The organism is Larkinella ripae (assembly GCF_054780775.1).
Map to the genome: position 1 here is coordinate 230686 of NZ_BAAGVR010000028.1, position 115343 is coordinate 346028.

The 115343-nt window shown below is 54.0% G+C and carries 100 protein-coding genes and 1 tRNA gene (2 of these 101 only partly in view); 30 read left to right on the forward strand and 71 right to left on the reverse strand.

From position 1 onward, the window contains the following. The 3 genes from ACYVHX_RS22735 to ACYVHX_RS22745 all read right to left on the reverse strand — a co-directional run. Window positions 1-1843 carry the beginning of an efflux RND transporter permease subunit gene (locus ACYVHX_RS22735; RefSeq protein ID WP_460673993.1) on the reverse strand. 2672 nt of this gene lie to the left of the window's left edge, so only the first 1843 of its 4515 coding nucleotides appear in the window; its start codon is at window positions 1841-1843; its stop codon lies beyond the left edge, outside the window. Beyond that, a complete protein-coding gene (locus ACYVHX_RS22740; protein WP_460673994.1) occupies window positions 1840-2889 on the reverse strand; it encodes an efflux RND transporter periplasmic adaptor subunit in 1050 nt (349 codons plus the stop codon). Before ACYVHX_RS22740 ends, ACYVHX_RS22735 begins: the two co-directional genes overlap by 4 nt. Window positions 2890-3042: 153 nt before the next feature. After that, window positions 3043-4083, reverse strand: a complete 1041-nt coding sequence (locus ACYVHX_RS22745; RefSeq protein WP_460673995.1) for a sensor histidine kinase — start codon at window positions 4081-4083, stop codon at window positions 3043-3045. 143 nt (window positions 4084-4226) lie between these two features. Between ACYVHX_RS22745 and ACYVHX_RS22750 the strand changes: the two genes are divergently transcribed. Next, window positions 4227-5252: a sensor histidine kinase gene (locus tag ACYVHX_RS22750; protein ID WP_460673996.1), complete on the forward strand. Its 1026-nt coding sequence runs from the start codon at window positions 4227-4229 to the stop codon at window positions 5250-5252. Window positions 5253-5270: 18 nt separating this feature from the next. Here the strand turns inward: ACYVHX_RS22750 and ACYVHX_RS22755 are convergent, their stop codons facing one another. Further along, window positions 5271-6260, reverse strand: coding sequence for a c-type cytochrome (locus ACYVHX_RS22755; protein WP_460673997.1), 990 nt, complete (start codon window positions 6258-6260; stop codon window positions 5271-5273). Window positions 6261-6510: 250 nt separating this feature from the next. Between ACYVHX_RS22755 and ACYVHX_RS22760 the strand changes: the two genes are divergently transcribed. Beyond that, window positions 6511-7125, forward strand: coding sequence for a DNA-3-methyladenine glycosylase family protein (locus ACYVHX_RS22760; RefSeq protein WP_460673998.1), 615 nt, complete (start codon window positions 6511-6513; stop codon window positions 7123-7125). Window positions 7126-7203: 78 nt separating this feature from the next. Here the strand turns inward: ACYVHX_RS22760 and ACYVHX_RS22765 are convergent, their stop codons facing one another. The 8 genes from ACYVHX_RS22765 to ACYVHX_RS22800 form a co-directional block, all read right to left on the reverse strand. Further along, window positions 7204-8421 carry a metallophosphoesterase family protein gene (locus ACYVHX_RS22765; RefSeq protein WP_460673999.1) on the reverse strand — a complete coding sequence of 406 codons (1218 nt, stop codon included), beginning with the start codon at window positions 8419-8421 and terminating at the stop codon, window positions 7204-7206. A gap of 129 nt (window positions 8422-8550) precedes the next feature. Next, a complete protein-coding gene (locus tag ACYVHX_RS22770) occupies window positions 8551-9975 on the reverse strand; it encodes a DUF4403 family protein (protein WP_460674000.1) in 1425 nt (474 codons plus the stop codon). A 26-nt stretch (window positions 9976-10001) separates the two neighbouring features. Continuing rightward, complete coding sequence (locus ACYVHX_RS22775; protein WP_460674001.1) at window positions 10002-10172, reverse strand: FeoB-associated Cys-rich membrane protein; 171 nt, start codon at window positions 10170-10172, stop codon at window positions 10002-10004. A 73-nt stretch (window positions 10173-10245) separates the two neighbouring features. Next, entirely contained in the window at window positions 10246-10782 is a 537-nt protein-coding gene (locus ACYVHX_RS22780; RefSeq protein ID WP_460674002.1) for a YfiT family bacillithiol transferase, read from the reverse strand. A gap of 98 nt (window positions 10783-10880) precedes the next feature. After that, window positions 10881-11729 carry an inositol monophosphatase family protein gene (locus ACYVHX_RS22785; RefSeq protein WP_460674003.1) on the reverse strand — a complete coding sequence of 283 codons (849 nt, stop codon included), beginning with the start codon at window positions 11727-11729 and terminating at the stop codon, window positions 10881-10883. Continuing rightward, complete coding sequence (locus ACYVHX_RS22790; RefSeq protein ID WP_460674694.1) at window positions 11716-12915, reverse strand: lipoprotein N-acyltransferase Lnb domain-containing protein; 1200 nt, start codon at window positions 12913-12915, stop codon at window positions 11716-11718. The genes ACYVHX_RS22785 and ACYVHX_RS22790 overlap by 14 nt, the downstream gene beginning before the upstream one ends. A 58-nt stretch (window positions 12916-12973) precedes the next feature. Then, entirely contained in the window at window positions 12974-13639 is a 666-nt protein-coding gene (rsmI, locus tag ACYVHX_RS22795) for a 16S rRNA (cytidine(1402)-2'-O)-methyltransferase (protein ID WP_460674004.1), read from the reverse strand. 92 nt (window positions 13640-13731) lie between these two features. Then, window positions 13732-13968 carry a 4a-hydroxytetrahydrobiopterin dehydratase gene (locus tag ACYVHX_RS22800; RefSeq protein WP_460674005.1) on the reverse strand — a complete coding sequence of 79 codons (237 nt, stop codon included), beginning with the start codon at window positions 13966-13968 and terminating at the stop codon, window positions 13732-13734. A gap of 138 nt (window positions 13969-14106) precedes the next feature. Between ACYVHX_RS22800 and ACYVHX_RS22805 the strand changes: the two genes are divergently transcribed. Beyond that, window positions 14107-14191 (forward strand) — tRNA-Ser (locus tag ACYVHX_RS22805). 238 nt (window positions 14192-14429) lie between these two features. Here the strand turns inward: ACYVHX_RS22805 and ACYVHX_RS22810 are convergent. Together ACYVHX_RS22810 and ACYVHX_RS22815 are read right to left on the reverse strand one after the other, a co-directional pair. Next, a complete protein-coding gene (locus ACYVHX_RS22810) occupies window positions 14430-14858 on the reverse strand; it encodes a hypothetical protein (protein WP_460674006.1) in 429 nt (142 codons plus the stop codon). Window positions 14859-15034: 176 nt separating this feature from the next. Continuing rightward, on the reverse strand, window positions 15035-16453 hold the full coding sequence (locus ACYVHX_RS22815; RefSeq protein ID WP_460674007.1) for a carboxylesterase family protein: 1419 nt from the start codon (window positions 16451-16453) through the stop codon (window positions 15035-15037). A gap of 331 nt (window positions 16454-16784) precedes the next feature. Between ACYVHX_RS22815 and ACYVHX_RS22820 the strand changes: the two genes are divergently transcribed. Together ACYVHX_RS22820 and ACYVHX_RS22825 are read left to right on the forward strand one after the other, a co-directional pair. Further along, window positions 16785-18137, forward strand: coding sequence for a PhoPQ-activated protein PqaA family protein (locus tag ACYVHX_RS22820; RefSeq protein WP_460674008.1), 1353 nt, complete (start codon window positions 16785-16787; stop codon window positions 18135-18137). A gap of 240 nt (window positions 18138-18377) precedes the next feature. Beyond that, the gene (locus ACYVHX_RS22825) at window positions 18378-18860 is read left to right on the forward strand and encodes a hypothetical protein (RefSeq protein WP_460674009.1); all 483 of its coding nucleotides are present in this window, start codon (window positions 18378-18380) and stop codon (window positions 18858-18860) included. A 189-nt stretch (window positions 18861-19049) separates the two neighbouring features. Here ACYVHX_RS22825 and ACYVHX_RS22830 read toward each other — a convergent pair whose 3' ends face one another. From ACYVHX_RS22830 to ACYVHX_RS22860, 7 genes are all read right to left on the reverse strand, one after another. Continuing rightward, a complete protein-coding gene (locus ACYVHX_RS22830) occupies window positions 19050-19280 on the reverse strand; it encodes a DUF4287 domain-containing protein (RefSeq protein ID WP_460674010.1) in 231 nt (76 codons plus the stop codon). A 257-nt stretch (window positions 19281-19537) separates the two neighbouring features. Beyond that, entirely contained in the window at window positions 19538-20020 is a 483-nt protein-coding gene (locus ACYVHX_RS22835) for a methyltransferase family protein (protein WP_460674011.1), read from the reverse strand. 238 nt (window positions 20021-20258) lie between these two features. After that, on the reverse strand, window positions 20259-20777 hold the full coding sequence (locus ACYVHX_RS22840) for a hypothetical protein (RefSeq protein WP_460674012.1): 519 nt from the start codon (window positions 20775-20777) through the stop codon (window positions 20259-20261). Between the two features lie 140 nt (window positions 20778-20917). Continuing rightward, on the reverse strand, window positions 20918-21748 hold the full coding sequence (locus ACYVHX_RS22845) for a phosphatase PAP2 family protein (protein WP_460674013.1): 831 nt from the start codon (window positions 21746-21748) through the stop codon (window positions 20918-20920). 740 nt (window positions 21749-22488) lie between these two features. After that, window positions 22489-22734 (reverse strand): hypothetical protein, encoded by a 246-nt coding sequence (locus ACYVHX_RS22850; RefSeq protein WP_460674014.1) that lies wholly within the window; start codon window positions 22732-22734, stop codon window positions 22489-22491. Then, window positions 22724-23623, reverse strand: coding sequence for a bestrophin family protein (locus tag ACYVHX_RS22855; RefSeq protein ID WP_460674015.1), 900 nt, complete (start codon window positions 23621-23623; stop codon window positions 22724-22726). The genes ACYVHX_RS22850 and ACYVHX_RS22855 overlap by 11 nt, the downstream gene beginning before the upstream one ends. A gap of 223 nt (window positions 23624-23846) precedes the next feature. After that, window positions 23847-24383, reverse strand: coding sequence for a hypothetical protein (locus ACYVHX_RS22860; protein ID WP_460674016.1), 537 nt, complete (start codon window positions 24381-24383; stop codon window positions 23847-23849). A gap of 226 nt (window positions 24384-24609) precedes the next feature. Here ACYVHX_RS22860 and ACYVHX_RS22865 point away from each other — a divergent pair, with 226 nt between their 5' ends. From ACYVHX_RS22865 to ACYVHX_RS22875, 3 genes are all read left to right on the forward strand, one after another. Next, window positions 24610-24921, forward strand: coding sequence for a hypothetical protein (locus tag ACYVHX_RS22865; RefSeq protein ID WP_460674017.1), 312 nt, complete (start codon window positions 24610-24612; stop codon window positions 24919-24921). An 89-nt stretch (window positions 24922-25010) separates the two neighbouring features. Further along, window positions 25011-25949, forward strand: coding sequence for a UV DNA damage repair endonuclease UvsE (uvsE, locus tag ACYVHX_RS22870; RefSeq protein WP_460674018.1), 939 nt, complete (start codon window positions 25011-25013; stop codon window positions 25947-25949). 163 nt (window positions 25950-26112) lie between these two features. Beyond that, window positions 26113-27441 (forward strand): hypothetical protein, encoded by a 1329-nt coding sequence (locus ACYVHX_RS22875; RefSeq protein ID WP_460674019.1) that lies wholly within the window; start codon window positions 26113-26115, stop codon window positions 27439-27441. A 34-nt stretch (window positions 27442-27475) separates the two neighbouring features. On the opposite strand, the gene ACYVHX_RS22880 is transcribed toward ACYVHX_RS22875, so the two are convergent. Beyond that, window positions 27476-28210 carry a hypothetical protein gene (locus ACYVHX_RS22880; RefSeq protein WP_460674020.1) on the reverse strand — a complete coding sequence of 245 codons (735 nt, stop codon included), beginning with the start codon at window positions 28208-28210 and terminating at the stop codon, window positions 27476-27478. A 325-nt stretch (window positions 28211-28535) separates the two neighbouring features. Here ACYVHX_RS22880 and ACYVHX_RS22885 point away from each other — a divergent pair, with 325 nt between their 5' ends. Continuing rightward, window positions 28536-29075 carry a hypothetical protein gene (locus ACYVHX_RS22885; protein WP_460674021.1) on the forward strand — a complete coding sequence of 180 codons (540 nt, stop codon included), beginning with the start codon at window positions 28536-28538 and terminating at the stop codon, window positions 29073-29075. 85 nt (window positions 29076-29160) lie between these two features. Here the strand turns inward: ACYVHX_RS22885 and ACYVHX_RS22890 are convergent, their stop codons facing one another. Further along, entirely contained in the window at window positions 29161-30042 is an 882-nt protein-coding gene (locus tag ACYVHX_RS22890; protein ID WP_460674022.1) for a phosphotransferase family protein, read from the reverse strand. 165 nt (window positions 30043-30207) lie between these two features. Here ACYVHX_RS22890 and ACYVHX_RS22895 point away from each other — a divergent pair, with 165 nt between their 5' ends. After that, window positions 30208-30894 carry a hypothetical protein gene (locus tag ACYVHX_RS22895; RefSeq protein WP_460674023.1) on the forward strand — a complete coding sequence of 229 codons (687 nt, stop codon included), beginning with the start codon at window positions 30208-30210 and terminating at the stop codon, window positions 30892-30894. Window positions 30895-30978: 84 nt separating this feature from the next. On the opposite strand, the gene rsgA is transcribed toward ACYVHX_RS22895, so the two are convergent. Continuing rightward, on the reverse strand, window positions 30979-32043 hold the full coding sequence (gene rsgA / locus ACYVHX_RS22900; RefSeq protein ID WP_460674024.1) for a ribosome small subunit-dependent GTPase A: 1065 nt from the start codon (window positions 32041-32043) through the stop codon (window positions 30979-30981). A 413-nt stretch (window positions 32044-32456) separates the two neighbouring features. Here rsgA and ACYVHX_RS22905 point away from each other — a divergent pair, with 413 nt between their 5' ends. Continuing rightward, window positions 32457-34685, forward strand: coding sequence for a tetratricopeptide repeat protein (locus tag ACYVHX_RS22905; protein ID WP_460674025.1), 2229 nt, complete (start codon window positions 32457-32459; stop codon window positions 34683-34685). Between the two features lie 20 nt (window positions 34686-34705). Here ACYVHX_RS22905 and ACYVHX_RS22910 read toward each other — a convergent pair whose 3' ends face one another. The 3 genes from ACYVHX_RS22910 to ACYVHX_RS22920 form a co-directional block, all read right to left on the reverse strand. Beyond that, window positions 34706-35959, reverse strand: coding sequence for a DUF2264 domain-containing protein (locus ACYVHX_RS22910; RefSeq protein ID WP_460674026.1), 1254 nt, complete (start codon window positions 35957-35959; stop codon window positions 34706-34708). Between the two features lie 211 nt (window positions 35960-36170). Beyond that, window positions 36171-36551, reverse strand: a complete 381-nt coding sequence (locus tag ACYVHX_RS22915) for a DUF3037 domain-containing protein (protein ID WP_460674027.1) — start codon at window positions 36549-36551, stop codon at window positions 36171-36173. Then, window positions 36532-37326, reverse strand: a complete 795-nt coding sequence (locus ACYVHX_RS22920) for a HipA family kinase (protein ID WP_460674028.1) — start codon at window positions 37324-37326, stop codon at window positions 36532-36534. The genes ACYVHX_RS22915 and ACYVHX_RS22920 overlap by 20 nt, the downstream gene beginning before the upstream one ends. A gap of 178 nt (window positions 37327-37504) precedes the next feature. Here ACYVHX_RS22920 and purL point away from each other — a divergent pair, with 178 nt between their 5' ends. The 5 genes from purL to ACYVHX_RS22945 all read left to right on the forward strand — a co-directional run bounded on the left by purL (window position 37505) and on the right by ACYVHX_RS22945 (window position 42807). Continuing rightward, window positions 37505-39742, forward strand: coding sequence for a phosphoribosylformylglycinamidine synthase subunit PurL (purL, locus tag ACYVHX_RS22925; RefSeq protein ID WP_460674029.1), 2238 nt, complete (start codon window positions 37505-37507; stop codon window positions 39740-39742). Between the two features lie 12 nt (window positions 39743-39754). Continuing rightward, entirely contained in the window at window positions 39755-40363 is a 609-nt protein-coding gene (locus tag ACYVHX_RS22930) for a Uma2 family endonuclease (RefSeq protein ID WP_460674030.1), read from the forward strand. Further along, window positions 40360-41118 (forward strand): tRNA pseudouridine(38-40) synthase TruA, encoded by a 759-nt coding sequence (gene truA / locus ACYVHX_RS22935; protein WP_460674031.1) that lies wholly within the window; start codon window positions 40360-40362, stop codon window positions 41116-41118. The genes ACYVHX_RS22930 and truA overlap by 4 nt, the downstream gene beginning before the upstream one ends. 83 nt (window positions 41119-41201) lie before the next feature. Beyond that, complete coding sequence (locus tag ACYVHX_RS22940) at window positions 41202-42185, forward strand: XdhC family protein (protein ID WP_460674032.1); 984 nt, start codon at window positions 41202-41204, stop codon at window positions 42183-42185. 31 nt (window positions 42186-42216) lie between these two features. Beyond that, entirely contained in the window at window positions 42217-42807 is a 591-nt protein-coding gene (locus tag ACYVHX_RS22945; protein ID WP_460674033.1) for a nucleotidyltransferase family protein, read from the forward strand. 30 nt (window positions 42808-42837) lie between these two features. Here the strand turns inward: ACYVHX_RS22945 and ACYVHX_RS22950 are convergent, their stop codons facing one another. The 13 genes from ACYVHX_RS22950 to ACYVHX_RS23010 all read right to left on the reverse strand — a co-directional run bounded on the left by ACYVHX_RS22950 (window position 42838) and on the right by ACYVHX_RS23010 (window position 60985). Beyond that, window positions 42838-43182, reverse strand: a complete 345-nt coding sequence (locus tag ACYVHX_RS22950; RefSeq protein ID WP_460674034.1) for a carboxymuconolactone decarboxylase family protein — start codon at window positions 43180-43182, stop codon at window positions 42838-42840. Between the two features lie 72 nt (window positions 43183-43254). Then, window positions 43255-44547 (reverse strand): serine hydrolase, encoded by a 1293-nt coding sequence (locus ACYVHX_RS22955; protein WP_460674035.1) that lies wholly within the window; start codon window positions 44545-44547, stop codon window positions 43255-43257. 85 nt (window positions 44548-44632) lie between these two features. Then, window positions 44633-45475 (reverse strand): LamG domain-containing protein, encoded by an 843-nt coding sequence (locus tag ACYVHX_RS22960; protein ID WP_460674036.1) that lies wholly within the window; start codon window positions 45473-45475, stop codon window positions 44633-44635. Between the two features lie 22 nt (window positions 45476-45497). Then, complete coding sequence (locus ACYVHX_RS22965) at window positions 45498-46991, reverse strand: RagB/SusD family nutrient uptake outer membrane protein (RefSeq protein WP_460674037.1); 1494 nt, start codon at window positions 46989-46991, stop codon at window positions 45498-45500. Window positions 46992-47007: 16 nt separating this feature from the next. Further along, the gene (locus ACYVHX_RS22970; protein WP_460674038.1) at window positions 47008-50037 is read right to left on the reverse strand and encodes a SusC/RagA family TonB-linked outer membrane protein; all 3030 of its coding nucleotides are present in this window, start codon (window positions 50035-50037) and stop codon (window positions 47008-47010) included. Window positions 50038-50403: 366 nt separating this feature from the next. Continuing rightward, a complete protein-coding gene (locus tag ACYVHX_RS22975; RefSeq protein WP_460674039.1) occupies window positions 50404-52863 on the reverse strand; it encodes a carboxypeptidase regulatory-like domain-containing protein in 2460 nt (819 codons plus the stop codon). A 15-nt stretch (window positions 52864-52878) separates the two neighbouring features. Continuing rightward, window positions 52879-53646 (reverse strand): hypothetical protein, encoded by a 768-nt coding sequence (locus tag ACYVHX_RS22980; protein ID WP_460674040.1) that lies wholly within the window; start codon window positions 53644-53646, stop codon window positions 52879-52881. A 252-nt stretch (window positions 53647-53898) separates the two neighbouring features. Next, window positions 53899-54864, reverse strand: coding sequence for an AAA family ATPase (locus tag ACYVHX_RS22985; RefSeq protein ID WP_460674041.1), 966 nt, complete (start codon window positions 54862-54864; stop codon window positions 53899-53901). Window positions 54865-54967: 103 nt separating this feature from the next. Then, complete coding sequence (locus tag ACYVHX_RS22990; protein ID WP_460674042.1) at window positions 54968-56329, reverse strand: peptidylprolyl isomerase; 1362 nt, start codon at window positions 56327-56329, stop codon at window positions 54968-54970. Between the two features lie 100 nt (window positions 56330-56429). After that, window positions 56430-58757 carry a peptidylprolyl isomerase gene (locus ACYVHX_RS22995; protein WP_460674043.1) on the reverse strand — a complete coding sequence of 776 codons (2328 nt, stop codon included), beginning with the start codon at window positions 58755-58757 and terminating at the stop codon, window positions 56430-56432. Window positions 58758-58874: 117 nt separating this feature from the next. Further along, window positions 58875-59558 carry a hypothetical protein gene (locus tag ACYVHX_RS23000; protein WP_460674044.1) on the reverse strand — a complete coding sequence of 228 codons (684 nt, stop codon included), beginning with the start codon at window positions 59556-59558 and terminating at the stop codon, window positions 58875-58877. A gap of 9 nt (window positions 59559-59567) precedes the next feature. Then, window positions 59568-59906 carry a n-acetylglutamate synthase gene (locus tag ACYVHX_RS23005; RefSeq protein ID WP_460674045.1) on the reverse strand — a complete coding sequence of 113 codons (339 nt, stop codon included), beginning with the start codon at window positions 59904-59906 and terminating at the stop codon, window positions 59568-59570. Next, the gene (locus ACYVHX_RS23010; protein ID WP_460674046.1) at window positions 59906-60985 is read right to left on the reverse strand and encodes an agmatine deiminase family protein; all 1080 of its coding nucleotides are present in this window, start codon (window positions 60983-60985) and stop codon (window positions 59906-59908) included. The genes ACYVHX_RS23005 and ACYVHX_RS23010 overlap by 1 nt, the downstream gene beginning before the upstream one ends. Window positions 60986-61021: 36 nt before the next feature. Here ACYVHX_RS23010 and ACYVHX_RS23015 point away from each other — a divergent pair, with 36 nt between their 5' ends. After that, on the forward strand, window positions 61022-64345 hold the full coding sequence (locus ACYVHX_RS23015; RefSeq protein ID WP_460674047.1) for a leucine-rich repeat domain-containing protein: 3324 nt from the start codon (window positions 61022-61024) through the stop codon (window positions 64343-64345). Here the strand turns inward: ACYVHX_RS23015 and ACYVHX_RS23020 are convergent. The 11 genes from ACYVHX_RS23020 to ACYVHX_RS23070 form a co-directional block, all read right to left on the reverse strand. Next, on the reverse strand, window positions 64342-64845 hold the full coding sequence (locus tag ACYVHX_RS23020) for a hypothetical protein (RefSeq protein ID WP_460674048.1): 504 nt from the start codon (window positions 64843-64845) through the stop codon (window positions 64342-64344). The genes ACYVHX_RS23015 and ACYVHX_RS23020 overlap by 4 nt on opposite strands. A gap of 63 nt (window positions 64846-64908) precedes the next feature. Beyond that, window positions 64909-65946, reverse strand: a complete 1038-nt coding sequence (locus ACYVHX_RS23025) for a Ppx/GppA phosphatase family protein (protein ID WP_460674049.1) — start codon at window positions 65944-65946, stop codon at window positions 64909-64911. A 140-nt stretch (window positions 65947-66086) separates the two neighbouring features. After that, entirely contained in the window at window positions 66087-67112 is a 1026-nt protein-coding gene (locus ACYVHX_RS23030) for a hypothetical protein (RefSeq protein WP_460674050.1), read from the reverse strand. Window positions 67113-67327: 215 nt separating this feature from the next. Next, on the reverse strand, window positions 67328-68068 hold the full coding sequence (locus tag ACYVHX_RS23035; protein WP_460674051.1) for a hypothetical protein: 741 nt from the start codon (window positions 68066-68068) through the stop codon (window positions 67328-67330). Window positions 68069-68261: 193 nt separating this feature from the next. Then, the gene (locus ACYVHX_RS23040; RefSeq protein WP_460674052.1) at window positions 68262-69890 is read right to left on the reverse strand and encodes a hypothetical protein; all 1629 of its coding nucleotides are present in this window, start codon (window positions 69888-69890) and stop codon (window positions 68262-68264) included. Between the two features lie 8 nt (window positions 69891-69898). Then, a complete protein-coding gene (locus ACYVHX_RS23045; protein WP_460674053.1) occupies window positions 69899-70771 on the reverse strand; it encodes a carbon-nitrogen hydrolase in 873 nt (290 codons plus the stop codon). 14 nt (window positions 70772-70785) lie between these two features. Beyond that, a complete protein-coding gene (locus ACYVHX_RS23050) occupies window positions 70786-71808 on the reverse strand; it encodes a glycosyltransferase family 9 protein (RefSeq protein WP_460674054.1) in 1023 nt (340 codons plus the stop codon). 28 nt (window positions 71809-71836) lie between these two features. Next, window positions 71837-72901 carry a DUF4249 domain-containing protein gene (locus ACYVHX_RS23055; RefSeq protein ID WP_460674055.1) on the reverse strand — a complete coding sequence of 355 codons (1065 nt, stop codon included), beginning with the start codon at window positions 72899-72901 and terminating at the stop codon, window positions 71837-71839. A gap of 11 nt (window positions 72902-72912) precedes the next feature. Beyond that, entirely contained in the window at window positions 72913-74007 is a 1095-nt protein-coding gene (locus ACYVHX_RS23060; RefSeq protein ID WP_460674056.1) for a DUF4249 domain-containing protein, read from the reverse strand. 14 nt (window positions 74008-74021) lie between these two features. Beyond that, on the reverse strand, window positions 74022-76424 hold the full coding sequence (locus tag ACYVHX_RS23065; protein WP_460674057.1) for a TonB-dependent receptor domain-containing protein: 2403 nt from the start codon (window positions 76422-76424) through the stop codon (window positions 74022-74024). Window positions 76425-76536: 112 nt separating this feature from the next. After that, a complete protein-coding gene (locus ACYVHX_RS23070) occupies window positions 76537-78234 on the reverse strand; it encodes a PHP domain-containing protein (protein WP_460674058.1) in 1698 nt (565 codons plus the stop codon). Window positions 78235-78377: 143 nt separating this feature from the next. Between ACYVHX_RS23070 and ACYVHX_RS23075 the strand changes: the two genes are divergently transcribed. Further along, window positions 78378-78662: a 2TM domain-containing protein gene (locus ACYVHX_RS23075; RefSeq protein WP_460674059.1), complete on the forward strand. Its 285-nt coding sequence runs from the start codon at window positions 78378-78380 to the stop codon at window positions 78660-78662. A gap of 25 nt (window positions 78663-78687) precedes the next feature. Here the strand turns inward: ACYVHX_RS23075 and ACYVHX_RS23080 are convergent, their stop codons facing one another. Further along, window positions 78688-79482, reverse strand: a complete 795-nt coding sequence (locus tag ACYVHX_RS23080; protein WP_460674060.1) for a thymidylate synthase — start codon at window positions 79480-79482, stop codon at window positions 78688-78690. Window positions 79483-79643: 161 nt separating this feature from the next. Then, window positions 79644-80105 carry an OsmC family protein gene (locus tag ACYVHX_RS23085; RefSeq protein WP_460674061.1) on the reverse strand — a complete coding sequence of 154 codons (462 nt, stop codon included), beginning with the start codon at window positions 80103-80105 and terminating at the stop codon, window positions 79644-79646. Between the two features lie 193 nt (window positions 80106-80298). On the opposite strand from ACYVHX_RS23085, the gene ACYVHX_RS23090 reads away from it, so the two are divergent. Further along, on the forward strand, window positions 80299-80526 hold the full coding sequence (locus tag ACYVHX_RS23090) for a hypothetical protein (protein ID WP_460674062.1): 228 nt from the start codon (window positions 80299-80301) through the stop codon (window positions 80524-80526). Here ACYVHX_RS23090 and ACYVHX_RS23095 read toward each other — a convergent pair. The 13 genes from ACYVHX_RS23095 to ACYVHX_RS23155 all read right to left on the reverse strand — a co-directional run bounded on the left by ACYVHX_RS23095 (window position 80523) and on the right by ACYVHX_RS23155 (window position 92399). Beyond that, window positions 80523-81092, reverse strand: a complete 570-nt coding sequence (locus ACYVHX_RS23095; protein WP_460674063.1) for a precorrin-2 dehydrogenase/sirohydrochlorin ferrochelatase family protein — start codon at window positions 81090-81092, stop codon at window positions 80523-80525. The genes ACYVHX_RS23090 and ACYVHX_RS23095 overlap by 4 nt on opposite strands. A gap of 125 nt (window positions 81093-81217) precedes the next feature. Next, entirely contained in the window at window positions 81218-81967 is a 750-nt protein-coding gene (gene cobA / locus ACYVHX_RS23100; protein ID WP_460674064.1) for a uroporphyrinogen-III C-methyltransferase, read from the reverse strand. Between the two features lie 83 nt (window positions 81968-82050). Further along, window positions 82051-84195, reverse strand: coding sequence for a nitrite reductase (locus ACYVHX_RS23105; protein WP_460674065.1), 2145 nt, complete (start codon window positions 84193-84195; stop codon window positions 82051-82053). A gap of 285 nt (window positions 84196-84480) precedes the next feature. Continuing rightward, complete coding sequence (locus ACYVHX_RS23110; protein ID WP_460674066.1) at window positions 84481-85734, reverse strand: sulfate adenylyltransferase subunit 1; 1254 nt, start codon at window positions 85732-85734, stop codon at window positions 84481-84483. Between the two features lie 4 nt (window positions 85735-85738). After that, complete coding sequence (locus ACYVHX_RS23115; protein WP_460674067.1) at window positions 85739-86248, reverse strand: hypothetical protein; 510 nt, start codon at window positions 86246-86248, stop codon at window positions 85739-85741. Continuing rightward, window positions 86224-86460 (reverse strand): DUF4160 domain-containing protein, encoded by a 237-nt coding sequence (locus ACYVHX_RS23120; protein WP_460674068.1) that lies wholly within the window; start codon window positions 86458-86460, stop codon window positions 86224-86226. Before ACYVHX_RS23120 ends, ACYVHX_RS23115 begins: the two co-directional genes overlap by 25 nt. A gap of 32 nt (window positions 86461-86492) precedes the next feature. Continuing rightward, complete coding sequence (cysD, locus tag ACYVHX_RS23125; protein ID WP_460674069.1) at window positions 86493-87395, reverse strand: sulfate adenylyltransferase subunit CysD; 903 nt, start codon at window positions 87393-87395, stop codon at window positions 86493-86495. A gap of 87 nt (window positions 87396-87482) precedes the next feature. Next, window positions 87483-88196, reverse strand: a complete 714-nt coding sequence (locus tag ACYVHX_RS23130) for a phosphoadenylyl-sulfate reductase (protein ID WP_460674070.1) — start codon at window positions 88194-88196, stop codon at window positions 87483-87485. Between the two features lie 54 nt (window positions 88197-88250). Beyond that, complete coding sequence (locus ACYVHX_RS23135) at window positions 88251-89360, reverse strand: Gfo/Idh/MocA family protein (protein WP_460674071.1); 1110 nt, start codon at window positions 89358-89360, stop codon at window positions 88251-88253. Next, window positions 89357-89812, reverse strand: coding sequence for a DUF3368 domain-containing protein (locus tag ACYVHX_RS23140; RefSeq protein ID WP_460674072.1), 456 nt, complete (start codon window positions 89810-89812; stop codon window positions 89357-89359). The genes ACYVHX_RS23135 and ACYVHX_RS23140 overlap by 4 nt, the downstream gene beginning before the upstream one ends. A gap of 5 nt (window positions 89813-89817) precedes the next feature. After that, on the reverse strand, window positions 89818-90027 hold the full coding sequence (locus ACYVHX_RS23145) for a UPF0175 family protein (RefSeq protein ID WP_460674073.1): 210 nt from the start codon (window positions 90025-90027) through the stop codon (window positions 89818-89820). A gap of 45 nt (window positions 90028-90072) precedes the next feature. Then, on the reverse strand, window positions 90073-91266 hold the full coding sequence (locus ACYVHX_RS23150; RefSeq protein ID WP_460674074.1) for a trans-sulfuration enzyme family protein: 1194 nt from the start codon (window positions 91264-91266) through the stop codon (window positions 90073-90075). A gap of 74 nt (window positions 91267-91340) precedes the next feature. Next, window positions 91341-92399, reverse strand: a complete 1059-nt coding sequence (locus ACYVHX_RS23155; RefSeq protein ID WP_460674075.1) for a sulfite exporter TauE/SafE family protein — start codon at window positions 92397-92399, stop codon at window positions 91341-91343. A 552-nt stretch (window positions 92400-92951) separates the two neighbouring features. On the opposite strand from ACYVHX_RS23155, the gene ACYVHX_RS23160 reads away from it, so the two are divergent. The 9 genes from ACYVHX_RS23160 to ACYVHX_RS23200 all read left to right on the forward strand — a co-directional run bounded on the left by ACYVHX_RS23160 (window position 92952) and on the right by ACYVHX_RS23200 (window position 108386). After that, on the forward strand, window positions 92952-93662 hold the full coding sequence (locus ACYVHX_RS23160; protein WP_460674076.1) for a hypothetical protein: 711 nt from the start codon (window positions 92952-92954) through the stop codon (window positions 93660-93662). 300 nt (window positions 93663-93962) lie between these two features. Continuing rightward, a complete protein-coding gene (locus tag ACYVHX_RS23165; protein WP_460674077.1) occupies window positions 93963-94661 on the forward strand; it encodes a hypothetical protein in 699 nt (232 codons plus the stop codon). A 155-nt stretch (window positions 94662-94816) separates the two neighbouring features. Beyond that, the gene (locus ACYVHX_RS23170) at window positions 94817-95155 is read left to right on the forward strand and encodes a PadR family transcriptional regulator (RefSeq protein ID WP_460674078.1); all 339 of its coding nucleotides are present in this window, start codon (window positions 94817-94819) and stop codon (window positions 95153-95155) included. An 87-nt stretch (window positions 95156-95242) separates the two neighbouring features. Further along, window positions 95243-97825: an ABC transporter permease gene (locus tag ACYVHX_RS23175; RefSeq protein ID WP_460674079.1), complete on the forward strand. Its 2583-nt coding sequence runs from the start codon at window positions 95243-95245 to the stop codon at window positions 97823-97825. 111 nt (window positions 97826-97936) lie between these two features. Further along, window positions 97937-100555, forward strand: a complete 2619-nt coding sequence (locus ACYVHX_RS23180; RefSeq protein WP_460674080.1) for an ABC transporter permease — start codon at window positions 97937-97939, stop codon at window positions 100553-100555. Window positions 100556-100675: 120 nt separating this feature from the next. Further along, on the forward strand, window positions 100676-103312 hold the full coding sequence (locus ACYVHX_RS23185) for an ABC transporter permease (RefSeq protein ID WP_460674081.1): 2637 nt from the start codon (window positions 100676-100678) through the stop codon (window positions 103310-103312). A 91-nt stretch (window positions 103313-103403) separates the two neighbouring features. After that, a complete protein-coding gene (locus ACYVHX_RS23190) occupies window positions 103404-106067 on the forward strand; it encodes an ABC transporter permease (RefSeq protein ID WP_460674082.1) in 2664 nt (887 codons plus the stop codon). A 203-nt stretch (window positions 106068-106270) separates the two neighbouring features. Next, the gene (locus ACYVHX_RS23195) at window positions 106271-107428 is read left to right on the forward strand and encodes a pyridoxal phosphate-dependent aminotransferase (RefSeq protein ID WP_460674083.1); all 1158 of its coding nucleotides are present in this window, start codon (window positions 106271-106273) and stop codon (window positions 107426-107428) included. A gap of 100 nt (window positions 107429-107528) precedes the next feature. Continuing rightward, window positions 107529-108386 (forward strand): prephenate dehydrogenase, encoded by an 858-nt coding sequence (locus ACYVHX_RS23200; RefSeq protein WP_460674084.1) that lies wholly within the window; start codon window positions 107529-107531, stop codon window positions 108384-108386. 2 nt (window positions 108387-108388) lie between these two features. Here the strand turns inward: ACYVHX_RS23200 and ACYVHX_RS23205 are convergent, their stop codons facing one another. Beyond that, window positions 108389-109639, reverse strand: coding sequence for a GTPase family protein (locus ACYVHX_RS23205; protein ID WP_460674085.1), 1251 nt, complete (start codon window positions 109637-109639; stop codon window positions 108389-108391). A gap of 210 nt (window positions 109640-109849) precedes the next feature. Between ACYVHX_RS23205 and ACYVHX_RS23210 the strand changes: the two genes are divergently transcribed. Together ACYVHX_RS23210 and ACYVHX_RS23215 are read left to right on the forward strand one after the other, a co-directional pair. Next, the gene (locus tag ACYVHX_RS23210; RefSeq protein WP_460674086.1) at window positions 109850-110590 is read left to right on the forward strand and encodes a hypothetical protein; all 741 of its coding nucleotides are present in this window, start codon (window positions 109850-109852) and stop codon (window positions 110588-110590) included. 406 nt (window positions 110591-110996) lie between these two features. Continuing rightward, entirely contained in the window at window positions 110997-111341 is a 345-nt protein-coding gene (locus ACYVHX_RS23215; protein WP_460674087.1) for a hypothetical protein, read from the forward strand. Between the two features lie 78 nt (window positions 111342-111419). Here the strand turns inward: ACYVHX_RS23215 and ACYVHX_RS23220 are convergent, their stop codons facing one another. The 4 genes from ACYVHX_RS23220 to ACYVHX_RS23235 all read right to left on the reverse strand — a co-directional run. Continuing rightward, window positions 111420-111872, reverse strand: a complete 453-nt coding sequence (locus ACYVHX_RS23220; RefSeq protein ID WP_460674088.1) for a ferritin-like domain-containing protein — start codon at window positions 111870-111872, stop codon at window positions 111420-111422. A 332-nt stretch (window positions 111873-112204) separates the two neighbouring features. Beyond that, window positions 112205-113500, reverse strand: a complete 1296-nt coding sequence (locus ACYVHX_RS23225; protein ID WP_460674089.1) for a hemolysin family protein — start codon at window positions 113498-113500, stop codon at window positions 112205-112207. A 38-nt stretch (window positions 113501-113538) separates the two neighbouring features. Further along, entirely contained in the window at window positions 113539-113763 is a 225-nt protein-coding gene (locus ACYVHX_RS23230) for a hypothetical protein (RefSeq protein ID WP_460674090.1), read from the reverse strand. Continuing rightward, window positions 113760-115343, reverse strand: the 3' portion of a protein-coding gene (locus ACYVHX_RS23235) for a heme lyase CcmF/NrfE family subunit (protein WP_460674091.1). It continues 1065 nt past the right edge of the window; the window shows 1584 of its 2649 coding nt (coding positions 1066-2649); its start codon lies beyond the right edge, outside the window; it ends in the stop codon at window positions 113760-113762. The genes ACYVHX_RS23230 and ACYVHX_RS23235 overlap by 4 nt, the downstream gene beginning before the upstream one ends.

The following is a 115343-nucleotide window of genomic DNA, read 5'->3' on the forward strand; positions in this document are numbered from 1 at the left end:
CCACGTTCGTAAACACGCGCCGGACTTCGCTCATCCGGTACAACCGGGCTTCAAACTGTTTCGCATAGGCGTCGGTTTGCTCCAGTTTATACCCTTCCGGAAATTGCAGCACCACGTTGATTTCGCCTTTGTCGGTGGGGGGCATGAATTCGCCACCGATGAACCCGTTGCCGGGCAGCATCAGCGACGCACTGAAAAGGACAAAGGTCGCCAGTACGGTGGTTTTGCGGTACCGGAGCGCCGTAGCCAGCAGGATACGGTAAGCGCCCGAAAACCGCTCGAACCCGCGTTCGAACCCGAGGCCAAACCGGCCCATCAGCGTCTGGCCGGACAGGGTTTCGAGCTGGCCGAAACGCGAGGCAATCATTGGCGTCAGGGTGAACGAAACGAGCAGGCTGAACAAGGTCGAGATGACTACCACGAGCGAAAATTCCCGGACCAGATCGCCCACCAGCCCCGGCGCAAACGACAGCGGTACAAACACCACCACATCGACGAGCGTGATGGCCAGGGCCGCAAAACCGATGCTGTTCCGGCCTTCGAGGGCTGCCGTATGTTTGTCTTTGCCTTTTTCCAGTTGCTGGTAAATGCTTTCCAATACCACAATCGAATCATCGACCAGAATACCGATTACCAGCGAAAGGGCCAGCAGCGTCAGCAGATTAAGCGAGAAACCCAGCAGGTGCATGAAAATAAACGTCGAAAGCAGGGAAGCCGGAATGGCAACCATCACAATCAGCGAAGACCGCAGGCTGTGCAAAAAAACAAACATCACCAGCGCCACCAGCAACACCACCAGCATCAGATCGTGGTTGACGGCATCGGCAGCCGCCAGCGTGAACTCCGATCCGTCCTGCGCGATGGAAAACGTCAGTCCCGCAGCCGCATAGTCGGTTTCGAGTTGTTTCAGGACTTTCCGCGCGGCTGCGCTTACTTCCACGTTGTTGGCGCCCGACTGTTTCTTGATCAGGATGCCCACTGCGCTCCGGCCTTCAGGTTGGCCCGGTCCGGTCTGAACCATAAACCGGTTCAGGTTTTCCATTTCTTTTTTCAGCGACGAAACCGCAGCCACGTCGCCCAGCAGAATTTTCTGACCGGCGGGGCTGGTGTGCACCACAATGTCGCTGAGCTGAGCTACCGCGTCGGTTTTGCCAACCACCCGCACCGAATAAGCCGCGTCGGCGTCTTTCACGCTGCCCGATGGCACGTTCAGGTTCGACGCCCGAATGGCACCGACCACCTGCAAGACCGACAGGTTCAGGGATTTCAGGCGCGCGGCATCGAGCGCTACGCTCACTTCCGCTTCCGGCAAGCCCACAAACTGCACCTGACCCACGCCCGCAACCTGCGCCAGTCGCGGTTTGATCTGCGTTTTGAGCAGGGTGCCAAATTCCAGTTCCGACAATTTGCTGTTGGCGGCCACGCGCAGCAATGGCAGTTCCGAAATCGAAAACCGGTCGAGGGTGGGCGTTCGCGAGCCGGCGGGCAGCGTCGTGGTGATCTGGTTGACCCGCCGTTGCACGTCCTGCAAAGCTTTGTCGGAATCGACATCGTGCCTGAACTCCACCATCACTACCGACACGTTTTCGAGCGAGAGCGACTGCACCCGTTTGATGCGGTCGGCGGACGAAACCACATCTTCGACCGGTTTGGTAATACCGCTTTCCACTTCGGCGGGCGACGCGCCGGGATACGGGGTGGTGACAATAATGAATGGGATCGAGAGGTTGGGGAGCAGCTCGTACCGCATCTGCGAATAGGAGAACAGGCCCAGAATGCCCAGCACCACGAACAGGACAATGATCAGGATGGGGCGTTTGATGGCGAGGAGGGTCAGTTTCATAGCGTGCTTACGGTTTGTCCGTCTTTTAAACCTTCCGTGCCGCTCACCACCACGCGCTCACCGGCGCGCAGGCCGTTGCGAACCAGCAGCGTGGTGCCGACGGTAGAGCCGGTTTCGATGGTGCGGAGCGTGATTTTGTCAGCTTGCAGCACATACACCGCCGGTTGCTGGCTGGTGGTGACGAGGGCCGAACGGGGAATTGACAGACCGCTCACGGTCGTTGCGTTTTCAAGCGAGGCATTGGCCGTCATGCCGACGCGCAGCGGATGGGCTGCCGAGTTGGCCACCCGGATTTCGACCGGAAATGTGCCGGTTTCTCCGCCTTTCAGCCGAATCTGGTGAACCGTGCCGGAGACGGGTTTGCCCGGATACTGATCGAAGGCAACGGCGACGGTGCGACCGGGTCGGAACCGGCTCAGTTCGGTTTCGGGCACATTCACCACCAGTTTAACCGCCGACACATCGGTGAGGGTCAGGAGGGGAGAGCCGGGCGCGATAAACATCCCGCGATCGATTGTTTTCTGGGTTACGACTCCGCCGATGGGCGCGTAAACCACCGCGTCGCGCAATTGCTTTTTCAGCGTCAGCAGCTGCGTTTCAACCGTGCGAACCTGCAAGCGGGCGGTTTCGACCTCCGAGGTGGGCAGGTTGTTTTCGCGGTGCAGGGTTTCGTAACGCCTGAGATCAGTTTGCGCTTTGTGAAGCTGGGCCTCAGCCTGGGCGATGGCCAGGTCGGTCAGCTCCGTGTCGACCGTCAGGATGGGCTGGCCTTCCCGCACGGTTTCGTTGAGCTGGGCGTTGAGACTTCGGATGGTGCCCTGCGTGGTCGCGTTCATCTGCACTTCACGCCAGCACTCGGTTTTGCCAATGTACGAGGCCGCGTCCGTAAACGTTTGCTGCTGAACGGTTTCTACGGTTACGGTGGTTGCCAGCGGTTTTTGCGCTTCCCGAATTTGTTGTTGCTGTTTCTGTTTGTTGCTCATCAGCAGCGCAGCCGACGCGCCAATGAACCCAAAAACGGTGAGAATAATGAGTAACTTTTTCATTTGGTATGGAGTATGCGGTTTAAAAAGAGGAATGCTGCTCCGAAAAGCATGGCAAAGGTTGGTGGAGGGGCCTGCTTCGCCAGTGCCGAATCGCCTGAAACGGAAAAAGCCGCTCCTGAAGCGGCCGGGAAAGGGGACTAAAGAAGAATCCGATTAGGGCCGGGCTTTGATCAGGGGAAGCCGGACGACAAACTGGCCGTTGATTTCCTGAATGCTCGGAACCGGCTGTCCGAGCATCTGGTATTTGGTCAGGATGTTGCTCAGTCCCACGCCGTTGGAAAGCACCCGCGTCTGCTTTTTCTGGAGGTTGTTGCGCACCGATATAAAGGCCGGCTCGTCAGTTTGAATTTCGATCTCCAGCGGCTGTTCGGCCAGCACCACGTTATGCTTGACGGCATTTTCGAGCAGCATCTGGAGCGTGAGCGGGGGCAGCTGGTAGGTTCCAAACCGTTGATCGATTGCCAGTTTCAGTGTCAAACCGGCTCCGTGGCGGGTTTTAAGCAAATGATAGTACGACTGGATGAAAGCCAGCTCGGTGTCAAGATCGGTCAGGTTCTGTTCGTTGGCGCGCAGCACGTACCGGTAAACCGAACTGAGTTCTTCGGCGAACAGCTCGGCCTGCTGCGGGTTTTCGCTGATCAGGGCGGTGAGCGAATTGAGGCTGTTAAACAGAAAATGCGGATTCACCTGTTGTTTCAGGCTGTCGAGCTGCCGCTGCATGTGCACCTGCTTCAAACCGTATTCGCGCTCAACACTTTCTCTCCACCGCTGGTACGAATAAACGGATTCCAAAATGCCGACGGAAAGAATATTCGTAACCAGCCCCAGCAGCAGGGTCCAGCGAAAAATAACCGGGTCGAACCGGTAGCCGGGCAGGTTGAAAACCGCAAACAGGCCGTACAGTGTGCTGGTAAACAGGGCCGTGACGAAGACGTAAAAGAGCAGGCAATAGATGATTCGCCGGATGGACTGATCGAGTTCCCGGTATTCATTGCGCATGATCCGCATCCAGGCCACCATGACCCAGGCCACCAGCACATAAAGCGCCGTTTCTGCGATGGAGAACGGAATGTAGACGCTGAAATGAGTGAAATACGCCGGCCCCAGTACCAGATAATTGCCAAAAATTAAAGCCGGATAATTGGCCAGCATCACGAGGACATCGTATCGGTTGAGCGTAAAACACTCTTTCATAAAGGGTTCGTTTCCAGTCTTTTCATAAAGATACAAAACCGTCAGAAATATCAGAATTTCACCCGGGAGGCTGGCGGGACGGGTTATTGCCTGGTGTAGAGTTTTTTGTAGATTTGAGGACTGGCCTGTGCCACTGGTCTGTCATGAAACTACCCGCTTATTCCCGTTACGACTGGGTTTTACAACTTTTTTTTGTTCCGTTTCACATCAGCATTCTGAACTGGTTGCTGATTGGGCCTGCATTCTGGCAGAACCGGACCACGCTGGCCCTGGCAACCGGCATTACGCTGGTCGATACGTTTCTGAACTGGTATACCAATAACGGTATCGCCCTGAAAGTTAATTCGTTATATCCGGACCCCAAGCAGTACTTCAGCCGAACCATCCACCTGTTTATCGCCTGTGCGTTCAGTTCCATGCTGCATGTGGTGGTGATTTTCTTCGTATACTGGTTCATCGGGTTGCCGGGTTTTGTGCCGCAAGTGGCCCAATTGGCGCTGGGAATGCTCTTTACGACCGTTATTGCCGCCATTGTGGTGATTACCTACGAAAGCATCCACAGTTTCGACCACTGGCAGGAGTCGCGCCGGGAGATCGACACCCTTAGCAAAGCGCAGCTCAAGGCCGAACTGGTGATTTTGCGTCAGCAGGTGAACCCGCATTTTCTGTTTAACAGCCTCAATTCGCTCACCGCCCTGATCAGCGAAAATCCGCAGCAGGCCGAGCTGTTTGCCGAAGAACTCAGTTCGGTTTACCGGTATCTGCTCCGGAGTAACGAGAACCCGCTGACGCCCCTGGCGAACGAACTGGATTTTCTCCAATCGTATTACCACCTGCTTAAAACCCGCCACGGCGACTCCCTGAAGCTGGTGACCCACATCCGGCCCGGCACCGAAACCCGGCAATTGCCACCCCTGACCCTCCAGTTGCTGATCGAAAATGCCGTCAAACACAACGTCATTCTGCCCGAGCAACCGCTCACCATTGAACTCAAAACCGACGATCAGTACCTGATTGTGCGCAATAACCTGCAAAAAAAACAGACGCGGGTACTTTCCAACGGCGTGGGACTGAGCAACATCCTGACCAAATACCAGATGCTCGGACAGCCCATCCCGACGATCGAAGAGGATGGGCTGGAGTTCCGCGTTACGCTGCCGCTGGTGTAAAAACCGCCCGGCAGCTGGTTATTTTTTTACATTTTCCGCCAGTTGGAGCTGGGCATTCTTCTGGGCGATGTCGTTCTGGATTTTCGGAACGGTTTTCAGGTATTCATAGATCGCACCCACTTCGTGATCCGTCAGCATCGGCCGGGGAAACATGGGCTGTTTCAGAATCGAGCCGTCGGGCCGAACCCCCGTTTTTACCACCCGGATAAACTGGTCCTTCGTGTATTTTTGGGCAATACCGGTTTTTTCATCAAACGTTAGATTTGCCGTAAAAACCGGCTTGCCATCATCGCTTTTCATCTCGATACCGCCCCCGTAATAGCCCTTGCTTTGCTCCGGATGCGTTTTGCTCTGGTCGATCAGGTCGCCGGAATGGCAACTGTAGCAATCGCCGATGGCGTCAGCGGTGTACCGGCCCATCGCCACCTGATCCGTGCTGTCGGGCATTGAAATGAGGGCGGGCGAGTAGGGGAGCGGTTTCATCAGCGTGTGCGTCAGCAGTTTGGATACAAAACTCAATTCCGACGGGGGCGCTTCCTGGTTGGCGGGCTGCACCGGAAAGCGGTCGGAGCGCAGCCAGGCCACCACCGATTTCAGGTCTTCGTCGGCCATATTGGGGTATTGCGGCATAATCGGCGCAAAGGTCCCATCGCGCCGGACGCCAGTGCGCAGAAAATACATCAGTTCGCCGTCGGTCCAGCTGCCAATGCCTTTTTCGCGGTCCTGGGTAATGTTTTTCGAGTACAGCTTGCCGAACAGGGCCGGAACTTCGCCCAGGTACTTGCCCGTCAGGCGGTTTTGGTTGTCGGCATGGCAGGCCATGCACTGAATCTGGCCGATGACCTCACCCCGGGCGATGCGCGCGGGCGTCGGGTCAACCTTTTCTTCCGTAAGGATGGGCGGATCGTAGGTGGGAACGCCCGTGAGGGCCACGTAGGCGCAAAAACCGGCTACTAACAGCAGAACCGCCCCCAGGATCAGGCCGATTCCTTTAAAAACTTTTTTCATGGTAGTGAGTGCGTAAAAGAAATGGTGTGGAAAAGGGCCTGTTTGACGGGGCCGTCACAAAATTGCCTTTCAGGTTTCCATTTCTCAATCCTTAACTCGCTGAACCGTACGAACTTGGAGGTGAAGCGTCAAAACGAACGGGTGGTTTGCCAGCAGCAGGCAAACCGGGTCCGGAAAATAAAACCGTCGGGTCGTCTGCGTTTCTTTTCCGATCTTTAGGATTCATTACGGATTCCAAAGGACGTTTATCATGCCGCTTGTCCATCTCTCCAAAGACCTGATTCTGAAGCAGATTATTGAGTCTACCCCCGCACCAAAAATGGCAACTCAATACGACAACGTTCCGGCCCAAAACCGGGTGTATGTCGCCCTGCTGGAAAGCATCGTTTCGCAGCAAATATCGACCAAAGCCGCCGATTCCATCTTTGCCCGGTTTCTGGCCCTGTTCCCCGGTGGCTATCCGCACCCGGAACACCTGGTCGCCAAGTCGCCCGAAGAACTGCGGAGCGCCGGACTTTCGGGCCAGAAATCCCTGTACCTGCAAAGTGTGGCCGAGTTTGCGCTGACAAATCCGATGGATGCGGTCTATTTCGGTGCCATGACCGACGAAGAGGTGGTGCAGTACCTGCTGCCGATCAAGGGCGTGGGGCGCTGGACGGTTGAAATGCTGCTGATGTTTGTGCTCGACCGGCCCGATGTGTTTCCGATCGACGATCTGGTGATCCGGCAAAAAATGGTGCGCGCCTACGGATTAACCGAAACCGGCCGGGCCCTCTACAGGCGCCTGCACGAAATCGCCGAACCCTGGCGCCCCCACCGCACGCTGGCATCGCGGTATTTGTGGCGCTGGAAACCGGAAACGTAGAATGGAATGATGGGTGATGAACGATGAACGATGAATTGCGTTGTTTCAGCCCATTCATCGTTCATCATTCATCACCCATCATTCATATTTCGTTACTTCCGGGTGAATTTCCAGGATTTCGGAGGATAGATCGCCGGCTGGACTGACCGTCCAGCGCTCGGCGATGACGGTTTTATTGGTCTGGTCGATGTAGTTGATGTCGATGGCCGGGCCGTTCATAGACAGCATCGCAAAGCCGTTAAAACCCACGTTGCGCCGACGGATGCGCTCGCGAACCCGCTGGTCGTAGAACAGCAGTTGCCCCAGATGGCCGCGGTCGGGCGCATCGGTTTCGACGGGCATCCCGCCGTGTCCCACGCAGCGCCCCCAGGCCTGAATACCGTCCTGAAAACCGTATTTATTATAAAACGAAAGCCGGTGTTCGTGTCCCCAGAACCACAAAACCGGCCGGTCAGCGGCACCAAAGGCGGTTTTTAGCTGCCGGCCCACCACCGGGTGATCGTCGCGGAAGGACGAAAAATACGGGTGGTGACTCAGGAAAATGATGCCGCGCTTATCCGTCGGGTCGTTGAGTTTGACGGTTTCCGTCAGCCATTTGACGTGCTCGTCGCGCAGGTTGCAGTCGGGTTTGAACAACACTTCCAGAAAAGGCCGGTTGGTGGAATTGTAACCGGTATCGATGCCGATGATGCGCCAGTGTTTGTTTTCCAGGCAGAAAAAACCGGCTTGCTGCGTCGCAATTTCGGGGCCTTTCCGGATTTTCATGGCGGGCAGCAGTTTCTTGAAAAACGCCGTGCCGTTGGAATACATCTCGTGGTTGCCCGACAACGCCAGGCTGCCGTGTTTGCCAAAGTGCCAGGATGCATCCGGGTTGGTAAAATTGGTGGCCACTTCCTCCGGCGTTCCCACAAAGTAAACATCGCCGAGGTGAATCGTATAATCGGGGTCGCGGTCGCGGATCAGGGCGCCGATCAGGTCGGATTCGGGCGTGTCGGTGGCCCAGTCCGACACCAGCGCAAGGGTGACGGTTTCGGAGTAGGTATGCAGCGGATAAATGCCGTCGTCGCCGTTGGGAGCCGGATAAAACTGGTAGTCGGCTTTCGGGCCGTAGCGGCTTTTGATGTAGTGATAAGCAAAACCAAGCAGATTGGTGGCGAAGAAGGCGGCTACTTTGTTGGCCGCCGTACCTTCCTTCAGCCGTTTTTCGTACAATGCCACCTGCGTTTTAAGGTGGTTTTCCAGCTCCGTATGGCCTAAATCGACGTATTGTTCGGGTTCTCTTTTTTCTGATTTCATCGGCAATAAAGGCAATTTTCAAGGGAATGATCAATGTGAACGTGTTCCCTGTCCAAGACGTCTACATTTAGCATTCTACATTCTACATTTATGATTCCCTTTCTTCTTTCTCAACGCTCCCTCAACTGCTTACAAATTTACAACCTCCAGCACCATTGCAGCGTCGGTATGAAGCAGAATGTGCAAACCATCCGGCCGGACAGCAATGGCCCGGGGACTCAACTGGAATTTGGGAATGTCGATGCGGGCCTTTTTCCCCGCTTTCCCCCGCGAAAAGGCCGCTTCGATCTTGCCCGGCAAAAGCGTCAGGTGTTCCTGTAAGGGTATTTTCAGGGCCGCTTGCAGGGTGTCTTTCAGGGTGTCGTGCAAAAGCCAGTCGGCTACTTTGGCCAGCGATTGCTCGGTATGCATGTCGTAGTCGATGTCCCGGACCACCAGTTCCCGGCGAACCGTATCAAAAGCCGGGCGCCCCCGAAAATACAACGTGCCGCCAATGGCCCCCTTGATGTCGGTCTGAACAATCAGCGCGTGCTCGCCCCCGTAGACCTTGACGTCCTTAATGTCGACCAGATGGTTGATAATGTCGAGTTTCTTGCCCGCCACATAGGTATTCAAAACCGTGGTCATCTGGTCGTAGGGAATGCGACTGAGCAGATTAATGCGGGAGAGCATGGGCAACGAAGCCACTCTCTGGAGCTTTGGCAGCCGGGTGGTGAGCGGGTATACCGGTTTCGGGCCAAACTCCGAATCAACGTTGAGCTTGATGCGCATCGGAATGACCAGGGAGCGCGCGTTTCCCCGTAGCGGCCCCACCAGCACGGCAAACGGGCGGGGGAGCAGCCAGACTTTTTCGTAGGCTTTGTTGATCAGAATCGGTTTCTGAATGTCGCGCCAGACGGTGGCCAGTTCACGGTCGAGCCGGAGTTCGTTAAAAACCGCCTTGTCAATGGCGTCTTCAATGCCGTTCTCCCGTTTTTCCAGAATCCGGTCGGCCAGTTTGGTCACCGGAATGGCCAGGCCGAGCACCCGGATTTCGGGTTCGGTAATCCAGCGGTAATTTTCCAGTTCAACCCGCGTTTCCATGCGCCAGTCGTCGCGGACGGTCAGCGGGCTGCGAAACCGCACCTGGAGGGCGCTGTAAACCCGGTTGGTGGTGTCTTTGGGGCTGCGGCTGAGTCGCAGCGGGTTGCTGATCCAGATTTTGAGGGATGCGCCGAAGGTCAGCCGGTTGCCGTCGAAAGCCAGTTTGATGGGACCATCCCGTTCGATGTGCAGGTTCAGCGGCCGGGTGATGCCGTTTTTGATCTGGGCGTTTTCGACCAAAACCACGCCCAGCGCCCGGTTAATTTTGCTTTCCAGATCGGCTAACTCGAACAGGATCGGGGCGCTGACGTAGGAACTGTCCACCACCAGCGAATCGTCAAAATTGCGGGCGGCTGGCGGCTCGGGTTTTACGCGCTTGCAGGAAACCGCCCCCGCCAGGAACAGGGCCAGAAAAACCGTCAGAAGCAGCCAGGAAAGGAGTCGGGTAGGTGTATGATCATCCGTTATCATGTCAGGCCAGGAATACTTGTTACCAGCTACTTAACTGGTAATCGGCCTGCTTTGTTAAATGATGGTTTTGTCGTGTCCGTTGCACAGCCACACCCCTTCGAACAACCGGCTTCTTTCCGGAAAAAACTTTTCCACCCGCGCCAGCCCAGATACGCCAGCGCGACCACGAAAATAAGGCCGATGAGAAGCTCCTGCATGATTTAAGTTGGCTTGGTGAGGTCGTTAAACGCGCAATTATACTGCTAATGACTCCTCACTTTTAACTCGTAACTACACCCAATGGTTCCGTAAAGCGAGCTGGTAGGCGTGTTGGTAGTGGTGCTCGCCGTGCCAGGCGTAGTTGGCGAGGGCTTCGGAGAGCGTAAATTGCTTTTTGCTTTCGGGGTGGAAATACGTCCGCTGGAGCTGGGCTTCGGTTAGGGACTCCAGAACCAGCACCCAGCGCTGGTGCAAGTTGCTCAAGATCACCAGCGAAGGCGCGATGGACAAGTGGTAGTCCGGCAGCGTGGACCACTCGTTTTCGTCGTACGGTTTAATCGTTGGAATGGCCTCCGTCAGCGCCAGTTTGGTGCGAATGTAAGCATTCATGTGGCTGTCGGCAACGTGGTGCACCACCTGCCGGATGGTCCAGCCTTCGGGGCGGTACGGTGTGTCGAGCCGGTTGTCGCCCCACTTACCGACCAGTTCGGTCAGGTTGTGCGGAAAAACCGCAATGGCAGCAATGTGTTCCTGCGATTGCTCGAATGAGTACGTAGTCCCGAAGGAAAACCGGCCAATGGGATAGCGGAGGGTTTCGAGGTCTGTCATGGTTGCTCTTGATGGATGCGTTGCAGGCGGATTTTGAAAGGGCAATGGGCCAAAAACCGGGTCCAGCTCCGAAAAACCGGATCCGAAAAACCGGCTCGTCAGCGCGCTGGCAGGGGACCTTCGTTGTTCCAGTATTCTTCGATCACGGCCAGCAACTCGGGTTGCATGCCGCATCCGGCCAGAATATCCCCCCGAAACAGGTACTCGTCGCCCCCGTTGAAGTCGGTGACAATGCCGCCCGCTTCGCGCACCAGCAACACCCCGGCCGCCATGTCCCAGCTGTTGAGGTTGAATTCATAATAGGCTTCAAACCGGCCGCAGGACACGTAAGCCAGGTCAATTGCCGCCGAACCCATCCGGCGGATGCCGTGCGTCCGCTGAATAAGCGTGGCAAAAATGGCCAGATACCGATCCAGCCGATCGAGGATCCGGTACGGAAAACCGGTAGCTACCATACTTTCACCCAGGCTGGTGGCAGGCGACACCCGGATGGCCTCCGGGGTTCCGCCCGTTCGCGAATACCAGGCACCACCGCCCGCGCTGGCCGAGAAACACTCGTCGCGGCTGATGTCGTACACCGCCCCGGCCAGCGGAGTTTTGCCTTCGGCCAGGCCGATGCTGACCGAAAAAACCGGCAGTCCGTGAATAAAATTAGCGGTACCGTCGAGCGGGTCGATGATCCAGTTCAGGCCCGACCGGTTTTCGGTTTGCCCAATGGTTCCTTCCTCCGTAATGAAACCGGCTTCGGGCAGGAGTTGGTGCAGGGCGTCGACAATCTGCTTTTCGGCTTCCTTATCGACGTACGAAACCAGGTTGTTAACGTCTTTGTATTCAATTTTTTCGCGCGAAAACAGCAGGCTCTCCTGGCGGATGAAGCTCCCGGCCGACCGGGCGATGTCGTCGATTTGCTGGCTGATTTGCGTTAACTGAAGATCACGAGCGGGCATAGGTTGGCTGTTCGGTTTGGGTGGATGCAAAACGGTATTGGTGAAAGGCGCGGTACAGTAAGGTTAACCAAAAGAAACCGTAACCGTAGAGATAGTGGTGGAGAGCCGCATAAAGAATAAAGGCGAGCAGGCCCACACCTGTCAACAGAAAATAGGTACGGATGGTTTTGGAATTGGTCTGGTGCGACACCCAGAAAATGAGCGGCAGGTGCAGCGGCATCAGAAACAAAACCGCCGGGTTCCAGGTCGTGACGCCGTGGTCGGTGAAAAACCACAGGAAGATCAGCAGCCAGCCCCAGACGCCGGAAAACCCGAACAGCCAGCGGTCGAGCCAGAAACCGCGCAGCCCGCGTTTCTGCTGCCGGCGGGTGATCAGAAAAACCGCAACGAGCAAAACCGCAAAAACAAAATCCGGCGAAAGCAGGAAGGCCAGAAAACCGTTGCTTTCCTCCACCGTGACGGCCCGGAACATAAACAGGCTGTTGGCGACCAGCGAAGTGGCGCGTCCGTCGGGGGATTTGAGCTGCGCCCGTTCGGCTTCGGCAAACACGTTGTCGGGCAAATACATGGCCTCCCAGGCCGATGCGGTTTCGTCGGCCGGCCGACCAATGCCGAGGTTCATGCCCATCCGGGCCCAGGGCTGGGTCGTCAGGTAGTCGTTCATCCAGTCGCGGTAGGAGCGGGTCGAATCGACGACGTTGACAAACCGCAGGCTGTCGCCACAGGCTTTGACCAGCATATCGCGCGGGCGGGTGGCGCAGTTGTCGTAGTAAAACTTATAGCGGTATTCCCGGTTTTCGGGCAGTGCGTTGGTTTCCAGCATCGTATACAGCCGCTGCCGCTGCGCAGCCGACAGGTTCAGCACCTGCTCTTTCACCGAGCGGTTTTCGACCTGCGACGCATACAACTGGTTGGGCATCGGGTATACCGATACGTAATACGGCAGGGTGCCCTGCAAAAACTTTAAATAATAGTTATCGGTGTAGGACGCAAACGTTCCGTAATTATACACCTTGTCGACGCCGTACATCGGATCGCTGACCCAGAAAGCCGTATGGCCGAATGAGGTATAAACTTCGTCGCCCGGCGCCACCGTAATCAGGCTGATTTTGGCCTGGGGAGAAAGGGTTTGGGCAATGGAGGAGGATAAGAAAGGGGGAAAGGAGAAGAGGAGTAGGCAAAACAGGACGGCACAGCGCGAAAAGAATCCTCCGTTCCTCCCTTTCTCCCTTCCACCTTGCCTTTTATTTTCCCTGAACAACAATGACAATTTCACCTTTGATCGTTTTTTCGGCAAAATACGCAATTATTTCCTGGATTGAGCCGCGAACGGTTTCTTCGAACAATTTGGTGAGTTCGCGCGAGACGCTGGCGGGCCGGTCGGGACCGAAAACCTCGCCAAACTGCGTCAGGGTTTTGAGCAGCCGGTGGGGTGATTCGTAAAAAATCATGGTGCGCTCTTCGGCGGTCAGTTCGGTCAGGCGGGTCTGGCGGCCCTTTTTGTGCGGCAGAAAGCCCTCGAACGTAAACCGGTCGGCGGGTAAACCGGAGTTGACCAGCGCGGGCACAAAAGCCGTAGCACCGGGCAGACACTCCACCGGGATTTCGTTTTTGAGGCACTCGCGCACGAGCAGAAAACCGGGGTCGGAGATGGCGGGTGTGCCGGCATCCGAGACCAGGGCCAGCGTTTTGCCCGCTTTCAGTTGGGCGATGACGCGCTGCACGGTCTGGTGCTCGTTGAAAATGTGGTAGCTGTGGAGCGGTTTGCTGATTTCGAGGTGCTTCAGCAGGATGCCCGAAGTGCGCGTGTCTTCGGCCAGAATACCGTCCACCGATTTCAGCACCTTCACCGCCCGCAGCGTAATGTCGTCTAGGTTACCAATCGGGGTAGGGACGAGGTAGAGCTTCATGGATTTAATAATGAGAGAATGGGTGAATGATAGAATGAGTGAATAACCTGCCGGATGCAAATTTCTGCGGATCTATTCACTCATTCTATCATTCACTCATTCACAATTGAGTCGATCTCCTCCGCAAGCTTGCGGTCTTTTTCCGTGACGGTGTCGCCCGCGTCGTGGGTGCATAGCCGGAAGGAAACTTTGTTGTAAGTATTGGTCCATTCGGGGTGATGGTCCATTTTCTCGGCGATGAGGGCCACGCGGGTCATGAACGCGAAGGCTTCGCTGAAGTCCCGGAACGCGAAGGTTCGGGTGAGCTGGTTGTTTTCTTCTTTCCACATAACCGTACGAACGGGTTTTGGCCCGCTTTGTTTGGGAACGGCAAGTTAGAAGATTGTGGGGAAAAAATGAGGATTCTTTGGCGGAGTGTTGACAAAACAGAAAAACCGTCTTACTTTTGCAGCCACATACGTGACCAAAGAGGAATGGCGGAGTGGTCGATCGCGGCAGTCTTGAAAACTGTTGACTGTAACAGGTCCGGGGGTTCGAATCCCTCTTCCTCTGCCGAATCGTTTCAATAACCCACTTGTTGTAAGTGGGTTATTTTGTTTTCGGACGATTAGGTGCCAGCCGATCCGGATTTTAAAGCAAAACCGCGTTTCTTCCGGTGTTACTTCCACCCTTAATTCCGCTACGGCATCACTTTCAAACTTGGTAACTCTTCAAGCCAAGGCGGGGTTTGACCACCATTGGGGCTTATTCCAATTAGGCTTTTCAGTTGAAAGTCGGTGAGATCAGCGCATTACCGGCGCACTAAAAATTCGTAAAAGGTTTCGACGCCTTTGTCGTTGATCAAACCCGGTTTCCAGCGGGGCATTAAGGCCCCGATCCGGGCAATCTCTTTTTTCAGGGTAGGATCACGGTCCGTGGAGGGCACCAGTTTAGTGACCTTTCCGCTCCCGTCAATCGTGGCCGTCAACCAGGTCTTCCTGCCTAATTTTATGGGTTTTTCAGTATCCTGGACACTTTCCCGGATGAATTCCGCCAGTTCGCCATCACCCCCGGGGAAAGCGGGAGGGGACTGGGTTTTAATCGAAATTGCCCCATACGTATTGTATGTTACGTTGGGTTTTACGGGTTTGTAGCCTGGCTGGGCCATTGCTTCCCCCGTAGAGATTAGCCCAAGAATAGCGCCGACCAGGGCGATGCGACGAATGGAAGGTGAGATCATCTTTGCGTTTTTTTTCAAGATGCAGAACTGGATGTCACGGTTGCACCCGTATCTGAAAAGTTGCCGTAATAGCCGATAGCCGGTGGGCGACCGGCAGGCCGGCAGCCACAATACCGACAAGCCATTAGCTCAGCAGACGATGGAAAGACCGGAACTCACTATGTCAGAACAGTCCGTTACTGCTGGCTTACCCGTCTCTGGGCAAACAGCCAGTCCAGTATTCCGGGCGTGGCGTCTAAGCCGGGGGTAAGGTAGTGACCAACGCCCGGAAACTCGGTGTAGCGCGGGTGTCCCCCCGCTTGTTGGATTGCCTGGATGACCTTCCGGGAGCCTTCAACCGGAACATTCCGATCCTTTTCGCCGTGGAAGGCCCAAACGGCTACATTCGTCATGTTTCTGGACAGGGCAGGGTCGCCGGCTCCACATACGGGCATGGCGGCTGCAAACATGCCGGGCCGGGTTCCGATGAAATGCCAGGTGCCATAGCCCCCCAGCGATCCTCCCACCACGTACCGCCGGTTGGAGTCAATGCTGAATTCCTGTTCCAGGGCGTTGAGCAAAGCAAAAACAATCGTATCCCGGGGAACCAGGTGCGGCAATCCACCCCAACTGGTCCCCCGGGAACACTGAGGGGCCAGAATAAAGGCGGGGTATTTTTTTCGATTCTCCGGCTCCGTCAGGCGCTGAATTTCCCAACTGGCTAATTGACGAATGTTGTCCGTGCCGTAACCCGCTCCGCCGTGCAGGCTGACCAGCAGCGGATAACGTTGGGTCGAATCATACCCTTCCGGTTTGAGCAGTCGATACGCCAGGGTATCACCATCCCGGTTCGTAAACGTGCGGGCTTCGAAAAACCGGGCCAGGCGGATGGCTTCCGGGGGCGGATGAACGGCCCTCATTCCCTCGCCGAACAGGCTTACGCCCAGAAACAGAAACGCGGCAATACCGACGAATCGAGCTGCGTCCACCAGGGCTGTTTGCCAGCTGGACGGGTTCAAATCCGCTGGGTGGGACGGGCCGGCCGGTTGCTGCCAGAAATAACCGATGAAAAACAAGGGCTGTAAACTGCCGAGAAAGGAAAGCCACAGTTGCAACCGCTCCAGAGTTGGGGTACTTTGGCCCCTATGCGCCTGCATCGACCAGATCAACAGGGCTAACGCGCTGCATACCAGAAGGATACCGGACACACCTGCGGCTTTTAACCAGTTGTTTTTGCCCGCGTGTGAAAACACCAGACTGCTCGCTGCCAACAGGCCGGCTGCGAGATCCAGTATTAAAACCCATGGATAATAGGGTTCAAACGCCCTGGTCAGCGGAACAAGTAGACAATAGAGCAGCACCACCCGCAGCAGCGCGGTAGAAAAAGCAAACAAACCCGTTACCAAAGCCGTCCGGAACTGCCGAAGATAGTATTGTCGAAGTACATAGGCGGTACCACAGAAGGAAATCAGAGCAGCCGCCAAAAAGAAATTGGCGAACGAGGGACGCGTCAGCAGGTCGGCGCCCACTTGCAGATAGAGCAGGCTTTGGAAGAGGCCCATCGCCACGGTAAGGCCCAGAAATAAAATGGCGGCATGGTTGGACGGTTTTGTCATGATAAGGGTGGGGCCAGTCCGATCCGGCGTGATTGGGTATTCAGACGTTTGAAATTAAAAACTACCCGTCAGGAAACAAGGGGAGAAGCGTTTCCCAAGAAAGTCATACTCAATAAATAAGACCGGTTCTGTCGATTTTAGTACCTTTGGTCACGCAGCTACCTGAAAGACAAAGACCGCTTTAAAGAAGCATGAGCAAAGTTTCCTGAACCGGAGCGGGTAGAAGCCCGGCCATAGTGGATTGTCCAGGGCTCGGATGTTTGTCTTTGCAGCTGATGTGATTTGAAAAAATTGAGGTGTAAAGTGCCTGGAGGGTCATACAAGGATTGGAATGAAAATTCGCATCATACGGTTTTTCGTGTTGAGCTTCATTTGGGGACGTGCATTTCCCCAGCCCGCCGTTCAAGGGAGTATACCCGCTGAATTTCAGTCGGCTCGAACCATCCTGCCTCAGTATGTCAAGGCTCCCGATTCAACGTTTACCTGGACGTTGACGAAGCGGGTCGATTCCCCTCAGGGTATTTTTCTTGATCTTTCCCTGCAGTCGCAGACCTGGCGAAAGATTCCCTGGAAGCATCATTTGTACGTCTTCTTTCCGGCTTCTGGATCTTCCCAAACCGGATTCCTCACCTTACAGATGGACTTTGATGCCAGTCAGGCTCAAGCCGCTCTCCAGCAACTTGCCCAGACCACCGGCGTTCCCAGTGCCATCTTGTGCAACGTTCCCAATCAACCCCTTTTTGAGGGCAAGGAGGAGGAAGAACTGCTCAATTATACGTTTGAGCAGTTTCTGGCAACCAAAGAGACCACCTGGCCGTTGCTACTGCCCATGGTTAAAGCGACGGTTCGGGCGATGGATGTATTGCAGGCAGCCAGCGCACAGCAGGGGGGAGCGTCTTTAAAACAGTTTGTGGTGGCGGGTCATTCCAAAAGGGGGCATACGGCCTGGCTAACGGCTGCGGTTGATCCACGCGTAGCTGGACTCATCGCTCAGGGTTTCAATACCTTAAATTCGGTGGCTCAAATACCGCATTATTATGCCACCTATGGGGCATTGGATCAGTCGGCTTTGGCCGCCAAAGCCGTCATTGAACAAATCAGCAGCCCGGCGGGGCAACAATTGGTGCAGATCGTGGACGCCTATACCTATCGCCAGCAACTGACAATGCCTAAGCTGGTCATTGTCGGTACGAACGATGATTACACCCCCGTCGATGCCCTGAATCTGTACTGGCCCGGTTTAGCCGGCAGCAAATCAGTGTTGTCCTTACCGAATACAGGTCATGTTGGCGCCAATCATGATCCTCGCCTTTTTCCAACGGCTTATGCCTTCATTGAGACTGTTGCCCGGGGAAAACCAATGCCGACTGTTGAAAGTACCCTCGATCCAACAGCAAAGGGAGTTCGGTTGCTGGTAACCACGAAAGACTCCGCCGTGTCGGCCCGGGTTTGGACCGCTCATTCCCCGACCCCTGATTTCCGGGACGCCCGCTGGGAAATGAAGCCAGCCACTTCGGTGAATTCAACCGACGGCCGAAAAGGGCTTCCTGGCCGGCATCAGTATACGTTTGACTTGGAAAAACCGTCGTCGAGTCATCAGGCAATCATTGCCGAGGTCGAGTTTGCTTCTCCCAACAGGCGGTTTTGGCTGTCAACGATTCCATATGTCTTGAAAGCGCCGTAACGAGGAAGGAACCGCCGATTGCTTTCGGGGCCGCAGCCGTTTGTTCCATTTTGGTTTAGAAGAAACCACCCAAGGCTGATTCGCCTGAAGCCGGATCATACGTTGGGTGAATAGGCTGGCTAACAACTGGTTGCGCTTTTTTAGGAAGATTTCCTACCTTCGAATTTCCAGACCAATTTTTCCCGGTAAAATGAGAAAGCTGAAAACCGGACTGGATCAGCCAAATTCAAATCGAATCCGATGAAAAACAGAAGAATGAGTATCCTGAAACTGCTATCGATTCTGTTCGTTCCGCTGCTAGTGGCCAGCAACAGCATACATTCAGGTACGACAAAAAATCCACCCACTGGAGTTGCGGACGGTTTTCGCTCAGCCCCGACGCAGAGCGACTCCCTCAAGGCGGTTAGTCAATTTCTATTGAAAGCATCTGCCACTGATTTTCATAGTCATCAGCCACCCGTCCCAATCGGTTTTCGTGCGGTGAAAGTAGGCTATCTGAATACGGCCAAAGCTGAAAGGCAGTATGTTTTGTGCGGTGAATTTCTTTCGCAGGATAAGGAAGGGAGAAAGATTTGGACCCTTTTTGCCACCATTAAAACCTCGGATTATGAACAATGGATCGGGAATCAAGCGCTGCCATTCTGTCAAAATCCAAAAGTAAAGTGGGTTAAAGGGAATGATTTGTCTTCCGAATTGAAAAAACAGCTTGATTCGCTCCGGTAGCTATCGGTAGGGTGCCTGCCGATCAGGGGCTCCAGGAAATAAACGGGCATCACAAACGCAGGGGAGCTTTTTGGGAGCTGGCAATACGTGCGATAACAATGTGAAAGCACCGCATGATCCTTATCAAAAACCGTAGAAGAACGGTTTCTGTCTGACCCAGCATCCAAGCTGGGTCAGACACGATGAATGCTACTCACTCTGTTCATCCTTAATCCCTTTCAGCAGCGCATAAATGGCCATTGCGTGACCGTGGCCCAGCGAAAAATCCTCCGCGAGCCATTTGGTAATTTCACCCGCTTTCACGTCTGCTTTCAACAGACCCTGGGTCGTAAATCCTTTTTCCTGAGCCAGTTTGCGGAAATCGTCAGGGCCTTTGCCCGTTTTGGCTTTGATGGTTTTCAGATAGCCTTGGAAAGACATAAGTACGAAATTTGATGGAGGAAATAAGTAGCCGCCTGAGTACTGGTTGGCAAGGGCAAATATATCCGTTATGAAGCGTACTCACAGGGGTGATATGCGTCCTTTTTAGGGCGGATTACGTCAGTAGTGGTAAGATTAGGTTGAAAACCGACGTGTTGGCGTTCGTACGCGACGCAAACGATTCGACCTTGTCACCCAGCCTTCACCAGGGCGATAAAGTAACTCCAAAGACCAAACCGAAGCCACGCCCGATTTTCCTAAAGCAAAAACGGAATCAACATCTTTGTCCGTTTTTGATACGCCCGGTAGTCGGTTGGGAACAGGTCCAGCAGGCGGTTTTCTTCTTTTCGGGCGCTGTAGATAAAATAAGCGCCAAACAGCAGCAGCCAGATCAGCCACATGAATCCGGCGGTGACCAAACAGCCGAACATGGCCAGCAGAATGCCGGTGTAAATCGGGTGGCGGATGGTTCGGTAGGGCCCCGTCGTAACCAGATCCGGTTTTTCTTTCACCGACATCGGCATTCCCCAGTTACGGCCCAAATGCGTACGCGCCCAGATGGCAAAGGCGACACCGGCGGCACACAGTAAACAACCGATGGATTGCACAACGGAATGAACCGGAAAAACCGGGTAGTCGGCTAACCAACGGACGCTGAAATGAATAACCATTGAAATGACGACCGCAACCACCATCACCAGCCGCGTGAAAGAGCGCTCGGAGGGGTTCGTTGCAGGCAAGGTTTGTTTGGCTTTTTGGCTGAGGAAAAGCCAGACACTGAAAAAAACAAACCAGCAAAGCAAAATGAACAGGTTATACATTCCGGGGCACGCGTTGAAAAGGGCGTTCAGTAGAAACGAATGAGCCGGTTTTCTGTTCGGGGGCCCATCTCAAAACCGGATGTGGCTAAGACCCGGTTTTGAGGGTAAGCGAAAGAGTTGCTCCGACGAGCCGGTTTTTTGTACGAACCGGCTCGGCTTAAAACGTAAACCGGTAGCGCGTAAGCGGTTTTACCGTGACGTCATACGCGCTGCTCAGACTCAGTTGCTGGGCATACGCCCCGTAATACCGCACCAAAAAAGACTGGCGGCCCGACTCGGTGTTCAGGGTCAATGAATTGTGCTCATTGAGAAGCCGCATCGGCGGGTTGCCGTCCTGTACGTTCCAGGCAATGTGTCCGGTAAAGGTTTTCAACAGGGTTTCGGTTTTCGTTACCGGGTCATACCGAAACAGTTTGGTGATGCGGATCAACTGGCCGTTCACGGTTTTGTCGTTCAGGCAGGAAGCAAAAATCACCTGCCCGTGTCTGACCGACTGAAACGGCGTTACCGTCGGCAGATACTCCCACTCCACGCCGTCGGGAAGATGAATCGGGCTGCCGAGGCTGGTCGAGGGTTCTGGTTTTGGCAACGGGTTAGTGGGGGTGATTGTGACATCGGGCTGCTGACAAGCCAGGACGGCCCAGCTTACACCGAGTGCCAGAATGATTTTTTTCATGGTGTGATGCGTGAATTGTTGGTATGCAGCCGTAAAAATAACCGCAGCCCGTCACCCGCCGGGCCACGGGCCGGGATGAAAGGCGGTTTTGGGCGACCCAAATCCGGTAGAAAAAGGCTCAATGAGGAAACGGAGCGGCTCTAAAATGCGTACGTAACTACCAGCCCGCGCTGTCCGCGGCCCCCCAAGGCGGGCTGGAACGACAAGGCCCGGTTTTTGGACCGGATGCGGTGCAACGCCGGAATGCCGATGCCGCAGGCCGCGCCCAGCACGAAGCCCGTCAGCACATCGGTTCGGAAATGCTTGCCGGCCTGCATCCGGTTAACGCCAACCAGAACCGGCGGCACCGCAGCCGCCGTAAATAGGGCAATTCGTTTCCAGCCCCGGATGCGGTAGAAATCCGTCAGGATTTTGGCCCCGAAAAAGGTCGCCGTACTGCTGAACGCGACGTGGCCGCTGTAAAAGGAATTGGTTTTGGCGTTGCCGGTTTTTTCGGAAAGCGGCACGGCCGGATTATAAACCAGGGGCCGGGCCCGCCGGGTGGAAAAAGTGGTGGCAAAATACAGCAGGTTGTTGGCGGCATGCGCGGTGGTGTACAACGTCAGCACATCCAGCGCTTCGTGCCGGACGCTTTTACTCAGCAGCAGCAGCAGGGGGCTGGCAATGGATAGATTCAGAAACTGGTCGGAGCGGTGCTGCGCTGCGTCAAACCGGGCTGGATCAAAATAAGCGACCGGCCGGTCAAAGGCGTTGATTTGAAGCGGGTTGTATTTCAAGACCTGATCGGCGGTCAGGCTGGCGTAGCGGTCCAGTTGCCGAAAACCGAAAATGGACGTACCGAGCACCGCCAGCGATCCCGACAGTTCATAGGCGCGATGGACGCGGTAGGGCGACGGGCTGAGCGGGTCCGACTGACCCGGCGAAACAAAGGACTGGGTGATGAGCAGCAACCCCATCAGGTATTTTTTCATGACTACGGTGCGAACGGGCTAACAAGTATACCACTTATTAGGCAATGGAGCGGTTGCGGAAGGGCAAGGATGCTCCCAATTTGAATTTCCTGCATTCCCCTATTGCTGTCTCCACTATTGAACGCCAGAACCTGACAATGGGGATGCGCCGGTTTACACGCTTGATAAACAATTTTCCAATGAAGATTGAGAACCATTGCCACACGGTTACGCGGCACTTCGTTTACGACACCTTCGGCTAGGTTCATAAGACGGTGCAGGGAAATCCGGTGATGGCAGCCAACCGATCGTTGATCTGACAGGTGGATAAATCCCAGACCGTAAACGTGATTTAATTGGTAAAAAAAGAAGATTTTATAGTAAAATAGTTAATTAAAAACAGGGCGTTCCTTGCGGATACGCCCTGCCTTTTAACGATAGATAAATTTCCGATAGCTAGAGGGCAATGCCGTCTAGCTATTTTGTTACCCCATTTATATGATCAATTACTAGTGTATACAATTTGTTCACTATTATTGTTTAGACCAATGAAAAACAGTATAAAGTTTGACTATAAAAAATCTGGTTTAGCTGGAAAATCGTCAGTCCAGCAGTTCACCAGAAAGAAAAGCCGCGAAGGCCTAAAAAATAATATTCCCCTGAGTCTCTACGCCTTGTTCCTTAGTTGATAAAATCAAAAGAACAGCTACTGGCAACTATTTCGACAAAAACCGGTTCTTACTCCTTGGTACACAGCCGTTTTAATACCATTCTTCCTGTTTAAAATGCCTTCCCATAAAAAGATTCTTTCCTTTTATCTGGATGGCGGTCAGTATGCTGCTTCTGAATGCCTGTTCGCCGGGTGAAGGAAGTGTCCAGGCGTTTAAATTAAGTAAGAAGTAATGCCCCGCATTCTGAACACCTCCTGGTATGTGGCCGGTGGGGAGCGGGGTGTACCCTCCCCAAATCATCCGGTTTTCCTGCTTTTCTTCCACCTTATAACGCATAATACGCGTACGGTTCGATCTTGTTCGGAATGAGGTCAAAACCGGTCATCGTCTTGATGTTTATTTCGATGTTGCGGGCGATGGTGGTCATCGCGGTATCGGTCGGGGTGGTTCCAAAAGGGTTCTGAAGTTGAATACCGCTTTTTTCGACCAGCAGAAAACCGCATGAAATAATCGTTACCAGCGGCACATCCAGGTAAAAAAGATCGGCCTCGAAACAGAACGGCAGGATCGCCGAAAACATGTAGATAAACAACTGAAGGTTGAAGGTGTACGTGCGCGGAAAAGGCGTATTTCGGATCCGTTCGCAGCGGCCCATCGAATCGGTCAGGTTGTTGAGTGTCGTGCTCAGGTGGGTCATCTGAAAATCCGTCAGTTGCCCTTCCCGGTACAACTGGCTGATTACCAACCCCTGTTCGACCAGGATCGCGTTCGGTACATTGTCGGCGGTTAGCAGCCGTTCAGCGGTTCCATCGGGCAGAAATTCGCGCAGCCGCCCGGCAATTTCCTGCCCCCGCAGGCTGTCACCGAGCACAAAACACCAGGCGCAATGGCGTTGCACAAACCCCTGAAGCAGCGGCTGCCGGTTGGAGCTGTCGGGCAGAAACATCTGCAACTGCCGGATAAAACTGCGGCTGTCGTTGACAATGGCGCCCCAGATGATGCGGGCTTCCCACCAGCGGTCGTAGGCCTGGTTGGAACGAAACGCGAGCAGCAGGGAAATACAGGAACCCAGCAACGTCGGAATGGCAATTGGAATGGTCAGGTACCGGAGGTGAAAGAAAAATTTGGCCAGCACCACCATATTGGCAAAAAGAAAGATCAGCAGGGCTTCCCGCCGAATTTTCCGGAATAGAAAGGTAAACGGAATCGGTTTTTCTAGTAACATACGGTTTTGATTGGAACCCTCATTACTAAAGAAAGCCAGACGACCGAAGTCACCTGGCTTTTTACTATCGCTTAAAAGACGGTTATTTTCTCAAACAGGTACTTTTCACGGTATCCCCGCCCTTCAGCGATTAACATATTCATAAAACCGCCCCCGTTAAAATTTGTTTCAGAAAATCGAAAATATTTTTTCAGTTCCGCATCCGGGGCGGTTTCAGGATGATTTAAAACTGTCTGAAGTAATACTTAAAAGGCTCTGAATTAAGAACGCTATGGCTTTGACGCAGGACCATGGCTCCTTTCGCGTTGTAATAATAGACCGAGTAAAGATGCGTTTTGGGTTGAATTTTTAGATACAACGAATTACTGTCATTGAGCAGGCTTTGGGGGGGCGTGCCCTGCCAGGCATTCCAGTCGAATGGCGTCGTAAACGTTTTTAAGTAGGTTTCCCGGTTTTGATTGTACGAATCACGGTCGTAGACGACCGCCCTTGTAATGGTTTCTCCGTTGGGGGCTTTGCGGCCAATGGCGGTGGAGTACAGCACCACTACGCCGTGCGTCGGCGACGGAAAGGGCCGGGGTTTTGTCGTAACCGGAATGGTCTGCCAGTCGATATCGTCCGGAATGGTTGGCGTAACGGTCAGGTTGGCGGTTGAAGCGGGTTGTGAGCCCGAATCGGAAACCGGAGCAATGGTGGCGTCCGGCTGTTGGCACGCGGTGGCCGACCAAACCAGGGCCAGCGCTAACATAAGCTTTTTCATGTGATTGTGTATTTGTTAGGTGTGTTTGATTGAACACGACAAAGGTAGCGGAAGCCCGAAGCCAGCGGAACGGGTGAAAGACCGCCGGGATGAAAAGGAAATCTGGCGGATTCAAAACGGGTCCGGAACCGTCCAATGAGCGAACGGTTGCTGGAATTTGGGGAACTACACTAAGTTTTTGCGGCAATTCGGTGGCGGATCGGTTGCAGAAGAAAACCACAGACCGATGGAAAAGACACGTAAAACCCGGAGCGATATTCAGATCGGAAATCTGGAAAAAAAACAGGGGCTGGCCCCCGGCACCATTCGCAACCCCGACGGAACCGACGCCCGCAGCGACAAGGAACTGGGGACGTTACTGATCGAATTTGGCGAGCTGCATCTGGGCCGGCAGAGGCCCATTCCGACCCCCGATTACCTGACGGTGATCCTGGTCACCCTGGATGCCGCAATCCAGCAGACCGCTGACGCCCGGCAGGTTGAGGTGCTCCTGGCGCTTCGGGCCCAGACCCAGACCGCCATCGACACGCTCGGTTAAATCGCGGACCGGATGAAAACCGCCGGCACACCCGCCGACAGGCAGCTTATTTCCGAAAACCGCCGGACCCGGTTTTTGGTTACAGAGGGATGATACTGACACCTTACTCCACCGGTTATGCCTGCATCAACCTGAGCCTTCAGGCCCAGAAGGTGACGACCAACCGGGGCATGATTAAAAAGACATTCGCCGAAAAGGGACTGGCCTATGCCTCCGAACTGGCGCTGAAAAACGTGCAGGATCTGCTGACCATCGTCGACTGGAACATCGAACACGGTTTTGGCCTGTTCCGGATTTCGTCGGATGTGTTTCCGTGGGCGTCGGAATACCGGATCTCGGACCTGCCGGATTTTTCGGAAATCCGGGCTACGCTGGAAACCATCGGCCGGCGACCCATCCGCCTGACTACGCACCCCGGCCCGTTCAATCACCTGGCGGGGGAGGGAAAGGTGCTGGACAATACCATCAAAGACCTGGAATACCAGTCGGAGATTTTTGATCTGATGGGTCTTAAACCGTCGCACTGGAACAAAATCAACATCCACGCGGGCGGCACCTACGGCGACAAAACAGCGACTTTGGCCCGGTTTGCGCGTCATTTTGGGTTGTTGTCCGAAAACCTGCGCGCCCGGCTGACGGTGGAAAATGATGACCGGGTCAGCCTCTACACCGTGGCCGATCTGGTGCCGGTGTACGAAGCCATCGGCACGCCCATTGTTTTCGATTATTTCCACCACTCGCTGAATCCCGGTTTTCAATCGGAAGAAGAAGCGTTTCTGGCGGCCTACGACACCTGGGATGTACGTCCGGTTTTTCACTACTCCGACTCGCGCCAGCAGCGGGAAGACCCCGGCGCCCGGCGCGAAGCCCACGCCGACTGGCTCTATTCGGCGGTGAATACGTACGGCAAAGAAGTTGATATTGTCTTTGAATCCAAAATGAAAGAACTCGCCGTGCTGCGGCTGCGGGGTGAGGAGCCGGTTATTCCGCCCGCCGTGCAGAAGCTGATGAAGCAATTACCGGAATAGGGCGTCGGCGGCAGCGGTTTTTCCAGATCGTGCCAATCTTGTGGCAATTGAAGCGTAATTTCTGGCAACTCAGTGAGAATCGGGTCGTTCCGGCCGGATTGCTGGGGTATTATTGTACTGTAACGGCTTAATAACGGGCCGGTTCAGAACCGTAAACAACACCATGAAATTACGACACTACCTGTTAATCGGTTGGGGCCTTGCCATGTCCCTCACCGCCTGTAAACACGATCAGGACCTGGTGAATCCCGAGAATCCCGACGAACCGGGCATTGAGCTACCGGACGAATCCGGCACCGAAACCAAAGTCGGCCAGCCGAAGGGAAACGCCACCAGCAAAACCATTGGTCCCGAAGGCGGCACCATCGCCACGGCCGACGGCAAAGCCACCTTGACACTGCCCGCCGGAGCCCTCGACAAAGCGACCAGCATTACGATTCAGCCCATTACCAACGAGAATCCGCACGGGTTGGGGCAGGCGTATCGGTTTTCGCCGGAAGGTCTGAAATTCAGCAAACCGGCGACGCTGACGTTTCAGTATGATGCGGCAAAAATGACCAGTGAGCGCGCCGAGAACTTTGGCGTCGCCTGCCAGCGCGACAACAAGGTGTGGTACGACATTGCCGGAAGCAGCGTCAACACCAGCCGCCACGAAATCAGCGTGCCGATGGAGCACTTCAGCGACTGGACGCCCTACGAGCTGGCGCAATTCGATTTTGCCGTCATTACGTCGGGCATCGGGCAGGGGTTTTCGCTGCAACCCGGGCAGTCGGTTGATCTCTACGCCGGTTTGCTGACCTACAACGCCAATTACCCCAAAGACGCGAAAGAAAAACCGCTCAAGCAGGCCCGGGGCTTCGGGGAGAACTGGAAACTGATTGGCGAAGGCACGCTGAAAGACCGCAGCGAAGGGGCCACCTACACCGCGCCGGCGCGGGTGCCGAAACAGAATCCGGTGCTCGTTACCACGGAGTTGACCTTTCCGGGCAAGAAATTCAAACTAATGCTGAGTCAGAAAATCTACATCGGCCTGGAGACCTATTTCGACCTGTCGGTCAACAATTTTCCGCGTGAGGTATCGAATTTTGCCACCACGATCATTGGGAAGGAGACGTATCTGAGCTGCGTGGTGGGCGACGAAACGCTGATGCTGCGGGTAGGCACGACGGATTTGGCGGTCGGTAAGTATCCGTTTTACAGCGGAGCTTCGAAAGAAAGCGAAACCAACAAAACCACGGCGGTTTTTGGGTTGCACGACCCCGCCGTTGAAAAACGCTGGATGAGCCACTACTACGACAGTTGCCCCGGCAAAAATGTAGCGTCGCCCGGCAGTGTTCAGATCGAGGAGGTGGAGTTCACAAACGGGAAGAAATTTGTGAAGGGCACGTTCTTTGCCATTGTCTACATGGCCGAAGGCGTTTGCAACAAAAACTGGAAACTGGAGCAGCAACCGCTGACGGGTTCGTTCCGGATGGAGGTTTTAAAACCCTGATGAGCCGTAAACTGCCCGGAACAGAGTCGACGGTTTACAGGTTCTTTCCGGGCAGTGATTTTCCGGCAAAACCGTCGTAATAGGCGACAGCATCGACCAGCTCATAAATCGTCAGTTTCTTTTTGGTCAGGTAATCCGGGAGTTTATCGGGCGTGCCGTCCAGCGCGTCCAGCAGCGATTTGCGGGACAAACCGACGCGCCGGAGCGGCTGGTCGTCGCGCTGAATAAAGAAACTTTTCTGGCGGTTGTAGGTGCCGTCGAAGGCCTGATCGAGCGTATACGGTTCTTTCTCGACCCGGCGCAAACTGCATTTATACTGGGCCAGTAACCGGATTTTTCCGGCGTACAGCACCCGGTAATACGTCCGGTCGCCTTTGCTGTTGAGCTGGCTCACGAAGTGGATATCGTTGATTGTGAAGGCGTCCGGCGTTACGGTTCGGATGACGGAATCGCCTTCAAACTGGCACAGCACCTGGCTGGTCAGCAGGTTGTAGGCGATCTGACACGAAATGGCGTTCCGGCGGTTTCCGAACTCCAGGCTCCCGTGCTGCCAAACCGGGTAGGTCAGGTATTCGCTGCCCAGGTAGACGGTTTGCGAGAGCGACTGTTTCCGGTCGGTTCGGTTGACCAGCAGGCCAAGGGGGGCCGTATAGCCCTGGCAAATGGTGACGACCCGCTTCTGTTTGTCTTCCGTTACCACGCACTGACCCTGGCTCTCAACGGCGAGAACCGTGAGCAAGCCAACGAGGATCCGCACACGCTTTGTCATTTTCATTTACGAACCAGTACCGACGGCGTTCTGCCCGGGCCGCCCGGTTTTCTTCCGTGCTCTAAGATACTCGTTTCTGGGGATTTTGGCGCGTTAATTTCTGCCAAACAAGATAAAACCGACCGTTAAAACCGCCTGGTGTTGGACCAGGCGCCGGAAAAGGCTTCCGGAGAAAATGGATTTGGGCCGGTTCCTCATTCATCTCGTCAAAACCGCCTTTGGTCGGGTGGAAACCCGGTTTGGGCTGATCAGCCAGCGTCGCTTCAGGTGGGCTTTCAAAACCGCCTACTTTTGGTCGTGGTACTATTAAATCCACAATCACACCATGAAAAAACTCGTTTTAACACTTGGCGTCGTTTGGGCTGCTCTGGCCTGCCAACCGCAGGATGCCACCGTTAGCCCCCTGAAAAAACCGGTGGGCGAGGCTCCGGAGCGGACCAACGGCACCCCGGCCAGCCTGCCGCCGGCCCCCCTGGACTTGCCGCCGGGAACGCAACTGATCCCGCTGCCGACTGCCACCCACGGCGTTTACTATTTTTACACCCGCGAACTCGGCCGAACGCATACGCGGTTTCATCACGTTACGATTTCCATTGATGGCAAGTACGCGGGAACACTGACCAAAAACGCCCCGGAAGGCATCCACGTTCCGGCGGTGAACACCTTGCCGGGCGGGGCGGTTGTCTACGCAAAAAAACAGCCGGGTTTCCATCCGATGACGTTTACGTATTACGGGGAAAAAGGCGACGTGCGGGCGAGCTATTCGACCGACCTGTATCCGTATAATCAGGATCCCAAAGAACTGCATGCCTGGGAGCTAATGGCCTATTCCGTCGCCAATCCGAACTACCACGCGTCGCTGTAAAGGGAATCGCTGAAGAACTCTAACGCTAAAAACCGCCTGTCGAAACCGGGCGGTTTTTTAGCGTCCGGAAACGGGAAAACCGAAACTATCGCAGCAGAGCGTCGAGCGCAGGAGCAAGCCGTGCCGGACTCCCGGCCAGTTCATCCAGGGCGTCCATCAGGGCTTCGCAAAAATTGAAAAACGCCAGCTTCTGCATCAGAAGCGCCGGCGGGGTGGCGGTTTGGTAATGCCCTTCTGACAGAAGCCGCTCAACAAACGGGCGGCCCAGTTCGTCGTACACGTACTTGAGGTCCAGGTCCGGATCACCGATGGCCACGTCGCCAAAATCAATTACACTTTGGGGCCAGCCCGTTGCCGGATCGCACAGAATATGATCCGAACTAAAGTCGTCGTGAATCAGTCGGTTGGGGTATTGAAAATGCAGCGGGTTGCCCAAATACGCCCGAAACCGCTCATCGATGCGGTTTCGTTGGGAAGGAGCAAGAAAAGGATAAAGATCCGTTTGAAGTTCCTCATAATCCGTTTGGTAGTCTTCCTGCGAATGGTGAATTTCGACACCCAACCGGATTGCCTGCTCGACATCGAACCGGTGCAGTTCCGTTAAAAAACCGCCGATCAATTGCAGGGTTTTGGTTTGATGCTCAGGTGATTGCTGACCAAAGTCGGTTTCGTTCCACGTACGACCGGGTAGCAGCGGATAGCCCGCAAACGGAAGCCGGTTTTCGGGATTGGTGCCCACGAACTGAACATTGGGCACCCGGAGGGGCAGGTGCTGCAAATGGGGCAAAAGTGCCAGCTCGCGGGTCAGATGCCGGGCCACCTCGGCGCGTTTCGGAAAGCGAAAAATGAACTGATCATCAACCAGGTAAGCCCGGTTGTCCATCCCTTCGCCCAGAAACCGGGCGGTTTTAAATGCCTGGTCAGGAAACGCACGGGCTAGAATGTCAAGGACGGATCGGGGGCTCATCAGGCTGCTTGTTTCGACTCAAAATACTTGAAAAGGAAGCTCTTTCATCGTTTAAAGTTGCTCAAAAACCGCCTGAAATCCGTACCAGGCCGCCGACAATTTTTCGGAAAACCGGTGAAATACGAAACCGGGCTGACAAGCGTATTTAAGTAAACCATGGACTTAATGAACACGAAGCTCACTCAATACTTTTTGGTGGTAGCGAGTGTCTTTTTTCCGGGCATCGCAACGCTTGCTCAGGAAAAACCGCGGATCGGTCTGCTGCTGGGGGGTGGCTATCCATTCCAGAAAATAAACGTCCTTGAGTATCGATCCCTTGGGAGAACCCGCTTTATTGGATTTGATTTTGCCCCACCGTTTCGCGTCGGCGTTAATTTTGAGAAGCGGTATGCCGGTCGGTTAAACCTGGGGTTCGATCTGAGTTATTTAGTAATGCGGCAGTCCATAAAAAATTCGGACCGGAAAGTGGTGATGCGCAACTATTACGACTATTCGGTGCTTTCTCCGTACCTGAAGGTAGATCTGGTGAAGCGGACGTCGCTTTCCATCGGGCCGGATGTCGCTTACCTGCTTTCCTTTCGTCCTGTTAATCCTCAACTGGCTGCCAATCCGATTCCGACGGCTCCGTATATTCCCACGAAATTAGTGACTTCGTTGGTTGCTAAAGCGCATTTTGAGCCCATTGATCGGCTGGAAGTCCAGTTGGGTTATTACTACAGATTGACCAATTTCAGCGAATTAAGTCCAATCGGTCCCCGCCCGACGGCGCTGTTTTACAGCAATTACCTCCAGCTGGGTATCAAATACGGAGTGTTCAAAAACCGGGAGAAGTTGCAAAACGATTGGCCGTGATTCGTTTGGACCCTTAAAAGAAAACCGTGCCGGTCATCCCGGCACGGTTTTGCTGTCAAGAAAATTTCGACCACCGGCAGATCATCAGTATTTCCGGTTTTTCCGGTGCGCCACCACCTGTTTGGCCATTTTACCAAATTGGCGTTCCGTGCGTTTTTTGTCCGTTGCACTGGTCTGATAATGAGCCTGTTCCCGGGCCAGTTTTTGGTGACTGCGGTATACCGAAGCGGGCAGTTCGCCGGTTTCCAGGGCTGCGATGACGGCGCAACCCGGTTCGTGTTGGTGGGTGCAATCGTCAAACCGGCATTGTAAGGCCAGTTCCGCCAGGTGCGGATGGTTCACCGAAACTGGTGCATCTTCCTCCAGCGTTACCCCGAATTCGCGCATGCCCGGGGCATCGATGATCAGGCTGCCCGACGGCAGCAGCACCAGGTTCCGAACGGTGGTCGTGTGCCGACCCTTGTAATTCGCCGTGCTGACGGGACCTTCCCGCTGCAACCGATGGCCCAGCAGGGCGTTCAGCAACGTGCTTTTGCCGACGCCCGACGAGCCCAGAAAAACATAGGTTTTCGCCGGTTTCAGAAACTGCGCAGTCCACTCGTCCAGACTGTTCGGATCGAAGGCGCTGGTCAGTAAAACCGGGCTTTCGTACCCCAGTGCCCGCACCTGCTGGCGGTACGCTTCCGGGTCGGCTACCAGATCTTTTTTGTTCAGAACCACGATGGGCGCGATGTGGCATTGCCGGATTTGCTGCTGGTAGCGTTGTAAGCGCATGAGGTTGAAATCCCGATCCAGCCCCTGCAGGATAAAAGCCGCATCGATATTGGCCGCCATGACCTGCTTCTGGCTGCTTTTTCCGGGCGATTTTCGGGCTAATTCGTTCTGCCGGGGCAACACCGCCGTGATGATGCTCAGTTGATCGTAGGGCCTGAACACCACCCAATCGCCCACTTTGGGCAGGTCCCAGGTTTCGGTGCTGTTCAGTAAGGCGCCGGATACGGTCGCTTCAAGGGTGCCCAATCGGCTGATGAGGGTATGCTTAAATCCCTCAATGGTCAAAACCCGACCGGGTTCCAGTCCCGGGGTGCGTTGAGGATTGTACTGGTTTTCAAAGTGGATATTCCATCCGTAGGATTGCAAGATGTCCATTGCTAAAATTGTCGAATGCCAGGGCCGTACGAAACCGGTTTGCAGTTCGCAGGCAGCTTGAGTGAATGAAAAGGAATGGCAAACAGAAAGGACGCAGTGAACCCGTTAAAGCCGGAAAATTGCTTTAAGAAGGGCCTGCGCTAAGCGACAATCTCGGCCAGGGGGCAATATGAAGGAGCAGACGGTGCCATCGGGACAAAGGTAACGGTTTTTTTGTAAATACCAGAAGACCAAAACGTTGACATACTGGAAAATGCCGAAAATCAACCCCTTGCCGGTTTTGGCCCGGGGTCGAAAACCGCCGGGAAAGCCCGTTGCCTCCTTTAATAGCCGGTTTTTGGCGCAATTTTGTAACTTGTTCGGCGAAATGTGTATACAAAGCGAGCGACCACATTCGGACTGTCCTGACCCTTATGAAATTCATCCTGCCCCTTTTGTTTTTACTGTTCGGCGGAGCCGTGACCGACGCCCAAACTCCCAAACTTGACAGCCTGGACCGTTTGATTGCCAAAGCCACGACGGATACGGCGCGAATTAACCGGGTAACCACCAAGATTAGTCTGTTAAGCGAAGTCAACATTGATTCGGCGCTCAGCCTGAGTCTGCGGACCGTTGAAAAGGCAAAGCAGATTGGTTACAAATCGGGGGAAGCGATGGCCCGTCTGCTGGCCGCCCAGAATTACAACTACAAAGGCGAGTTTGCAACGGCGCACCAGTACCTGAAAGTGGCTGAGTCGATGTTTGTCGCCCTGAACGATTCGTCCCGAATTCAGAAAGTGTACAATACGTTCGGGGCGATGTACGGCATGCAAAGCAAATACGACAGTTCGATTAGTTACTTCGAAAAAAGTGCCGCCATCGCCAAACAGCTCAATAACCGCGCGGTTTTGGGGACGATCTATTCCAACCTCGGCGCTTCGTACCAGATGCTGTCCAACCTACCGCAGGCGCTGCATTACCAGCAACTGTCCCTCACCATTGCCGAAGCCGAGCAGGACCGCAACGGCCAGGCCTACAGTCTGGTCAATCTGGCCAATACGTACAAATTGTTGCGGGACTGGAAAGGGGCCGAGCAGCGCTTCCAGCGGGCCATCCGGCTGGCGCAGCTGGAAGGCATCAAAAACGTGGAGTTATACGCCTACAGCAACCTGGCCGCGATGTACACCGAAACGAACACGCAGCAAAAAGCCTATGAGTTTGCCCTGAAAGCCGCCAACCTGGCCCGGGAAATGGGCGATCCGGGCATCGAAGCGACCAGCCTGTCACGAGCCGCGACCAACCTGGCGAACCTTAAGCGGTTTGGCGAAGCAGAGAAGCTGAACCGGCAGGCGATGGGCATTGCCGACGCTTCGCGGCAACCGCTCAACATCCACCAGACCTACTCGGCCATGGGCAGCATTCTGAAGATGCAGAACAACTGTGCAGCCGCCATTCCTTATTACGAGAAGAGTTTTGAGGTGATGAAAGAGGCCGATATCTACGACGAGCAGACGGGGATCATTTACAGGGAATTGTCGAACTGCTACGAGGCTGTCGGCAATTACCGCCGGGCGCTGGCTACCTACAAAACCGCAGCCGCCATTACCGATTCGATTCGCGGCAAGGAAAACGTTCGCAAAACCACCGAGCTAACGATGACGTATGAGTTCGAGAAAAAGCAGCAAACCGCCCGCGTCGAACAGCAAAAAGAAAATGAACTGGCCCGCACCCGCCAACGGGCCCTGCTGGCTGGTATGGGCCTGATGCTGGGTTTGGCCGCAGTTTCGTTTTACGCCTTTCGCACCAAACAGAAAGCAAACGGCCTGCTGCAACAACAGAAAGAAGAACTGGAACGAACGCTCGGCCAACTGCAATCCACGCAGTTGCAATTGATTCAGTCGGAGAAAATGGCCTCGCTCGGTGAGCTGACGGCCGGAATTGCCCACGAAATCCAGAACCCGCTGAATTTTGTCAACAACTTCTCGGAAGTCAGTACGGAACTAGTCGAGGAGTTGAAAGAAGGGCCGATCCGGGCCGTTGCCGAATCGGAGCGGGGGTATGCCACCGAAATTCTGGGTGACCTGACGCTGAATCTGCAAAAAATCAACCACCACGGCCGCCGGGCCGACAGCATCGTCAAGGGCATGCTGGAACACAGCCGGACGTCGGGCGGGGAGAAAAAACGGACGAATCTCAACGCTCTGGCGGACGAATACCTGAAACTGGCCTACCACGGTCAGCGGGCGAAAGACAAGGAGTTTCAGGTTGAGTTGATTACGGATTTTGAAGAATCCCTGAAACCGGTCGAGGTGATGCCCCAGGAGCTGGGCCGGGTGCTGCTGAACCTGTTCAACAACGCCTTTTACGCCGTGCGGGAAAAACAGAAAACCGCCTTGCCCGCGTATCAACCCACCGTAACGGTGCGCACGCGCCGGAACCGCGACCGGGTTGAAATTCAGGTAACCGACAACGGAATTGGCATTCCGGACGGGGTGCAGCAGAAAATTTTCCAGCCATTTTTCACAACCAAGCCCACCGGCCAGGGCACCGGTCTGGGTTTATCCCTGAGCTACGACATTGTGACCAAGGCGCACCAGGGCACCGTCGAGGTGCAATCAAAACCGGGGGAAGGTACGCAGATGCTGATTCGCCTGCCGGTGTGAGCGTTGACTGGCGGTTTCGATCAGCGCAAATTCACCCCGTGGTCGTTCGGGAAGTCCTCCCCACTCCAGATTTTCTGGGCGCTCCATTTCGCCGGGGCATCCGCCCAGAAGGGGTCCGTTGGGGGCAAACCGAGGGGCAGAAAGATGTTCGTTGCCAGGTACAGGCTGCCCTGGTTGTTGTAGACATCGGCCAGATCGGGCTGCGAACCATACAGGCCGATGGTCAGCCAGCCTTTTTCGTAGGTCGAAGGACTTTCCAGCGTCTTTCGGATTACGGCGGTCAGCGCCCCCCGCACCTGAGCCGGTTTCAGGGACTCGGGCAGGGTTTTCCGCCGGGCCACGTCCGCCAGGTGCTGAAAAACCGCCCCCCGGTACACAATCGAGCGCCCGGTGACCGGGAAGGTGCCGTCGGCGTTGATGAGTCGTTCCTGAAGGATGGCGTACCGCTCATTCCGCTTTTTGATTTTGGCAATCATGCCGTTGTAGGCCGTGGTTTTTTGGGCGATAATTTCCGTGATCGCGGCCAGATACGGGTGGATGACGTAACTGTTGTAGTAGTCGAAGGCATACGACGGTCCGTCCGAATACATGCCGTCGCCCACGTACCACTGCTCCAGTTGCTGCAAGGCGTAATCAACCCGCATGGGGTCCCAGTCGTAACCATACTGGCAGAGAAAAGCCTCATTAAGCGCCGAAAACAGCAGCCAGTTCGAAAAACCGGGTTTGTACCGGCGCGTACTTTTCAGGGCCTGCACCCAGCGTTCCTGATCGGTTTTGCTCAGGTTTTCCCACAGCCAGGGTGCCCGGATCAACCCGAGCGCGATAAAGGACGCATCGACCAGTTGCTGACCGCCGAGGTCAAACCGCATGTAATCCCTGGCCGTCGAATCCAGGGCGTTGGACAGCCCTTTGAGCGCCCATTGCCGGTACTGATTCCGGAGGGCCACCTCATCGGCACTGCCGCCCTCGCCCTGCAACCACGGCGCAATGCCGCTCAGCACCCGGCCCAGCACTTCAACGTACTGCACCTTGATGCGCTGCTCCCGGTTGTCGACCCGTTTGGAAACGATCTGGGGCATCGCAATTCGCAGGCTGTCGTGGGCCAGATTGTACAATACCGGCCTGACCATTTTATCCAGTTCGGTCAGCCAGAACGGGCGGTCGCTCAAGGGCGGAGTTTTTCGGGCAGCGGTTTTGCGCTGGGCCATCGCCGGCAGACTCCAAAAGGCAATCAGCAGACTGGCAAGAAGCCAGGTGGGGATACGGTTTTTCATTCTTTAAATGCGTATGTACACGGTTTGACGGGTTGGGGTTGAGCCGGACAGTGCGGACTCCGAAGCAGAAAAATAAGGAGCAGGCTGAAGGATCGCATGGGGGCCAACGGATGAAATGCAAGGACAAAGTAAAGAGGAATCCCGGATTTACGTCGTCCTCAACCGGGCGGTTTTCCAAAACAGAGGGAACGATTGCCAGAACCGGGTCGCCCTATCGCACCAGCTGCTCAACCAGCCGTTCCAGCGTTGGGGCCGCATCCTCACACAAGCCGGTGTGCATGGGCGAAGTTTGCACAATGGTGCTGCGGTTGGCGGCCAGCCAGCGAAATCGGGCCGCAATCGGCAGGTGCCCAATGGGACCGCCTTCGGACCGACCCGCGCAGATTTTCTGAAAAACCCGCAGCCGTTCCCGCAAATCCGGCAGATCAAGCTCACGGCAGAAAGCCCGCAGCCGGTCCTCGTTCAAGTCAAAAACCGTTTGCAGAAATCCCTGCGCCGGGCAGTACAAAATAACCCCCACATTCATGAATTCTTCGCGTTCGACGCGCGGGACTACGCGGATGACGGCGTACTCAAATACGTGCTTTGGCATGCTGCGCTTCCTTGACAAAGATTTCAGAATGGGCGAGTCGGGTTTCCAGAAAACCGGTGTACATCCGGCGTTTTTCTTCCACCGTCCCGGTAAAATCCTCACTGACGAGCCACGCATCGGGCACCAGATCGACAATGGACCGAATCAGGTCGGGCGTCAGAACCGGACGAAATTCGGCATCGACCGCTTCGATTTCAGTGGCCCAGGGCAGCAAAACGTGATCTTTGATGGCCGCAAACGGTTTTTTGGCCTGTTCTTCCCAGTTTTGCCCCGCGTGGTGGAAATACAGCGATGCGCCGTGGTCGATCAGCCACAGTTCGCGGTGCCACATCAGCATGTTGGTGTTGCGGGCGGTGCGGTCAACGTTCGTAATGAAGCAGTCGAACCAGACAATCTGCGACGCCAGCCGGGCGCTGACGGTATTCAAAACCGGGTCGAAAGTCGTGGCGCGGGACAAAAAATGCAGGCCCAGGTTCAGTCCTCCGCTCGCCCGCAGCAAATCCTGAATTTCTTCGTCGGGCTCGGTTCGGGCCATGGCCGGATCGAGCGTTGCAAACACAATTTCGGGAATTCTGAAGCCCAGTGCGCGGGCCAGCTCTCCGGCAATCAGTTCGGCAATAAGCGCCTTGACGCCCTGACCGGCCCCCCGAAATTTCAGGACGTACAGAAAGTCATCGTCGGCTTCGATAATGGCGGGCAACGAGCCGCCTTCGCGCAGGGGGGTCACGTAACGGATCACTTCGACCGTTCGGAGGTGGGGTTCGCGGGTACTCACAAGGCGTTTTCGATTAACAAAATTTGCTTCGTACGGGAAACAAATTTCCGGGTTCCAACGGGAATGGGCGGGAATTTAGGCCATTTTTTTGAGAAAACGGGCGCGATTTGCCGAATCGTTCCGTCAGGATAGGTGAAAAGCTTTACCTTTGCGCCAACGAACATTCTGCCAAAACCGCATGTCTGCCGAAACGACCGATCAGTTACCAACGCTCGAAACCGCCCGCAAACTGGGCCTCCTTCCCGACGAATACGACAAAATTAGTGTCATTTTGGGCCGTAAACCCAACTTTACCGAATTGAGTATCTTCTCGGTTATGTGGTCGGAGCACTGCTCCTATAAAAATTCGATTGTCTGGCTGAAAACCCTGCCGCGCGATTCGGAGCGGATGCTGGCCAAAGCCGGTGAAGAAAACGCCGGTCTGGTGGACATTGGCGACGGTTTGGCCTGTAGTTTCAAGATTGAGTCGCACAACCACCCCTCGGCCATCGAACCCTACCAGGGCGCGGCTACGGGGGTCGGCGGGATCAACCGCGATATTTTTACGATGGGCGCCCGGCCCATTGCGCAGCTCAACTCGCTGCGGTTCGGCAATCCGGATTTGCCCAAAACCCGGCGGCTGCTGAAAGGCGTCGTGAAAGGCATCGGCGACTACGGCAACGCGTTCGGGATTCCGACCGTGGGCGGGGAGATGTATTTTGACGACTGTTACAACGTCAATCCGCTGGTCAATGCGTTCTCGGCGGGAATTGTTGAAGTCGGGAAAGTCGCCAAAGCAACGTCCTACGGCGTCGGCAACCCGGTTTTTATTGTCGGTTCGGCCACGGGCAAGGACGGTATTCACGGGGCTACGTTCGCGTCGGAAGACATTTCGGACAAATCGACCGAGAAACTGCCGGCGGTTCAGGTGGGCGATCCATTCATGGAAAAACTGCTGCTGGAAGCCTCGCTGGAAATCATCGGAACGGGTTATGTGATTGGTATTCAGGATATGGGGGCCGCCGGGATCATCTGCTCGACCTCCGAAATGAGCGCCAAAGGAGAACACGGCATGATCATCGACCTCGATAAAGTGCCGACCCGCCAGCCGAATATGCAGCCGTTTGAAATCCTGCTGTCCGAGTCGCAGGAACGGATGCTGGTCGTGATCGAGAAAGGCAAAGAAGACGTTATTCAGGGTATTTTTGATAAGTGGGATTTGAACTGCGAGCAGATCGGCACCGTGACGGACACCGGTCGTTTGCATTTCTACCGCCACGGGGACCTGGTGGCCGACGTTCCGGCGCACGACCTGGTACTGGGCGGGGGCGCCCCGCAGTACCACCGCGAGTACCGCGAACCGGCTTATTTCCAGGAGTTTAAGAAATTCCAGATTTCGGAGGTGCCGGACGTAGACGCGGCTGAAATTCAGAAAGTTGCCAAACATCTGCTGTCGCACCCGAACATCTGTTCGCGCCGGTGGGTATACGAGCAATACGATTCGATGGTGGGAACGGCCAACCGGAGCACGAACGTGCCGTCGGATGCCGCCGTGGTCAACGTCAAAGGAACCGAAAAGTCGATTGTTATTACCGTCGATTGCAACAGCCGCTACGTGAACGCCGACCCGAATACCGGGGCCCAAATTGCCGTGGCCGAAGCCGCCCGGAACATCGTTTGCACGGGTGGTGATCCGCTGGCCGTGACCAATAACCTGAACTTTGGCAATCCCTACGTGCCGGAAGTGTACTGGCAGTTTGTCCAGGCCGTCAAGGGGATGGGCGAAGCCTGTCTGCGTTTTGCCACGCCGGTGACGGGTGGGAACGTCAGTTTCTACAACCAAAGCTCCGACGAAGGTCCGGTTTTCCCGACACCGACGATCGGGATGCTTGGTTTGATGGAAAATCCCGAAAACCGGACCACGCTCCGGTTTGGCCAAACCGGCGACCTGATTTATCTGGTGGGTCAGTCGAAAGACGACATTGCCTCCTCGGAATACCTGTATTCGTACCGGGGCGTGAAGGCATCACCGGCACCGGCTTTCGATCTGGAAGAGGAGTTTGCCTTGCAACAGGCCGTTAAAGAGTTGATTACAAACAAACTGGTTGTTTCGGCGCACGATGTTTCGGACGGTGGTCTGCTGGTAACGCTGGTGGAATCGGCGATGGCGGCCGATCTCGGATTCAGCATTCAAACGGACGGCGGTTTTCGGAAGGATGCGTTCCTGTTTGGCGAAAGCCAGAGCCGGGTCGTGGTGTCGGTTTCGCCGGGAAAACAAGCGGAATTGGAAGCGTTGCTCCAGAAAACGGCGGTTTCGTTCCGGTCGTTGGGTACGGTTTTGGCGGAGAATTTTGTCGTCGATGGGGAGACGATTTTGTCGGTTGCTGCCGCCAAAGACCTGTACGACAACGCCCTGAGCCGGAAACTGGAAGCGTGAGTTTATACGCGTATGGAAGCTACTTCAATCAATAAACAACTTTTTACGGTCGAGCAATATTTCAAGCTGGAACAAACCAGTGAGATTCGTCACGAATTTTATAAGGGACGCATGTATGCAATGGCGGGGAGTACGCTCCGCCATAATTTACTGGTTGATGCCGTAAAAGATTTGTTCAAAGCTCATTTTCGTCCTAAAGGGTGCGGAGTATACTCGGAAAGCGTCAAAGTTGAAGTCATCAAAGAGGGATATTATCCGTACCCTGATATAATCTTAACTTGTCACCCTTTTGATTTGCGTAGTCAATACATCATTCGGCAGCCAAGCCTGATTGTTGAAGTTTTGTCGAAATCATCGGTGGCAGCCGACCGGGGTTTTAAATGGCAGGAGTACCAAAAAATGTCGTCCTTACTGTATTATTTGCTAATTGACCAAGTGAAGATGGCCGTTGAGTTATTTGCGCGGGTCGAACATACTGATCAGTGGACGTATCAGGCTTTCTACAAGCTGAAAGACGTTGTGGTTTTTCCGAGGTTGGATTTTGAATTGACAGTCGGGGCTATTTACGAGGGCATTGATATGACGGTGGATGAGGGCGAGGACGTGCAGGAAGACGCATGAGCCAGCGCTATTTTATCCAGCTTTCGTACCGGGGGACGGCCTACAACGGCTGGCAGATTCAGCCCAACGGCATCACGGTCCAGGAGGTGCTTGAAGAGAAACTGAGTGCGATCCTGCGCGAACCCATCTCCATCATCGGCAGCGGCCGTACCGATGCCGGTGTCCACGCCGAACAGCAATTTGCTCATTTTGAGATCAATCGCCCGCTTGAACTGACGGATTCCTTTATTCATGCGCTGAATTGCATGTTGCCCCCCGACATTGCCATTCAGACCATCTTTCCGGTGGAACCCCGCGTTCACGCCCGGTTTTCGGCGGTTTCCCGCTATTACCAATACCGCATTCGGCGGCAGAAAAGCCCGTTTCTGGATCGGCTGCTCTACGTCTTCCGGCCCGATCTGGAGGTAGAGAAGATGAACGAAGCGGCCGCTTTGCTGTTTAAGTACGACGATTTCGAAAGTTTCAGTAAGGTACGGACGAAGGTTGCGCACTTCCGCTGCGACATTCACCGGGCGGAGTGGATGGCTGCGGGCGATCAGCTGACGTTCCACATCCAGGCCAACCGGTTTTTGTACGGCATGGTTCGTACGCTGGTCGGCACAATGCTGGAAGTGGGGCAGGGGCGGATGACGCTGGCCGAATTTGAGCGGATTCTGCTGGCCAAAGACCGCACGCAGGCCGGTCGGTCGGCGCCCGCCAGTGGCCTTTTTCTGGTCGAAGTGGGTTATCCACCGGGCCTTTTTGTAATAAAATGATGAATGATAAACGATGAGTGGTGAATTAAAGTTATTTTGGAAGGATTCATCGTCCACCGATCATCATTCATCATTCGAATACCGTGATTAACGAATTTCAGCAACTTATTCGGGCGTATCGAAAAACCGACTTTACCCAGCGGAAAGCCGCACTGGCGACGGTCGTTGGGTTGACGGGCTCAGGCTACCGCCGGCCGGGGGCTCGCATGTACATCACCGACGATGGCCAGTGGATCGGCGCCATCAGTGGCGGTTGTCTGGAAGGTGATGCCCTGCGCAAAGCCCGGGAAGTGATGCAGAGTCGCCAGGCACGTTTGGTCACGTATGACACGACCGACCCCGAAGGCGAAAACTTTGGCATCGGTCTGGGCTGTAACGGTATTCTGGACGTGCTGATTCAGGCCATCGACCCGGGCGATCCGGACAATCCGCTCGAAACGCTCGACCGGGTGATGCAGGAACGGCGGCCGCTGACGTTTGAAACGGCTCTGCCGGATGCGGCCGGGGTGTTTGTCGAAGAACTGAAACCCGATATTCAGCTGCTGGTTTTCGGGGGTGGCTACGACGCTGTGCCGCTGGTGCAACTGGCCAAACAGATTGGCTGGCGGGTGGTAGTAACCGACGATTGCGTGGCCCATCTGCAACCCCGACGCTTTGGCGTTGCCGACGAAATGCTGGCCGTTCAGCGCGACGACATCCGGCGGCAGATTCCGATCGACGGTTTTTCGGCGGCTGTCCTGATTTCCCACAATTTTAAATACGACAAGGCGGTTTTGCGGGAACTCCTGCAAACCGACATTCGCTACATCGGTCTTTTGGGGCCTAAAAAACGGGGTGATGCCTTGCTGGAAGAAGTGGCTGATGTCGTAAATCCGCAGGATGAAAACCGGCTTTTCTGGCCGGTCGGGCTGGATGTGGGGGCAGACAATCCGCAGGAAATTGCGTTATCAATTCTGGCGGAAATACAGGCGGTTTTCCGGAAAACAACGGCCCAGCCGCTGAAATTCAAGAATGCGCCCATTCACCAGCCGGTTCAATCTCTTAACGTAATTGCCGAAAACCGGTAAGGTTTCAAAACCTTACCGGTCTGAATCTTCTATGAACATCGCCATCATCATTTTAGCGGCTGGAACGGCTTCGCGACTTGATCACCAGCCCAAACAACTCATTAAGTGGGAAGGCCGGACCTTGCTCCGCCGGGTGGTCGATGCGGCTTTGGTCACGGCGTTTCGGCCGGTGGTCGTGGTCGTTGGAGCGCATAAAAACCGGCTTTCGCCCGAACTGGACGGCTTGCCTGTAACGGTTATCGACAACCAGCATTGGGAACAGGGGCTTTCCGCATCGGTCAAAACCGGGTTGGCGGCCGTGTATCTGACCCAGAAAAACATCGATGCGGTTTTGTTTTTACTCACCGATCAGCCTCACGTGACGACCGGTCTGGTCCAGCAGCTGGTGCAGGTGTATGAAGAAAGCGGCAAAGGCATTGTGGCTGCCCGTTACGGCGGTAGTCTGGGCGTTCCGGCCCTATTCGACCGCAAGTACATTCATGAACTCCTGAGCCTGGAGGGCGATTCGGGGGCAAAAAAAGTAATCCTCAACCACCCGGACGATTGCGCCGAAGTGGCGTTTAGCCAGGGTACTATCGATCTGGACACGATTGAAGACGTGCAGCGGTTTTTGGGTATTTAAACGCAATGAACCGGGCAACAGGTAAAACACTCAGGGATGGGCCGCACTGGCTTCTTCGAAAAGCCGCATTGCCAGCAGGCCATTCCCAACCGCTCCACCCGCCCGAATCGCTGCCGCAATGAACACGGTTTCCGCAATCTCTTCGCGCGTTGCTCCGGCTTCAACCGCGTTGTTGATGTGTGACTCAATGCAATAAGCGCATTGGGTTGTCAGGGCAACCGCCACGGACATCAATTCCCGGTATTTGATGGGGATAATGCCATCTTTTCGTTCTGCCGTGTGTTTGAGGTTCATGAAAGCGGCCGATTCCTGGGGAGCAGCCTTCAGCAGGGTATTGGTATAGGCGCGATCTTTCGGGGTCTGGTACTCAGCCATAGTATTTTCGAAAAAGTAGGTTTATAGGAGCAACTCCGCGTTAAGGTAGAAAAATTACGTGAATAGGCGGTTTTAATTATCAACCTCCCGGATGGTTGGGCGGTTGTCAACCGTTCGCTGCTCGTACGAAAGCTGAAAGTCGCTTAAATCCGGGCGGTTTTTGCGCGCCCGCTTCCGTTCATACTCGTAGATCAATTGGCCCAACTGATACAGAAACGGATGCGCCACGCTCTCGTATTCATACCGGTTGTCGTTCAGGATCTCATCGCGGTTCACGTAAATGGTGGCCGACAGCATGAACTCGACCTTATTCGTAAAATCGGCCACATACGATGCATCGGTCATAAAACCGTACGCCCAGCCCACTTTGTTGAACACCCGCACCCCCTCGGGCAAGCGGTGGTGCAGGCTATCCCGAAAAAAGAACTTCACGTAGCTATCGTAATACGGATCGGAATCGTAGTTGGGATAATTGGTTTCGCCCGGGAACTGCGACAGGTATTGGCGCACCAGGGCGTAATCATCCTTCGTTAGCGTAAACCGCTGTTTCGCCGGAACCGAAAGCGGAAACAACACCGATTGCAGGGTTTGCTGAAAGGCTTCCAGCGGATACGTGTTGCGCGTCGTAAAATCAAACGGCTCGTGCACCAGACTGTCGCTAGGGGTTAGGTAAGCTTTCCCGATTTTGGCAATCCGGCGAAAATCGAAGGCATCCGGGTTATACGCTGCGGGTTGGGAATAAAGCAGCCTGCCGTCTTCCCGAATAAACCGCACAGGGTTGGTGTGCCGGTTTTCTTCCGGCGTCATCCGGACAAACCGGTGCGTGATGCGGGTATTGCGATAGCCCTTGGCGTGCAGGGACCGGTTGATGGTTTGCTGGCCGACAAACTCGTACAACCGGCTGTAGGCATCGTTGTCGCTCACCAGAAACGCTTTTTTGATAAAGTGGGCAATCGACGGAAAACCGGTTTCGGAGGTGTTGTCCCGCCATTCTTTCGTCTGGCTCCGGTTGGCGCTGTCGAACTGCATGGCGGTGTATTTGGTGACACCCGGTTTTTTCAGCGTGTTCAGCTTTTCAAGCGCCAGCAAGGCCAGTGGAAGCTTGACGGTCGAAGCCGGGTTGAAGTAGGCCGTGCTGTCAACGTGAAAATAAAAAGGGGTAAACGTCGGTTTATTGCGGATGTCCCGGTCGATGCGGGTATAGATGATCTGGAGCCGGTACGTTTCCGGGTGCCGGATTACTTCCTGAAAAACCGGGTCCGGATGGGCCGAGAACAGGCGGGTCAGCAGGGAGTCGGTGCGGGGCTGGCCGCGCGCGGTCGTTGCTATCAGCACGGCGGCTACCAATCCGATCAGTTTATTCATGAACGAAGGTAAAACGCAACGCGCGAATAAAAAAAGGCAGGAAAACCGGAGTCTCCCTGCCAGAACGAAACATGATTTCAAAAGCTTAATTCCCTCTGGACTCCAGCTTCACCAGCGCGTCGATCTCGTCTGCTTTCAGGGCGACGTTGTAGATCCGGACCTCATCCAGCGAACCGGTCAGGTAGCTGGCCCAGGACTGGTTGGTGGCTGCGGTGGTCAGGCTGGGGGTTGTCTGAAACTGCACGGTGCCAAACACCAGTTGCCCCGGTTTGTTCCAGGCCAGATTGCCGAATTTTTCGACGGTGCTGGTGGCGGCTTTTGCCCCGTTCACGTACAGACTGAACGTGGAGGAAGTGGCATCGTACGACAGGGCGATGTGATTCCAGGAATTGTACAGATTCACGATGTCCTTTTTCTCGACCCAGGCATCTTTGGTGCCGTTCTGGATGTGGGCCTTGAGAATTCCGTCCGTCGCCGTGCCGCCGTTTTCGAAAAACATTTCCAGGTTTCCCCAAAAACCGTCTTTCTGAGAAAGTCCCACCAAGCCGATGATGCCACCGGCGGCCGTGGTGGATGGGCTGTTGACCCAGTAACCGACCGTAAAACTCTGGAGCTTCAGGATGGCGTCGGTGGGATCAAACAGGACGTAGCCTTTCTGGGCACCTTTCATAGCCTGCCCTTTCAGCCCGTTGCCAAAGGTGGTTCCGGTGTTGACGCCCGCTTTTTTCGAGACTTCATCCACGTAATTGCCGTTGAACGGCCAGTAACCGACCAGATTGGCTTTGGCAATTTCGCCGGACGAGGAAAAACCGCCAATGGAAACCGCCGGTGCGTAGCTTTCCGGATCGAATTTCTCGTAGCAGGAGGAAAGCCCGATTGCCGCCGAAACCGCCAGAACCAGCGACCATATATTGAGAGATAGTTTCATAATCAGATTGGTCGATTAATGGTTAATAACCCGGATTTTGCACCAGAACGCCCGCGCTCAGGTCAATTTCGTTTTGGGGAATGGGCCACACTTCATTTTTGTTGGCTTTCCAGCCTTTCGGACCAAAGATCTGGGCCGCCCGGCCCTGCCGGATGACGTCGAAGTAACGGTCAAATTCCAGCGCCAACTCCGCCTGACGTTCGCGCCAGATGGCCGTCCGGAGGGCGGTTTTTTCCGTAACCGTCACTTTGGGCAGGACGGTGGTGCTGGTTCCCCGGGCCCGGGCGCGAACCAGTTCAAGCGACGCCAGCGCCTGCGCCGAATTTCCCAGTTCGTTGGCGGCTTCGGCATTCATCAGCAGCACTTCGGCGTAGCGGATGACCCGGATGTTTTGCTGGGCACCTTCGTTAAAACCGCTCACAAACAGGTTAAACGGAACATACGACTTCTGATTGTACATCGGGTTGTCGCCCACGGCCGGGATGGCATCGCCCTGGGGGGTGGTTTCTCCCCGGAAAATAATGGTGGCATCCCGCCGGGGATCGCCGGTTTCGTAGGCATCGGCCAGCGCTTTGGTGGGAACGTTGAAGCCCCAGCCTCCGCCGGTCACCCCGCGAACCCCCTGAACCTGCGAATACTGCGAGTTGGACGCGTCTTTGTTGCTGGCAACCAGTTCGTTCTGAATTTCAAAAACCGACTCGGTCGAGTTTTCATTGTTTACCCGGAACAACTGTTCGTAATTTCTGACCAGTGAATACTGTCCCGACGACATAACCTGGGTGGTCAGGTCAAACACCTGCTGCCATTTCTGCTGGTAGAGGGCAACTTTGGCGTGCAGCGACAAAGCCGCTCCTTTGGTGGCCCGGCCCAGATCAGTCGCGCCATAGCTCTGGGGCAACACGGCAGCTGCTTCGCTCAGATCCTTTTCGATAGCCGCGTAGACTTCGGTTTTGGGCGTGCGGGGCAGGTTGTATTCGGACGCATTGGCCGGTAAATTGAGCCGCAGCGGAACGTCGCCAAACGCCCGAACCAGGCGGAAATACGAATAGGCGCGAACAAATTTGGCTTCGGCCAGGTAGCGGTCCCGGAGGGTGGAAGACATCTCGATCCGCGGAACGTTGTCCAGGACCTGATTGGCGTAGTTGATGTTCTGGTATTGTCCCGACCAGAAACCGCCCAACTGACCGTCGCTGGAGCCGACGGAAAAGTTGTCGTAATCGTTGAAAAACGTAGCATCCGTCGGGGCGCTGCCTTTTTCCGTTTCGTCGGAGCCGATGCTTTCAATGGCGATGGCCGCAAAGGCGGTGTTGTTCCAGCCCCTGAGGTTCGCATACATGGCGTTGACGGCTTTGGTCGCGTCTTCTTCGCTGGCCCAGAAAACCGCATCGGCCTGTTTGCCCTGCGGATCGGTTTCCAGAAAGCTTTGTTCGCAGGCCGAAGGGAGCAGTACCAAACCGGCCAGACCGGCATACAGCCCCAATTGCCGAAAGGTATTTTTGAAATCTATTGTTTTCATGTTCTTGATTCCGTCTTTAGAAACTAACATTCACACCGAAGTTATAGGTTGCCGACAGCGGATAAACGTTGGCATCGATTCCGGCCTGGGTCGGCTTGTTTTCGTTGGCCCGTACTTCCGGTGACAATCCTTTGTAACTGAAAAAATTAAAGGCATTCTGCGCGTTGGCGTATACCCGCAGTTTCCGGAGTTTTAGGCGTTGGGTCAGTTCCGGGGAGAACGTGTAGCCGATCTGGGCATTCCGGACCCGGAAATAACTGCCGCTCTGGACGTAGAAGGAGTTGGGCAAATAATTGGAACCGCCCCCAATGTTAACCGATGGGTAGGTGTTGGAGGTTCCTTCGCCGTGCCAGCGGTTGTCGTAATAATCTTTGGTGAAGTTTTCGTTGCCATACCGCCAGCCGAGGTTGGCATTGTAAACATCAACTCCGGCCACGCCCTGGAAGTCGAGCATCAGATCGAAATTCTGGTAGTTCCAGTTGGTATTAATCCCGTAATTCCATTTCGGATTCGGGTTGCCGATCATCTGACGGTCCAGGCCGTTGATGGTGCCGTCCGGTGAGCCATCGGTTCCGCTGATATCCCGGTATTTGAAATCACCCGGTTTGGCGTTGGGTTGCGCCGAATTTTTGATTTCATCCTGGTTCTGGAAAATACCATCGACAATGTAGCCGTAGAACGAACCGATCGGATCACCCACTCTGGTCCGGGTAGCCAGGGCTCCGCCGGTCAAACCGACCCCACCATCGTAAATCGGATTGGCCCCCGACGTGACCGAAAGGACTTTGTTGTTGTTCAAACCGGCGTTGACGCCGATATTGTATGAAAGGTCGCTGTTGATTTCGTCCCGCCAGCTCAATGAGGCTTCAAAGCCCTGGTTCTGGAAGTTGGCCTGGTTGCCAATAATCCGGCTCGACGAGGTGCCGATGGAGCTCAAAACCGGAATGTCAAAAATGGCCCGCTCGGTTTTCTTAACGTAATAGTCCAGTTCGACGGTTAGTTTTGATTTGAGCAGCGACGCTTCAAGACCCACATCCGTTCCAACGCCCTGTTCCCAGTACGTCACCGGCGGAATGATCGAGTTGATGCTGGCACCGGTGTACAGTTGTCCACCGAAAATGGCGGCCAGATCGCCCCCGCTGGCTACGGTCAGCGTCGACAGGTTCGAGGGAACGGACGCATTCCCGATTTTGCCCCAGCTCGCCCGGAATTTCAGGTTATCAAAAACCGTCTGGTTGCGCATGAACGCTTCGCTGCTGATGATCCAGCCGACCCCCACGGAAGGAAAGTAGCCCCAGGCATTGCCACCCTGAAAGAATTTGGACGAACCATCGGCGCGCAGGGAGGCATTCAGCAAATAGCGGTCCTGGTAGGAGTAATTGACCCGCCCGAAGTAGGAAGCATAGGTGGCCAGATCGCCTTCGTCCACCACATTGCGGCCGTCTGCGTTGCCGAGCGTCAGGTACAAGTCACCCTCCCGCGTGTAGGGAACGTTCAGCGCCGAGGCTGTTACTTTATACGACTGATCCCGCTGGGCCGACTGGCCAAGCAGGGCCGTAAACACATGATCGCCCAGGTCTTTGGTGTAGGTCAGGGTATTTTCCAAAATCCAGTAGCGGGCTTGTGGGCGCGTAAATTCCAGCCGGCTGGTGGTGTTTCGCTGCTTGAATGTCGCCACGTATTCGGGCACGTAGTTACGGGTTTCATCCTGCGAATAACGCCCTCCGAAACTCGTTCTGAACGTGAGGCCGTTCAGGATGTTCAGTTCCGCGTAAACATTCCCCGTCAATAAGGTTTTCTTCGTGAACTGGTTGAAATAATCGATCGTTACCTGCGGGTTGAAGTTGTTGCCGTCGCCCAGGTTAAAGTCGTTGGGATCGCCGTAGGTGCCATCGGCGTAATACACCGGCACAACCGGGCCAGCCGCGTACAATTGCCGGAAAATACCGCCCGCTTCATCCTGCGAGTTGCTGAACGATCCGGTGGCGGTGTAGCCCAGCTTCAGGCTTTTCAGAATCTGGAAATCGTTCTGAACGCGGGCCGTGTACCGTTTAAAGTTGTTTTTTTCAACGATCCCATCCTGATTCAGATAGCCCAGCGAAAAGTTATAGGTCGATTTTTCACCCCCGCCACTGACCGAAAGCTGGTGGTTGGTCACAAAAGCGTTGCGCAGCGCTTGGCGGTACCAGTCGGTGCCTTCGCCGTATTTGGTCGGGTCCAGAATCGGTTGGTTGCCGTTGATCGCGCTCAGTTCGTTGACCATCGTGGCGTATTCGTTGGCGTTGGCCATTTTGATCTGGTTGGTCACTTTCTGGTAGCCCACAAAACCGTTGTAATTGACCACGGCATTGCCCGATTTCCCTTTTTTAGTCGTAATCAACACCACGCCGTTGGCCGCCCGCACCCCGTAAATCGACTGGCTGGAGGCATCTTTCAGAACGTTCATGCTTTCAATATCGCCGGAATTCAAGAAGCTGATGTCGTCGAACCACACCCCATCCACTACGTACAGCGGGTTGGGGCTTCCGTAGGCCGTTCCAACGCCCCGGATGCGGATCTGGGGCGCTTCACCCGGTTTTCCGGAGTTGCTGATCTGAACACCGGCGACTTTTCCCTGAAGACCACTGACGGCGTTCATCGACGGTTGTTTGATAATTTCCTCCCCTTTGATCTGGGCCACCGAGCCCGTCACATCCAGTTTGCGCTGCGTGCCGTAGCCCACCACAACCACCTCGGCCAGGGAACGGGCATCGTCTTTCAGTTCGACGTTGATTGTTGTCTGACTGCCCACCGTGACTTCCTGGGGAAGCATCCCGATCATGGAAAAGACCAGTACCGAATTTGGCGACGGGACTTTGATGGTGTAGGTGCCGTCGGAACTCGTTGGCACCCCGGTTGTCGTTCCTTTCAAGAGAACACTCACCCCGGGAAGCCCCGAAGCATCTGCCGCACTGACTTTCCCCGACACACTGATCTCCTGCGCAAATGAGGTTGCACTGCAAATCAGAAAAACCAGCAGGTACGATAATCGTACAATAGTTTTCATTGATGATGAATGATTAATTGAATTATTACGAGAATTAATTGAATCAAATGTACGTATACCAACTCTAATTCTCCTTTAAAGTTACTACATCATTACCACATCAAAGGGAATAGTACAATGAAATCACCTGTTAAATGGTATTTTTCTTGAAAAAAGACAGCGAAATTTGAGGTTTATCGCGCCGGTTCCGTTGGCTTATTATCGAACAGAAAACCGGTTTTTGGCGCTAATCGCAAGAGTCTCTCAGAAGCAAAAGGCAAAATCCTTCCATACCAAAACCGGGAATCGGATTCCGAAGGGATTGGGAAGCGGTTTTGGAGGAGCAGGGCGTTGGAAAACCGGGTGGGAAAACCGGGTCGGTCTGGTTTAAAAATCAACCCGGTAGTAGAATACCGGCAGGAAACCCAACTGATATTCCTGTTTGATGAACGTGCCATTGGGTTGGGGGGCGTAACTCAGCGTCAGAATATTCTGGATGCCGAGCACGTTCACGAAATCAACGGCGATGGTGTGCGTCAGCCGGTTGCGGTTGATTTTATAATCTACCTTCAGATCGAACCGCCGGTAGTCGGGAAACTGTTGCGTGTTCCGCCCGGCGCTCTGGTAAATTATTTCCTGGGCCGCCTGCGACCGGGCTTCGTCGACCGGGCCGTACCAGCGCCCACCGATGGCCGTAAACTTAGCGCCTACGTTCAGACTGGTTTTGCGGAACGTAAATTCTTTGGCAAAAACCGCATTGAAAGCGTATTTGCCGTTGAAATCCGTGTTGCGCAAAACGCCGTCGGAACCCTTGTATTTGGCGTCAAACAGCGAACCGGTGACCAGAAAATAGTAGCCGTCGCTGAAAAATTTCTCCAGGGTCAACTCGGCCCCGTAATTGCGCCCGGTGCCGGAATTGACCAGTTTGCCCGGAAAAACCCGGGTAAAACCGGAGCCCGTGTTCAGGATGGAAAACGAACTGCGTTCTTCCTCCACGGGCACATTGAATAACTGCTGATAATACGCTTCCACTTTCAGCCGAAGATTCCGGCTCAGCAAGCGGTCGTACGCGGTGACGTAATGCCAGCTTTTGGTCAGGCCGGTGTGTTGGTTGATCAGAAACGGAATTTTCGCCGGGTTCCGCAGGTCGTTCCCGTAGAAATACGTATACGTCGGTTGAATCTGACTGTGCAGGCCGACCGCAGCACTTAGTTTTTGCCGGTTGGGTAGATCCCAGGCCAATCCCGCGCGCGGTTCAACGGGTGAAAAACTGTTTTTGTTGAGGGAGAAATACAGACTCGTCAAACCGGCGCTCAGGGTCAGCCGGTCGGTGAGACTGACCCGCCACTGCACATAGGGCTGGAGCAACAAGGCCGTCTGACGGGCGTCCCAGCGGTATTCCCAGGGACCCAGTTGAGTGGGCAGCGTGGGAGAGGTCGTAACGACCCGCGCGCTGTCGAGGAAGTTGAAAAAGAGCAGATCGGTATTCAAACCGGCTTTCAGCGTGCTGCGCGCACTGAACTTGTGGTTGACCGATACCGCCAACGCGGTTTTCGTCTCGGCAAAACGGTAGTCAAGAATGGGAGCCTTGCGGGTAATTTTGTACCGGTTATTCTCGATCACCGGCCGACCGTCGGCATCGTATTGAAAGAACAGGTAATCGTGGTTGGCATCCTGGGCGTTGCCCGACAGGGCCAGGGTCGCTTTCAGGAACGTCTGGCGGCTGAGCGGTTTTTCATAGGTGACGCCCAACACGCCCATGCGCGAGGTGTAGTACTGATCGCGGTCGTTTTGCCCGAAAATATTGCGGTCCGAGACTTCCTGCCCGCTGATGAGCAGGTCGATGGTGCTGGTGCCGCCGAAGCCCCAGATGGCTACTTTTGCGTTGTTTTTCAGCGGAAAATTCAACCGGAACGACGCATCCTGGTAGGTCGGAACGGCCTGTGTGCCAATATCAATCCCGGCTTTCTTGAACAGCCAGAGGTTGGCGTAGCGGTACGTCACAAAGTACGACGACCCGGTTTTTCGGGAAATAGGTCCCTCGAGCGCTCCTTCGGTGCCTAAAAAACCGAACTGGAGCATGCGCTGGTGTTTTTCGTTGTTGCCGTTGCGCAACCGCAGGTCGAATACCCCGGCAATGCCGTTGCCAAATTCCGAGGGAAAAGCGCCCGTGAAAAAATCGGAGTTTGCCAGCATTTTATTGCTGATCACGCTCACGGGGCCACCCGTCGTTCCGGCAATAGCAAAGTGGTTGGGATTCGGAATGCTGATGCCTTCGACGCGCCACAGCACCCCGCTGGGCGAGTTTCCCCGAATGACAATGTCGTTGCGGGAGTCGTCGGCACCCTGCACCCCGGCGAAGTTGGACGCCATCCGGGCGGGTTCGCCCCGGCTGCCGGCATAACGATCGGCCTCATCGACGGTAAACTGGCGAGCCGACACCACTGCCATTTCGTTGCGGGCGTCGCCGGTTCGTTGCGCCTTCACGGTGACACCGGCCAGTTCTGTAACCGACTCTTCGAGTTCAACATCCAGAATCGTTTCCCGACCTGCATCGACGATGATGTTGTTGAGCAGTGCTTCCTTGTAACCGATGAATGAGATTCGGATGGTTCGCCGGCCAACGGGTACGTTCGGAATGCGGTACCGACCGAGGGAATCGGTGGTTGCTCCCAGGCTGGACGTAGGAGCGAGGGTATTTTCCAAAACCTGAATCGTGACGTCACGCAACGGGTATTTGGATTCTGTATCGAGAATCCGACCGCGGACGGTTTGGGTGAAAATGGTTTGGGCAGACGAGGAGAAGAGAAAGCTAATGTAAAAAAACAGAAAGAAAAGGTATCTCATACGTACGTTGTTGTTCTAGAGAATTGCGCCCAGCAGAAAGGAAACGGCAAAAACTGCGACAGTTCCCAGCAAGGTCCGAAAGTAACGCCGACCCTCCCGTTTGCGCTCGTCTTTGGTCATTTCCCGGTACGGTTTCATGTTTTTGGTCAGGGCGCGGCCCAGAAAATAAAGGCCGCCTGCCAGAATGCCCGTCGCCAGCAGAAGGACAAATACCGCTAGAAAACCCTGATTGGAACAGGCCAGCCGACAGGCTAATCCACTGGCTCCGTACGAAAGTGCCAGACTCGCCAGAAACAGCAGAATATAGCCAATTTTAGTGCCGGTCTGCGGATTTCCGTCGGCAGTTGGCACCACGCTGGTTTGGTTCGGGAGAGCCGCCAGCGTTAGGGAATCTTTCGTTTCCCGGTAGGTGACCGAGCGTTCGCTGGCAACACTGACGGATGGTTCCGGATGCAGGACTGTCCGACCACTGATGCCACCAGCGACGGTATAGGCCAGAAAGTTAATGAAAAACAGACTAAAATAACTGTGCTTCTGAAACCGGAACCGGGGCCCGGATACCAGATCGGGCAGCCGAAGCTCCACGTAACGGCAAAGCACAACCCGAACGGCGATCAGGCCCGTCAGGAGGGCGGCCAGGTACCAGCCCGGCTGACGGGCTAGCAATGAACTGCCTACGGTGATTCCAATGGCGGCATTGGTGAACTCGGAAAGGATAATCAGTCCGGCAGCCGCCCGCTGGTGCTGACTGGCAAAGGCCGAAAGCGCATCTGTTTTCATCAAGCGGACAGAAGGGTTGATTGCACCAAAACCGGGTGAAACAGAAGGTGAAAATCGTTGTACCAGAACAAACGAACTCCTGCCGGACTAAGTTTAGCATATTTTTATTACCAAACCGGCCGCGGAAGGCAGGATTTAGTAACCGGTCAACTTTTTTGCCGCAAAAAGCGGTTTTAGCCCGGGAGGAGGGGAAGGTCGGCTGGCGGGGTAAACGAACAAGAAAAAGGGCGGATCGAAAATCCGCCCTGCACTTTTTTAAAGAAGTCGTTTGATGAGTTGATCAATGGATATGCCCTCGGCTTCGGCCTTGAAGTTTCGGACAACGCGGTGCCGGAGAATCGGGTAGGCGACGGCCCGAACGTCCTCGATGTCCGGCGAATATTTTCCATTGAGCAGCGCGTTACACTTAGCCGCCAGAATCAGGGCCTGCGACGCCCGTGGGCCCGCGCCCCATTCCAGGTACGTGTTGGCGTCTGGTGAAGCCATTTCGGTATTGGGGCGGGTTTTGTGCACCAGTTTGACGGCGTATTCAATCACATTGTCAACGACCGGCACCCGGCGCACCAGGTGCTGGAAAGCCATAATTTCGTCGCCGGAAATAACTTTTTTGACCTGATACCGCTCATCGCTGGTCGTCGATTTGACAATATCCAGCTCGGATTGGTACGAAGGATAATCCAGAAAGACATTGAACATAAACCGGTCCAGCTGCGCTTCGGGCAACGGGTAGGTTCCTTCCTGTTCGATGGGGTTTTGGGTGGCCAGTACGAAAAACGGCCGATCCAGCGGATATTTTTGGCCCGCAATCGTCACGGAGTATTCCTGCATGGCTTCCAGCAGCGCCGACTGGGTTTTGGGCGGGGTCCGGTTGATTTCATCGGCCAGGATGATGTTCGCAAAAACCGGCCCTTTGATGAACTTGAACCGGCGTTCCTGGTCGAGTGTTTCGGAGCCCAGAATGTCCGACGGCATCAAATCCGGCGTAAACTGAATCCGGTTGAAGCTCAGATCCAGCGCTCCGGCGATGGTCTGGATGAGCAGCGTCTTGGCGAGTCCCGGCACACCCACCAGCAGACAGTGTCCCTGACAAAAGATCGCCGTCAGCAGCAGCCGTACGGTTTCTTCCTGACCAATGACGACCTTCGAAATCTCACCGGTTAACTTTTTATACGCTTCATTCAGCGCTTCAGCAGCCGCCACATCAGAATTATACTGTACCACAAGGAAAGAGGTTAAGAGTTGGATAGATAACTGATGAATGATGAATTATGAATGGGCTGGCATTGAGTCGATCATCGTCAATCATTCCTAATTCATCCGTCGGCTACGGTCCTTCGGTTTTGCCGGACCCCAGAATGCGACAGCTTTCAAATTCAGGATCAACGTTGATGTACACATCGCTGACGGCTTTTTTGAACCATTCATCGATGGCTTTATTCTTTTTGTTGACCATCACAATGTTGGCAATTTTTTCGTAATCGTCTTTCAGGCTGGCCGAGTGCGGGGCCACTTTTTTCTTGAAGTACAAAAGCCGAACTGACGTTTTGCCGTCTTCCAGGCGGTAATCCATCGGGTGACTGACCGTAGCGACTTTCATTGTATCGAGCGTCATGTACAGGGTGTAATCCATGTTTTGATCGAGCGGCATAAGCGAGCTGTTCGACTGCTGATCCCGGATAACTCCCCCCGCGTCGGCGGTTGCCTTGTCTTCGGAGAAGTCTTTGGCGGCTTTTTCAAACTTGATGCTGTCGGCCACAATCAGGGTCCGGAGGCTGTCTAAAAACCGGCGCGGTTCGGTCAGATCCAGCCGATTGTAATCGGGGCGGAGCAGGATGTGCCGGGCGTGGTATTCCGCACCGCGCACTTCGATGAGTTGAATCAGGTGAAGGCCATATTCCGATTCGACAATATCCGACATTTCGTTGGGTTTCAGCTTCAGGGCGGCTCCTTCAAACTCCGAAACCATCTGACCGCGTTTGGCAAAACCGAGGCTGCCGCCTTTTTGGGCCGAGCCCACATCTTCGGAAAATTCGGTCGCCAGTTTGGCAAAGTCTTCGCCTTTTTCAACGCGCTCTTTCAGGCCCAGCAAGCGTTTCCGAAGGTCGTCCCGTTGTTCTTTGGTGACTTTCGCCAGCCGCACAATGTGTCCGATTTCCACCTCCGCCGGAATATACGGCAAACTATCGGTCGGAATGCTGTTGAAAAACTTCCGGACTTCGTTGGGGCTTACCTTTACTTCGTCCGTAATTTTGGTTTGCATCCGCTGGCCCAGCATTTGTTCTTTTACTTCGGCCCGCAGTTCGCTTTTCAGGGCTTCGATGCTTTTTCCGTAGGCTTCCACCAGGTTTTTTTCGGAACCAAACTGCTGAACCATGTACGACATCCGGCTGTCCATCTGGTTGTCGATGAGCTTGTCATCAACCGTCACGGAGTCGATTTCGGCTTTGGCCAGCAACACCTTCTGCACCACCAGACTTTCCAGCAACTGGCAGTCGCCCGGCGCCTTCTGGTTCTGCTGCGCGTAGGATTGGCGGGTTTGTTCAAGATCCGATTTCAGCACGAAGTAGTTATCAACTTTCGCAATGATCTTGTTTAAGCTAACTCCTTTTCCCTGCGAAAAACCGGGAGACGCTGCCAACGCCAACAATGCCGTGAGCAGGAAGGAGGACAGAATGCTTGATTTCATTAAAGACTTCATTCAGGTTTATTATTCAATATTACGGATTTCGGCAGGATTTATCGCCATGCCTGATTCGCGAATCTGTTAAATGATGTTAATACCCGGTTTATTTTGTCAGCTTCCGGACTTCTTCGTCATTCATCTGAACCGGGTGCTGCTGCTTCAGCCGGTCGAGCCACTGCTTTTCCAGAAGCGCCTGATAGTCATTGATCACCGCACCCCGGGCTTCGTCAAAGGTTTTCAAACGGGGCGGCTCCACCTGATCGATTTTCACCAGCGCCACTTTGCCCTCGCGCCGAACGGTGGTCGTTCCCGCCTGCCAGTCGGCCGCGTCCAGGTAGGGATTGGCACCTTTGGCAAAAAGGCCTTCCGTTAGTCTGACGGCATTCGGGTCTTTGGCATTCAGGATTTTCTCCACGTCTTTTTTGGACGACGAGAACAACTGGAAGGTCACGCGCCGGGCTTTGTCAGTTTTGCCCGTGATGCCGGGCCGGAATTTGCCGTGGTCTTTTTCCATGATCCGGACAATCGGGATTCGATTGGCCGTCAGGAAGTTAACCACGGTCCGGATCCGGCTGGCTGAAACCGTGTCGCGCTCCGACGCATCGGCCGAACCCGAAACTTCGACCAGATAATCCGGATTTTTAATCAGTAACACCAACAGGTCAAACAGGGTTTCCCGTTGCTTGGCCGACAGCGCACTCTGGTTAGCGCCGTAGCTGAGTTCTTCGACCGACCGCCGGAGCTGATACGGACTTTTGGTCAGCATTTCCGAGGCCTGTTGAATGGTTTCGTCGTTCGGCGCGACCAGCACCGATGCCACCGCCCGCTGCTCATACCAGTATTTTTCCTTGTTGGCATCCCAGTAGGCCCGCTGGCCGAGCGAGTCGGTCAGTGATTTTTCCCAGACGTTCATTTCCATCACTTGCGAAAGCAGCACGCCGTCACGAATGTCGTTCATTAACGATTTGAATTCCGGGTATTTTTTCTCCAGCCCGGCTTCTTCCTGTTCAATCAGTTTGTCGTCGACAAAACGCCGGAACAGCCGTTCCATCTGAACCGTTGCCGAAGAGCCCGGTCCCCGGCGTGGTTGCTGCCGACGCAACACGGTTTCCAGAAATTCGTTGGCCGTGTAGGGTTGTTTATTGACGAGAACAATCGGTTTTTTCTCAATAGCCGGGTTCAGGGTTGCCGGCAGTTTCCATTTGCCATCCAGCAGACTGCTATCGGCCATCGCCAGGGTTTTGATCAGAACGTCCGGCGCTTCCGCCACCGTATACGTTTTGCGCAGCCGTTGAACCAGCGCCTGGCGGACGATTTCGGCCCGCGTGTCGGTCACCACTTTCTGGCGGAGCGTGCTGGCCATCGAGTCGAAGGATTCCAGGGGTTGCCGTTCCACCAGCCGAACGATGTGCCAGCCGTAATTGCTCTGAAACGGTTTTGAATAACTCCCGGGCTGCGACAGGCCGTAGGCGGCTTCTTCGAACGGTTGCACCATTTGTCCCACTCCAAAGACGGGCAAAACCCCGCCGGTGTTGCGCGACTCGCGGTCGTCCGAAAATTCTTTCACCAGTTTTTCAAAAGCTTCCCCCTTGACCAGCCGATTGTACGCTTCGTCGATGCGGTTTTTGGCCGCCCGCTGGCCTTCGTCACCCCCGCCCGAAACGGTCGCGCTGGGACTGATGCGCACCAGAATATGGGCCACCTGCACCTTGCCCCGGCTGGACCGTTTGTCGAGCACTTTTACCAGATGATACCCCGAACGCGAACGAACCGGCGCCGAAAGGCTGCCAACGGGCGTCGCATACGCAGCGGTTTCGATGGGGTAAACCACCTGAAAGGCCGTCAGATAGCCCAGGTTGCCGCCGTTCGTAGCCACCGTCGGGTCGTTGGAATGTTGCCGGGCTGCCGACGAAAAATCGGTGCCGCCGAGCAACTGTTTCCGGACTTCCAGCGCGGCCTGGTAAGCGGCCAGCGTATCGGCCGGAGCGGCATCTTCGGCCACGGCAAACAGAATGTGTGAAACGTTTACCTCTTCTTTCAGCCGCTCGTAGGCTTCGGCGGTCAGGTGTTCAATGACTTCTTTATCATTGAGATACGACTGCGCCAGTTGCTTGCGGTAGGTTGCAATTTCTTCCCGGAAACCTTCGGTGGTGTCGCGGCCTTCCTGTTCGGCGGCTATCACTTTTAGTTTCAGGTTGGTATATAAGTCGATGTATTCACGGAGGTCCGTCCGGCGCGACGAATCACCGCTGATCTGGTTCTTGGTAAACGACTGAAAAAACTCGTCGGTGGTAAAGGACCGGTTTCCCAGTTTCAGAATAACCGGATCGGGTGCTTTGGTGGCCACAGGAGCCGACGGTTTACAGCCCGCCAGCAAACTGCCGAGCAAAAAAATAACAGGCGCTTTTTTTGAAAAATGAATGGAGATCAAAACAGGTATGAATTGCGGTGAATGGTTTTTCGCGGCACGAATAAAGAAGCAAAACCGGTGAGAATCCGTCACGATTTAATCTTCTTTTCGCATTTGTCAATCATCTTCCATCTAGAATTAACGATTGGAAGCGGGCTTTATTTTTATTCGTTTGAGTTGAATATCGTATTCGACCTGGTATTCAAATGAATCGCGCAGGTGGCGTCCTGAAAACCGGGCTGGTACGTGCATGATTGCCGGTTTTTTCGATTTCCGGGCCTCGGGACTGTCGCGCAGTTCGGCGCTGCTTTGGCCCAGAATATCGTCCTGATCCAGCCGATCGGTCAGCTGAATGCCCAAACCGGCCGCCGTCAGCGCCGTCGTGACGTACTTCAACGGCGTCAGCAGTTCGGTACCCAGCTCAAAAAAACCGGTGGGCACCTGAATCCAGCCGTTGATGTCGCGAATGCGCTTGATCAATTGCTGCGCCTGCGTGTAATCATCGACTTCGATCAGCACCAGCGAGGCCACAACCTTGCCGCCTTTCGGAATCGTCACCTGCACCGGAACCTGGTTTTCGAAGGAAAGAACCGCTCCCTTTTTCACGTTTTCGACGCCCCAGGCGCCGGACGCAACGCCGACCAGTCGGTTTTGCCGGTCGAAAGCCGTCAGGGACCAGGTCATCATCAGTTCGTCTTTTCGGGTAATGGTTTCTTCCAGATTGACGGCTTTCAGGCTCCCCAGTTTCATTTCCGCCGTGAGCGGTTTTTGACTGGAACAGGCCGAAAGCACCAGGAAGAACAGCAAACAATACGGTTTCATGTGTGAATATCAGGCAACTTCTTCAATAACCGACGCGCCTTCCGACCCATCGCCGTTGGTCCAGCGCCAGCGTTCGTGCAGGCGAATCCGACCATCGGCCAGGATTTCGGGCGTCGAACGACAAACACCGGTGCGAAACAGGCCGTCGGTGTTCAGGTGCTGGTACGTCATTTCCAATTCGCCATCCGGCAGGACTTTGGCAATCAGAAACCCTTTAAGGACCGAACCGCCCCGGTATTCCGCCCAAACCACTTCGTTATCCTGGTGGTACCAGAAGGTGGTCGCTGCACTGACTTCGCCGTTTTCGGTGTTGGCCACCGAGCGGAAAACCTTCCCGTCGTACTGCATCAGTCGATGGCGGGTTCCTGCTGGCTCAGGCAATGGAAAGCGCCCAGCCCCCAGACAATTTCGGTGGCGTCGATGCCCACCACGTTCCGGTCCGGAAAACAACCTGTCAGAATGTCGATAGCCGTCTGGTCTTTATCGCACCGGAATGTCGGAACAATAACCGCGCCGTTGGTGATGTAAAAATTGGCGTAGGAAGCCGGTAAGCGCTGCTCTTCGCTAAAAACCGGGTCGGGCATTGGCAACTCGATGATGTTCAACTGCTTCCCGCTGATCAGGCGCATGTCTTTCACCTCGCGGTGAATTTCCTGCAGAAACGGATAATTTTCATCATTGGGGTTATTTTCAGTGGCAATCACCACCGTGTCTTCGTTGACAAACCGAACCGTATCGTCAATATGGCCGTCGGTATCGTCGCCCACAATGCCTTCTTCCACCCAGAGCACCTGCTGAACGCCGTAGTAATCACACAAATGCTGCTCGATCTGGGCTTGCGTCAGGTGCGAATTCCGGTTTTGGTTCAGCAGACAGGCGCGGCTGGTCAAAACCGTCCCCCGGCCGTTGAACTCCACCGCGCCCCCTTCCATGACAATGCCCGGATTGACGTAGGGCAAATGCCGGTAATGCGCAATTTCGACCGGAATCAGGCCGTCCCGGTCGTAGGGCGGGTATTTTCCACCCCAGGCGTTGTACTCCCAGTTGACGATGATTTTTTCCTTGGAAACCGGGTTGATCAAAAAGGCCGGGCCGTGGTCGCGGCACCACGAGTCATTAGTCGGGTGAGGCAGGAGCGTAACCTTCGACAGATCGATTCCCGCCATCAACAACCGCATTTTTGCCGTCTGAATTACGGTTTCGTTGTGGGCGTTGATGCAAACCGGCTCGCTTTCGCTGATGGCCCGGATGAATTCGAGGTAAGCCGGAAACATTTTTTCCTGCCGCTCATTCGACCAAGAGGCTTCAGTATGGGGCCAACTGAGCCAGGTTGCAACGTGGGGGTGCCATTCGGCCGGAAAGAAAAAACCGTTCCGGGCCGGAATGAAGGGGGTGTTTGTCGGTTGATGCTGGGAGTGTATCTTCATGCAATTTTTTCGATCACACCACAAAACTACAAAATTATGTCGGCATGCCGGATGCGAATCTTTCTGTTGGTTGGGTTGTGCGGGATAGCTTCGCTCGCTTCGGCGCAGGATCGTCAGCTGAGTGATGACGAATTAAACCGGCTCAGAATCTGGCACCCCGCCTACAAACCCCAGACACCACAGGAACAGGAATATTTTAAAAAGTATTCTTCGCCAACTGCTTACGAAACGATTGGGGAACTGGCCGACCGGATCGCCCAAAAAAAGGATACGGTTCAGGCGTTGCAAATCAACGTTGCGGTTTTGCAGAGGGGCGGTGTCGAACGGCTGGCCGAACTAAAAGAGGTCCGGCGGCTGAATCTGGACGTTGATTCGGCCACGGCGACTGGGACGTTATGGCGGGCCGTTGGCCAACTAAAACGCCTGCAGCGCCTGACGATTGTCCAGGTCAGCGCTGACCCCCGACCGGTGCTGCCAACATTTTCACTGGGGTTGCCCGCCGAGTTGCGGCAGTTGACGAATCTGGCGCAGCTGGAACTGGTTCTTCACCAGGCCGACTGGGCGCAGTCATTGGCCACGCTGGCCGGGATGCCCGCCCTGCGGAAGCTGACGCTGGCGGGCAACGGCCACCTGGCGACCCTGCCACTGGAGATTGGCAAGGTCCGGCAGTTGACGTCCCTGACCATTCGAAGTGGCGGTAACGCGGTTCGTATACCTACATCCCTGGGTGAGTTGACGGCGCTCAAGGAATTGCATATGAATTACTTACAGTCTGATCAGGCCACTGACTGGACGTTTCTGAGTAAACTGACGGAACTGGAAACTTTGCAGCTGTCGGGGACCAACCTGAACCGCTTGCCCGGACTGCAAAACCATAAAAAGTTACGCTCGCTGGAGCTCCAGGGAAATGAGCAGTTGACGCTCTCGGAAGACACATTTGAGGGGCTGACGGCGCTGGAAAAAGTAAATCTGACCAACTGCAAATTGCGGCAGTTTCCGGCCAGCCTGGCGCGAATAGGCGGTCTGAAGGAATTGCAGTTGAGCTACAATCTGTTGGGGGAATTGCCTGATTCGTTTGGTGCGCTGAAACAACTGGAAGTGTTGCAGCTCAGCAGTTGCCAGTTGCAGAAACTGCCCGCTTCAATGGGCGAGTTAAGCCGGCTGCGAATGCTTGATCTTTCGAATAACCAACTCGATACGCTGCGCTTTTCGTTTGACAACTTAACCGGCTTAACTTCTTTATCCCTCTTCAACAACCAGCTTCGGTATTTGCCGCCATCCCTTGGTCGATTAACGGTTTTAGACCAGTTGAATGTCTCGAATAACAAACTCGTTCAAGTACCGGAAACCCTGGGCGACTTGGCAAACCTGTCTAATCTGTCACTGGGAATGAACCAGTTAACCCGGTTGCCGGCGGGTATCGGGCGATTGCGGAAGCTCCGGCATCTGGAGGTCACGCAGAACCAGTTGCAGCAACTTCCGGCCGAAATCGGGCAGCTCCGGCGGTTGAATCAACTGAACCTGAGTGCGAATCAACTGACGGCACTGCCGGAAGCCTTCGGGAATCTGGACTCCCTGCAAATGCTTGATTTGTCGCGCAATCAGTTGACAGCCGCACCCGGTTTTTTGTTTCGTCTGACCGCTTTGCAGAGTTTAAACCTGATGGAAAACAAGCTGAGTGCGCTGCCGAACGAACTGGGAAAGCTGACCCGCCTGACGTATCTGGTTCTCGCCAACAATCGCCTGATCAGCCTGCCGCCGGAGCTGGGGAAGCTAGCCCGACTCCAGACCCTCTTAATCTCGGACAATCCGCTGGAACTTCTGCCCGAAACCGTGGCGCAGTGCCGGGATCTGGTTTCCATGTATGCCCGGAACACGAAATTGCGGATGCTGCCCGACGGAATCACCAAACTGCCCCGGCTGCAGGAGGTCGATTTGTCCGGCAATGAACTGACGATTTTACCGACTAAGCTCGGAAACCTAACGGAATTGCGGTCGCTGCGCCTGGGTCGGACCCGTTTGCTGGCCTTGCCGGAATCCATCGGCCGGTTGACGAAGCTGAATACCCTGCAGATTGGCGAACTGGAAAATGTGGTGACGACCGAATACGCGGGTTTGCACCAGTTGCCCGACAGCATTGTCTACTGCCAGGACCTCACCACCGTGCAGCTAGCCAACCAGTTTGGGCTCGACGGCGACGATACGTTTGCCAAAGTGAGCCAACTTAAGAAGCTGATGAATTTGACTTTGTTCCGCTGCAACCTGGAACGGCTCCCGGAAATGGACTGGAAAAACTTCCCGGTTTTTCAACTTTCGCTCATGCGAAACCGACTGAGCGAACTGCCGGTTTCCATGCTGGAAAGTCCTCGTTTGCAGCAGATTGGCTTGTTTGAAAACCTGCTTCCCAAACCGCTGAATACCAACTTTGGCAGCAAGGAAGCCCTGCGGCTGGCGTTCAGCGAAGCCGGTTTGCTGGCGCTGAATCAAATTGCCAAACCCAACCGGAACGTTGCCCAGGCGTATGCTCAGAAAGCTTTTCAGATGGCCGGGCAGCGCAATTGGACCGAAGCGTTTGCCAGCTTCGAGAAAGCCATCGAGTATGCCTCCGACACCCTGCGGGTTGTGCTGTTTGCGCAACGGGCCGATATGCACGTTTTTCGTCAGGAGTATAAAGAAGCCATCGCCGACTACGACCAGAGCATCCTGCTGGCCAATCGCCTGACGAAGGGCGTTTCTTCGCAACAGCCGTTTCAGAAATTGCAATTCGACCAGCCCGCCGTGCTGGCGTTGCGGGGCCGGGCCCACGCGAAAGCGAAACTGGGGCAAATCGAGGCTGCCGCTGCGGACATTGACCTGGCCATTCAGCGGATCACGGAGATCAGGGGGGATCCGCAATTGATAGGCAGCTTATGGATCGAACAGGGGCGGTACCGGACGCTGAAAAACAACGTTCAGGAAGCCAACGCGAGTTACCGGAAAGCCATTGAGGAATACGAGAAACAACCCTATGCGAATGTCGCCATTAAGCTGACCGTCGTTGAACTGCACCTGCTGGTGGGCCAGCCCGATCAGGCGCGGAAAGCGTTGCAGCAAATTGACAAACGTGAACTGATCCGGGGCAACGCGACGCTGGAAAAGTACCTGGAAGGCACCATTCAGGTGCTGAAAAGCGAAAAACCGGATGCGGATGTGCTGGCCGAGTTGAGTCAGTACGTATCGACGCATTCCGATCTTATTCTGGGCTGGAGCTTTGAGCTGTACGAAAACTGGTTGCCGCGTTCCGGTTTACCAATGGAAAAACAGGCGGTTTTACAGCAATTGACCCAACTCACCCAAGAACGGCTGCCAAAAATGGATTAGAACAGTTTACTCCAGGCAAAGCGAATGAGGAGGAGCATTCCCACAAAACCGACGATGATGTAGACAAACGGAATGTAAGTAACGGCGTAAATGCGGGTGCGGTCGATGAACCACAAAATACCGATCACGGCGGCAATGAGCGTCATGAAACCGGATAATTTACCGAAACCGGGAATGTAGGAAAACGGAAGTTTACGCTTGATCAGCATCAGCGTGGCCACCATGGTCACCACGGGCAGCACCTGCGTGATCAGGTTCATCTGCCAGATGCTTTGGCGTTCAAACAGAAAGAGATAGATGTTGAGCGTGACGGCGAAAATGCCCGGAATGCAGGCCAGATACACCAGCGTTGCGTAGACAAACCGCCACCGCCAGATTTTCTCCGCTTTCTCGCCCGACCATAAATTGACGATAAAAGCCAGCGCCGGGATCAGCAGCAGAAAAACCGTCAGCAGGGCGGGGTTGGAAGAAACGTACTGGAAGAAATCTTGTAGGGTCATCGGGAAAACAAAAAGAGTTGTTTCGCGGAGTTCAGCAGAGACTCCGCGAAACAACTCATAATCTTACAAGGTCAGCAAGTAACCAATGGTGAAGTTGGCGTCCCAGTCGAAAACAAACTGGTTGCAGTTGGTGCCGTCGGCGATGGCTTTATAGATGTTCACACCGGCTTTGGTTTTGGCTTCGGTCGATTTATACGCCGAGGGCGCATTCAAAACCGTGTAGCGTTCTTTGCCATTGCGAACTTCTTTTGCCAGCTCGAAGGGCACTCCACCGATGATGAAACAGGTTTTGCGGTTGCCCGCCGGAATCTGTTCGGCTTTGGCTTTCACTTCGTTATACACCTTGGCATCGTCGTCGCCGTTCTGGAAATACTTGGCGCCGTAGCTTTCCAGCGCGGAGGTTTTACCGCCATCTTTCCACGAAATCTTGGTGTTTCCGGAGCCAATGTCCACCACAAAACCGTTGCTTTCAAATTCTTTTGGCAACACCGACCGCAGCGCCAGCCGGCCTTCCTGCTCGGGCGTCACGGTATTGACCACGTAATTCAGGGACTTCAGGGCCTTGATGATTTTCTGCGTATTGTCGGCTTTCACCGCACCCGAGCTAACCACGAAATGGATATCGCGACCCGCCACGCCGTAATTCAGCATCTGGGAAATGTATTTTTTCAGGCCCTCGCGCACATCCTGATCGGTCGCCATGTTTTCCAGCACCAGGCTATTGCCGAATTCGGATTTTTCCAGTTTCCAGTTTTTCTTGGGATCAACCGTGATAACGAACGAGTTGAAGCCGCTGGCTCCCAGTTCGACGACGCCTTTCAGTTTGCCATTTTCGGGCGCGGGCGGGGTGAAATTAAACGTCGGTCGGGAACCGCCCGCGTCGGTGGCTTCCGTATCGGCAGTCGATTCCGTAGAGGCTTGTTCGGCGGATTCGGAGGACGCGGATGGCATCGAGGGAGAGTCGGCCGCTTGTTCGGTTTTGTCCTTTGGCGACAGTTTTTTCAGCAGGTCAACTCCGCCGATGTATTTAAAACCGAAATAAATAGCGGCCAGGATCAGAGCCGTGATAAGGAGCCTTCCGGCTACGGTCAAGCGTTGCATAAATCTTACTTTTGAATGATAGTGAATGAATGGGTAGTAGGGCCAGAAACCAGCGTGATGAATGGACGATAGAATAAGCGTATGAACTTCACTAGTCACTCATTCTATCATTCACTCATCACTCGGCGACCCGGTCAAAATTAGTCCAGCAAACTCCGATATCCATCATCTTTCGGGGGATTGATCTGGCGGTTCGGCACCGGGGGCGGAGTGGTTTCGTTGGCCTGAATAATTTTGAATTCGCCGTGGTTGTAGGCTTCGAGCAGCGCCTGGCCTTTGTCCGACAGGATACCGTTCTGGATATCCACCGAATTGATGAAATCCATCGACATGTCCATTGCGCGCTTCATTTCGCCCAGCTTTTTACTCATGTCGTCCTGAATGTATTCCATCGACTCATCGAAGTAGAACTTCTTGTCCGGGTTGCCTTTGAAAATGCTGATGGCGGTCCGCAGGGCGTTGGAGCTTTCCTTGACGATCTGGTATTCAGCTTCTTTAAGCTTTACCTTGATTTCCGTCTCCTTGATGATGTAGTCGGCGCTTTTGTTTACTTTTTCCATGAACTCCAGCACCGTGCGCATGTTGCGCTGGAGCGGTTGGAGTTTTTCGTTCATTTCCTGCAAACCGGCTCCTTCGATGGTGGCAAGCTGGGCCGCTTCACGCATGCCCGGGCGGTCGGCCAGGGTATTGGCTTTGTTGGCTTCGGCAAACTTCTGCTTAATATTCTCGTTATTCTCGGCAATCTTGCGGTTCAGTTTCACCAGCTGACCGGCCAGCGTGTCAATCTGCCCCTGCATGTTGCGCCGTTTGTTTTTCAGATCGTCCACGTAAATCTTCATGATGGCGATGGGGTCCAGCTCGATCACAATGCCTGTCAGTTTCCGCATCATCGTCTTGTACAGAAAGAAAACCGCCGTCCGCACATCCTTGCTGGTAAACAGGAAGATGATAAAGCCGAGCACCGCCAGCAAACCGGCCAGATACAGGGTGTTTTCGGTCACCCGGATGAGAAATTCGACGATTCGGTTGAAATAAACCAGCCCCATGGCACCAATGGCTGCCAGAAAAAACAGCCCTGAGATGCCTTCCGGACGACTCCAGAACGACCGCTTGTCGCCGTCGTCGGTTCGGCCACCCACTTGTGAGAAATCAGGAGTTGACGCCATTTTTTATCGGTTGAAGTTTAAGGTTTAACGGGTAATGGTATGCGGTTTACGGTTTTTGGTTTACGGTGGGCCGCCGGAACGGATGCCTTCAGCGTTCAACATTCGAAATTCAATATTCGGTATTGGTCAAAAAGGCGCCCGCCAACCGAAGCGCCGGCCCGGCAAAGCGTCAGCCCGGCGAATACCGAAAACCGTATACTGAAAACCGGATACCGTTATTTAATGTATTCCCCCAGTTTAAGCAAATCCCGCTTGATCTGACCGAGAAAGACGGCCAGGGTCGCTTCGTAATTGCTTTTATTCTGGGCAATTTTCTGGCTTTGTTCGTCAATTTCGCCCCCAATTTTGGCCAGTCGGTCGTTGTTGACGTCGATCTTTTTTTGGAGTTCCAGAATCTGTCTGGCCAGTTGTTCGTTTTCGGTTTGCAGTTGCTTCTGTTCGTTGGTCAACCCGCCGACCTTTTCATTCAGGGCCGCGTCCACCGTTCGGGAAAAAGCCTGCTGGTCGTTAGTCAGCGCCGAAAGATACTGATTGGCCGAACTAACCAGAACCGCCACATCGCCGGAACCGCCCATTGCCTTGAAACTCGCCCAGGCGGCCTGGTACTGCTGATCTTCGCTCAGGTTAAGATTTGCCAGGTTCTTCAGGGTTTCCCGAAACTCGAAGTAGTCGGGGCCCGGCTGATTGGCTTTGGACAGCACCGACGCAAAGTGATCGACAAATTTGGTGTCGACCGAACCTTCCGGACCACCGACCCCGACCGGCGACGGACTGGCCATGGGCCTGGGAGCCGAAACCGGCGTCCCCGGATTGGAAGGTGCCACCACCGGATTGCTTTGATTTTGCGGAACCGTCGGAACCGGTTTGTCCGTTGCCGGCGCGTCCTTGATAAAAAGATTCAGGAGTCGTTTTCCGAAGCCATCCAGCCCCGGATTGTTTTCTGGTTGTTCTGCCATCGTGTTTTCGTTCAAACGTTTCGCTTATGCGGATGAAAGACGGAACAATATTAGGTGGGTGCAAGATGAGAAAATAACCGTTTTAAGCCAAACGGTTCCCTTGTGGCCTGTAAGGAAAAAAACAAGGCCGAAGTCAATGTAGATACATTAAAACCGGCCTTTGCAAAAAATCGGTAAACGGAAAAGACGCTAATCAGGCTTTCTTGCGGCCTCCGGCGGTTTTTGCCATGGTTGCCCGGCCCAGGTAGATTTCGTCGCCCGTCAGATTAAGGGTCGTGTAAAACTGGTAGCCATCTTCGACGTACCGCAGCATCACCTGTTTCTGCTGGCCGGTTTTGCCGTACGGCTGCGTGGCCGCTACCAGAATCTGATTGCCGTTGACAATGGCCCGGACAAACGGTACATCGTGCGTTTTGAGCTGATTGCCCGTGTATTTATACCAGGTCTTTCCACCATCGACCGAACATTCCGTTTGCTCGTTCAGGTATTTTTCGCGGCCATTGAACAGGTCGCCATGGTGCTTGAACAACCGCCAGAGGCCGTGAATATAATGTTCGTAACAGGCGTAAACCCGGTCGTTGCCAAGTCCCTGCAGATTGACCTCCGTGGGCGTTGGCTGGTCGGGTTTCAGTTCGTTGGCGTCGTCCCAGAACAAAACACCGTAGGCGCCCGTAAACCAGTAAAAAACCGCAACGCCCTCGGCAATGGCGGGCGGAGCCGCGTTTTTGGCTTTTTCACTGTTTGGAAAATCGCTGCTCTGGGTGTTGAACAGCCACTGCCACGCAATCCGCTTCTTGGGCGAAAGCTTCATGTTGACCTCCTGCTCGTGCAGTAAAGCCGCCAGCCAGTGGCGCGATCCATCATCGTTGTGCCTGATGGAGTAATCAAATTCCGGATACAGGTAGTAGGTGCCGGGCATCTGGAAATCAATGAAATCCGAATAGGACTTGCCCACAATGTCGTCGGGCATACCCCGCTGGCGGGACGTTTCCGTTTGCTTGGCGGGCATATCCCAGAGCCAGTCCGGACGGGCATTAAAATCACGGGCCCGCGAATACCCGTACCCATTCAGCGGAACCGGCGCAATGGAGCCGACTTCGGTATACGGACTGAGCCACTGCCGCAGCGTTTTCGTCATGAAAACATACAGGTTGGCGTGTTCCTGCCGGTTCATTGGATTGCTAAGGCCTTCGTTCTCAATGTCGAAAAAGATCTTTCCGTAGGTAATCAACTTATTGTCGGGCGCGCAGTCGCCAAAATTCTCACATTCACCGTTGAGTTCCTGGATGGCTTTGGCAATGCTGTTTTTAAAGTTCGGATCGCCCCACGGACGGGCATACCAGGTTTCCGGCGCCCGGTCGCCCAGGCGCGACCAAACAATGTTGAAAGGCTCCTCCGCCATGTAGCCCTGGCCGATGGTCAGCGCCCGCTGCGACGGTTTCAGGCGGCTCGTCCAGCCCTCCGGTTTTTGATTCCACGGACTCCGGAATTCTTCGGGCGCCATCCGGCTTTTGTCGATGGACGAGAAGCCCCGGCGGAACAGTTTCGACCAGTCCTGTGCAACGTGCAGATTGCGCCCGGCGGCATGAAACGTGATGGTTTTGGTCGCGGGGAGCGTAAAATCGCCGACCACATCGGGATTCCAGTAGCCTTTGCGGGTGGTGGGGGTAAACGCCTGCCGGGGCGTCGGGGTCAAAGCCGTCGAACGGGGCAGGGCTCCCTGGTGAACAACGGTGACGGGCTCCGGGCCGCGTACGTAATCGAGATACCAATATCCGGCTCCTAACGTTCCGGCCACTAAAGCAGTCAAAAAAAACTTCATACGGTTGGTCATTCGTCTAAATAACGTTTCGTGATCGGCTGGTACGAATCAATGCGCCGGTCGCGGAAATAAGGCCAGGTGGTGCGGTATTTGTCGGTCAGATCCAGGTCAACTTCCTGGACATGAACCACTTCCTGCTCGTGCGGGGCCAGATACAGCAGCGAGCCGTGCGGATTGGCTACAAACGAACCGCCCCAAAACCGCTGGCCTCCTTCGACCCCCACCCGGTTGACGGAAACCACATGCACTCCGTTGGCAATCGCGTGGCTCCGCTGGATGGTTTGCCAGGCGCTGTACTGTTCTTCGTCCACCTTCGGGTCGGTTTCTTCCGTATCCCAGCCGATGGCCGTCGGGTAAAACAGAATTTCGGCACCCATCAGCGAGGTGATGCGGGCCGGCTCCGGATACCACTGGTCCCAGCAAATCAAAACGCCGATTCGGGCGTATTTCGTATCAAATACCTTGTAGCCCAGATCGCCGGGCGTAAAGTAAAATTTCTCGTAATAGCCCGGATCGTCGGGAATGTGCATCTTCCGGTATTTGCCCAGATACGTACCGTCAGCGTCCAGAACCGCCGTGGTGTTGTGGTATAAACCGGCGGTGCGTTTTTCAAACAACGACGCAATGACGACGGTATTGGTTTCGCGGGCGATTTTACCCAGTCGTTCCGTGGTGGGGCCGGGAATGGCTTCGGCCAGGCTGAAATTGTGGTGATCTTCCACATCGCAGAAGTAAAGCGAGCGGAACAGTTCCTGTAAACAAACAATTTGCGCACCCTTCGCGGCCGCTTCCCGAATGCCTGCAATGGCTTTTTCAAGATTGGCCTCCAGGTCGGCCGAGCAGGACATCTGCACCAGGCCAATGTTTACTTTTTTAGACATGGTTCGGAATGGAATTAGCGCTCCGGCCCCATTCGACGGGTCGAAGGACCGGCACCGCGTTTTAATTCGCTGAGGTCAAAATCAAACGGCAGCTCATTCATGCATTTGAAATGACCCAGCGGGCAGCGTTCGTAGCCAATTTTAGAACACGGACGGCACCGTAACGGTTTATTTTCGAGCGAAACATAATGCGTCTGGTACGGATACATCCCCAGTTGTGGCGTGGTGTTGCCCCAGATGGCGTACACCTTTTTCTTGAGGGCGGCCGCAATGTGCATCAAACCGGTATCGTGGCTGAAAACCAGCGCCGACTGTTGCAGCAACGAAGCCGACTGGTTCAGATTGTACTTCCCGCAGGCATTGTAAATCAGCTTGTCGCCCAACGCCAGGCGGACCTCTTCGCCGGCGGCTGCGTCTTCTTTTCCGCCCAGCAAAACAACGGGATAATTTATTTTCCGGCACAGTTCAATCATGCGCGCGACGGGCAATTTCTTGGTGTTGTGCTGTCCGCCGATGGCGTAGGCCACAAATTTCCGGCGGTGCGTCGCGGGAATCCATTCCGGTTCGACCATGTCTTTGTACGGAATGAAGTAATCCAGCCCCCGGCCATCGTTGACAACGCCGAAGGATTTCGTGGTTTTCAGATACCGATCAACGACGTGAACATCGGGCATGGTCTTCACCTTAAACCGCACGTAGAGCCATTTTTCCCAATTCAGCTTGTCGAAACTGGACGACCGGACGCCCAGCCGCAACTTGATCTGCAAGGTCCGGAGGTTGTTGTGTAAATCGATGATGTAGTCGTATTGCTCGGCCCGCAACTGGCGGATCAGCTCACTCAGGGTTCCGTCCAGGTAAAAACCTTTATCAACGTAAGGGTTGGATTCGATCAGGGCGTGGAAAGACCGCTTGGTGCAAAAATGAACCTCCGCACCCGGCACCTGTTGTTTCAGGCAGCGAATCACCGGTGTCGTCAGCACGATGTCGCCGATGGAAGAAAACCGGATGATCAGAAATTTTACGGATGGTGTGTGCATTTGCCGTCAAAATTACGATAAATCGCGACTACCACCAACCCGGTTTTTGCGTAGTCCGGTATAAACTGGTTTCGCAGGGGTAGCAGGGGTCGGGCGGTACCAGTTTATAATTGGGCGGACCGGTGAGCGTGGGCGTTCCTATGCCATCCAGACGATCCACGTACAAAGCGCTCACGGCAATACCGACGGCTCCAAAATACCCAAAAACCGGCTCGTTGGGCGCGCTGACACACCGGAGGTTGCCCCGAACCGTCGCCGGAGCCGCATCGAACAAACCGCCGGTATTGGAAACCAGTTTGCGCACACTTTCAAAAAACCGGAAAGCCCCCGCACTGATGGTCTGCTGTTCGACCTCAAGGTAGTACCGCAGATTCGACGTGTACGGCACGCGCGTGATCAGCTGGCCGCTCAGCACTTTGCCGTTGATGGCTGCGTCGGACCGGACGTTCAGGCAGTCGTAACACCGGACAATATCCCAGCAGGGCGAACAGCACTGTTGGTCGTAAAAGATATCCGAGAACTGGGATTGACGGTAGGTATTGCACACCTGAATCTGCTCATAATGGGTCCAGGTCCAGCGGTAATAATCACCGGCCGTTTCGGAATCTTTGAGATCCACGTACACGTCCCAGCCGCTCCGGTCTTCGGAGGTCAACGCAAACGGATCTTCCCGAAACCGGTAGTACACGCGCTGAATCGGCACGGCGGTTTTCAGCAGTTCCAGCTCCGATTCATACTGTTTGCCCGTCTTGGTCTGGATCGAAATTTTGTAACTCCGTCCGGCGACGCCCTGCATCCCGTCTTTTCGGGTTTGATAAACTCCGGTATTGGGCGTTTCCTGCAACACTTCCTGATTGCCCAGATTATCGGTTAAGGTCACCGTAGCGCCGGAAGTAATCAGATTCAGGCCCGCGAAGGAGTAATCGCTGGTCTGCGTTAATTTGACCGAATACGGCCCCGGCTGATCGGTGATCATGCCTTCCACAACCAGCGACGGCTCAATGGATTGGGTTTCGGGCTGGAAAGGCGACAGGCAGGAAACGGCGCCGAGGGCCATGCTGGCAAAAAGAAAAAACGGACGTAAAATGCTCATGGAACGGGCAGTTATTGGTCCCACCACCGTGGCTTTTGGGGGGTTCGGAAGGGGCTTTCGACGCAGGCAATGCAGGGAGCCAGTGGATTGGTCTGAATTCGTTTGAAAACCGGGAAGCCAACGGCGTCTTTGGAGCGATCAACCTTCAGGGGCATCACGCTGATTCCGCTGGCCCCGAAATAACCGTAAACCGGCTCATCCGGATGACTGACACACCGCACATTGCCACCAACGGTCGCCGGGGCCGAATCGAACAAACCGCCTGTGTTGTTGACCAACTTCCGGACGCTGTTGAAAAACCGGAACGCGCCCTCGCTGATGGACTGCTGTTCCACTTCCACGTAATAGATTCCCCGCGACGTAAACGGCACACTGAGAACGAGTTGCCGGTTGATGGCTTTCCCGTTGACGGCGGCATCGGAACTGACGTTGATGCAGTTGCTGTAGCACTGGTTGATGTCCCAGCAGCTCGTGCAGCAGGGCAAACCGGTGAATATGCCTTCCGAATTGGCATCGTCCGAAACAAAACAGGCCGCGGTGAATTCGTAGTTTTTCCAGGTCCAGCGGTAATAATCGCCGGATGATTCGGGGTCTTTGGTATCCAGATACACGTCCCAGGTGTTGCGCTTGTCGTTGGTAGTCGCGAAGGGATTGTACTGGTATTCGTACGTCAACTGGCTGATCGGCGGGGCCGCTTTCAGGAGTTCCGGAGCCGATTCATACTGGCGCCCGTCAGTGGTGTTGATTGAGATTTTGTAGGAACGGCCCGAAATTCCGCGCATCCCCGCTGCGGAGGTCTGGTATGAACCGGGCTGGTTTTCCAGCAACACTTCCTGGTTTCCCGCGTTATCGGAAAGGATAACGGTGGCCCCCCGTACGTTCAGATTCAAACCGGTAAACGTATAATCGGCGGTATAGCTCAGGGTGACCGTATACGGCCCCGGCTGATCGGTGATCATGCCTTCCACCACAATTGACCGGCCGATGGTTTGCGTGTCCGGCTGGTAGGGGGTCAGACAGGAACTCACCAGACCGAGCAGCAGCACCAGAAGCGGGCAGAAGCGGAGCAGGGTTGCCAGGGATGCGGTTTTTACGATGCGTTTCATAGATCTCGAAACCGTCAGAATTTGAAATTGTACGTCAGCGATGGAAAAGCCGACCCGAACACCGAGAGCTTGTAGGCGTCGTTCAGCGAGGCCGAATTCAGCTTGAAAAACACCGAATACGCATTCTTCCGGGCGTAAACATTGTAAATCGAAAACACCCAGCTTCGCTCGTAACGCCGTTTTTTAGCCGGGTCCTGGTTAAACTCGACGGCAAAATCCAGCCGGTGATAATCCGGGATCCGCTGCTGGTTGCGGTTGATGTAGATGGGAACGATGATGCCGTTGACGCGCGCCCGGGCGTAGGGCTGGGTCACGGGCCGACCGGTGCTGTACGTAAAATTGAAGGAAACGTTCACCCGGTTATTGGGCCGCAGGGTGGCCATCGCGTTCAGGGTGTGCGGTTTGTCGAAGTTGGCGGGGTAGGGGTTGCCGTTGTTCACCCGTTCCTGCGGAAAAACACCGTTGATGGTGTAAATCGAACGCGAATACGTGTAACTGAGCCAGCCGATCAGGTGCCCTTTGTTTTTACGAAGTTGCGTTTCCAGCCCATACGCCTGCCCGTTGCCCTGCAACAACTCGGTTTCGGGCGTGGCATTCAGCAGCAATTCCGCACCGTCTTTGTAGTCGATGGCGTTTTTCAGGGTTTTGTAGTAGACCTCCGCCGAGACTTCGTAGGCATTTCCGGCCGTATTCCGGAAATAACCGACCGACCATTGATCCGCAATCTGGGGTTTGATAAAGGAGTCGCTCAGTTTCCAACGAGAAATGGGCAAAGCCGCTGTGGTGTTCGTGATTTGGTGAATATACTGCCGCAGCCGGTTGTATCCGGCCTTGACCGACTGCCCTTCGGCCAACGTCCAGCGCAGCGCCAGCCGGGGTTCGATGCCGCCGTTTTGGTGGAAAATCCGGCCTTTCGGGTAGGTGGCCGAGGAAGTCGCCGTTTCGGGTTCGCGCGGAACGCCTTCCTGATAAATGGGAACCGTAGCGGCTCCCCGGTTTAGCAACCGGGAATAGCGAATACCGCCCAGGATGGAAACCGCATCGTTGATTTTCCATTCGTCCTGCGCATAAACCGCCAGTTCATAGGCCTGTTCAACGGGGAGTGTTTTCGGCAAAACGTTGGATAAGTAGCCGGGAATGAGCCGGTTGGGCTGGAGGTAATAATCGATCAGACTGATACCGCCCTGCAACTGGTGATTGTCGGTAGCCGCAATGCTCAGATCGGCTTTCAGCTGACGGTGCAAAATCTCCGACGTGAGCCGGAAGGAATTGGCCGAATCGGGCGCGGAGGTTTCGGGGCGGTACTGACTGAAAACCGCCGTGGTGGTGAGGTTAAACCGGTCGTTGATGAAATAATTCCACTTCAGGGTGCCGTTCAGCGTGCGGTATTCGAAAATCGTGGACGAAGCGTTGACTTCCACGCTGGAAAGGGAATCCGACGCCAGTTTAAAATTGTCGAAACTGTGGTAACCCGTGAACGTAACCGTGTGCTTTTCGTTGGGTTGAAATTTGATTTTTGTCGTTAAATCGTAAAAGTTGGCTTTCGTTTCCCGAAGGCGCGGGGGCATGAGCTTGAACAGAAAATCGTTGAACGACGCCCGCCCGGCCAGCAGAAACGACAGTTTTTTGTTTAAAAGCGGCCCTTCGATCCCCAGACGGCTGGCCACAAGCCCGATGCCGCCGTTGACGGAGATGCGCTCCGTTTCCGGTTCTTTCACCCGAATGTCGAGCACCGAAGCCGCCCGGCCGCCCATGCTCGGCGCAATACCGCCCCGGTTCAGGGTTACATCGCGGACAATATCGGGGTTGAAAACCGAGAAAAAACCCATCAGGTGACTCGAATTGAAAACCGGTGCGTCGTCCATCAGCACCAGGTTCTGGTCGGTGCTGCCTCCGCGCACGTTGATGCCCGGTGCGCCTTCGCCCACGGTGGTGACGCCCGGCAGCAACAGCAAGCTGCGCACCACATCCGCTTCTCCCATAAAGGCCGGAATCCGCTTGATGGTTTTGATGGTCATCTGCGTCACGCCCAGTTCTACTTTCTTGACATTGCGGTCGGGCGATTCGGTCGTAACGGTCACTTCTTCGAGGTCTTTGGAATCGTCCTCCAGCAGAATTTCCGTTAAAATCGTCTTATCGAGCGTAATGGTGCGGGTCTGCGACCGAAAACCGAGGTGTGAAAACTTGACGTTGTAGGTGCCCGGCGGGAGCGGAATGACGAAAAAACCGTCACGGCTGGTGTTAACACCCCGGCGGTTTTCGGTAATAAAAACCGATACCCCCTGAATGGGCTGTTGAGTGACCGCATTCCGCACGTAGCCCGTCAGCGAGTGGTGGGAAGGATCGGTTTTGGGCTGAGCAACAGCGAAAAGAATAGAAAGCCAACTGCACGCAATGGTGAAGTAGAAAAATCGCATGAATGTCAGGTCGTAATAATTGGTTTCAGTTTTGTAAAGATCAACTATTGACTAGTAAATAGCCAATAATCGTGCTATTAAAATTCTATCCAATAGGTGATCAATCCAATTCTTAAACTCCTTTCCTGCGGTTCTGGAGGTACGTTTCGAGTTCGGGTAAGGCGAGGGCGTTGAACGTCATGGCGGTGGTCAAACCGCCTTTGCGGGCCACGGACACCCCGTAATTCATGTCGTGAAACCCGGCCATTTCGTGAGCGTCCGGATTGATGCTCAGCATAACTCCCTTGCTGACAGCGTATTGAATCCAGCGCCAGTCGAGGTCGAGCCGCCAGGGGCTGGCGTTGATCTCGATCACCACCCCGCGTTCGGCGCAGGCATCAATCACGGCTTTGTAGTCGATGGGGTAGCCCGCGCGGGCCAGCAGCAGCCGACCGGTGGGGTGGCCCAAAATGGTAGTAAACGGATTCTGAATGGCGTTGATCAGCCGGGCGGTCGCTTTTTCGCTGTTCATCGACAGGTTGGAGTGCACCGACGCCACGACGTAATCAAACGATGCCAGAATTTCCTCGTCATAATCCAGCGAACCGTCACCTAAAATGTCGGATTCAATGCCTTTCAGAATTTTGAATTTTCCGCCAAACTGCTCATTCAGCCGGTCAATTTCTTCGTGCTGCTGTTTGACGCGGTACGGTTCCAGTCCGTGCGCGTAGGATGCCGTTTGGGAGTGGTCGGCGATGCCGAAATAGGAAAAGCCCAGGTCGCGGCAGTAGGTCGCCATTTGTTCGAGCGAGTGCTTGCCGTCGGAGTAGGTGCTGTGGTTGTGCAGAATCCCGCGCAGAGCCTCCCAGGTAACCAGCTCACGGGGGCTGTGGGTTTGCGCCCAGTCAAATTCCGTACGGCCCTCCCGCATCTCCGGCACAACATAAGGCAAACCGGCCCGTTGATAAATTGCTTCCTCGGTTTCGGCCGGAAAAGCCATGCTGGTCTGAAGCAAAGTCCAGCCCGACGGGCCCGCAACGGCCAGGTGTTTCTCGGCGGCCGAATGCGTAAAGAATTTACCCTCAAACTGCTCGGGCAAAACCGTAATGATTTCAATCAGAACTTCGTAGCCACTGGCCTGTCCGCGCCAGACAAAGGGACTGGATTCGATTTCGTTCTGTTCGAGGTAAGCCAGGGACTTGAGGGAGGCAAAAGCCGCAACCGGATCGGTGGTGCTGATGACAAACTGCACGCTGTCGACTTCTTCGGTTTTCCGCCGGACCTGCCCGGTAATTTCGACCCGGCTGAACTCTTTTTCCAGTTCTTCGAGCAGCCTATTCGCCAGCGCTTCGGCTTTGTCCATGCGGAGCTTGCCGGTCTGGTTTTGCAGAAAAGCCAGCGATTCGAGAATGGCCTGCTGCGTTTTCTCACCGAACCCTTTGATCTTGGCAATTTCACCGCTTTCGCACGCCAGCCGCAAATCACGGAGGTTGTCGATGCCCAGGTCGCGCCAGATAATCCGGATTTTTTTGGCTCCGATGCCTTTGATCCGGAACATTTCCATCACCCCTTCGGGCGTCTGCGCCAGCAAGTCGTCCAGGTCCTGGAGCCGCCCGGTTTCCACAATTTGCAGTACCTTTCCGGCCACCGCCTTGCCCACACCCGGCAGCTTGATCAATTCCGGAAACGACAGTCGGGTCAAATCCTCGGCGGTTTTGTCCAGGTTGAAGGTCGCAGCCTGATAGGATCTGATCTTGAACGCATCCCCGTCGTGGAGCTCCATCAGTTTGGCCGTTAATTCCAGAATATCGATAATTTCGGTATTGCTCATGGTGTTGGTCGGGGACTGTTTGTGGAACCAAACGCTCTACGACGGTTTAGTTGTTGGCCCGTTGTAAAAGAAAGTTGGTCTAACGCATTGATTATGTATCGAATCTGATTAATTTAATTTCCCCAACAACCCTAATCCCCTACATGGACCCACGCGACCCTCATCTTTGGAAGCAGGCGAAAGCCCGTGCCGGTTTCAAAATGCACCTGCGGACCTATCTGTTTGTCAATGCGGTTCTCTGGCTGATCTGGCTAATCATTTCGCTTGTTTTTCAGGAAAAGTGGGGGCTTTATCCCTGGCCAATCTGGGCCACGCTGGGCTGGGGCATCGGATTAATCTCCCATTACTTCAGCGTCTACCACGGTTTCAACGAAAAAAATCTGGCCGAGCGCGAATACGAGCGACTCAAACGTACCCACGGACTTTAACCGTGGGAATCAGACTCCGGATTCGTCAGACGGCCACCGGCGCTTTGATAGCCGGGAACGGATCGTAATTCTCCAGCTTAAAATCGTCGTATTTAAAATCGAAAACCGACTTCACCGCCGGATTAATTTTCATGGTGGGCAGCGGACGCGGTTCGCGGGACAATTGCAGATGAACCTGATCCAGGTGATTGAGATACAGGTGCGTATCCCCGCCCGTCCAGATGAATTCGTGGGGCTCATACCCACATTCCTGGGCAATCATCATCGTTAGCAGGGCGTAAGAGGCAATGTTAAACGGCACGCCCAGAAACACATCCGCACTGCGCTGATACAACTGGCAGGAAAGCCGGTTTTCGGCCACGTAGAATTGAAACAGGGCGTGGCAGGGCGGCAATGCCATGTTGGGCACATCGGCCGGATTCCAGGCCGAAACAATGATCCGGCGCGAATCCGGGCGGTATTTCAATTGCTTCAATACGTCCTGCAACTGATCGATCACCTGCCCGTTCGGTCCTTCCCAACTGCGCCATTGCTTGCCGTACACCGGGCCGAGTTCGCCGTTTTCGTCGGCCCATTCGTCCCAGATTTTAACGCCGTGTTCGCTCAGGTAATTGATGTTGGTGTCGCCCTTGATGAACCACAGCAGTTCGTGAATCACCGACTTGAGGTGAATTTTTTTCGTCGTAACGATCGGAAAACCTTCCTGTAAATCGAAACGCATCTGGTAGCCAAACACACTCAGGGTACCGGTGCCGGTGCGGTCGGTTTTCGGGGTGCCGGTGGCCAGAATATGACGGAGCAGATCGTGGTATTGTTTCATACTGCCAAAATAAAAAAAGGCTTCCGGGTTCAAAAGCCTTTTGGGAGATAAAAGATTTAGGATAAATGAGAATCGAAACGAGACCAAGGGCAAGGTGTTCGTAGTCTGGCCCTTAACCCTTCAAATTCATTCGTCTCCATTTGCGGGTCTATCCCTTACCCTTATTTTTCAATCGTCAGAGAATACGTGATGCTGGCCGTTGGGCGGATTTGCGCCGTCGCCGAGCAGTACTTATCCATCGACAGATCAATCGCCCGGCGGGCCTTGTCTTCGTCCAGTTCGCCCTTCAGAACATAGTGCAGGTGAATCGAATGAAACGGAGCAGGCGTGGTGTCGGCGGGGCGCTGACCTTCCACCGTAATCCGGAAGTCTTCAATCACCTGGCGTTGTTTTTTCAGAATCAGAATCACGTCGATGGCGCTGCAGCCGGCTAAGCCCATCAGCAGCATTTCCATCGGGCGGGCCCCGGCGTTGTGGCCGCCAATGTCAACGGCGCCGTCGATGTGAATGGGTACGTCGGAAACACCGGTTGCCTCAAAGTGGAAGGCGTCATCGACCCGATTCAGCTCTACTTTCATCGTGTTCGTTTTGGGCGGAACGGTATTGGTTTGCTCACTTTGCATGGTTTTTTCGTTATTGCGTAGTGGGTACAAAATTGCTTATTTCTTATAAGTTACGTAATTTCACCTAAATAAATTCCTGACGGTTATGTCGGATAAACTATTTGATTTAAAAAACGATAGACGGCTTAGCGTCTACTTATACCGGACCGGATTTGGTTTCTGGTTATTGTATATTTTGATGGGAGCCCGTTTTATGCGGGATATTGTCATATACCGGACCGACTGCGCCATCTTTTCCTTTTTTCTGATGGTAATGGCCTTATCGGCGTCGATGTATTATGACTACCACCATCACCCTGCCGAATTCGAGCAGAAAAAGAAATGGCTGATCATCCTGTACATGATTCTGGCCGGTTTGGTATACGTCTTTATTTTGCGGAAAGAACCCTTCGATTTATCCCAGCTCCTGCCCAGGTTTTAGGATTTCATCACCTTCGTTATCTCGTTGAGACGTTCCAGCTTTGCCTGAAAGTCGCCTTTCAGCCGGTTGCGAATGGTTTGCAGGTTGTCCAGCGTGGCCTGTAACGAGTCCGGCAAAATTTCTTCCAGCACCTCCCGAAACCGCTTTGCAAAGGTGGGCGATTTGCCATTCGTTGAGATGGCAATTTTCAAATCCCCTTTTTTTACCACCGAGCTGAGGTAATAGTCGCACAGTCCGGGCGTGTCGGCCACGTTGACCAGAATCCGGCGGTTTTTGCAGTCGGCCTGCACCTGAGCGTTCACGGCTTGCTCATTCGTGCCTACGATAACCAGATCCTTGTCGTCCAGAAAACCGGGTGCGTAGGTGTCGTAAATTAATTGAAGATTAGGGTGTTGCCGGGCGAGTTCGACAATTTCCTCCCGAATGGCGGGCGCTACCAGGGTCACCGGAGCATTGGGCGCATTTGACAACAAGGCCGTCACTTTTTCCAGTCCGACATAACCGCCCCCCACCACCAGCGTTTGCAGGTTCTCGATTTTGACAAAGATTGGGAAGAGGGTGTTCATGGACGGAAAAAGGGAAGTAAACCGCTACCGGCTATCCTTTTCAAGTTAGCATTTCATTGGGTCTATTCCTCTAGTACTGGAAATAGGATGGACACTAACTGGAAACGTAGCCAGCTAATTTGATTCTAGCTCTGGGTGATGGCGTTTTGTAAATGGGCTAATTGAATGTTTCGCAGCCGGGCCACTTCGCCCACCACGATGATCGCCGGGGAGCTGATGCCCGAGCTGGCTACCTGTTCGCCAATGGTCGCAACCGTGGCGGTAACGGTTTTTTCCTCCGTTAAGGAGCCGTTTTGAATGATCGCAACCGGCACGTCGGTTTTTCCACACGCGCCAAAAACCGCCATGATCTCGGCCAGTTTGTGCATGCCCATCAGAATGACCACGGTCGCCGTTGACTGAGCGGCCAGGTGCAAATCGTGCGAAAGCTGACCGGTTTTGGTGGTGCCCGTCACCACCCAGAAGCTTTCGCTCACTCCGCGGGTTGTCAAGGGAATGCCCGCCAGCGCCGGAACGGCATAACTGCTGGACAGGCCGGGAATTACTTCGGTTTCGATGCCGTACTGCCGGGCGTACTCCATTTCTTCGTAACCCCGTCCGAAAATAAACGAATCACCGCCTTTCAAACGCACCACGTGCCCGTATTTCTGGGCGTAATGCACAATCAGGGGGTTAATTTCTTCCTGCGTACACGAATATTCGTTCAGCCGTTTGCCCACATACACTTTCAGCGCATCCGGTTTGCAATAATCCAGTAAATCGGGGTGTACCAGCGCATCGTACATGACCACATCGGCCTGCTGCAACGCTTTTACACCTTTAAGGGTAATCAAATCCGGATCACCGGGACCCGCCCCAACCAACGTTAATTTCATATGTAAAGGAGGAGAGGAGGAACGAAAAAGGGGAAAGGAAGATCGTGCACTCCTCCTTTTCTCCCCTTTTTCATTCTTCCTTTTTAACTGTCTTTTGCAATCACTAATTCCTGCAATTCCGGCAGGCCATCCTGCTCGATTTGCCGTTCGCGGTAGGCGCGGACACTGTCCAGAAACGACGCGGCTCTGGCAATGAAGGACTGGGCGAATTCGGCGCTCGGTTCGCTTTTGTTAATGCTGAATACGAGCGTTTTAAACTCACCTTCCTGCGTGTGAAAACCGGCTTCCCCCAGGAAGTTTTTGTCAAAATCACTGACAATTCCGTGCTGGGTGTTGGTGTTAATGTCTTTCATCATCAAACCGCCTTTAGCACCCGTAATCAAGACGTTGTAGGCGTGGTAGATGGCGTCGGCCCAACGGCCGTCGGCGTAGGCTTCGCTGGCCCAGCTCAACTTGTCAGTGCCTTCGGTCAGGGTCGTGGCGACGAGGTCGATCATAACGCCCGCGCACTCGCCAATCCCGATTTCCGTCACAAACTGTTCGGTGTGATCCCAGTCGGTGTAGTCCTCCTGCGAAAGGGTTTTCAGATCGGCCAGCGGTTTCAGAAACGAATAAAAATAATTCTTGCCCTGGCGCGCATAGTAATCACTGTAGTATTCACCATCGAAAGCGTTGGCTTCGTAGTCGCGCAGCAACAGCCGCAGCGCATCCGGTCCGCGTTTGGTAGGAACTTTAACTACTTTATCCCCGAACAGACCTTCGCCTTTGCCGTTGAAACCGCCCCCCAGCAAGACCTGCAAAGCCGGAATGACATAAGCGCCGTTTTTGACGGAACTGCTGTGGAAACCAATGTTCGCAACCGAATGCTGGCCGCAGCCGTTCATGCAACCCGAAATCTTGATTTTGATGTCGTTGTTGTAAATCAGGTCGGGGAACTCGGCTTTCATCATTTTTTCCAGTACCCGCGTAATGCCGTAACTGCTCGAAATGGCCAGGTTGCAGGTATCGGTGCCGGGGCAGGTCGTAATGTCGGCCGTCGAATCAAAACCGGGATCGGCAAGCCCCAGTGCCTCGAGTCCGGCGTGCAAAGCAGGCAGATTTTCGGGTTTTACAAACCGGAGCAGGTAGCCCTGGTTGACCGTGACCCGAATGTCATCACCGGCGTATTGCTTCACCAGTGACGCCAGCGCCCGGGCTTTGTCCGAATGCATATCTCCCAGCAAAATCCGCAGCTGAACGGCGTACCAACCCGTTTGTTTCTGCTCGAACACGTTGGTTTTCAGCCAGGCCTGGTAACGTTCGTCGGTTGACAGCTCCGCGGGATTCTGCTGTTGCCCCGCAGATTCAACCTGGGAAGCGCCACCGAGTTCCGGATTGATCGGATACGTTTTATTCTTCAACGCCAGCCGTTCTTCTTCCACCCGGCGCAGAAATTCTTCCAGGCCAATGTCCTGCAACAGGAATTTCATCCGGGCTTTGTGCCGACGGGAGCGCTCGCCGTACCGGTCGAAAACGCGGATACACCCTTCAATGAAAGGAATCACCAGGTCTTCTTCCAGAAACTCATAGGCGGTTTCGGCCATGTAAGGCTGCGCGCCCAGACCGCCCCCGATCATCACTTTAAAACCGCGTTGGCCTGCTTCGTTGACGCGGGGAACCAGCCCAACATCGTGCATGTAGCCATAAGCGTTGTCTTTTTCACTGGATGACAGCGAAATTTTGAACTTCCGGCCCATCTCCTGGCAAATCGGATTGCGGAGCAGGTAATCGAAAATACTGTAGGCGTAGGGCGTAATGTCAAACGGCTCGTCGGGGTCAATGCCGGCTTTGGCAGCGCCCGTCACATTCCGGACCGTATTGCCGCAGGCTTCACGCAGGGTGATCTTGGCATCTTCCAGATCGGCCCAGAGCTGGGGCGTATCGGCCAGTTTGACAAAATGGAGTTGAATATCCTGCCGGGTGGTCGCGTGCAGGTTGCCCGTTGCGTATTTGTCGGAAATATCGGCAATTCGGATTAACTGATCAGCCGTAATGCGACCGTAGGGCAATTTGATGCGAATCATCTGCACACCGGGCTGGCGTTGGCCGTATACCCCGCGTGAGAGCCGAAATTTACGGAAATGCTCCTCGGTCATTTCGCCATCCGCAAACACGCCAATTTTTTTCTGGAGGTTCAGAATGTCGCGTTGGGCAACGTTGCTGACGTTATCGGTGAATTGAACAGACATGATTTATCGCTTTAGTGAGATAGTCGATAGAATTAAAAGACTAATACTTTGAACAAAAGGCCGGTTTTTTCCGGCGCGCTGCTATCTGGTTTATAGACAAATGTACTTATTTATGAGTTCCTGAACGGACGCAAACCGGCATACTTTTAATTATTGCTCATAACTAACCGTTATGCAAAATGTTGCCGGATGCCGGACGGAGTCATCTTCAAAGTCCCAAAATGCAAAAACGGTGCCGCTATTTTAGTAGGGCACCGTTCGGGCTTCATGGATGTAAATGGCTGCTTATTCGGCCTCACCCTGAAGCATCAGCGCTCCCACGGTTACGTTCGACGTTTCATCAATCAAAATAGCGCCACCATTGACCCGGTTTTTGGTATACGGATCGAAACTGACCGGTTTTGCCGTTTTAAGAATGACTTTGGCAATGTCATTCAATTTGAGGCTCTCGATGTCTTCGTTCTCCTCGTACGTGTTGACGTTCAGTTGGTAGACAATGGCACGAATGGAGCAGCGCGTGCGAAAGGTGCCGTGTTGCAGGGTGTATTTATTGCCGACTTTCAGGGCTTTGGTATCCATCCAGCACAGCATGGCTTCCACATTTTGGCTCACAATCGGCTGGTTGTCGGACTTGACAATCAGGTTACCCCGGCTAATATCTACGTCATCGGCCAGGTGCAGCACGACCGACATGGGCGCAAACGCTTCGTCGAGGTGGGTTTCGGCAATCTCAATGGCATCAATGGTGGATGTTTCGCCGGTGGGCAAAACCGTCACCGCATCGCCTTTCCGGAAAACACCGCTGGTAATTTTGCCGGCGTACCCCCGGTAATCGTGCAGTTCGGCGGTTTGCGGACGAATGACGTACTGAACCGGGAAGCGGGTATCCGTCAGGTTCTCATCCTGATCAAGCTCGACGGTTTCCAGGTGGCTCAGCAATGGTTCGCCTTCGTACCAGGGCATGTTGGCGGATTTGTCGACCACATTATCACCGTTCAGGGCGCTCAGCGGAATGTACGTCACCGGACCGAAATTCAGCTTCTGAGCCAGTTCGTTGTAATGAATGCAGATATTGGAAAAGACATCCTGCGAATAACCGACCAGATCCATTTTGTTGACGGCCACCACAATGTGCGGTATGCCCAGCAGCGACGCGATCAGCGAGTGTCGCCGGGTTTGCTCCACCACCCCATGCCGGGCATCGACCAGCACCACCGCCAGCTGGCAGTTGGAGGCTCCCGTCACCATGTTGCGGGTGTACTGAATATGCCCCGGCGCATCGACGATAATGAACTTACGCTGGGGGGTCTGGAAATACCGGTACGCTACGTCGATGGTAATGCCCTGTTCGCGTTCGGAGCGCAGGCCGTCGGTTAGCAGCGCCAGGTCAATTTCGCCTTCATCCCGGCTTTTGCTGGCGCGTTCGATGGCTTCGAGCTGATCGGCCAGAATGGATTTTGAATCGTATAACAGGCGGCCGATCAGCGTGCTTTTGCCGTCGTCGACGCTACCTGCGGTAATAAATCTTAGAAGGTCCATTAATTTAATTTTCAATTTCAATAAGTTCGTCACCTATTTGAAGAAGAGGCTTTACTGTTGGGCTAGATTTGCCAGAGGAAATATGGAAAGATTTACCAGATATAAATACATCGCCCTCAGAAGAGAATCTAATTTCAATGTTTGAAAGCGCTGTATTTTGTTTTGGGCGATTTAACTTCTTCTCTTCTTCACGCGAAAATGACCTGCCCAATTTTGCACTTTCTTTGAGCATTTCGTCAGGATCCAAATCAAGTGGTTGTGTTCCAGGAATACCGGGAACTCTGATTTTTACTCCTGAAAAAGCAAGCGTATTGTCTTTGATATAAGCGGTCATAAAAACTTTTGGAGAAGTCAGCTTTTTTAAATAGTTATTAGAACCGGTTCTCCATTTTTCAACCTCTTCTGTATAATCATTCAATCTGATTTCTCCATTCGACCACAGTAGTACCACTTTATAAGGTTCGACCTGTAAAAGCTTTTGGGGCCTGATTAATTGCCGCTGTATTCTTGCCATAGGGTCATTAATCGTTTTTTGTTTTTAGGATCAGCTACATATTCGGTTACTTTTTTAAGTTTCCTTATGGGAAGCGAACCTTTAAATATGCTTGCATCATCAATCACAATTAAAACTTCATGCTCAGCAGATTTTGCATGGATGTGCGGAGGAGGATGATCTTTAAAGTATAATTCAATTTTAAGTTCTTCAATAAAAGCTACGGTCGGCATTTTGATAACAATAACGGATAGTTTCTATCCAATCAAAAATAACCGCCTTTTTTCCGGTCTTCCATGGCCGCTTCCGACACCTGATCGTCGATCCGGGTTTCGCCCCGTTCGCTGATGCGGGTGGCCTGAATTTCGGCAATGGCGGCTTCCAGCGTGTCGGCATCCGACTCCACGGCCGCCGTGCAGGAAATATCGCCCACCGTCCGAAACCGGACTTTCCGGGTCACAAGCTGGTCGGTTTCTTCCGGCTGAATGACGCCCTTTGCCGTGGCCAATAACTTACCGTCGCGCAGAATCAACTCCCGTTCGTGGGCAAAATAAATGCTCGGCAGGGCAATGTTTTCGCGTTTGATATAATTCCAGACGTCGAGTTCGGTCCAGTTCGAAATCGGGAAAACCCGGACATTCTCCCCTTTATGAATCTTGCCGTTGTAGGTATTCCAGAGTTCGGGCCGTTGCAGCTTGGGGTCCCAGGAGCCAAATTCGTCGCGCACGGAAAAAACGCGCTCTTTCGCCCGGGCTTTCTCCTCGTCACGCCGGGCACCACCGATGCAGGCATCAAACTCAAATTCTTCGATGGTATCGAGCAGGGTAAACGTCTGCAGGGCATTCCGGCTGGCGTTTCGGCCCGTCGGTTCTTTTAGTTTTTTCTCGCGAATCGTGTCTTCGACGTACCGGACAATCAGCTTTTCGCCCAGACTTTCGGCCAGCCAGTCCCGGAAATCGAGGGCTTCCTGAAAGTTGTGACCGGTGTCGATGTGCACGAGCGGAAACGGAAATTTGCCCGGCCGGAACGCTTTCAGGGCCAGGTGCACCAGCGTAATGGAGTCTTTTCCGCCCGAGAACAGGAGCGCGGGCCGTTCAAATTGCCCGGCAACTTCGCGCATGATGTGAATCGCTTCCGATTCGAGTTGATCTAGATAATCTAACTTCATTCTTAGTGAGCGAATTAGCGAATGAGCGATTGAGTCATAAAGTGAGCGGTTTTGAAAAATCACTCCAGCACTCCATCACCCCTTCACTCATTTAGCGTGTAATCCACATTCTTTCTTTGAATTATCTTCCCACCACCAGCGGCCGGCCCGGAAGTCTTCTCCCTCCTGAATCGCCCGGGTGCAGGGCTGGCAGCCGATGGAAACAAAACCGCGGTCGTGGAGCGGGTTGTAGGGCACGTTGTTTTTGCGCACATACGTCTTCACCTCGTCGAACGACCAGTTCATCAGCGGGTGGAATTTGAAGAGTTGGTGCGCGTCATCATTTTCCAGTTGCGTCATGGTCTGGCGGTTTTGCGACTGCTCCGCCCGGATGCCCGTGATCCAGATTTTGTTGCCCGCCAGCGCCCGGTTCAGCGGTTCGACTTTCCGGATGAAACAGCATTCTTTCCGGTTTTCGATCGACTCGTAGAAACTGAACGGCCCCTTGGCGTTTACCATTTTTTCGAGCGGTTCGCCTTTCGGGTAATACGCTTCAATTTTGGTATCGTAGCGGCTGTTGGTTTTCTGCCAGACCTGATACGTTTCGCCAAACATCCGGCCCGTATCCAGCGAAAAAACCCGGATCGGGATGTGATTGGCCAGAATCATGTCCGTAATGACCTGATCTTCGTAGCCAAAGCTGGACGAAAAAACAACCTGACCCGGAAACAGCTCGGCCAGTGTCCGCAAGCTTTCCACTTCACTTTTGCCCGCCAGCAGATCGGCCAGACTTTCAATGGTATAAGAAGGTTCTGCTATCATAGCGTCCCTGTGGGCTTCGCCCGGTATTATATTTTAAATTTAGCTATAGTCAACTTACTTGAGTGCAACGGGCTTTCCGCCAGCTTTCGCCGATTGCCGGGCCGCATCCAGAATTTCCATCACCACCATATTCACTTTCAACGATGACAAATCATCCGTCGATTTAGTTTCACCGCGTACCACCTGCGCCAGATAATCGAACGGATCGGAAACCGGCGCGTCGGTTTTGGCGGCTTCGGCGGTCTGCTCGGCTTTATCGCCTTTAAGCCGAATCCGCATCCGGGTTCCGTCCAGCGTGAACACGTACCCGGTTTCACCGTACACCTCCATGTCCTTGCGGCTGAACGGCCAGTTCCACGAGGCCTGAATCACCACCTGCGCTTTCGGATATTCCAGAACGATGGTGGCGTCGTCGTCTACTTTCGGGTACACATCCGGCTTGATCTGCAACGTAAACGCACTAACCGTACGCGGTTTTTCGCCGTTTAGCAACCAGGTTGCCAGGTTGGCGCCGTAACAGCCGAAATCGAACAGGGCTCCGGCGCCGTTTGTTACCGGATCGGTCAGCCAGGCCACAAATTCCTTGTTCATCTGGGCCGGCCCGTCGTGGCCGTCGTGCACCACAATCCGGCGAATCGGACCAATTGCCCCTTCTTTCACCGCCAGCTGATACGCTTTGTGATTGCTGCCGTACCAGGTAGTTTCGTAATTGGTCAACAAATGAATGTTGTGCTTTTTGGCCAGGGCTTCCATTTGCCGGGCCTGATCAATGCTGACGGCCAGCGGTTTTTCCACCATTACATGAATCCCGCGGGGCGCGCACACCTTGACGACATTGATGTGATTACTGATTTCGTTAAAGGCCGTGACGGCATCGGGCTTGGTTTTGTCCAGCATTTCCTCGACGGTCGAATAAACCAGACTCATCGGCAAATTGTACCGTTTCAGATACCGCTCGGCCACTTCCCGATTCGGTTCGGCAATGCCGACCACCTCAATTGTGGGGTCACCGGTTTTCGTGGCCCGGTTCAGAATCCAGCCGACGTGCGAGTGCACCAAACCAACCACGCCGATGCGCACCGGTTTTTTCGTATTCTGCGCAAAAAGTCCCGAGTTTGACAAGATCAGAACAATAAAGGTTAGACTGATTTTCAGATGCTTCATCGCTCACCGGCTTTCATGAGAATGGCTATTTCGATTTCTTTGGAAAATCTAAAATCAGTTTTTGTGCGTAATTCGTTTAATAACTGGTCCAAAGAATTCACTAAACCGGCTTCCTTGGCTTTCAGCAAAACCCCAAGCGTCCCAATAATTGATAGACCTAATTCCTTAGCAACTGAACGCCCTTTAGCTTCATCAATTATTAGTGTGCATTCAGGAAGTGAATTTGCCAGAGCGATCGAAGTGGCTTCACCTTCATCTAATCTGTGTTGCAATTCATTCAAAAAAACGTTCGGCTGGATATAGACAATTTTAATCCAATCTGGTAACAGAAACTTACATTCATTCGCTACAATAGTGGTTACGGTAACCGTGTTGTAAAGTTTTTTAAGCAAATCAAGAAGTCCAATTTTACGAAGAACAATTAGACAACTTGCATCCGCTATGATTACCATGCCAGTTATAAATTTTTAATATCCTCCGGTGTCTCTCCAAAGATCGAAATCCCGTAACGACCGATTGATTCAAGAAATTCTGCCTTGCTGATGCCCACCATTTCGGCTGCTTGTCCAGAGGAGAGAAGTCCCTTTTCGAATAGTACGCCCGCCAACTGCATCAACAAATCACGTTCATTAATTGAATCCGGCAGTTGAATGGTTAGCGTTTTCATGATCGTCTAATCGAAAGGTAAAAATCAGTAAAGGAAATGAACGCGTCACTCGACCGCCGACTTCACCGCTTCTGCCGACTTCGCCACCGCCTGCTCAAAATCCGCCACCAGATCGTCACCGTCCTCCAGACCTACCGACACCCGAATCAATCCTTCAGTGATGCCCAGAGCCGCTTTCTCATCCGGTTTCAGTTTGGAGTGCGTGGTCGTAAACGGATTTGTGACGATCGTGCGCGTGTCCCCTAAGTTAGACGAAAGCGACGCAATTTTCAAGGATTCAAACAAGGCTTTGACCCGATCAAAACCGCCTTCGACTTCAAACGTTACAATGGCGCCCCCCGCGGCCATCTGGCGCTGGGCCAGCTCGTGCTGCGGGTGGGAGGGAAGAAACGGGTATTTGACGTGCTGCACGTCCGGGTGCTGTTCGAGCGCCTGGGCCAGTTTCAGGGCGTTGGCGCAATGACGATCCATCCGCAGTTCCAGCGTTTCAAGGCTTTTCGACAGGGTCCAGGCGTTGAAGGGCGACATTGATGGACCCGTATGCCGGGCAAAAAACCGGATCGGGGCAATCAGTTTTTCCGGCCCGACAATCACACCGCCCAGCACGCGCCCCTGCCCATCCATATACTTGGTGGCCGAATGAACCGAAAGGTCCGCGCCAAAGTCGAGGGGCGTTTGCAGAATCGGCGTGGCAAAGCAGTTATCGACGTTCAGAATAAAACCGTATTTGTTTTTCAGCCGCCCCAGCATTTCCAGATCGACCAGCTCCAGCCCGGGGTTGGAGGGCGTTTCCAGGTAAACCATCTTCGTGTTGGGCTGAATGGCCGCTTCCCATTCCGCTTCCGTCGCGCTGGCATCCACGTAGGTATACGTAATGCCCCACTTAACCAGAATCTGCGAAATGATCTGGTGGGCCGAGCCAAACAACGCCCGACAGGCCACAATATGATCGCCCGACTTCAGCAGGGCGGCCATGCTGGCAAAAACCGCAGCCATGCCCGTGGCCGTTGCAATACCGGCTTCGGCATTTTCGAGCATGCACACTTTATCGACAAACTCCGTGACGTTCGGATTGGAAAACCGGGAATAAATGTTGCCTTCTTCCGATTCCTCAAACAGGGCTTTGCCTTGTTCGGCGCTTTCAAACGTAAAACTGGAAGTCAGAAACAAAGGCGTCGAATGTTCGCGATACTGCGACTTCTTCGTCTGGATACGGATGGCTTTCGTTTGTTTTTTCATGAATGCGAAGCTAGACAGGGGAGTCAGGACAAGAGATGATTGTTTTTCTAGTCTCTTATTTCATTTCCGTTGTCTTATAAAACGACCGACAAAATATTACGCAAACTTACAATTATTACGACGACTCCGACCATGATCATCATGGCTTTTATGGGCAAACGGGTCGAAAGGAGGGCGGCAATGGGAGCCGCAATCATGCCGCCCAGAATCAGGCCGACGATGATTTGCCAGTGCGTCAGACCAATGAGGGTAACAAAAGTCAGGGAGCTGGAGAGCGAGATGAAAAATTCCGCCAGGTTAACCGAACCGATGGTGTAACGCGGATGCCGCCCGCTGGCAATCAGGGTCGACGACACAATCGGTCCCCAGCCACCGCCACCGATGGCATCCATCGTCCCGCCAAACCACGCCAGCAAACCAATTTTTTTGATCGGTTTTTTCTTGTTGCGTTTGGCGAGGGCTTTCTTGAGGATCAGAACCCCCAGCACCGCCGTGTACACCGCCACCGCCGGTTTGATATACATCGAATATTGCTCGAGCGACACCAGCACGTACGCGCCCATACAGGCCCCGATCACGCCCGGAATCAGCACGGCTTTGAATAATTTACTGTTGACGTTGCCAAACCGCAGGTGCATATAACCCGATACCCCGCTCGTGAAAATCTCGGAGCTGTGAACGCTGGCGCTCACTGCCGCCGGACTTACGCCCACCGTCAGAAGCAGGGTCGAAGCCGTTACGCCGTAGGCCATGCCCAGCGCGCCATCGATCATCTGAGCCACAAAACCGCCCGCCAGATAATACCAGAAGTCGTTGTTAAATTCCAGCGTAGTCAACACCAGCGTCAGCCGGTCGAGTGTAAGGTAACTCAGCAGCAGATGCCCGACAATCATTAGCGACAGGGCCGAAAAAACGTAGATGGCAATTTCCGTGCGGTTGCGTCGGCGGAGCAAAACCGGGCGGGTTGAGACATCCGGTGCCAGGCCGATTTCGGAATCCGGAAAGGCGGATTGCAGCAGCTTTACCTGTTCAGCCGCAGCGTCGCCCTGAACGGTTATCTTTAACCCATTTAAGTTCAGTCCGACGGGGGTAGTGGCTTCTGGAGAAGAGTCGGAGGCTGAAACAGGCTGCATAACTAATTAAGTATATATAGTTAGTAGAGAAAATCTGTCGTGAAAAACGGCATTTGGAATGTGCCGCCGGGTTCATCAAACGAAAGTGCAAAGGTGGGTAATCTATTGGATTAAAGCAAGAAAAAGTCCCTGTGATGTTATGGCTTCTCGGCCGGGTACGAAATTCCGGAGGGCGTAATTCCATTCAATTTTCGAAAAAACGGGCCATTTCCGGCCAGCGGCTGGGACCCGAAAGCGGGGCAGGACGAATTTGACAATTCAAACTTCAAAAGTGCCCGGAAATTTAAACAGGATTTTTGCCGCTGGGTGCAACGCTGTTCCGTTTTTTTTCATCTTATAGACAGTTTTCAATACCTGCTCATTACCGCCAATCTCATGGTGTCCATTCCAGGACATCCAGTGTCCAAAAATGGACGAAAAAGGAGGATTTTGTACGCATCAATACCCATTTCAAAGCAATTAAGGCGGTTTTTTACCTTGGCCCCAGATTTGTTCTGCAAATATTGAATTAATAATAACTTTTATTTCCAGTAAACAACAAGCACAAGCATCATGAAAACCTTCCTTCCAACCCGGCCCGGACTCCGGAATCTGCTGTTCTTTCTTTTTTTCGGTACCGGCTTTGTGGCACATGCCCAGTCGGACTATTACGCGAAAACCGACTCATCGAAGGCTTACTGGAAAATTCAGACCGACTTCTCGAGCCAGAACACCCTGATCCGGTTTTTTAACAACCGCCACGAGCCCATTTATCAGGAAACGCTGCCCGGTCGATACGTCAAGCTGACCAATCGGAACATCCGCCTGTTCGACGAAATGCTGCAACGGTTGCTGACGAATCAGCTGGTGTCGGCGGAGGTCAAAAGCCATGAGTTGATGGCGGCCAGCACCGGTGTTCCGTACCATGTCATTTCGGTCCCTTCGTCGAAGCCGGTTTCGACGTCCTATTTTTTAGCTCCCGTTACTGAGCCTCTGAACATCAGTCCGATGCGCTCCGATGTGGCCATCAGCGATGCCGGTAAACTGAAAGTTCACGCAGTGAACCTGCTGGAAGAACCGATGCTGGTTACCCTGCTGGATGATCAGGGCCGGTATATTTTTAAGGAAAAGGTGGCCTTGTCGCACTACAGCCGAACGCTGAATGTGACGCAGTTGCCGGAAGGCCGATTCCGGTTCGAAGTTTCCGGCGCTCAGAAGGACTATTCTTACCGGCTGCTGATTCAGGATAATCCCCGGACGTACCAACTGAAAACAATTCGCTGAAGGAAACCCGGCGGGGCCGCGGGCGTTCGTCGGCCCTAAAACCGGGTCTGTCCGGGTTTTTCGGGATTCCGTCCTTTCTATTTAGCGGTTTGAGCCGGATTGCGCTGTTTTGTCAAGCCTTAATTCTTACCAGTTGGTACGTCAGCGGACACTTTCTGTACGGTTTCGGACAGGCGGTTTTTAGCAAAAGGCCCTAATCAGCATGTATTGGCCGTTTTTTGATCTGGCAACAGATTTGTCTTACAAAGTTTGAATAAATACTACCTAATTAAACAAACTGTAAACAACAAGCACAATCCCATGAAACCCGTTCTCAACTCAATTACCAAAACCGCTGGTCGCCTGCTGGCCGTTGCTTTTCTGTTGGTTAGTGCGCTGGCAACCGCGCAGCCCCATTACCGTTCCGTTCATGAACCGGGCAAGAGTTACTGGAAAATTCAAACCGACTACGCCACCCGCAACACGGTCATCCGGTTTTACAACGCCCAGAACGAAGCCATCTACCAGGAGACACTTTTGGGCAAATACGTGAAGCTGAACCGGCGGAACATTCGGTTGTTCGACGAAATGCTGAGCCGGGTGGTCAACAGTCAATTGCTCGCTTCGCAGGTGAAATCCTACGATCTGATGGCGTCCAATGTAGCCGGTTTTGTGCATTATAAGGCCGTTAATCATCTGGAGGAGGAAAGCACTCTGGTGTCAATTTCGGAAAACCGGTCGTTTGTGGCCAATACGCTGGTCAACGAAGCGGGAAAACTGCGCGTCAATTTCTCCAATCCGAATCAGAAAAAGGTGCTGATTGAGCTGACGGACGAAACGGCGCGGACGGTGTACTACAACGAATCGAGCCATCTGGCGGGCTACAACCGGTATTTCAACATCACGCATCTGTTGAGCGGCAAATACCGGCTGCAAGTCAACAGTCCGGAGCAAAAACTGGCGTACTGGCTGACGGTCGACAAACCAAACCGCCAGTACGAATTAATCCCGGTCAAATAAGCCGGAAAACCGTCGAACGCTGTTCGGGTTCGGACATTCAAACTGTACGAATTCGGACAGCGGTTTTCTGAAAAGTTGCTCATACGGCCTTCACAGGCCGTTTTTTGTTTCTGGCAGAAGATTTGTTCTACAGAAGTTAATTATATCTCCTGGCCATGAGACGATCGTATTTAGGTGAGTTTGAAGAGGTGGTACTGCTCACCGTGGCGGTTTTGGGCGACAGTGCCTACGGCGTTGCGATCACCGACGAACTGGACCGGCAAACGGGCCGGGCCGTCAGCATCAGCGCGGTTCATGCGGCTTTGCACCGGCTCGAAGAGAAGGGAATGCTGAAATCGCACCTGGGCGAAGCCACGGCGGAGCGCGGTGGACGGCGCAAGCGGCTGTTTTCGGTGACGGTTTTGGGCAGCCGCACGCTCCACGACATCCGGTCCGTCCGCGAACAGCTCTGGGATTCGATTGCGCCGAATGGCTTACCCGCGGTTAGTTTATAGGCTGAATGCATAATTAATAATGAATGTAATGTTTGTAAAAATCTGGTAGACAGGTAATTATTCATTCTTAATTGTCTATTCGAAAATATGAAAGAGTCCCCGCCCCGTTGGGCCGACCGGTTGCTGGAATGGTTTTGCGCTCCGAATCTGGTCGAGGAGATACAGGGCGATTTATACGAACGATTTGACCGCCGGGCCCGCCTTTTCGGAACCGCCTACGCCCGTCAGCAATACGTCTGGGAGGTGCTGAAGTTTCTGCAACCCCAGTTCTTGAAACGAAAACCCGATCCTTTTAAAAACCCGAGCTGGACCGCCATGTTACGCAACTATTTCACGATTGCCTACCGGACTTTACTGCAACAAAAAAGTTACGCGTTCATCAACGTTTTCGGGCTGGCACTGGGGCTGGCGGCCTGTATCATCATTTTTCTGGTGGTTCGCAACGAACTGTCGTACGATGCTTTTCACCAAAAAGCCAATCGCACGTACCGAATGGTGGTCCACGGCCTTGATTACAACCCCAGTGTGTCGTTTTCCGTAGCGCCGGCTTTTCGCACCGATTTTCCGGAAGCAGAGCAGGTTTCCCAGTATTTTTACCAGCACGAAACCCAGATTGAGATCGGCAAGAAGCGGTTTCTGGAAGAGCATTATGCGTTCGCCGACGCGGCTTTTCCGCAGGTCTTTGATTTTACGTGGCTGACGGGCAATCCGAAAACCGCCCTGACCGAGCCTAATACGGTGGTTTTGACCGAGCAGATGGCCCGGAAATATTTTGGTGACCAGAGCGCAATGGGTCAGACCATCCGGATGGATAATCAGCGCGACCTGCGGGTCACCGGTATTATCCGGGATTTGCCGGCCAATACGCACCTGAATTTCAATTTTCTGGTGTCCTGGGAAACCATTCGCAAGGAGGTAAACCTCCGGGATTTCTGGTCCATTCAGGGCGGTTATCTGTACGTGGTGTTGCCCCAAAACCTCTCTCCGAAGCGCGTGGAAGCCCGCTTACCGGCTTTCATGAAAAAGAACTGGGCGGACCAGTTTGAAGGCGATTGGGGCGATCTGCTGCTGCAGCCGCTGCTGGAAATTCACTTTGACAAACGGTTCGGAACGCAAATTACCATGCCGCGCTCCAAAGAAACCATCTACGGACTGGCGGGTGTAGCGGTTTTTATCATCCTGACGGCCTGCATCAACTTTGTCAACCTGGCCACGGCCCAGGCGGTTCGGCGGTCGAAGGAAGTCGGCATTCGCAAGGCGCTGGGGGCTTTCCGGCGGCAGTTGGTGGGGCAGGTGCTGGGCGAAACCACCCTGCTGGTAACGCTGGCTGCGGTGGTGGCCCTGGGGGCGGTCTGGGCGTTTCTGCCGCTAACCAAACCCCTGCTGGACATTCGAATCGACGCTGAACAGCTTATTCAATGGCCGGTTCTGGCGGCCATCGCGGGCATTTTGCTGGGCACCATCTTGCTGGCGGGTTTGTATCCGGCTTTTATCCAGTCGGGTTTCCAGCCCATCCGGGCGCTCAAATCCCGCACTACGGAAGGCACCTTTGGCGGCATGGCGGTTCGCAAAAGCCTGGTGATTATGCAGTTTGCGATTACGCAGGTACTCATCATCGGAACGCTGGTGGTGGCTTACCAGATGGATTTTTTCCAGAATCAGAATATGGGTTTCGACAAAGAAGCCATCGTTTCGTTCGGAACCGGTGAAAAAGCCGATGTGCTGCGGCAGAAATTGCAGAACAATCCGGGCGTTGCGCAATTCAGTTTTGCGTCGGCGGGTCCCGCCTTTAACCGCAATTTTGCGCCTTTTTCGGCACCGGACTTTGGCATGATGGAGAACGACGTCGTGGAGGTGAAAATGGTCGATGAGAATTACATTCCGATGTATGGTCTGACGATGCTGGCGGGGGATCCAGTCGTCAAAACCGCTGAAACCGACACGGTTCGGAGTGTGGTTGTCAACCAGACGCTGATTCACCGGCTGGGCATTCAGAAAGAAACCGACGCCATCGGCAAACGGCTGCGGCTGGCGGGCGGTCCGGCCCTGATTCGGGGCGTGGTGCGGGATTTTCAGAGCGAATCCAAGCACGGCAAAATTCGGGCCTGTGCCCTGTTTTACGAATCGCGGGCTTTTCGGCAGACGAGCGTGAAACTCCGGCCGCAAAACGTTCGCGAAACGCTGGCGACCATCGAAAAAGACTGGACGGAACTGAATCCGGATTACCTGTTTACGTACGAATTTGTCGATGAGCACATTGCGAAGCTCTACACGCAGGAGGAAAAAATGTACAACGCCTTCCGGTTATTTTCGGGTATTGCCATTGTCATCGGCGGTTTGGGCTTGTTCGGGCTGGTGTCGCTGATGGCCGTGCAGCGGACCAAGGAGGTGGGCATCCGGAAGGTGCTGGGGGCCTCGGTGGAAAGCATTGTGGTGTTGTTCTCGAAAGAATTTGTCTGGCTGATGCTGATTGCGTTCGTCGTGGCGGCTCCGGTGGCCTGGTATGGGATGGATCTCTGGCTCCGGGAATACGCATACCACATTGAGATCGGACCGTCGATTTTCCTGGTCGCCATTCTGATCACCTTCGCCATTGCGGCCCTGACCGTCAGTTACCAGAGCATTAAAGCCGCGCTGGTGAATCCGGTGAAGTCCCTGCGGTCGGAGTGATGAGTTAAGAGTGATGAATGATGAATTATAAATGATGAGTGATGAATGAAGGGTTTAACACAAGGCGTGTCAGCCAACTCATCACTTCTCATTCAACATTCTTCAAAAGTTATGGAACCCCACAAGCCGCCCCGCTGGGCCCGCCGATTGCTGGAAATCTGCTGCGCTCCCCACTTGCTGGAGGAGGTGGAGGGCGATCTGCACGAGCGGTTTTTGCGGAATGGGCGGCTGTTTGGCAAATCCTATGCCCGGCGGCAGTACGTCCGGGAAGTGCTGAGTTTTCTGAAGCCCCGGGTGGGCGGACCGGTTTTTTCCAAGCGACAAGCGTCCTCCCAGCCGTCAACGTATTTATTACAACCAGCTATGATTCGTAACTATTTCAAAACCGCCTGGCGAACGTTACTGAAAAACCGGTTTTACTCCCTGATCAACATGGCGGGCCTGACCGTGGGGCTGGCCGTCGGGATGCTGATCCTGTTGTGGGTGCAGGACGAACTGAGTTTTGACCGGTTTCACGCGAAAGCCAGCCAGATTTACCGGCTCGAAAACCAGGTGGGCACCGGCACCAGTCAGCAGATCTGGACCACCACCGTAGCCCCCATTGCCGAAATGGCAAAACGGGAAGTTGCCGACGTGAAAGACGCGGTTCGGATCAGCGACGGCGGCTTGTACACCCTGTATAAATACCGGGATCGGACGTTTGTGGAAGAAAAGGCGGTTTTTGCCGATCCCACCTTGTTTACGGTTTTTGATTTTAACCTGATCAAAGGCAATCCGGCCAATCCGTTTCCGGGCGACCATTCCGTGGTGTTGACCGAAACCACCGCCAAACGGTATTTCGGCGAGGACGAGCCGATTGGTAAAGTCATTACGGCCGACGGAAAAACGAGCTTCACGGTGAGCGGCATCGTTCGGGATTTTCCGAAAAATTCCAGCATCACCGGCGACCTGTTTATCCCGATTTCAAAGTGGTTCAAAACCATATACGCGAATCGCCAGGATGGCCGGAACCAGGATAATGACTTCCACGAATTTGCCTACGCCACGTATTTACAACTGCAACCGGGGGTTAATACCGAAGCCTTGGCCACCAAACTGCGCACGATTCACCTCCGCAACAAACCGGACGATACTGACCTGACCTATTTGTTGCAGGCATTGCCCAATATGCACCTGTACCGGGCCGACGGCAGCGAGGGCGGTATGGAAACCGTGCGGATGTTCGTCATTATTGCCGTATTGATTCTGGGCATTGCCTGCATCAATTACGTGAATCTTTCCACGGCCCGGTCCATGTTGCGGGCCAAGGAGGTGAGCATGCGAAAAATTGTGGGCGCGGCCAAAAGGCAGTTGTTTCTCCAGTTTATCGTCGAAACCGCGCTGTTATTCACCTTGTCGGCGGGCCTGGCAATTGGATTGATGAGCACGCTGATGCCGTTTTATAACCAGCTTACGGGCAAAGAACTCACCATCGATTTCACGGACGCCCACATCTGGCTGGTGATCGGTTTCACCATTGCCGGCACCCTGCTGGCATCGAGCATTTATCCCGCCCTGCTGCTCTCGTCGTTCGAACCCCTGAAAGTCCTGAAAGGCAAGGTGTCGGCGCGGCTGACGGATGCGGTTTTTCGGAAAATGCTGGTAATCACGCAATTTGCGGTTACGGTTATCCTGATTTCCGGAACGTTGATCATCAGCAACCAGCTGGATTACATTCGTTCCAAAGATTTGGGCTACGATAAAACGCACGTCTTTGCTTTTTTTCAACGGGAAATGGCCCCGCATTTTGACGCCGTCAAAGCCGATTTGCTGCAACAGCCCGGCGTGGTGGGCGTAGCCCGCGGCAACAACAACATTGTGGAACTGGGATCGCAAACCGGGTCGAATTCGTGGGACGGCAAAGAACCCGGCGAAACCATGATGATCCGGCCGATGGCGGTCGATGAAGAATTCGTGCCCTTCTTTAAAATGACGATGCAGCAGGGCGCCAATTTTACCGGGGGCGTCGCCGATTCCCTGCATTTTATCCTGAACGAAACCGCCGTTAAAGCCGCCCGCATCAAAGATCCCATCGGGAAACGCTTCAAGCTCTGGGACCGGGAGGGGACGATCGTTGGAGTGGTCAAGGATTTCCATTTTGCCACCATGAAGCAGAAAATCGAACCCTCGGTTTTGTATTACGAACCCCGGCACGCGGGCCGGATCTACATCAAGACGACGGGAAAAGACGCCCCCGAGGCCATTGCGGCCGCCGAGCGCTTGTGGAAACGTTACAATCCGGATTATCCGTTTAACTACGCGTTTCTGGACCAGACGTTTGATAATCTGTACAAAGGGGAGCAGCGCACCGGCACGCTTTTTACGGTTTTTGCCACCATCGCCATCCTGATTTCGTGCCTCGGCCTGTTTGGGCTGGTGGCTTACACGGCGCAGGTTCGAACCCGCGAGATTGGCGTGCGGAAAGTGTTGGGTGCCAGTGTATTGGGTATTATTCAACTGCTGGCGAAGGATTTCGTCAAACTCGTTCTGATTGCCATTGTCATTGCGGTGCCGGTGGCCTGGTATGCGATGGACCAGTGGCTGGCGGGATTTGCATACCGCATTGCGGTTCAGTGGTGGATGTTTGCCGGGGCGGGTTTGCTGGCCTTAACCATCGCCCTGCTGACGGTCAGTTTTCAGAGCATCAAAGCCGCAGTAGTGAATCCGGTGAAGTCCCTGCGGTCGGAGTGATGAGTTAAGAGTGATGAATGATAAATGATGAATGAAGAGTTTAACACAGAGCGCGTCAGCCAACCGCCCGGGCGGCCCCCTCATACCGCCTAATTCATACCTTCTCATTTTCTAAAGAGTATGGAACCCAACAAGCCGCCCCGCTGGGCCCGCCGATTGCTGCAAATCTGCTGCGCTCCCCACTTGCTGGAGGAGGTGGAGGGGGATTTATACGAGCGGTTTTTGCGGAATGGGCGGCTGTTTGGCAAATCCTATGCCCGGCGGCAGTACGTCCGGGAAGTGCTGAGTTTTTTGAAACCCCGGGCCGGCGGTCCATTCTTTTTTAAACGCCAACCGGCTGAGTATCCAACAACTTTTCTAATGAACAGCAGTATGCTTCGCAATTACCTGAAAATCGCCTGGCGGAACATCGCCCACAACAAATCATTTTCGGCCATCAACATCCTGGGCCTGGCCCTCGGCATGGCCTGTAGCCTGCTGATTGGACTCTGGATTCAGGACGAATTCAGCGTTGATGCCCACCACGCCAACGGGCCGCAGCTTTACAACGTCATGGAGCGCCAGTTCTTCGACGGCAAGGTTGAAGCCGGCCCCGGAACACCCGGCCTGCTGGCCGCCGAATTGAAAAAAGAGTTTCCCGAAATTGCGTATGCCGCCAGTCTGTCGTGGGAAGAAGAGCGGACCTTTTCGGTGGGAGAAAAGCTGAATAAGGAAAAAGGCCGGGCCGCCGGAGCCGACTGGTTCCGGATGTACACCATTCCGCTGCTGGCCGGTACAGCCGAAAATGCCCTGGATGCGCCAAACAAAATCGCTATCTCGCGGAAGCTGGCCCAGAATTATTTTGGCAGCGTCCAGGCGGCAGTGGGCCAGAGCATCCGGATCGCTAACAAGGATGATTACCAGGTCAGTGCGGTTTTTGAGGACCTGCCGACTGCCAGCTCGGAGACCTACGATTACCTGCTGAGCTGGACGGACATGCTGAATCGCAACGAGTGGTTGAAAGACTGGGGCAACAGCGTACCCCAGACCCGCATTATGCTGCAAACCGACCGCAACGGGGTTTCGGCCGACCCCGCGCGGCTGGAAGCGAAGATGCAGTCTTTCCTGAAAAAGTACAAGCCCAATATGCAGGCGAAAGGCTATGACATTCAGTTGTTTCTGCATCCTTTTCAGGACGCTTACCTGTATTCCAATTTCAAGGATGGCTACCCGAACGGCGGGCGCATCGAATACGTCCGGCTGTTTGGCATCGTGGCGGTTTTTATTCTCCTGATTGCCTGCATCAACTTCATGAACCTGGCCACGGCCCGGTCCGTCAAACGGGCGCGTGAGGTGGGAGTGCGGAAGGTGGTGGGGGCCGGGCGCAACTGGCTGATCGGTCAGTTTATTGGCGAAGCGCTGGTGTTGACCACGCTGGCGCTCGGCATTGCGCTGGTTCTGGTCTGGGCGTTGCTGCCGACCTTTAACGGCCTGACCGAAAAGCACATCACGTTTCAGCTGACCAGCGCGTCCTTCTGGCTCATGCTGCTGGGCATGACCTTCGTTACCGGTCTGGTGGCCGGCAGTTATCCAGCGCTGTTTTTGTCGTCGCTGAACCCGATTCGGGTGCTGAAAGGGAGCGTGCGGTTTGGGTCCGGGGCGCGGCTTTTCCGGCAGGGGCTGGTGGTTTTTCAGTTTACGCTGTCGATGCTGCTGATCATCGGCACCATCGTCGTCTACCGGCAAATCGATTTCATTCAGACCAAAAACCTGGGGTTTGACCGGGAGGGGATGGTTTACATTTCGTCGGAGGGTGAGCTGGCCGGGAAATACGAAACCTTCAAACAGGAACTGTTGCAAAAACCGGGTGTGGAGGCTGTTACGTTCATGGACGGAACGCCCACCAACGGTTTTGGCAGCACGAGCAACGTTCAGTGGCCTGGCAAAGACCCGAGCACGAATATTCATTTTCAATTTACCAAAGTGGATTACGATTTCGCCAAAACCCTGAAAATCAAGGTAAGCGGCCGGGATTTCTCGAAAGATTTTGGGGCCGATTCGACCAATTTCCTCATCAACGAAACCGCAGCCCGCCGGATTGGCTACAAAGACCCGATTGGAAAACCGCTGACGATGTGGGGCAAAACCGGGACGATTATCGGGGTTATCACCGATTACCACCAGAGTTCGATGCACCTGGCCATTGAACCGCTGATTGCCAAACTGGAGCGGGGAGCCCACCAGAAAATGATCATTGTCCGCATTCAGCCGGGCCAGATCAAGCCGGCGATGGCGGGTCTGGAAGCGGTGGCGCGCCAGCTAAATCCGCAGTTTCCGTTTCGCTACACCTTTGCCGATGAGTCGTTTCAGGCGCTGTACCGCAGCGAAACCGTTGTCGGAACGCTGGCCAATTACTTTGCCTTTCTGGCCATTTTTATATCGTGTCTGGGCCTGTTCGGGCTGGCGGCTTTTACGGCCGAGCAGCGCACGAAGGAGATTGGTGTTCGCAAGGTGCTGGGCGCGTCGGTGCCGAGCATTGTGGGGCTGCTTTCGCGGGATTTTCTGAAGCTGGTGCTGGTCGCCATCGTCCTTTCCTCGCCCGTTGCCTGGCTGGCCATGCGTCAGTGGCTGCAATCGTACGTGTACCGAATTGATATGGAGTGGTGGATTTTCGCGCTGGCCGGTTTTCTGGCCGTCGGCATTGCCCTGCTGACGATCAGTTTCCAAAGCATCAAAGCCGCACTCATGAACCCGGTGAAGTCTCTGCGTTCCGAATGATGAATGCTAAATGATGAGGTAGGACGGGGCCGCCCGGGTGGTTAGCTAACGCATTCAATTCATCATTCATCACGCATCATTCTCCAAAATCATGGAGCACCACAAACCGCCCCGCTGGGCCGATCGACTGCTGGAATCCGTCTGCGCTCCCCACTTGCTGGAGGAGGTGCAGGGCGATTTGTACGAGCGGTACGGCCGGGATGTGACGCGGGCGGGTGTTGCCGAAGCCAATCGCCGGTTTGTCCGGAATGTGTTCCGGTTTCTGAGGCCGTTTGCCCTGAAACGTCACGAAAATTCGTATTCAAACCCTTTTCTTTTGCATCCTGTCATGATCCGTACGTATTTCAGAACATCCTTTCGCACCCTGGCCAAACACAAGGTTAGCGCGCTGATCAACCTGTTGGGGCTGAGTCTGGGGGTAACTGCCTGTCTGGTGATTTACCTCATCACGAATTATGAGTTGAGCTACGATACGTTTCATCCGGATCGGGAGCGGATTTACCGCCTGATCGGCACCGAAAAGTTTAATCCCCGGGCGGATGCGCATCCGGCGGGTTTTATTCCGAATGCGGTTCCGGCGGCAATCCGGCAGGAAGTGGCCGGGCTGGGAACGGTGGCGGCTTTTCACAACATTGAGTCGGCGGTGCAGATTCCGAACGGAACGGAAAAACCGAAAACGTTTGAGCCCCGGGACCACAGCCTCGACAATGCCGAAATCATCGTGGCCGATCCGCAGTATTTCGACATTTTCCAGTATCAATGGCTGGCGGGTGATCCGAAAACCGCCCTGCGGGAACCGTTCCAGCTGGTGTTGTCGGAGAAGAAAGCCCGGAAATATTTTGGCGATCTGCCGCTTGAGCAAATGCTGGGCAAGCAGGTTATTTACTGGGATTCGGTGCGGGTCAATGTCGCCGGGATCGTAAAGGATTGGGGAAAACCGACTGATTTTACATTTACGGATTTTATTTCGTTGGCAACGGTCCGCACGAGCCAAATGAAACGGAGCATCGATCTGGATCAGTGGGAGGACATCTGGTCGTCCTCGCAGGCTTTTGTCAAGTTGCCGGAAGGGGCCAAACCGGCGCAATTTGATAGCGCTTTCCTGCAATTTTCCCGGAAACATTTCCAGAAAGAGTTCAAGTTCTGGCCGGGCCTGCAACCGCTGTCGGATCTGCATTTCAATGCAGATTTTGTCGATAATTATTCCCGAAAGGCCCACCTGCCCACCCTGTACGGGATGATGGGCGTGGCGGTTTTTATCCTGCTGATTGCCGCCATTAATTTCATCAATTTATCGACGGCCCAATCCGTTCAGCGTTCGAAAGAAGTGGGGGTTCGGAAAGTGCTGGGCAGCAGCCGGAAAAGCCTGATTGTTCAGTTCTTGAGCGAAACCGCCCTGCTGACGCTGGTGGCGGTTTTCACGGCATTGGTGCTGGTCAAGCCGATTCTTTCGGCGTTTCAATCCCTGACGCCTAAAGGGCTGACGTTCGATTTGCTGAGCCTGCAAACGCTGCTTTTTCTGGGCGTCGTGGCCGTTGTGACGGCTTTGCTGGCCGGTTTTTACCCTTCTCTGGTGCTGTCGTCCTACCAACCCGCCCTGACGCTCAAAGGGCAAAGCGCGCTGAAGGGCGGACAGAAAGGGTATTTGCGCAAAGGTCTGATTGTCTTCCAGTTTACAGTTTCGCTGATCTTCATCATCGGCACACTGATTGTCGAACGGCAGCTGAATTACATCAGAAACAAGGACCTGGGTTTTTCCACCGATGCGATCATCGAGGTCAAGTCGGGCCGGGCGGGCAAAACCGACGTGCTGGTCGAAAAAATCAAAGCGCTCTCCGGCGTCGAACGGGTATCGAAGCAGTGGTTTCCGCCCATGGGCATGAGTTACATGATGACCAAAATGAAGTATTACGGCAAGAAGGAAATCGAGCTGGACGTTTCGGCGAAAGTGGGCGACGAGAATTTCATTCCGCTGTACGACCTTCGTTTATTGGCCGGACGCAACTACCAGAAAAGCGATTCGCTGCGGGAGCTGGTCATCAATGCGACGTTTGCCAACCGGCTCGGTTTCCGAAAACCGGCGGATGCGCTGAACCAGTTTCTGGATTTTGACGGAAAAAAATACCCGATCGTCGGCGTCGTGGATGATTTTCACGAACAGTCGTTTCATTCCAAAATTGATCCGGCGTTCATCGGGAACTTGCCCCAGGCCCGCAACATTGGGGTCAAGCTGGCCGGTCGGAATGTCGATGACGTAAAAACGACGCTGGCTCGCATCGAGCAACAATGGAAAGCTGTGCACCCCGACAAAAAATTTGACTACGATTTTCTGGACGACCGGATTGCGAGTCTGTACGAAAAAGAACAGAAAACGAGCCGGTTGGTCAATACCGCGACGGCCGTTGCCATCCTGATTTCCTGCATGGGTCTGTTCGGGCTGGCGACGTTCACGGCCGAGCAGCGGACCAAGGAAATCAGCATTCGGAAGGTGCTGGGTGCGTCGGTCGCCGGAATTGTCACCCTCTTGTCAAAAGACTTCCTTAAACTGGTGTTCATTTCGCTGTTGCTGGCTGCGCCCGTTGCCTGGTGGGCCATGAGGGAGTGGCTGAAAGATTTTGCCTATAAAGTTGACATCGAGTGGTGGGTTTTCGCGCTGGCCGGACTCCTGGCGGTTTTCATTTCCCTGCTGACGATCAGTTTCCAAAGCATTCGGGCGGCTTTGGCCAATCCTGTGAAGAGTTTGCGGAGTGAATAGTTTCTGAACGGTATTGTCTGAACGTCTTGAACTCGGATTCCGCAGATTAAGGGATTAACCAGGATATAAAAGATTGCGGTAGCCATCCTGGCTAATCGTTGAATTTGCGGAATTCAGGTTCAAGACGTTTAATCTGCGGAATCCGGGTTCAGATGCGACAAATTCGTACTTTTGCGGCTCTGATCATTTTAAATCCAGTTCAAGTGATTATTCCAGTAGCTCACCGGGCCGGGCAAACGCAGGAGTACTATTTTTCGGTCAAGCTGGCCGAGGTGCGAAAACTGCTGGCGGCCGGGCATGACGTAATTAACATGGGCATCGGGAATCCCGACATGATGCCGTCTGATAATACGCTTCAGGTACTTTCTCAATCCGCCCAGCAAGCCAACGCCCACGGGTATCAGCCGTATAAAGGCACCCCCGGTTTGCGAAACGCCATCGCCGGTTATTACGCCCATACGTACCAGGTTTCGCTTGATCCCGAGACGGAAGTTTTGCCCCTTTTGGGTTCAAAAGAAGGTATCACGCACATTTCGCTGACGTTTCTGAACGATGGCGACGAGGTGTTGGTGCCCGAACTGGGCTATCCGGCGTACCGGGCCGTGAGCAAAATGGTCGGTGCGCAGGTGAACGAATACCCCTTGCTGGAACAGCAGGGCTGGCAACCGGACTGGCAGGCTATGAACGGATTGGTGTCCGATAAAACGAAAATCATCTGGCTCAATTACCCCCACATGCCGACGGGCGCTCCGGCCACACGGGACCTGTTTGAAAAAGCCGTCCGGTTTGCAAATGACCACCGGATTCTGCTTTGTCATGATAATCCGTACAGCCTGATTCTAAACAAAAAACCGCCCCTGAGTCTGCTTTCCATCGACGGCGCTAAGGACGTAGCGATTGAGTTGAACTCGATGAGCAAGTCGCACAACATGGCGGGCTGGCGGGTTGGCTGGCTGGCGTCGTCGAAACCGTACGTCGATGCGGTTTTGTCCATCAAGAGCAATGTCGATTCGGGGATGTTCAAGCCCGTCATGGACGCGGCTGCCGAAGCGCTGACCAACCCGGATGCCTGGCATCAGGCGCGAAATGCGGTTTATCAGGGACGTCTGGAGGCAGCCATGGCTTTTCTGGACGCGCTGGATTGTACCTACGCCGACGATCAGGAAGGCATGTTTTTCTGGGCCAAACTGCCGGAAGAAATTAAGTCGGCCGAAGAACTGGTGGACGATTTGCTCTATAAAAAGCACATTTTCATTGCACCCGGTTTTATTTTCGGACCGAAAGGCAGCCGCTACATTCGCCTGTCGCTCTGCATGCCGAAAGAACGGATCTGGGAAGCGGTACACCGAATTTCAAAATAACTTCCGCTCAACTCTCTAGTTTTCCGCTTAACTCCGCGAAATAGTCCAGACGAACTGGTTCGCGGAGTTAAGCAGAGAAGAGCCTAACGGAGAAAAAGATATGACGATTACAATTGTAGGGGTTGGTTTATTGGGCGGATCATTTGCCCTGGCGGTTCGGGAGAAATACCCGAAAGCGAAGTTTGTGGGCGTTGATGCGTCGCCGGTGCACGGGCAACTGGCCCTTGCCAAAGGCATTGTCGATGAAGTTAAAACACTGGACGAAGCGGTGGCAATCAGCACGCTGGTGGTGCTGGCCACACCGGTCAACACCATTCTGGACCTGCTGCCGCAGGTGCTCGACCAGTTGCCGGAAACGGCCACGGTAACGGATCTGGGCTCAACGAAAGAACAGATTTGCCAACTGGCCGACCGCCATCCGAAACGGGCGCAGTTTGTGGCCGTCCACCCGATGGCGGGAACCGAAAATTCGGGGCCGGGGGCGGCTTTCCGGGACTTGCTGCCCGGCAAGAACCTGATCATCTGCGACCGGGAGAAAAGCCAGTTCGACAGCCTGAAACTGGTGGAAGCGCTGTTCAGCGACATCGGCATGAAGCTGTTTTACATGAACCCGCAGGAGCACGATCTGCACCTGGCCTACGTATCGCACCTGAGCCACATCAGCTCGTTTGCGCTGGGACTCACCGTGTTGGAAAAGGAAAAAGACGAGCAAGCGATCTTCGATATGGCCAGCACCGGTTTTAGTTCCACGGTTCGGCTGGCGAAAAGCTCCCCGCAGATGTGGGCGCCGATTTTCGACCAGAACCGCACAAACGTCTCGCAGGCCTTGGCCGATTACATCGAATTTTTACAGCGGTTTAAAGTCCTGATTGATGAGCAGAACCTGAAAGATTCATCGGAATTCATGGCGCGTGCTAACCAGATCCGCCGGGTCCTGGAGGGCATTGACCGGAAGTAAGATCAGGCTTTTGACGTTTCGCGTACATTTTTGAAAATCTGCCTTGCCTGCTCAATATTGGCGTTCTGAATAAAGTACGCAATGGCCGCTTTACCGATTCCGAGCGTCGCCGAAGTGGCAATGCCGGCCGAAATCACGCTGCCCCCGCCCGGAAACAGAAATTTGATGGAAGCCCGGGCAACCTCCCGCAACACCAGCCCGGCGCTAATGGTGGCACCGATGGCCGTCAGAAATTCTTTGGCGGTTTCCGGGCTCAACTGCCGTCCGGCTACGTAGGCGATGGCGCTGATCAGGGCAATTTGCAGGGCCGTAATCGGTACAATATCGCCAAATGGAATCGGAACGGCGGCTATTCCGCCACAAATGGCCGCAACGATCTGCGTCAGGCGGTTGGCAATCGATTCCTGCAAGGTCTGAATCTGGCTGAGCCGGGCAAACGCCAGTTTCCCTTCTTTCGGTAATTCGTTAAAAATAAAATCCAGCAGGGTATCGATGCGCCAGCGTTCGTCGGAGCGGAGCACGTCGTTTTTCCAGGACTGATACGAGGAAACGCCCAAAACCGTAATCAACGACTCTTTCAGATACAGATCGGCTTCGAACTTGGCTTTCAGCAGGTTTTCGATGACGGCCACGCGATCCCGCTTTTCCTGCAAATCTTCCGGGTCTTCGTCGTTGGGTTGGTGCAAGCGAACATTTTTGGGTTCCAGCGTGTCGCAATGCGTGGCCACCACCAGCACCGGTGGCCGGTAAGTATGAACTTTTTCAACGGTTTGGCTGATGATTTTCAGCGCATCCAGGTCGTGGTCAATTCCGGCATCGGCTTCGGTAGCCTTGATCAGAAACAGGATCATATCCGGCGCTTTTTCGTTCAGAGCCGTCAGAATCGATTCAATGGGCGAGGCTGCCCGGTCGGCTTCGTCGGGGCGCGAACCTTCCTGCAAACCGCGCGTGTCCAGAATGTCGATGGAACCCAGTTCGCCCGAATACGGCCACCAGGTGGCTGCGCCGGTTTGGGCTTTTTCGTGACCCACCTCGGCAACTTTCTGCCCAAAAATGGCATTGATGAGCGAGGATTTGCCGCTGCCCCGCCGGCCAACCAGCGCAAAGCGGGGCGCGCGGGTATCGACTAGTAGCTGGCGGAATTCCTGAATTTGCTGGCGGACTTCTTTCGAGACCTTTTCCGGTACGCGTTCCAGCAGAGACTCCAGTTTCTGAAGCACTTCGCTGAGCTGGGATTGCAGGGGTTGACTCATCCTGATCGAAAAAATGTGTTGTCAAGTATAGGGAAATAACGACCAAAATGTTTTCGAAATCTACAGCATCGGTTAAATCGTAGGTCTGATGTGCCTTATTTTTGGGTGACCAGAATACGCTTCCAACGGTTTCGGCCCAAACCGGGTCCAGTTTTCTGGCGACTAAACCCCTGCTTTATGAAAAACCGACTACTCCTATTACTTTCTGCCATGCTCTGGCTCGCTTGCCAAAATGAAGCGTCCGAATTTGGCATTGAACCGGGCGGAAACACCTACAACGATGAAGCTTCGCCGGTTCGGAAATTACTTTGCGGTACGGCCAACTGCCTGGATCCGAATTCGGTGGAACACTACCAGTACAACAAGGACGGAAAACTAACGCGGATTGATTATCAGTACCGAACGTCGAGCGGGAAGCTGGAGACGTTTTCGTATGTCGAGCAGATTTACAACAAACACGGCAATCGGGTCGGGAAAATCCGGTACGGTAAATACGGAACCAGCTCGGATTGGGTAGCCCAGGAAGAGTCGGAGTATGCGTACGAAAATGGATTCTTGAAAGTTGAACGGAACTACTACAACCAACGGAATCCGGACCAGCGCGTATTGACCGGTTCGGTTGAATATGATTTCAAAGACGGCCTGAAAAGAGGCCAGCAGTGGTTTGACGCCAATCATCATTTAAGCTATCGCGTTGCGTATGAGTACAAAAATGAGGTGTTGACGCGCGAAACCTGGTATTCAAATGACGATAAAGTGATGCGGTATCTCACGCATTCCTTCGCCGGGAGCCGTCGGCAGATCAGCGAACGCATGCCCAATCACGATGAGTTGATCGCGCTGGTTGAGAAAACTTACGACAAGAAAGGGCGGTTGTTGACCGAAGAAACCAAAGTAAACAATCCCCTGCTGTGCGTCATGGTGCCCGGAATGGTGCGGTACGACTATTAGACTCGACGGTTTATTGAGCGCTGGAAAAGGCAATCCAAATCGGATTGCCTTCTTTTTTTCCGGGACTCGCCGGGCAAATTCTCCGGTTTGGGAAGTGATTCTTCTGACTGGCGCAGGTAAATAAGGCTGACAGCCAGCGAGTTTATGGCCTTGTGGAAGGATTTCGGTTCGTGTATGAGAAATCAATCATTTTCATTGCCTTGCTTATCCGTGCTGAAGCAGGGGCGCAGTTGGTCATTCGGATGGTTCAGGAGGCTTTCTACGCGAACGCGATGTGGAAACTTCAGAGGTGAATGGGCGGGTAGGGGTGAGCGTGCCCTTGGTTTAATGAAATTTAGCCCTTGTAAAGTGAAACAGAACGGCCAAACCTTGTATCTTGTGCCGATTCACCATTCCTAGAAAAGACATGACGCACGCACACAATGCCGATCAGCTTCTGAACATTACGCTTCGGGAGTTGACCACTGATCCGGCTCATTTTCAGCCTATGGCGAACAGCTTTATTGACCAATGGGTTCGCGCGCTGGGCTCCGGACACCGGGTGCTGGACGACATTACGGATGAGCTCGAACAGCTAAAAGCGGCCCTGGCAGCGGGTAAAAGCCTGCAAATTGCCGAGTCGCTGCATTCGCTGGCCAAACTGACCCGTAAAAGTGTGGAGAATGCCGATGAGGAGGCAAAGGCTAAATTGCAGGAACTGGCGACGACGCTGGATGCGGTTTCGACTGGATTAGGAAGAAAAGGAAAGTAATACTACCAATGAACCATTAACAATAAATATTGAAACCGGGTGGCCAGTCATTATTCATTGTTAATGGTTCACTATTCGTTATTCAGTTACATCCCGCAGGGTAGCGATTTGATCGCGGGTCTGGCGGAGTTCGTCAAGCTGGGTGCTGAGCGTCTGGCGGATGTGCGACGGAATTTGCTCATCTTCCAGTACTTCTTCGTATTCTTCGACGGCGGCATTTTCGCCAAAAACACAGGATTCCAGAACCGTATGGCGGTCTTTGCCCGTAAAAGCCGATTTGATGTCAATCCAGGCGCGGTGAATTTTGCTGCCGGTGCTGGTTTCTTCGACGCCCGGAACCTCACCACCGATGCGGACAATGTTATCGGCCAGTTCGCTCCGGAATTTCCGGCTTTGTGAAGTCAGGTTTTTGAACAGCGAAGCCAGTTCAGCGTCCTCAATATCTTCGGCCGCTTTTTCAAATCCATTGATGCGGTCGTTGTTAATTTTGACCAGGTCGTTGAGTGATTCAACAATTTCGTCGTTTGTCATGATCAGGTTATGAATTAGTGATTACTCTTCTAACTGCGTCATGGAGGGAATGTTTATTAAAAAAATGTTATCAGAAACGATTTCGAGTGTATGAACAGCAGGCCCATTTTAGTGATCGAGGATGAGCCGCTGGTGGCCAAAAATCTGAGGAATCAAAAACCACATTTGAGAACTACCACCGCTGGCAGCAGGGCGGAAAAACCGCCGACTTCGAAGCCTAGTTGCAGGATCTGCTGGAGCATCTAACGGCTCCCAACCGGAAATATAAACATCGGTTTACGGGATGATATCCCCTCGTCCTTTCCTCCCTTCGTCCGCTCCTCCTTCGCTTTTTATTCTTCTTTCTGGATTTTCTGAACGCGCACCAGATCAATCCGGGCTTCGTTCATCGACAGAATGGTAAAGGTGAAAGGGGGCATTTCGATCACGTCGTTAACCGCCGGAATCTCGCCGTTAACCGCCAGAATCAGTCCGCCCAGGGTGTCGTAATCTCCTTCTGGAATCGTCCAGCCGTACTTTTCATTCAGGGCTTCAATTTCGTGCCGGGCGCTCAGCAGCCAGGTGGTTTCGTCCAGCTGGCGTTCGTCCCAATCTTCGTTGGTGTCGTATTCATCCTGGATTTCGCCAAAAATCTGTTCAACCAGATCCTCGACACTGACCAGGCCCGACGTGCCGCCAAACTCATCAACCACCAGAGCCAGGCTCTTGCGTTCGGCCAGAAACTTTTCGAGCAGCAAACGGGCGGGCATGCTGTCGGGCACCACCCGAATGGGCGTCAGGATGCTTTCGATGGTTTGCGGTTTTTGAAACAACGACAGCGCGTGGCAGTAGCCGATTACATCGTCGAGGTTATCGCGGTACACAACAATTTTGGAGTGGCCGCTTTCCTGAAAACACTGCTTCAGCTCATCAATGCTGTCTTCAACATTCACCGCCGTGATTTCCGTGCGCGGAATCATACAGTCGCGTACGGACACATTGCGGAAATCGATGGCGTTATTCAGAATCTCGGTATCAATATCGATTTCTTCCTTGTCGGCGGTATCGGCCTGCTTCTGCTGGTTGAATTGCTGGAGGTAATGGTTCAGGTCGATCAAGCCGAAAACCGGCCGGATTTCAGAGTACTTGCTGCCCGGAATAATCTTGACGATGCCTTTAGTGAGCCAGACCATTAGCCGGACAATGGGCGCAATCGCCTTGTAAATGATCCAGATTGGAATTGCCAGCCGTTCCATGAAGGCATCGGGGTGAATCAGCGCCAGGCTTTTGGGCACGTAATCCGCAAACGGCATGAAGAGAAACGTCAGAATAAACGTTTCGATGACAATAAGCGTAACCGGGTGGGTAAACAGGTCGGGCAGGTAAGCCGCCAGCAGAGGATTCAAAACCGTAACGCCCAACACGCCGTACAGCACCAGAAAAAGCGTATTGCCGGTCAGGGTCGTACCCACAAATAAAATAGGCTGTTTCAGAAACGCCGAAACCAGTTTTTCACCCAGCGGACCCTGTTTACTGTGCAGTTCGAAGTAGAGCCGATTGACCGACTGATACGCCATTTCGACCGCCGAGAAAAAACCGGCCAGTACCAGGGCAATCAACGCTCCGATCAGAATGCTGTATGATTCCATAATATTTCTGAACTCGGATTACACGGATTAATCCGAGTTCAAGACTTCTTTTTCCGTTTGTTTGGCTTAACCGGAACCGGCGGTTTTTGTTCAGGTCGGTTCAGGTGCACACCACGAACATACAGAAAAGCGAGTAAAAACGCCAGACACAGCATCAGGAGCCAGTAATGTTCGCCAAACGTGCCGGTTCGCCGAAACTCCAGGACCCAAAGAATCAGGCAACCCAGCGAAAGCGCGCCCAGCACGGTTTCTGAAATTTTCATAAACGGCTGACGGGAGTGGGCCTGACCGCAACCGGTTTCTTTTTGTCCCGCATTTGCGTGAACTCCCGGTAGCGCCGAATGGCCGCCAGTGAGAAACCGATCACCAGCACAAACGTACCGATCCAAAGCAGGTTGATGAGCGGCATCTCCTTGGCTTTCATGACAATATAATCGCGCTGGGTCGTGTTGGCCGTGAAGGTGAACAAACCGGTACGCGGATCAATTTCGTTTAGTTGCAGCCGCAAACCTAACTCCTGGTTGGTTTCGGCCTGCCGACCCACCATGCGGTCTTTGATGATGAACGCCGGTTTCAGGACGTACTCCCGTTCTTTATCCAGGATCCGGACAACGGCCTTTACGGCTGCGTCATTGGGCCCCAGTGGGGTGCCTTCCACCTCGCGGGTTTGTTCGATGTTATCAAAAACCGCAACGTAATCATTCACGAAAAACGTGTCTCTGGGTGCAATCCGGTAGGTTTCGGTGGGGCTCCAGGTTCCCTCACTGCTCGGATCGGGCACCGTGGCCACGTAGGTGTACAGATCTTTTCCGGGCATCCGCCGGATGTCAGGGGAAGGCAGAAAACCGCCTGCGCCCATTTGTTCGTTGATCTGTCCGCGCGGGAACAAGGTAAAGATTTTTCCGCCCGGTTCGCGGTATTCCACTTCGTAATAGGTGTTCTCCGGGTGAAGCGCTACCGTATCGCCTTTTTTGTGGTACAGCTTGCCTTTTTGCTCAATATCCCGCATCGCAATTCCGTGGAAACTAAACTCCGGACTCGCGCCCATCAGGGGTTCAACCCAGTCGCGGGGTACGTACTCCGGTACGTCGCGAATCTCGATGCGCTGGCCCCGGTAGGTTAGCAGATAACCGCTCATTTTCTGCGGCTGGTTGAGCCACAGGATGACGTTTTCTTTGTTTTCTTTATTGTCGTTCTTCGTAAAATCCTCACTTTTCGAGATCAGCAAACCGGTGCTGTTGAGCGACACGATTTTAGAATACCCCGAGGAAAACAGCACCCCAATCAGCATCAGGGCGGCCCCAATGTGCGCCACTGCCCCGCCCGACATCCGGTAGTTGCCCCGGGCAACGCCCCACAAAATGCTGACGTTGGCCACAATGGCAAAAACCGAGGTGGTAAGCAGCACCATGAACGCCGGTTTGGTGATGTTGCCGAGTGCAATCAGACCACCGCTGATGAACAGTGAAATGACCGCGGGCGTAATCAGGGCGTTGAGGTTATTCTTGCCGGTTTTGCGCCACCAAACGTACTGACCAATTCCCGTCAGGCCGGCAATGAGCGCAAAAAACCAGACCTGGAATTTGTTGTAATGCGCCACCTGATCGGCGGGCATGGCAATGTTGGGACTAAACCCGAACGCTTCCCCAATTTTGTTGTAAACCGGGAACGAGGTGGTATTCAAGACCTGAAAACCGGCCAGACAGAGCACAATGGCGCCAATGAACAGCCAGAATTCGCGGGAATAGACCGAACTTTCTTCTTCGTCTTTCTCAATTAATTTCCATTTCACGGCAATCAGCGCAACGGCCAGCACCACGAAAACCAGCATGTAAATCAGCAA

Excerpts from the sequence above, each read along its gene's own strand:
- ACYVHX_RS22755 (WP_460673997.1), bottom strand. The coding sequence starts at position 6,260 with ATGAAAAAAGTTTTTAAAGGAATCGGCCTGATCCTGGGGGCGGTTCTG.
- ACYVHX_RS23015 (WP_460674047.1), top strand. The coding sequence starts at position 61,022 with ATGTCGGCATGCCGGATGCGAATCTTTCTGTTGGTTGGGTTGTGCGGG.
- ACYVHX_RS23040 (WP_460674052.1), bottom strand. The coding sequence starts at position 69,890 with ATGAAGTTTTTTTTGACTGCTTTAGTGGCCGGAACGTTAGGAGCCGGA.
- ACYVHX_RS23225 (WP_460674089.1), bottom strand. The coding sequence starts at position 113,500 with ATGGAATCATACAGCATTCTGATCGGAGCGTTGATTGCCCTGGTACTG.
- ACYVHX_RS22785 (WP_460674003.1), bottom strand. The coding sequence starts at position 11,729 with ATGCCCGCTCGTGATCTTCAGTTAACGCAAATCAGCCAGCAAATCGAC.
- uvsE (WP_460674018.1), top strand. The coding sequence starts at position 25,011 with ATGATACTGACACCTTACTCCACCGGTTATGCCTGCATCAACCTGAGC.
- ACYVHX_RS23140 (WP_460674072.1), bottom strand. The coding sequence starts at position 89,812 with ATGGTAATCATAGCGGATGCAAGTTGTCTAATTGTTCTTCGTAAAATT.
- ACYVHX_RS22830 (WP_460674010.1), bottom strand. The coding sequence starts at position 19,280 with ATGTCTTTCCAAGGCTATCTGAAAACCATCAAAGCCAAAACGGGCAAA.
- ACYVHX_RS23165 (WP_460674077.1), top strand. The coding sequence starts at position 93,963 with ATGAAACCCGTTCTCAACTCAATTACCAAAACCGCTGGTCGCCTGCTG.
- ACYVHX_RS22910 (WP_460674026.1), bottom strand. The coding sequence starts at position 35,959 with ATGAAAAACCGTATCCCCACCTGGCTTCTTGCCAGTCTGCTGATTGCC.
- ACYVHX_RS22950 (WP_460674034.1), bottom strand. The coding sequence starts at position 43,182 with ATGGCTGAGTACCAGACCCCGAAAGATCGCGCCTATACCAATACCCTG.
- ACYVHX_RS22965 (WP_460674037.1), bottom strand. The coding sequence starts at position 46,991 with ATGAAAACAATAGATTTCAAAAATACCTTTCGGCAATTGGGGCTGTAT.
- ACYVHX_RS23065 (WP_460674057.1), bottom strand. The coding sequence starts at position 76,424 with ATGCGATTTTTCTACTTCACCATTGCGTGCAGTTGGCTTTCTATTCTT.
- ACYVHX_RS22820 (WP_460674008.1), top strand. The coding sequence starts at position 16,785 with ATGAAAATTCGCATCATACGGTTTTTCGTGTTGAGCTTCATTTGGGGA.
- ACYVHX_RS23010 (WP_460674046.1), bottom strand. The coding sequence starts at position 60,985 with ATGAAGATACACTCCCAGCATCAACCGACAAACACCCCCTTCATTCCG.
- rsgA (WP_460674024.1), bottom strand. The coding sequence starts at position 32,043 with ATGGACATCTTGCAATCCTACGGATGGAATATCCACTTTGAAAACCAG.
- ACYVHX_RS23185 (WP_460674081.1), top strand. The coding sequence starts at position 100,676 with ATGGAACCCAACAAGCCGCCCCGCTGGGCCCGCCGATTGCTGCAAATC.
- ACYVHX_RS23145 (WP_460674073.1), bottom strand. The coding sequence starts at position 90,027 with ATGAAAACGCTAACCATTCAACTGCCGGATTCAATTAATGAACGTGAT.
- ACYVHX_RS22880 (WP_460674020.1), bottom strand. The coding sequence starts at position 28,210 with ATGACAAAGCGTGTGCGGATCCTCGTTGGCTTGCTCACGGTTCTCGCC.
- ACYVHX_RS22745 (WP_460673995.1), bottom strand. The coding sequence starts at position 4,083 with ATGAAAGAGTGTTTTACGCTCAACCGATACGATGTCCTCGTGATGCTG.
- ACYVHX_RS23190 (WP_460674082.1), top strand. The coding sequence starts at position 103,404 with ATGGAGCACCACAAACCGCCCCGCTGGGCCGATCGACTGCTGGAATCC.
- ACYVHX_RS22905 (WP_460674025.1), top strand. The coding sequence starts at position 32,457 with ATGAAATTCATCCTGCCCCTTTTGTTTTTACTGTTCGGCGGAGCCGTG.
- ACYVHX_RS23070 (WP_460674058.1), bottom strand. The coding sequence starts at position 78,234 with ATGAGCAATACCGAAATTATCGATATTCTGGAATTAACGGCCAAACTG.
- ACYVHX_RS23105 (WP_460674065.1), bottom strand. The coding sequence starts at position 84,195 with ATGTCTGTTCAATTCACCGATAACGTCAGCAACGTTGCCCAACGCGAC.
- ACYVHX_RS23025 (WP_460674049.1), bottom strand. The coding sequence starts at position 65,946 with ATGCAACGCTTGACCGTAGCCGGAAGGCTCCTTATCACGGCTCTGATC.
- ACYVHX_RS23115 (WP_460674067.1), bottom strand. The coding sequence starts at position 86,248 with ATGGCAAGAATACAGCGGCAATTAATCAGGCCCCAAAAGCTTTTACAG.
- ACYVHX_RS23150 (WP_460674074.1), bottom strand. The coding sequence starts at position 91,266 with ATGAAAAAACAAACGAAAGCCATCCGTATCCAGACGAAGAAGTCGCAG.
- ACYVHX_RS22850 (WP_460674014.1), bottom strand. The coding sequence starts at position 22,734 with ATGCGTTATAAGGTGGAAGAAAAGCAGGAAAACCGGATGATTTGGGGA.
- ACYVHX_RS23075 (WP_460674059.1), top strand. The coding sequence starts at position 78,378 with ATGGACCCACGCGACCCTCATCTTTGGAAGCAGGCGAAAGCCCGTGCC.
- ACYVHX_RS23110 (WP_460674066.1), bottom strand. The coding sequence starts at position 85,734 with ATGGACCTTCTAAGATTTATTACCGCAGGTAGCGTCGACGACGGCAAA.
- ACYVHX_RS22890 (WP_460674022.1), bottom strand. The coding sequence starts at position 30,042 with ATGAGCCCCCGATCCGTCCTTGACATTCTAGCCCGTGCGTTTCCTGAC.
- ACYVHX_RS22800 (WP_460674005.1), bottom strand. The coding sequence starts at position 13,968 with ATGTGGAAAGAAGAAAACAACCAGCTCACCCGAACCTTCGCGTTCCGG.
- ACYVHX_RS22970 (WP_460674038.1), bottom strand. The coding sequence starts at position 50,037 with ATGAAAACTATTGTACGATTATCGTACCTGCTGGTTTTTCTGATTTGC.
- ACYVHX_RS23230 (WP_460674090.1), bottom strand. The coding sequence starts at position 113,763 with ATGAAAATTTCAGAAACCGTGCTGGGCGCGCTTTCGCTGGGTTGCCTG.
- ACYVHX_RS22840 (WP_460674012.1), bottom strand. The coding sequence starts at position 20,777 with ATGAAAAAAATCATTCTGGCACTCGGTGTAAGCTGGGCCGTCCTGGCT.
- ACYVHX_RS22780 (WP_460674002.1), bottom strand. The coding sequence starts at position 10,782 with ATGACAGACCTCGAAACCCTCCGCTATCCCATTGGCCGGTTTTCCTTC.
- ACYVHX_RS23220 (WP_460674088.1), bottom strand. The coding sequence starts at position 111,872 with ATGACAAACGACGAAATTGTTGAATCACTCAACGACCTGGTCAAAATT.
- ACYVHX_RS23035 (WP_460674051.1), bottom strand. The coding sequence starts at position 68,068 with ATGGCAGAACAACCAGAAAACAATCCGGGGCTGGATGGCTTCGGAAAA.
- ACYVHX_RS22770 (WP_460674000.1), bottom strand. The coding sequence starts at position 9,975 with ATGATAACGGATGATCATACACCTACCCGACTCCTTTCCTGGCTGCTT.
- ACYVHX_RS23045 (WP_460674053.1), bottom strand. The coding sequence starts at position 70,771 with ATGTCTAAAAAAGTAAACATTGGCCTGGTGCAGATGTCCTGCTCGGCC.
- ACYVHX_RS22775 (WP_460674001.1), bottom strand. The coding sequence starts at position 10,172 with ATGCAGGAGCTTCTCATCGGCCTTATTTTCGTGGTCGCGCTGGCGTAT.
- ACYVHX_RS23055 (WP_460674055.1), bottom strand. The coding sequence starts at position 72,901 with ATGAGCATTTTACGTCCGTTTTTTCTTTTTGCCAGCATGGCCCTCGGC.
- ACYVHX_RS22895 (WP_460674023.1), top strand. The coding sequence starts at position 30,208 with ATGAACACGAAGCTCACTCAATACTTTTTGGTGGTAGCGAGTGTCTTT.
- ACYVHX_RS23160 (WP_460674076.1), top strand. The coding sequence starts at position 92,952 with ATGAAAACCTTCCTTCCAACCCGGCCCGGACTCCGGAATCTGCTGTTC.
- ACYVHX_RS22945 (WP_460674033.1), top strand. The coding sequence starts at position 42,217 with ATGAACATCGCCATCATCATTTTAGCGGCTGGAACGGCTTCGCGACTT.
- rsmI (WP_460674004.1), bottom strand. The coding sequence starts at position 13,639 with ATGAAGCTCTACCTCGTCCCTACCCCGATTGGTAACCTAGACGACATT.
- ACYVHX_RS23090 (WP_460674062.1), top strand. The coding sequence starts at position 80,299 with ATGCGGGATATTGTCATATACCGGACCGACTGCGCCATCTTTTCCTTT.
- ACYVHX_RS22875 (WP_460674019.1), top strand. The coding sequence starts at position 26,113 with ATGAAATTACGACACTACCTGTTAATCGGTTGGGGCCTTGCCATGTCC.
- ACYVHX_RS23095 (WP_460674063.1), bottom strand. The coding sequence starts at position 81,092 with ATGAACACCCTCTTCCCAATCTTTGTCAAAATCGAGAACCTGCAAACG.
- ACYVHX_RS23215 (WP_460674087.1), top strand. The coding sequence starts at position 110,997 with ATGACGCACGCACACAATGCCGATCAGCTTCTGAACATTACGCTTCGG.
- ACYVHX_RS23170 (WP_460674078.1), top strand. The coding sequence starts at position 94,817 with ATGAGACGATCGTATTTAGGTGAGTTTGAAGAGGTGGTACTGCTCACC.
- purL (WP_460674029.1), top strand. The coding sequence starts at position 37,505 with ATGTCTGCCGAAACGACCGATCAGTTACCAACGCTCGAAACCGCCCGC.
- ACYVHX_RS23155 (WP_460674075.1), bottom strand. The coding sequence starts at position 92,399 with ATGCAGCCTGTTTCAGCCTCCGACTCTTCTCCAGAAGCCACTACCCCC.
- ACYVHX_RS23020 (WP_460674048.1), bottom strand. The coding sequence starts at position 64,845 with ATGACCCTACAAGATTTCTTCCAGTACGTTTCTTCCAACCCCGCCCTG.
- ACYVHX_RS23000 (WP_460674044.1), bottom strand. The coding sequence starts at position 59,558 with ATGAAACCGTATTGTTTGCTGTTCTTCCTGGTGCTTTCGGCCTGTTCC.
- ACYVHX_RS22860 (WP_460674016.1), bottom strand. The coding sequence starts at position 24,383 with ATGAAAAAGCTTATGTTAGCGCTGGCCCTGGTTTGGTCGGCCACCGCG.
- ACYVHX_RS22810 (WP_460674006.1), bottom strand. The coding sequence starts at position 14,858 with ATGATCTCACCTTCCATTCGTCGCATCGCCCTGGTCGGCGCTATTCTT.
- ACYVHX_RS23030 (WP_460674050.1), bottom strand. The coding sequence starts at position 67,112 with ATGGCGTCAACTCCTGATTTCTCACAAGTGGGTGGCCGAACCGACGAC.
- ACYVHX_RS22760 (WP_460673998.1), top strand. The coding sequence starts at position 6,511 with ATGCCGCTTGTCCATCTCTCCAAAGACCTGATTCTGAAGCAGATTATT.
- ACYVHX_RS22960 (WP_460674036.1), bottom strand. The coding sequence starts at position 45,475 with ATGAAACTATCTCTCAATATATGGTCGCTGGTTCTGGCGGTTTCGGCG.
- ACYVHX_RS22765 (WP_460673999.1), bottom strand. The coding sequence starts at position 8,421 with ATGAAATCAGAAAAAAGAGAACCCGAACAATACGTCGATTTAGGCCAT.
- ACYVHX_RS23130 (WP_460674070.1), bottom strand. The coding sequence starts at position 88,196 with ATGATAGCAGAACCTTCTTATACCATTGAAAGTCTGGCCGATCTGCTG.
- ACYVHX_RS22975 (WP_460674039.1), bottom strand. The coding sequence starts at position 52,863 with ATGAGATACCTTTTCTTTCTGTTTTTTTACATTAGCTTTCTCTTCTCC.
- ACYVHX_RS22930 (WP_460674030.1), top strand. The coding sequence starts at position 39,755 with ATGGAAGCTACTTCAATCAATAAACAACTTTTTACGGTCGAGCAATAT.
- ACYVHX_RS23205 (WP_460674085.1), bottom strand. The coding sequence starts at position 109,639 with ATGAGTCAACCCCTGCAATCCCAGCTCAGCGAAGTGCTTCAGAAACTG.
- ACYVHX_RS23050 (WP_460674054.1), bottom strand. The coding sequence starts at position 71,808 with ATGCACACACCATCCGTAAAATTTCTGATCATCCGGTTTTCTTCCATC.
- ACYVHX_RS22825 (WP_460674009.1), top strand. The coding sequence starts at position 18,378 with ATGAAAAACAGAAGAATGAGTATCCTGAAACTGCTATCGATTCTGTTC.
- ACYVHX_RS23080 (WP_460674060.1), bottom strand. The coding sequence starts at position 79,482 with ATGAAACAATACCACGATCTGCTCCGTCATATTCTGGCCACCGGCACC.
- ACYVHX_RS22845 (WP_460674013.1), bottom strand. The coding sequence starts at position 21,748 with ATGAAAAAATACCTGATGGGGTTGCTGCTCATCACCCAGTCCTTTGTT.
- ACYVHX_RS22750 (WP_460673996.1), top strand. The coding sequence starts at position 4,227 with ATGAAACTACCCGCTTATTCCCGTTACGACTGGGTTTTACAACTTTTT.
- ACYVHX_RS22865 (WP_460674017.1), top strand. The coding sequence starts at position 24,610 with ATGGAAAAGACACGTAAAACCCGGAGCGATATTCAGATCGGAAATCTG.
- cobA (WP_460674064.1), bottom strand. The coding sequence starts at position 81,967 with ATGAAATTAACGTTGGTTGGGGCGGGTCCCGGTGATCCGGATTTGATT.
- cysD (WP_460674069.1), bottom strand. The coding sequence starts at position 87,395 with ATGAAGTTAGATTATCTAGATCAACTCGAATCGGAAGCGATTCACATC.
- ACYVHX_RS23175 (WP_460674079.1), top strand. The coding sequence starts at position 95,243 with ATGAAAGAGTCCCCGCCCCGTTGGGCCGACCGGTTGCTGGAATGGTTT.
- ACYVHX_RS22815 (WP_460674007.1), bottom strand. The coding sequence starts at position 16,453 with ATGACAAAACCGTCCAACCATGCCGCCATTTTATTTCTGGGCCTTACC.
- ACYVHX_RS23085 (WP_460674061.1), bottom strand. The coding sequence starts at position 80,105 with ATGCAAAGTGAGCAAACCAATACCGTTCCGCCCAAAACGAACACGATG.
- ACYVHX_RS22955 (WP_460674035.1), bottom strand. The coding sequence starts at position 44,547 with ATGAATAAACTGATCGGATTGGTAGCCGCCGTGCTGATAGCAACGACC.
- ACYVHX_RS23135 (WP_460674071.1), bottom strand. The coding sequence starts at position 89,360 with ATGAAGCATCTGAAAATCAGTCTAACCTTTATTGTTCTGATCTTGTCA.
- ACYVHX_RS23120 (WP_460674068.1), bottom strand. The coding sequence starts at position 86,460 with ATGCCGACCGTAGCTTTTATTGAAGAACTTAAAATTGAATTATACTTT.
- truA (WP_460674031.1), top strand. The coding sequence starts at position 40,360 with ATGAGCCAGCGCTATTTTATCCAGCTTTCGTACCGGGGGACGGCCTAC.
- ACYVHX_RS23005 (WP_460674045.1), bottom strand. The coding sequence starts at position 59,906 with ATGCAGTACGACGGGAAGGTTTTCCGCTCGGTGGCCAACACCGAAAAC.
- ACYVHX_RS23200 (WP_460674084.1), top strand. The coding sequence starts at position 107,529 with ATGACGATTACAATTGTAGGGGTTGGTTTATTGGGCGGATCATTTGCC.
- ACYVHX_RS22740 (WP_460673994.1), bottom strand. The coding sequence starts at position 2,889 with ATGAAAAAGTTACTCATTATTCTCACCGTTTTTGGGTTCATTGGCGCG.
- ACYVHX_RS22855 (WP_460674015.1), bottom strand. The coding sequence starts at position 23,623 with ATGTTACTAGAAAAACCGATTCCGTTTACCTTTCTATTCCGGAAAATT.
- ACYVHX_RS23180 (WP_460674080.1), top strand. The coding sequence starts at position 97,937 with ATGGAACCCCACAAGCCGCCCCGCTGGGCCCGCCGATTGCTGGAAATC.
- ACYVHX_RS22990 (WP_460674042.1), bottom strand. The coding sequence starts at position 56,329 with ATGAAATCAAGCATTCTGTCCTCCTTCCTGCTCACGGCATTGTTGGCG.
- ACYVHX_RS22885 (WP_460674021.1), top strand. The coding sequence starts at position 28,536 with ATGAAAAAACTCGTTTTAACACTTGGCGTCGTTTGGGCTGCTCTGGCC.
- ACYVHX_RS22915 (WP_460674027.1), bottom strand. The coding sequence starts at position 36,551 with ATGCCAAAGCACGTATTTGAGTACGCCGTCATCCGCGTAGTCCCGCGC.
- ACYVHX_RS23210 (WP_460674086.1), top strand. The coding sequence starts at position 109,850 with ATGCTCTGGCTCGCTTGCCAAAATGAAGCGTCCGAATTTGGCATTGAA.
- ACYVHX_RS23060 (WP_460674056.1), bottom strand. The coding sequence starts at position 74,007 with ATGAAACGCATCGTAAAAACCGCATCCCTGGCAACCCTGCTCCGCTTC.